109 protein-coding genes and 1 pseudogene (2 of these 110 running past the window's edge) are annotated in these 113,018 nt (G+C 60.8%); 42 read left to right on the forward strand and 68 right to left on the reverse strand.

Features of this window, described 5'->3' with window-relative positions; genetic code table 11:
• Window positions 1-1,856: the 5' portion of a carbon starvation CstA family protein gene (locus NN484_RS12355; protein ID WP_127652614.1), read on the reverse strand. It extends 211 nt beyond the left edge of the window; the window shows 1,856 of its 2,067 coding nt (coding positions 1-1,856); its start codon is at window positions 1,854-1,856; its stop codon lies off the left edge, out of view.
• 159 nt (window positions 1,857-2,015) lie between these two features.
• Here NN484_RS12355 and NN484_RS12360 point away from each other — a divergent pair, with 159 nt between their 5' ends.
• Complete coding sequence (locus NN484_RS12360; RefSeq protein ID WP_127652615.1) at window positions 2,016-2,384, forward strand: PilZ domain-containing protein; 369 nt, start codon at window positions 2,016-2,018, stop codon at window positions 2,382-2,384.
• Between the two features lie 94 nt (window positions 2,385-2,478).
• On the opposite strand, the gene radA is transcribed toward NN484_RS12360, so the two are convergent.
• The 3 genes from radA to katB are packed head-to-tail and all read right to left on the reverse strand — an operon-like array spanning window position 2,479 to window position 6,028.
• Window positions 2,479-3,846 carry a DNA repair protein RadA gene (gene radA, locus NN484_RS12365; RefSeq protein ID WP_003228407.1) on the reverse strand — a complete coding sequence of 456 codons (1,368 nt, stop codon included), beginning with the start codon at window positions 3,844-3,846 and terminating at the stop codon, window positions 2,479-2,481.
• Window positions 3,847-3,889: 43 nt separating this feature from the next.
• A complete protein-coding gene (locus tag NN484_RS12370) occupies window positions 3,890-4,426 on the reverse strand; it encodes an ankyrin repeat domain-containing protein (protein ID WP_274659193.1) in 537 nt (178 codons plus the stop codon).
• Between the two features lie 60 nt (window positions 4,427-4,486).
• Entirely contained in the window at window positions 4,487-6,028 is a 1,542-nt protein-coding gene (gene katB / locus NN484_RS12375) for a catalase KatB (protein WP_274659194.1), read from the reverse strand.
• A 286-nt stretch (window positions 6,029-6,314) separates the two neighbouring features.
• Here katB and mscL point away from each other — a divergent pair, with 286 nt between their 5' ends.
• Complete coding sequence (gene mscL / locus NN484_RS12380) at window positions 6,315-6,728, forward strand: large-conductance mechanosensitive channel protein MscL (RefSeq protein ID WP_127652618.1); 414 nt, start codon at window positions 6,315-6,317, stop codon at window positions 6,726-6,728.
• Between the two features lie 41 nt (window positions 6,729-6,769).
• On the opposite strand, the gene NN484_RS12385 is transcribed toward mscL, so the two are convergent.
• Window positions 6,770-7,546, reverse strand: a complete 777-nt coding sequence (locus NN484_RS12385) for a ferredoxin--NADP reductase (protein ID WP_274659195.1) — start codon at window positions 7,544-7,546, stop codon at window positions 6,770-6,772.
• A gap of 318 nt (window positions 7,547-7,864) precedes the next feature.
• On the opposite strand from NN484_RS12385, the gene NN484_RS12390 reads away from it, so the two are divergent.
• Together NN484_RS12390 and NN484_RS12395 are read left to right on the forward strand one after the other, a co-directional pair.
• On the forward strand, window positions 7,865-8,593 hold the full coding sequence (locus NN484_RS12390; RefSeq protein WP_215502174.1) for a helix-turn-helix transcriptional regulator: 729 nt from the start codon (window positions 7,865-7,867) through the stop codon (window positions 8,591-8,593).
• 146 nt (window positions 8,594-8,739) lie between these two features.
• Window positions 8,740-9,864 carry a methyltransferase gene (locus tag NN484_RS12395; protein ID WP_127652621.1) on the forward strand — a complete coding sequence of 375 codons (1,125 nt, stop codon included), beginning with the start codon at window positions 8,740-8,742 and terminating at the stop codon, window positions 9,862-9,864.
• A gap of 74 nt (window positions 9,865-9,938) precedes the next feature.
• On the opposite strand, the gene NN484_RS12400 is transcribed toward NN484_RS12395, so the two are convergent.
• The 3 genes from NN484_RS12400 to NN484_RS12410 all read right to left on the reverse strand — a co-directional run bounded on the left by NN484_RS12400 (window position 9,939) and on the right by NN484_RS12410 (window position 12,659).
• Window positions 9,939-10,106, reverse strand: coding sequence for a DUF2474 domain-containing protein (locus NN484_RS12400; RefSeq protein WP_127652622.1), 168 nt, complete (start codon window positions 10,104-10,106; stop codon window positions 9,939-9,941).
• A gap of 99 nt (window positions 10,107-10,205) precedes the next feature.
• Window positions 10,206-11,213, reverse strand: coding sequence for a cytochrome d ubiquinol oxidase subunit II (cydB, locus tag NN484_RS12405; RefSeq protein ID WP_102354486.1), 1,008 nt, complete (start codon window positions 11,211-11,213; stop codon window positions 10,206-10,208).
• 3 nt (window positions 11,214-11,216) lie between these two features.
• Window positions 11,217-12,659, reverse strand: coding sequence for a cytochrome ubiquinol oxidase subunit I (locus NN484_RS12410; protein ID WP_215502176.1), 1,443 nt, complete (start codon window positions 12,657-12,659; stop codon window positions 11,217-11,219).
• A gap of 391 nt (window positions 12,660-13,050) precedes the next feature.
• On the opposite strand from NN484_RS12410, the gene NN484_RS12415 reads away from it, so the two are divergent.
• Complete coding sequence (locus NN484_RS12415) at window positions 13,051-14,289, forward strand: MFS transporter (RefSeq protein ID WP_127652624.1); 1,239 nt, start codon at window positions 13,051-13,053, stop codon at window positions 14,287-14,289.
• A 6-nt stretch (window positions 14,290-14,295) separates the two neighbouring features.
• Here the strand turns inward: NN484_RS12415 and NN484_RS12420 are convergent, their stop codons facing one another.
• Entirely contained in the window at window positions 14,296-14,847 is a 552-nt protein-coding gene (locus NN484_RS12420; RefSeq protein WP_127652625.1) for a DJ-1 family glyoxalase III, read from the reverse strand.
• 66 nt (window positions 14,848-14,913) lie between these two features.
• Window positions 14,914-15,363 (reverse strand): DUF4879 domain-containing protein, encoded by a 450-nt coding sequence (locus NN484_RS12425; protein WP_127652626.1) that lies wholly within the window; start codon window positions 15,361-15,363, stop codon window positions 14,914-14,916.
• 222 nt (window positions 15,364-15,585) lie between these two features.
• On the opposite strand from NN484_RS12425, the gene NN484_RS12430 reads away from it, so the two are divergent.
• A complete protein-coding gene (locus NN484_RS12430) occupies window positions 15,586-16,881 on the forward strand; it encodes an NCS2 family permease (protein ID WP_127652627.1) in 1,296 nt (431 codons plus the stop codon).
• Complete coding sequence (trmA, locus tag NN484_RS12435) at window positions 16,878-17,957, forward strand: tRNA (uridine(54)-C5)-methyltransferase TrmA (RefSeq protein ID WP_274659197.1); 1,080 nt, start codon at window positions 16,878-16,880, stop codon at window positions 17,955-17,957. Before NN484_RS12430 ends, trmA begins: the two co-directional genes overlap by 4 nt.
• 56 nt (window positions 17,958-18,013) lie before the next feature.
• On the opposite strand, the gene NN484_RS12440 is transcribed toward trmA, so the two are convergent.
• Both NN484_RS12440 and NN484_RS12445 read right to left on the reverse strand, forming a co-directional pair.
• The gene (locus tag NN484_RS12440) at window positions 18,014-18,460 is read right to left on the reverse strand and encodes a DUF2442 domain-containing protein (protein WP_215502179.1); all 447 of its coding nucleotides are present in this window, start codon (window positions 18,458-18,460) and stop codon (window positions 18,014-18,016) included.
• Window positions 18,457-18,885, reverse strand: a complete 429-nt coding sequence (locus NN484_RS12445; protein WP_215502180.1) for a DUF4160 domain-containing protein — start codon at window positions 18,883-18,885, stop codon at window positions 18,457-18,459. The genes NN484_RS12440 and NN484_RS12445 overlap by 4 nt, the downstream gene beginning before the upstream one ends.
• Before the next feature lie 332 nt (window positions 18,886-19,217).
• On the opposite strand from NN484_RS12445, the gene aroQ reads away from it, so the two are divergent.
• Window positions 19,218-19,667 (forward strand): type II 3-dehydroquinate dehydratase, encoded by a 450-nt coding sequence (gene aroQ, locus NN484_RS12450; RefSeq protein ID WP_025108744.1) that lies wholly within the window; start codon window positions 19,218-19,220, stop codon window positions 19,665-19,667.
• A complete protein-coding gene (locus tag NN484_RS12455) occupies window positions 19,664-20,518 on the forward strand; it encodes a shikimate dehydrogenase (RefSeq protein WP_274659198.1) in 855 nt (284 codons plus the stop codon). Before aroQ ends, NN484_RS12455 begins: the two co-directional genes overlap by 4 nt.
• A 78-nt stretch (window positions 20,519-20,596) precedes the next feature.
• Here NN484_RS12455 and NN484_RS12460 read toward each other — a convergent pair whose 3' ends face one another.
• Complete coding sequence (locus NN484_RS12460; RefSeq protein ID WP_127652443.1) at window positions 20,597-21,274, reverse strand: TetR/AcrR family transcriptional regulator; 678 nt, start codon at window positions 21,272-21,274, stop codon at window positions 20,597-20,599.
• 102 nt (window positions 21,275-21,376) lie between these two features.
• On the reverse strand, window positions 21,377-23,278 hold the full coding sequence (gene quiC, locus NN484_RS12465) for a 3-dehydroshikimate dehydratase QuiC (protein WP_274659199.1): 1,902 nt from the start codon (window positions 23,276-23,278) through the stop codon (window positions 21,377-21,379).
• Window positions 23,279-23,624: 346 nt separating this feature from the next.
• Between quiC and NN484_RS12470 the strand changes: the two genes are divergently transcribed.
• A complete protein-coding gene (locus NN484_RS12470; RefSeq protein WP_127652441.1) occupies window positions 23,625-24,962 on the forward strand; it encodes an MFS transporter in 1,338 nt (445 codons plus the stop codon).
• A gap of 101 nt (window positions 24,963-25,063) precedes the next feature.
• Here the strand turns inward: NN484_RS12470 and NN484_RS12475 are convergent, their stop codons facing one another.
• Both NN484_RS12475 and NN484_RS12480 read right to left on the reverse strand, forming a co-directional pair.
• Window positions 25,064-25,954: a DMT family transporter gene (locus NN484_RS12475; RefSeq protein WP_127652440.1), complete on the reverse strand. Its 891-nt coding sequence runs from the start codon at window positions 25,952-25,954 to the stop codon at window positions 25,064-25,066.
• 144 nt (window positions 25,955-26,098) lie between these two features.
• Complete coding sequence (locus NN484_RS12480; RefSeq protein WP_274659200.1) at window positions 26,099-26,875, reverse strand: IclR family transcriptional regulator; 777 nt, start codon at window positions 26,873-26,875, stop codon at window positions 26,099-26,101.
• 285 nt (window positions 26,876-27,160) lie between these two features.
• Here NN484_RS12480 and ypfJ point away from each other — a divergent pair, with 285 nt between their 5' ends.
• A complete protein-coding gene (ypfJ, locus tag NN484_RS12485) occupies window positions 27,161-28,054 on the forward strand; it encodes a KPN_02809 family neutral zinc metallopeptidase (RefSeq protein WP_127652438.1) in 894 nt (297 codons plus the stop codon).
• Window positions 28,055-29,008: an alpha/beta hydrolase gene (locus tag NN484_RS12490; protein ID WP_215502185.1), complete on the forward strand. Its 954-nt coding sequence runs from the start codon at window positions 28,055-28,057 to the stop codon at window positions 29,006-29,008.
• A gap of 117 nt (window positions 29,009-29,125) precedes the next feature.
• Here NN484_RS12490 and NN484_RS12495 read toward each other — a convergent pair whose 3' ends face one another.
• From NN484_RS12495 to NN484_RS12505, 3 genes are all read right to left on the reverse strand, one after another.
• Window positions 29,126-29,719 (reverse strand): HAD family hydrolase, encoded by a 594-nt coding sequence (locus NN484_RS12495; RefSeq protein ID WP_127652436.1) that lies wholly within the window; start codon window positions 29,717-29,719, stop codon window positions 29,126-29,128.
• A complete protein-coding gene (tesB, locus tag NN484_RS12500; RefSeq protein ID WP_127652435.1) occupies window positions 29,716-30,585 on the reverse strand; it encodes an acyl-CoA thioesterase II in 870 nt (289 codons plus the stop codon). The genes NN484_RS12495 and tesB overlap by 4 nt, the downstream gene beginning before the upstream one ends.
• A 104-nt stretch (window positions 30,586-30,689) precedes the next feature.
• On the reverse strand, window positions 30,690-31,259 hold the full coding sequence (locus NN484_RS12505; protein ID WP_274659201.1) for a GNAT family N-acetyltransferase: 570 nt from the start codon (window positions 31,257-31,259) through the stop codon (window positions 30,690-30,692).
• A gap of 96 nt (window positions 31,260-31,355) precedes the next feature.
• Here NN484_RS12505 and NN484_RS12510 point away from each other — a divergent pair, with 96 nt between their 5' ends.
• Window positions 31,356-32,276: a histone deacetylase family protein gene (locus tag NN484_RS12510; protein WP_127652433.1), complete on the forward strand. Its 921-nt coding sequence runs from the start codon at window positions 31,356-31,358 to the stop codon at window positions 32,274-32,276.
• A gap of 279 nt (window positions 32,277-32,555) precedes the next feature.
• On the forward strand, window positions 32,556-33,800 hold the full coding sequence (locus NN484_RS12515; protein ID WP_274659202.1) for a TIGR03862 family flavoprotein: 1,245 nt from the start codon (window positions 32,556-32,558) through the stop codon (window positions 33,798-33,800).
• A gap of 139 nt (window positions 33,801-33,939) precedes the next feature.
• Here the strand turns inward: NN484_RS12515 and rhlE1 are convergent, their stop codons facing one another.
• Window positions 33,940-35,280 (reverse strand): RNA helicase RhlE1, encoded by a 1,341-nt coding sequence (gene rhlE1, locus NN484_RS12520; RefSeq protein ID WP_274659203.1) that lies wholly within the window; start codon window positions 35,278-35,280, stop codon window positions 33,940-33,942.
• A 65-nt stretch (window positions 35,281-35,345) separates the two neighbouring features.
• Window positions 35,346-36,287, reverse strand: a pseudogene (gene yedA, locus NN484_RS12525) (drug/metabolite exporter YedA).
• 163 nt (window positions 36,288-36,450) lie between these two features.
• Here yedA and NN484_RS12530 point away from each other — a divergent pair.
• The gene (locus NN484_RS12530) at window positions 36,451-36,903 is read left to right on the forward strand and encodes an Lrp/AsnC family transcriptional regulator (RefSeq protein ID WP_274659204.1); all 453 of its coding nucleotides are present in this window, start codon (window positions 36,451-36,453) and stop codon (window positions 36,901-36,903) included.
• Window positions 36,904-37,030: 127 nt separating this feature from the next.
• On the opposite strand, the gene NN484_RS12535 is transcribed toward NN484_RS12530, so the two are convergent.
• The 3 genes from NN484_RS12535 to NN484_RS12545 form a co-directional block, all read right to left on the reverse strand.
• A complete protein-coding gene (locus tag NN484_RS12535; RefSeq protein ID WP_127652428.1) occupies window positions 37,031-37,636 on the reverse strand; it encodes a 3'-5' exonuclease in 606 nt (201 codons plus the stop codon).
• 41 nt (window positions 37,637-37,677) lie between these two features.
• On the reverse strand, window positions 37,678-38,157 hold the full coding sequence (locus NN484_RS12540; RefSeq protein WP_007949802.1) for a LabA-like NYN domain-containing protein: 480 nt from the start codon (window positions 38,155-38,157) through the stop codon (window positions 37,678-37,680).
• Between the two features lie 229 nt (window positions 38,158-38,386).
• Window positions 38,387-39,142 (reverse strand): DUF2076 domain-containing protein, encoded by a 756-nt coding sequence (locus NN484_RS12545; RefSeq protein ID WP_215502189.1) that lies wholly within the window; start codon window positions 39,140-39,142, stop codon window positions 38,387-38,389.
• 178 nt (window positions 39,143-39,320) lie between these two features.
• Between NN484_RS12545 and NN484_RS12550 the strand changes: the two genes are divergently transcribed.
• Window positions 39,321-39,995 (forward strand): YciC family protein, encoded by a 675-nt coding sequence (locus NN484_RS12550; RefSeq protein ID WP_274659205.1) that lies wholly within the window; start codon window positions 39,321-39,323, stop codon window positions 39,993-39,995.
• Between the two features lie 74 nt (window positions 39,996-40,069).
• The gene (locus NN484_RS12555; protein WP_274659206.1) at window positions 40,070-41,149 is read left to right on the forward strand and encodes an endonuclease/exonuclease/phosphatase family protein; all 1,080 of its coding nucleotides are present in this window, start codon (window positions 40,070-40,072) and stop codon (window positions 41,147-41,149) included.
• A gap of 43 nt (window positions 41,150-41,192) precedes the next feature.
• Here NN484_RS12555 and NN484_RS12560 read toward each other — a convergent pair whose 3' ends face one another.
• The 4 genes from NN484_RS12560 to NN484_RS12575 all read right to left on the reverse strand — a co-directional run bounded on the left by NN484_RS12560 (window position 41,193) and on the right by NN484_RS12575 (window position 45,658).
• Window positions 41,193-42,029: an ABC transporter ATP-binding protein gene (locus NN484_RS12560; RefSeq protein ID WP_127652425.1), complete on the reverse strand. Its 837-nt coding sequence runs from the start codon at window positions 42,027-42,029 to the stop codon at window positions 41,193-41,195.
• Window positions 42,017-42,820, reverse strand: coding sequence for an ABC transporter permease (locus NN484_RS12565; protein WP_274659207.1), 804 nt, complete (start codon window positions 42,818-42,820; stop codon window positions 42,017-42,019). Before NN484_RS12565 ends, NN484_RS12560 begins: the two co-directional genes overlap by 13 nt.
• A 9-nt stretch (window positions 42,821-42,829) precedes the next feature.
• Window positions 42,830-43,816, reverse strand: a complete 987-nt coding sequence (locus NN484_RS12570; protein WP_274659208.1) for an ABC transporter substrate-binding protein — start codon at window positions 43,814-43,816, stop codon at window positions 42,830-42,832.
• A 351-nt stretch (window positions 43,817-44,167) separates the two neighbouring features.
• On the reverse strand, window positions 44,168-45,658 hold the full coding sequence (locus tag NN484_RS12575; protein WP_274659209.1) for an aldehyde dehydrogenase: 1,491 nt from the start codon (window positions 45,656-45,658) through the stop codon (window positions 44,168-44,170).
• Between the two features lie 222 nt (window positions 45,659-45,880).
• Between NN484_RS12575 and NN484_RS12580 the strand changes: the two genes are divergently transcribed.
• Window positions 45,881-46,795 (forward strand): LysR family transcriptional regulator, encoded by a 915-nt coding sequence (locus NN484_RS12580; RefSeq protein WP_127652422.1) that lies wholly within the window; start codon window positions 45,881-45,883, stop codon window positions 46,793-46,795.
• A gap of 12 nt (window positions 46,796-46,807) precedes the next feature.
• On the opposite strand, the gene NN484_RS12585 is transcribed toward NN484_RS12580, so the two are convergent.
• The 8 genes from NN484_RS12585 to NN484_RS12620 all read right to left on the reverse strand — a co-directional run bounded on the left by NN484_RS12585 (window position 46,808) and on the right by NN484_RS12620 (window position 56,183).
• On the reverse strand, window positions 46,808-47,992 hold the full coding sequence (locus NN484_RS12585; RefSeq protein WP_127652421.1) for an MFS transporter: 1,185 nt from the start codon (window positions 47,990-47,992) through the stop codon (window positions 46,808-46,810).
• Window positions 47,989-49,224, reverse strand: a complete 1,236-nt coding sequence (locus tag NN484_RS12590) for an ATP-grasp domain-containing protein (RefSeq protein WP_274659210.1) — start codon at window positions 49,222-49,224, stop codon at window positions 47,989-47,991. Before NN484_RS12590 ends, NN484_RS12585 begins: the two co-directional genes overlap by 4 nt.
• Before the next feature lie 38 nt (window positions 49,225-49,262).
• The gene (locus NN484_RS12595; RefSeq protein ID WP_274659211.1) at window positions 49,263-50,645 is read right to left on the reverse strand and encodes an FAD-binding oxidoreductase; all 1,383 of its coding nucleotides are present in this window, start codon (window positions 50,643-50,645) and stop codon (window positions 49,263-49,265) included.
• Between the two features lie 136 nt (window positions 50,646-50,781).
• The gene (locus tag NN484_RS12600; protein WP_252191699.1) at window positions 50,782-51,681 is read right to left on the reverse strand and encodes a hypothetical protein; all 900 of its coding nucleotides are present in this window, start codon (window positions 51,679-51,681) and stop codon (window positions 50,782-50,784) included.
• A 25-nt stretch (window positions 51,682-51,706) separates the two neighbouring features.
• Window positions 51,707-52,447 (reverse strand): alanyl-tRNA editing protein, encoded by a 741-nt coding sequence (locus NN484_RS12605; protein ID WP_215502197.1) that lies wholly within the window; start codon window positions 52,445-52,447, stop codon window positions 51,707-51,709.
• A gap of 79 nt (window positions 52,448-52,526) precedes the next feature.
• On the reverse strand, window positions 52,527-53,588 hold the full coding sequence (locus NN484_RS12610) for a pyridoxal phosphate-dependent aminotransferase (RefSeq protein ID WP_274659212.1): 1,062 nt from the start codon (window positions 53,586-53,588) through the stop codon (window positions 52,527-52,529).
• A complete protein-coding gene (locus NN484_RS12615; RefSeq protein ID WP_274659213.1) occupies window positions 53,585-55,168 on the reverse strand; it encodes a phenylalanine aminomutase (D-beta-phenylalanine forming) in 1,584 nt (527 codons plus the stop codon). The genes NN484_RS12610 and NN484_RS12615 overlap by 4 nt, the downstream gene beginning before the upstream one ends.
• A gap of 4 nt (window positions 55,169-55,172) precedes the next feature.
• On the reverse strand, window positions 55,173-56,183 hold the full coding sequence (locus tag NN484_RS12620; RefSeq protein ID WP_274659214.1) for a TauD/TfdA family dioxygenase: 1,011 nt from the start codon (window positions 56,181-56,183) through the stop codon (window positions 55,173-55,175).
• 331 nt (window positions 56,184-56,514) lie between these two features.
• Between NN484_RS12620 and NN484_RS12625 the strand changes: the two genes are divergently transcribed.
• Window positions 56,515-57,924, forward strand: coding sequence for an amino acid permease (locus NN484_RS12625; protein ID WP_274659215.1), 1,410 nt, complete (start codon window positions 56,515-56,517; stop codon window positions 57,922-57,924).
• Window positions 57,925-58,105: 181 nt separating this feature from the next.
• Here NN484_RS12625 and NN484_RS12630 read toward each other — a convergent pair whose 3' ends face one another.
• The 3 genes from NN484_RS12630 to hrpB all read right to left on the reverse strand — a co-directional run bounded on the left by NN484_RS12630 (window position 58,106) and on the right by hrpB (window position 61,765).
• The gene (locus NN484_RS12630; RefSeq protein WP_215502201.1) at window positions 58,106-58,531 is read right to left on the reverse strand and encodes a hypothetical protein; all 426 of its coding nucleotides are present in this window, start codon (window positions 58,529-58,531) and stop codon (window positions 58,106-58,108) included.
• Window positions 58,532-58,544: 13 nt separating this feature from the next.
• Entirely contained in the window at window positions 58,545-59,117 is a 573-nt protein-coding gene (locus NN484_RS12635; RefSeq protein WP_127652413.1) for a hypothetical protein, read from the reverse strand.
• 128 nt (window positions 59,118-59,245) lie between these two features.
• Window positions 59,246-61,765, reverse strand: coding sequence for an ATP-dependent helicase HrpB (hrpB, locus tag NN484_RS12640; RefSeq protein ID WP_274659216.1), 2,520 nt, complete (start codon window positions 61,763-61,765; stop codon window positions 59,246-59,248).
• 364 nt (window positions 61,766-62,129) lie between these two features.
• Here hrpB and NN484_RS12645 point away from each other — a divergent pair, with 364 nt between their 5' ends.
• Together NN484_RS12645 and NN484_RS12650 are read left to right on the forward strand one after the other, a co-directional pair.
• Entirely contained in the window at window positions 62,130-62,549 is a 420-nt protein-coding gene (locus NN484_RS12645; protein WP_025108718.1) for a hypothetical protein, read from the forward strand.
• A 9-nt stretch (window positions 62,550-62,558) separates the two neighbouring features.
• Window positions 62,559-63,467 (forward strand): cation diffusion facilitator family transporter, encoded by a 909-nt coding sequence (locus tag NN484_RS12650; protein WP_127652411.1) that lies wholly within the window; start codon window positions 62,559-62,561, stop codon window positions 63,465-63,467.
• A 27-nt stretch (window positions 63,468-63,494) separates the two neighbouring features.
• Here NN484_RS12650 and NN484_RS12655 read toward each other — a convergent pair whose 3' ends face one another.
• The gene (locus tag NN484_RS12655) at window positions 63,495-64,529 is read right to left on the reverse strand and encodes a DUF6515 family protein (protein WP_274659217.1); all 1,035 of its coding nucleotides are present in this window, start codon (window positions 64,527-64,529) and stop codon (window positions 63,495-63,497) included.
• 456 nt (window positions 64,530-64,985) lie between these two features.
• Between NN484_RS12655 and NN484_RS12660 the strand changes: the two genes are divergently transcribed.
• Both NN484_RS12660 and NN484_RS12665 read left to right on the forward strand, forming a co-directional pair.
• Window positions 64,986-65,465, forward strand: coding sequence for an Lrp/AsnC family transcriptional regulator (locus tag NN484_RS12660; protein WP_007909658.1), 480 nt, complete (start codon window positions 64,986-64,988; stop codon window positions 65,463-65,465).
• Between the two features lie 185 nt (window positions 65,466-65,650).
• A complete protein-coding gene (locus NN484_RS12665; protein WP_127652409.1) occupies window positions 65,651-65,860 on the forward strand; it encodes a DUF2788 domain-containing protein in 210 nt (69 codons plus the stop codon).
• Here NN484_RS12665 and NN484_RS12670 read toward each other — a convergent pair.
• From NN484_RS12670 to NN484_RS12685, 4 genes are all read right to left on the reverse strand, one after another.
• Window positions 65,855-66,490, reverse strand: a complete 636-nt coding sequence (locus NN484_RS12670) for a pseudouridine synthase (RefSeq protein WP_274659218.1) — start codon at window positions 66,488-66,490, stop codon at window positions 65,855-65,857. The two genes, NN484_RS12665 and NN484_RS12670, sit on opposite strands and share 6 nt — an antisense overlap.
• A gap of 72 nt (window positions 66,491-66,562) precedes the next feature.
• Window positions 66,563-68,062 (reverse strand): AMP nucleosidase, encoded by a 1,500-nt coding sequence (amn, locus tag NN484_RS12675; protein ID WP_164747922.1) that lies wholly within the window; start codon window positions 68,060-68,062, stop codon window positions 66,563-66,565.
• A 172-nt stretch (window positions 68,063-68,234) separates the two neighbouring features.
• Entirely contained in the window at window positions 68,235-69,884 is a 1,650-nt protein-coding gene (locus tag NN484_RS12680; RefSeq protein ID WP_215502205.1) for an acyl-CoA dehydrogenase family protein, read from the reverse strand.
• A 97-nt stretch (window positions 69,885-69,981) separates the two neighbouring features.
• Window positions 69,982-72,336, reverse strand: a complete 2,355-nt coding sequence (locus tag NN484_RS12685; protein ID WP_274659219.1) for a hybrid sensor histidine kinase/response regulator — start codon at window positions 72,334-72,336, stop codon at window positions 69,982-69,984.
• A gap of 404 nt (window positions 72,337-72,740) precedes the next feature.
• Here NN484_RS12685 and NN484_RS12690 point away from each other — a divergent pair, with 404 nt between their 5' ends.
• From NN484_RS12690 to NN484_RS12705, 4 genes are all read left to right on the forward strand, one after another.
• Window positions 72,741-73,538 (forward strand): hydroxymethylpyrimidine/phosphomethylpyrimidine kinase, encoded by a 798-nt coding sequence (locus tag NN484_RS12690; RefSeq protein WP_007960553.1) that lies wholly within the window; start codon window positions 72,741-72,743, stop codon window positions 73,536-73,538.
• Between the two features lie 18 nt (window positions 73,539-73,556).
• Complete coding sequence (thiE, locus tag NN484_RS12695) at window positions 73,557-74,180, forward strand: thiamine phosphate synthase (protein WP_127651185.1); 624 nt, start codon at window positions 73,557-73,559, stop codon at window positions 74,178-74,180.
• A gap of 14 nt (window positions 74,181-74,194) precedes the next feature.
• Window positions 74,195-75,478, forward strand: a complete 1,284-nt coding sequence (gene hemL, locus NN484_RS12700) for a glutamate-1-semialdehyde 2,1-aminomutase (RefSeq protein WP_215502207.1) — start codon at window positions 74,195-74,197, stop codon at window positions 75,476-75,478.
• Window positions 75,479-75,702: 224 nt separating this feature from the next.
• Window positions 75,703-76,257 (forward strand): tetratricopeptide repeat protein, encoded by a 555-nt coding sequence (locus tag NN484_RS12705; RefSeq protein WP_047296791.1) that lies wholly within the window; start codon window positions 75,703-75,705, stop codon window positions 76,255-76,257.
• Between the two features lie 106 nt (window positions 76,258-76,363).
• On the opposite strand, the gene NN484_RS12710 is transcribed toward NN484_RS12705, so the two are convergent.
• A complete protein-coding gene (locus tag NN484_RS12710) occupies window positions 76,364-76,693 on the reverse strand; it encodes a DUF1820 family protein (protein ID WP_003185742.1) in 330 nt (109 codons plus the stop codon).
• 133 nt (window positions 76,694-76,826) lie between these two features.
• Here NN484_RS12710 and miaB point away from each other — a divergent pair, with 133 nt between their 5' ends.
• The 5 genes from miaB to lnt all read left to right on the forward strand — a co-directional run bounded on the left by miaB (window position 76,827) and on the right by lnt (window position 82,266).
• Window positions 76,827-78,155, forward strand: a complete 1,329-nt coding sequence (miaB, locus tag NN484_RS12715; RefSeq protein WP_003228520.1) for a tRNA (N6-isopentenyl adenosine(37)-C2)-methylthiotransferase MiaB — start codon at window positions 76,827-76,829, stop codon at window positions 78,153-78,155.
• 242 nt (window positions 78,156-78,397) lie between these two features.
• Window positions 78,398-79,396, forward strand: coding sequence for a PhoH family protein (locus NN484_RS12720; protein WP_127651187.1), 999 nt, complete (start codon window positions 78,398-78,400; stop codon window positions 79,394-79,396).
• Window positions 79,389-79,883 (forward strand): rRNA maturation RNase YbeY, encoded by a 495-nt coding sequence (gene ybeY, locus NN484_RS12725; RefSeq protein ID WP_127651188.1) that lies wholly within the window; start codon window positions 79,389-79,391, stop codon window positions 79,881-79,883. The genes NN484_RS12720 and ybeY overlap by 8 nt, the downstream gene beginning before the upstream one ends.
• A gap of 5 nt (window positions 79,884-79,888) precedes the next feature.
• Window positions 79,889-80,728 carry a CorC family transporter gene (locus NN484_RS12730; protein ID WP_025108706.1) on the forward strand — a complete coding sequence of 280 codons (840 nt, stop codon included), beginning with the start codon at window positions 79,889-79,891 and terminating at the stop codon, window positions 80,726-80,728.
• Window positions 80,729-80,742: 14 nt separating this feature from the next.
• The gene (gene lnt / locus NN484_RS12735) at window positions 80,743-82,266 is read left to right on the forward strand and encodes an apolipoprotein N-acyltransferase (protein ID WP_274659220.1); all 1,524 of its coding nucleotides are present in this window, start codon (window positions 80,743-80,745) and stop codon (window positions 82,264-82,266) included.
• 86 nt (window positions 82,267-82,352) lie between these two features.
• Here the strand turns inward: lnt and NN484_RS12740 are convergent, their stop codons facing one another.
• Entirely contained in the window at window positions 82,353-83,114 is a 762-nt protein-coding gene (locus NN484_RS12740) for a YdcF family protein (RefSeq protein ID WP_274659221.1), read from the reverse strand.
• A gap of 106 nt (window positions 83,115-83,220) precedes the next feature.
• The gene (locus NN484_RS12745; protein WP_127651191.1) at window positions 83,221-83,544 is read right to left on the reverse strand and encodes a hypothetical protein; all 324 of its coding nucleotides are present in this window, start codon (window positions 83,542-83,544) and stop codon (window positions 83,221-83,223) included.
• Between the two features lie 255 nt (window positions 83,545-83,799).
• On the opposite strand from NN484_RS12745, the gene leuS reads away from it, so the two are divergent.
• From leuS to NN484_RS12770, 5 genes are all read left to right on the forward strand, one after another.
• Entirely contained in the window at window positions 83,800-86,406 is a 2,607-nt protein-coding gene (gene leuS, locus NN484_RS12750) for a leucine--tRNA ligase (RefSeq protein WP_274659222.1), read from the forward strand.
• An 88-nt stretch (window positions 86,407-86,494) separates the two neighbouring features.
• On the forward strand, window positions 86,495-87,100 hold the full coding sequence (locus tag NN484_RS12755) for an LPS-assembly lipoprotein LptE (RefSeq protein WP_127651193.1): 606 nt from the start codon (window positions 86,495-86,497) through the stop codon (window positions 87,098-87,100).
• 39 nt (window positions 87,101-87,139) lie between these two features.
• Window positions 87,140-88,177, forward strand: a complete 1,038-nt coding sequence (gene holA, locus NN484_RS12760; protein ID WP_274659223.1) for a DNA polymerase III subunit delta — start codon at window positions 87,140-87,142, stop codon at window positions 88,175-88,177.
• A 174-nt stretch (window positions 88,178-88,351) separates the two neighbouring features.
• Window positions 88,352-88,516, forward strand: coding sequence for an alternative ribosome rescue factor ArfA (gene arfA / locus NN484_RS12765; RefSeq protein ID WP_047296807.1), 165 nt, complete (start codon window positions 88,352-88,354; stop codon window positions 88,514-88,516).
• A gap of 61 nt (window positions 88,517-88,577) precedes the next feature.
• Entirely contained in the window at window positions 88,578-89,900 is a 1,323-nt protein-coding gene (locus tag NN484_RS12770) for a lytic murein transglycosylase (RefSeq protein ID WP_274659224.1), read from the forward strand.
• A gap of 103 nt (window positions 89,901-90,003) precedes the next feature.
• Here the strand turns inward: NN484_RS12770 and NN484_RS12775 are convergent, their stop codons facing one another.
• The 13 genes from NN484_RS12775 to NN484_RS12835 form a co-directional block, all read right to left on the reverse strand.
• Complete coding sequence (locus tag NN484_RS12775; RefSeq protein ID WP_274659225.1) at window positions 90,004-90,951, reverse strand: S66 peptidase family protein; 948 nt, start codon at window positions 90,949-90,951, stop codon at window positions 90,004-90,006.
• 248 nt (window positions 90,952-91,199) lie between these two features.
• The gene (gene lipA / locus NN484_RS12780; RefSeq protein WP_160768663.1) at window positions 91,200-92,198 is read right to left on the reverse strand and encodes a lipoyl synthase; all 999 of its coding nucleotides are present in this window, start codon (window positions 92,196-92,198) and stop codon (window positions 91,200-91,202) included.
• A gap of 25 nt (window positions 92,199-92,223) precedes the next feature.
• Window positions 92,224-92,871 (reverse strand): lipoyl(octanoyl) transferase LipB, encoded by a 648-nt coding sequence (gene lipB, locus NN484_RS12785; protein ID WP_215502214.1) that lies wholly within the window; start codon window positions 92,869-92,871, stop codon window positions 92,224-92,226.
• Complete coding sequence (locus tag NN484_RS12790; protein WP_027612895.1) at window positions 92,871-93,146, reverse strand: DUF493 domain-containing protein; 276 nt, start codon at window positions 93,144-93,146, stop codon at window positions 92,871-92,873. Before NN484_RS12790 ends, lipB begins: the two co-directional genes overlap by 1 nt.
• Window positions 93,147-93,232: 86 nt before the next feature.
• Complete coding sequence (locus NN484_RS12795) at window positions 93,233-94,390, reverse strand: D-alanyl-D-alanine carboxypeptidase family protein (protein ID WP_025108693.1); 1,158 nt, start codon at window positions 94,388-94,390, stop codon at window positions 93,233-93,235.
• A 187-nt stretch (window positions 94,391-94,577) separates the two neighbouring features.
• Entirely contained in the window at window positions 94,578-95,588 is a 1,011-nt protein-coding gene (locus NN484_RS12800) for a septal ring lytic transglycosylase RlpA family protein (RefSeq protein ID WP_127651200.1), read from the reverse strand.
• Entirely contained in the window at window positions 95,588-96,598 is a 1,011-nt protein-coding gene (mltB, locus tag NN484_RS12805) for a lytic murein transglycosylase B (RefSeq protein WP_007960589.1), read from the reverse strand. Before mltB ends, NN484_RS12800 begins: the two co-directional genes overlap by 1 nt.
• 17 nt (window positions 96,599-96,615) lie before the next feature.
• A complete protein-coding gene (gene rodA / locus NN484_RS12810) occupies window positions 96,616-97,719 on the reverse strand; it encodes a rod shape-determining protein RodA (RefSeq protein ID WP_164747885.1) in 1,104 nt (367 codons plus the stop codon).
• Between the two features lie 31 nt (window positions 97,720-97,750).
• A complete protein-coding gene (gene mrdA, locus NN484_RS12815) occupies window positions 97,751-99,646 on the reverse strand; it encodes a penicillin-binding protein 2 (protein ID WP_127651202.1) in 1,896 nt (631 codons plus the stop codon).
• Between the two features lie 10 nt (window positions 99,647-99,656).
• Entirely contained in the window at window positions 99,657-100,124 is a 468-nt protein-coding gene (gene rlmH / locus NN484_RS12820) for a 23S rRNA (pseudouridine(1915)-N(3))-methyltransferase RlmH (protein ID WP_003185785.1), read from the reverse strand.
• Between the two features lie 9 nt (window positions 100,125-100,133).
• The gene (gene rsfS / locus NN484_RS12825; RefSeq protein ID WP_007960601.1) at window positions 100,134-100,628 is read right to left on the reverse strand and encodes a ribosome silencing factor; all 495 of its coding nucleotides are present in this window, start codon (window positions 100,626-100,628) and stop codon (window positions 100,134-100,136) included.
• Between the two features lie 72 nt (window positions 100,629-100,700).
• A complete protein-coding gene (nadD, locus tag NN484_RS12830; protein WP_425518809.1) occupies window positions 100,701-101,363 on the reverse strand; it encodes a nicotinate-nucleotide adenylyltransferase in 663 nt (220 codons plus the stop codon).
• A 28-nt stretch (window positions 101,364-101,391) separates the two neighbouring features.
• Window positions 101,392-102,663, reverse strand: a complete 1,272-nt coding sequence (locus NN484_RS12835) for a glutamate-5-semialdehyde dehydrogenase (RefSeq protein ID WP_274659226.1) — start codon at window positions 102,661-102,663, stop codon at window positions 101,392-101,394.
• A gap of 177 nt (window positions 102,664-102,840) precedes the next feature.
• Here NN484_RS12835 and NN484_RS12840 point away from each other — a divergent pair, with 177 nt between their 5' ends.
• Together NN484_RS12840 and NN484_RS12845 are read left to right on the forward strand one after the other, a co-directional pair.
• On the forward strand, window positions 102,841-103,536 hold the full coding sequence (locus NN484_RS12840) for a DNA-3-methyladenine glycosylase (protein WP_274659227.1): 696 nt from the start codon (window positions 102,841-102,843) through the stop codon (window positions 103,534-103,536).
• Between the two features lie 114 nt (window positions 103,537-103,650).
• Window positions 103,651-104,967 carry a bifunctional DedA family/phosphatase PAP2 family protein gene (locus NN484_RS12845; RefSeq protein ID WP_274659228.1) on the forward strand — a complete coding sequence of 439 codons (1,317 nt, stop codon included), beginning with the start codon at window positions 103,651-103,653 and terminating at the stop codon, window positions 104,965-104,967.
• Between the two features lie 55 nt (window positions 104,968-105,022).
• Here the strand turns inward: NN484_RS12845 and NN484_RS12850 are convergent, their stop codons facing one another.
• The 5 genes from NN484_RS12850 to NN484_RS12870 all read right to left on the reverse strand — a co-directional run bounded on the left by NN484_RS12850 (window position 105,023) and on the right by NN484_RS12870 (window position 107,691).
• Window positions 105,023-105,595, reverse strand: a complete 573-nt coding sequence (locus tag NN484_RS12850; protein WP_274659229.1) for a hypothetical protein — start codon at window positions 105,593-105,595, stop codon at window positions 105,023-105,025.
• A 68-nt stretch (window positions 105,596-105,663) separates the two neighbouring features.
• Window positions 105,664-105,897: a hypothetical protein gene (locus NN484_RS12855; RefSeq protein ID WP_215502219.1), complete on the reverse strand. Its 234-nt coding sequence runs from the start codon at window positions 105,895-105,897 to the stop codon at window positions 105,664-105,666.
• A gap of 114 nt (window positions 105,898-106,011) precedes the next feature.
• Window positions 106,012-106,602 (reverse strand): LON peptidase substrate-binding domain-containing protein, encoded by a 591-nt coding sequence (locus tag NN484_RS12860; RefSeq protein ID WP_127651209.1) that lies wholly within the window; start codon window positions 106,600-106,602, stop codon window positions 106,012-106,014.
• A 10-nt stretch (window positions 106,603-106,612) separates the two neighbouring features.
• Window positions 106,613-107,329: an LrgB family protein gene (locus NN484_RS12865; RefSeq protein WP_127651210.1), complete on the reverse strand. Its 717-nt coding sequence runs from the start codon at window positions 107,327-107,329 to the stop codon at window positions 106,613-106,615.
• Window positions 107,329-107,691, reverse strand: a complete 363-nt coding sequence (locus NN484_RS12870; protein WP_095139173.1) for a CidA/LrgA family protein — start codon at window positions 107,689-107,691, stop codon at window positions 107,329-107,331. Before NN484_RS12870 ends, NN484_RS12865 begins: the two co-directional genes overlap by 1 nt.
• A gap of 180 nt (window positions 107,692-107,871) precedes the next feature.
• Between NN484_RS12870 and NN484_RS12875 the strand changes: the two genes are divergently transcribed.
• From NN484_RS12875 to NN484_RS12885, 3 genes are all read left to right on the forward strand, one after another.
• Window positions 107,872-108,327: a MaoC family dehydratase gene (locus NN484_RS12875; protein WP_003228575.1), complete on the forward strand. Its 456-nt coding sequence runs from the start codon at window positions 107,872-107,874 to the stop codon at window positions 108,325-108,327.
• A gap of 111 nt (window positions 108,328-108,438) precedes the next feature.
• The gene (locus NN484_RS12880; protein ID WP_274659230.1) at window positions 108,439-110,166 is read left to right on the forward strand and encodes a C13 family peptidase; all 1,728 of its coding nucleotides are present in this window, start codon (window positions 108,439-108,441) and stop codon (window positions 110,164-110,166) included.
• A gap of 27 nt (window positions 110,167-110,193) precedes the next feature.
• Complete coding sequence (locus NN484_RS12885; RefSeq protein WP_127651212.1) at window positions 110,194-110,835, forward strand: oxidoreductase; 642 nt, start codon at window positions 110,194-110,196, stop codon at window positions 110,833-110,835.
• A 134-nt stretch (window positions 110,836-110,969) separates the two neighbouring features.
• Here NN484_RS12885 and NN484_RS12890 read toward each other — a convergent pair whose 3' ends face one another.
• The 3 genes in view from NN484_RS12890 to mpl are tightly spaced (each overlapping or abutting the next) and all read right to left on the reverse strand, a layout consistent with a single transcriptional unit that may run on beyond the window.
• Window positions 110,970-111,254, reverse strand: coding sequence for a YceK/YidQ family lipoprotein (locus NN484_RS12890; protein ID WP_127651213.1), 285 nt, complete (start codon window positions 111,252-111,254; stop codon window positions 110,970-110,972).
• Window positions 111,247-111,894: a flavin prenyltransferase UbiX gene (gene ubiX, locus NN484_RS12895; protein ID WP_127651214.1), complete on the reverse strand. Its 648-nt coding sequence runs from the start codon at window positions 111,892-111,894 to the stop codon at window positions 111,247-111,249. Before ubiX ends, NN484_RS12890 begins: the two co-directional genes overlap by 8 nt.
• On the reverse strand, window positions 111,891-113,018 hold the 3' portion of the coding sequence (mpl, locus tag NN484_RS12900; RefSeq protein WP_274659231.1) for a UDP-N-acetylmuramate:L-alanyl-gamma-D-glutamyl-meso-diaminopimelate ligase. It continues 222 nt past the right edge of the window; the window shows 1,128 of its 1,350 coding nt (coding positions 223-1,350); its start codon lies off the right edge, out of view — the gene reads right to left on this strand; it ends in the stop codon at window positions 111,891-111,893. Before mpl ends, ubiX begins: the two co-directional genes overlap by 4 nt.

Consider the following 113,018-nt stretch of genomic DNA (forward strand, 5'->3'; position numbering starts at 1 on the left):
AGCGCATCGCTGTACTTCTTGGCCAGCGACAGGAAGCCGATCGCCGGGTTGGCGTCGAACAGCTTGATGAAGCCTGCGGTGGTGGTGCAGATCAGCAGCCAGGCCGCTGGCAGCAGGGTCACCCAGATGTAGCGTTGACGCTTCATCTTGATCAGCACAACGGTGCCGAGCATCAGCGCGATACCGGCCAGCATCTGGTTGGAGATACCGAACAGCGGCCACAGGGTGTTGATGCCGCCCAGTGGATCGATCACGCCCTGGTACAGCAACCAGCCCCACATCGCCACACAACCGGCGGTGGCGATCAGGTTGGCGGTCCACGACTCGGTGCGTTTCAGCGCCGGAACGAAGGAACCGAGCAGGTCCTGCAGCATGAAGCGCCCGGCACGGGTGCCGGCGTCCACAGCCGTCAGGATGAACAGCGCTTCGAACAGGATCGCGAAGTGGTACCAGAACGCCATGGTGTTTTCACCCGGCAGGACACTGTGCAGGATCTGCGCAATACCGACCGCCAGGGTCGGCGCACCGCCGGCACGGGCCAGGATGGTGGTTTCACCGATGTCGTGAGCCACCGCTTGCAGCGCCTCAGGCGTGATCGCGAAGCCCCAGCTGCTGACCATTTGCGCGACCGATGCCACGTCACCGCCGACCACGGCGGCCGGGCTGTTCATGGCGAAGTACACGCCTGGCTCGATCACCGAAGCGGCGACCATGGCCATGATCGCCACGAACGATTCCATCAGCATGCCGCCGTAACCGATGTAACGGGCGTTGGTTTCGTTATCCAGCAGCTTCGGCGTGGTGCCCGAAGAGATCAGCGCGTGGAAACCCGATACCGCACCGCAAGCGATGGTGATGAACAGGAACGGGAACAGACCGCCCTTCCATACCGGACCGGTGCCATCGACGAACTGGGTCAGCGCCGGCATTTTCAGCTCGGGCATGGTCACCAGAATGCCGATCGCCAGGGCGATGATGGTGCCGATCTTGAGGAACGTAGAGAGGTAGTCACGTGGCGCCAGAATCAGCCACACCGGCAGCACTGCCGCGACAAAACCGTAACCGATCAGCATCCAGGTGATCTGGATACCGGTGAAGCTGAAGGCCTTGGACCAGACCGGATCGGCGGCAATCTGCCCGCCCAGCCAGATCGAACCGAGCAGCAGCAACACGCCGATGACCGAGATCTCGCCGATGCGGCCCGGACGGATGTAGCGCATGTAAATGCCCATGAACATCGCGATCGGGATGGTCGCCATCACGGTGAAGATGCCCCACGGGCTCTCGGCCAGGGCTTTGACCACGATCAGCGCCAGCACCGCGAGGATGATGATCATGATCAGGAAGCAGCCGAACAATGCGATGGTGCCGGGGATGCGGCCCATTTCTTCACGCACCATGTCGCCCAGGGAACGGCCGTTGCGACGGGTGGACATGAACAGGACCATGAAGTCCTGCACTGCGCCCGCCAGCACCACCCCGGCAATCAGCCACAGCGTGCCGGGCAGATAACCCATCTGCGCTGCCAGCACCGGGCCGACCAGCGGGCCTGCGCCGGCAATCGCGGCGAAGTGGTGACCGAAAAGAATGTGTTTGTTGGTTGGAACGTAGTCCAGACCGTCGTTGTTGAGCACGGCGGGGGTGGCCCGACGAGCATCGAGTTGCATCACATTGTTTGCGATGAACAGGCTGTAGTAACGGTACGCAACCAGATAGATGGCCACTGCTGCGACCACGATCCACAAGGCGTTGATCGCCTCTCCTCGGCGCAATGCCACTACGCCCAGGGCGCACGCTCCTACGATTGCCAGCACTAGCCAGGGTAAGTGGCGTAGCAGGCTATTATTATTTTTCATTTTATTATTCCAGCCAGGGTGGACAAGAAAGACAGCCACCCCGAGTTTAGCGCTACTGGCGGCAAAGACCATACCCCGACATTGGTCTAGACGCCTTGTTGGTTGGCAGGCCCCTGCTGGAGCGGTCTATAGTCAGCGAACCCTATTGAGGATTGCGCCATGAGTGAACCCCCAGCCAATCGTCGTCGCTTCAAACGTATTGCGTTCGATGCCAGAACCGAGCTGAGTCAGGGCCAATACATCTGGCCGGTGAAACTGATCGATCTGTCGCTCAAGGGCCTGCTTATCGAACGGCCGGAACCGTGGCTTGGGGATGCGGAGCAGGATTTTTTCGTCGACATTCATCTGAGCGATGACGTGGATATTCAGATGGATGTGCATCTGGCCCACGAAGACCATGGGCAACTGGGGTTTGTCTGCCGGCATATCAGCCTGGAATCGATCCAGCGCTTGCGGCGGTTGATCGAGCTCAATCTGGCGGATGAGGCGGAACTTGAGCGCGAATTGGGCGCCCTGATTGAAATCTGATCCATGTAGGAGCTGCCGCAGGCTGCGATCTTTTGATCTTGAAAACACAATCAAAAGATCGCAGCCTGCGGCAGCTCCCACACAGGATTCTGGGTTACTCGAAGAGTGCGTCCAAGGCTTGTTCCAGCCGGGTCACGGCGATGATCTGCAACCCCGCCGGCGCCTCTTTCGGTGCATTGCCCTTGGGCACGATCGCCCGCTTGAAGCCATGCTTGGCTGCTTCCTTCAAACGCTCCTGCCCGCTTGGCACCGGACGGACTTCACCGGACAACCCCACTTCACCAAATACCAGCAGATCATGCGGTAACGGCCGGTTGCGCAGGCTCGACATCACCGCTGCCATCAACGCCAGGTCAGACGCGGTTTCCAGCACTTTCACCCCACCGACCACGTTGAGGAACACGTCCTGATCGTGAGTCGGAATACCACCGTGGCGGTGCAAGACCGCGAGCAGCATCGCCAGGCGGTTCTGATCCAGACCCAGGGTTACCCGCCGAGGATTGGCCAGATGGCTGTCATCCACCAGCGCCTGCACTTCCACCAGCATCGGCCGGGTACCTTCCCAAGTCGCCATGACCACACTGCCCGGGACTTCTTCCTGAGCACGGGTGAGAAAAATCGCCGAAGGGTTGGAGACTTCTTTCAAACCCTTGTCAGTCATGCCGAACACGCCGAGTTCGTTGACCGCACCGAAACGGTTTTTCACCGCCCGCAACAAACGCAGCCGACCATCGGACTCGCCTTCGAAATACAGCACGGTATCGACCATGTGCTCCAGGACCCGTGGACCGGCGAGCGCGCCTTCCTTCGTGACGTGACCGACGAGGAAAATCGCCGTACCGCTCTGTTTGGCATAACGCACCAGCAGCGCCGCGCTCTCGCGCACTTGCGACACGCCACCGGGGGCCGACTGCAATTGTTCGGTGAAGATGGTCTGGATCGAGTCGATCACCATCACCTTGGGTTTTTCCTGGCGGGCGGTGGCGATGATGGTTTCGATGCAGGTTTCGGTCATCACCCGCAGCTGATCCTGCGGCAGCCCCAAACGGCGGGCGCGCATGGCCACTTGCTGCTGGGATTCTTCGCCGGTGACGTACAGCGCCGGCATGCTCTTGGCGAGGTTGCACAGGGTCTGCAGCAGAATCGTCGACTTGCCGATGCCCGGGTCACCACCGATCAACACCACCGAACCGTCGACCAGACCGCCGCCGAGCACCCGGTCCAGTTCACCGGACGCGGTAGAGAAGCGCGGAATCTCTTCGATGCTGACTTCGGCCAGCGTCTTGATCTGCGCCTGCTGCCCGGCCCAGCCAGTACGCCCGGTGGGCGCCGTGGCACCGCCGCTCTCGATCATGGTTTCGGTCAGGGTGTTCCAGGCGCCGCACTCGCCGCACTGGCCCGCCCACTTGGGAAAGGTTGCGCCGCACTCGGTGCAGCCGTACATGCGCTTGGCCTTGGCCATCTGGATCCCCTAGCAAAAACCGCGATGATAACGCAGCCATCGTTCAACGCGGCGCGGCGGTGCGGATTTCACCGTTGGCCAGACGCGCGGCGCTGTTGCCCAGCGGGTCTTCGGCATTGAGGTCGGCGCCCTTGGCCTTGAGCGCATCGAGCAGTTCGACGCGCTTGAACAACCCGGCATACATGGCGGCGGTCTGACCTGCGCCGTTACGCTGATCGGGGCTGCAATCGGTGGCCATCAGCCGTCGGGCGATCTGCATCTCGCCCTTGAAAATCGCGCCCATCAGCGCCGTGTTGCCACGCTGATCCTGCGCGCAGGCATCGGCGCCCGCCGCCAGCAAGCGGTCCACCGCATCGCCCTGGCCGTGATACGCCGCCAGAATCAGCGCGGTGTAGCCTTTGCTGTCGCGGGTATCGAGGGAATAACCGGATTCGATAAAGGTGTCGAGCATCGGCACGTCACCGCGCCGGGCGGCATCAAAGTAATAATCCTGCAACTGGGCCTTGATCGCCTCAGGGCTTTGCCCGGCCTGCGCCGTAAAGGACAGGCATCCGAGCAACAGTAAAAGATAAGGACGCATAAACGCTCTCCTTGGGCAGAGCGGGGCCTGACTCAGGCCCCGCGTTGCATGGCGTCGAGATCAGTCGACGAGTTTTGCTGCCAGCGCCTTGACCCGGCTCAGGTCGCCCTTGGCCACTTTGGTCACACCGGTCCCGTATTCCGGGTCGGCCTTATAGAGGAAGGACAGGATGATGTGCTTGCTCTCATCATCGGTGGTCGCCAGCGAGCCGCCGAAGCTGTCGATCAGGTCCTGACGTTCCTGCTGGCTGAACGAGCGATACAAATCACCGGCCTGCTTGAAGTTCTGCTCACGCTGAATCTTCGCCTGCTGCGTGCTGCCCGCCAGCGCCAACTCGCTGTAGCGCGCACCTTGCGGCTCTTCACGCGGCTGCAGACGGCTCGGCTGGTAGTTGACGCCAGACTGGGTGGCACCGAAGTTCATCGCGCCATCCTGATTGCCATTGTTGACGGCAACTTTCGGCGCATTGATCGGCAACTGCAGGGCATTGGCGCCCAGGCGATACATTTGCGTATCGGCATAAGAGAACACTCGGCCCTGTAACAGACGGTCCTCGGAAGGCTCAATGCCCGGAACAACATTGGCCGGTGCCATGGCAACTTGTTCGGTTTCCTGGAACACATTGGCCGGATTACGGTTCAACACCATTTGTCCAACTTTTCGTTCTGGAACATTCGGCCAGATCTTGGTGGCGTCCAATGGATCGAAATCAAACTTGGACAAATCTTGCGGTTTCAGCACTTGAATGTACAAGTCCCACTTTGGGAAGTTGCCTTTATTGATATTACTCACCAAGTCATTGGTCATATGACTGTAGTCTTGACCCTGAACAGTCACGACTTGTTTTGGCGAAAGATTTTTGATGCCTTGCAAACTCTTCCAGTGAAACTTGACGTAGTGCACTTCCCCTTTGGCGTTGACCAACTTGTAGGCGTGTACACCATTGCCGTCCATTTCCCGATAACTGGCCGGCGTGCCCGAGTTCGAGTAGAGCTCGGTCAGCGTTCGGGTGGATTCCGGTACGTGGGAGAAGAAGTCGAAGCGACGTGAGTCATCGTCAAGGTTGGTACGTGGATCGGGTTTGAACGCATGGACCATGTCCGGAAACTTGATCGCATCGCGAATGAAGAACGTCGGGAAGTTGTTGCCGACCAGATCCCAGTTGCCGTCGGCGGTGTAGAACTTGGTAGCAAAACCCCGCGGATCGCGCAGGGTTTCCGGGGAGTGGTTGCCATGCACCACCGCGGAGAAACGTACGAACACCGGGGTGACCTGGCCTGCGGCGAACACCTTGGCCTTGCTCAGGTCGCTGAGGTCGTTGGTCACGGTGAAGGTGCCGTGGGCACCCGTGCCGCGTGCATGCACCACGCGCTCGGGAATACGCTCACGGTCAAAACGCTGCAGTTTCTGGATCAGTTGCACATCCTGCAGCAGCACCGGGCCGTTGGCGCCGGCCGTTTGCGAGTTCTGATTGTCGCCGACCGCTGCGCCGTTATCCCGGGTCAGGGGCGCGGCTTGCACGGAGAAGGTCAACAGGCTGGCGGTCAGTACGCCGAGCGTACGGCGATGGGGAAAAGTCCCCAGTCCAAGAGTGGAGTTCATATCAGGTTCCTCTGGTTCTTTTGGGCGCATCCAGGTGCGCCAAACAGAGGCTAGAGCGCTATGTCCGCGAACATAAATAGAAAGTTCGTAACCCGATGATTGAAAAAATTGGCTTCCCGGTCAGCGAGTTACGGCGTATTTCGCGCGCGATTAGTGGCACTTTGCAAACTAATCGTCGATTCATGTGTCGATAAAAACGGGCATTGTAAGAAGGTGTTTCGCGCAGGACGCGTTTTGCTGATTTACACTGCGTACACCAACCTCATCTGTAACAAGGAAATAACCTATGGGCGTGATAAGTGAGTTCAAGGCCTTCGCGGTCAAAGGCAATGTGGTCGACATGGCCGTCGGTATCATCATCGGTGCCGCCTTCGGCAAAATCGTCTCGTCGTTTGTCGGTGACGTGATCATGCCGCCAATCGGCCTGCTGATCGGTGGGGTGGACTTCAGTGATCTGGCCATCACGCTGAAAGCCGCCGAGGGCAACGCCCCGGCAGTGGTCATGGCTTACGGAAAATTCATCCAGAGCATTCTGGACTTCGTGATCGTCGCCTTCGCGATTTTCATGGGTGTCAAAGCCATCAACCGCCTGAAACGCGAAGAAGCCGTGGCCCCTTCCCTGCCACCGGTTCCGACCAAGGAAGAAGAGTTGCTCGGCGAGATCCGCGATCTGCTCAAAGCCCAGAACGACCGGCCTTGACGGCTTCATGAATGAAAACGGCGCCTGATGGCGCCGTTTTTTTACCAGTAGTTTTCTACGGCCACCTGCCCCGGCCGCCGCGTGAGGCTCAAGTTCATGTGGCGTTGTTTCAGCAATGCCCGGGTGTCATCGATCATCTGCGGATTGCCGCACAACATCACCCGCGAATGCTCGGCAGTCAGTTCAACACCTGCAACACGCTCCAGCTCGCCACTTTCGATCAGGCTGGTGATGCGGCCGTGCAAGGCGCCAGGAAAATGTTCGCGGGTAACCGTGGGGATGAATTGCAGTTTATGCGCGTGCTCCGCCAGGTAATCACGCTGGGCCAGCCCCGCGATCAGCGACTGATAGGCCAGTTCCCGTGCTTCACGCACGCTGTACACCAGGATGATTCGCTCAAACCGTTCCCACACTTCAAAGTCCTGCAGGATCGACAGAAACGGCGCGACCCCGGTCCCTGTGGATAACAGCCACAGGTCCCGACCGTCGACGAAACGATCCAGCGTCAGGTAACCAAAGGCCTGGCGCTCTACCAGCAAGGTATCGCCAGCCTGCAATCGGCTCAGCTCACTGGTGAATTCGCCCCGCGGCACCACGATGGAAAAAAACTCGAGAAATTCATCGAAGGGCGAGGAGACCATTGAGTAGGCACGCCACACCGTACTGCCATCAGCTCTGGTCACCCCCAGGCGGGCGAATTGTCCGGCGCGGAACCTGAAACCCGCATCACGTGTGGTGCGCAGGGAGAACAGACTGGGGGTCAAGGGCTGCACGTCGAGCAAGGTCTGGGCGGTAAATTTCTCTGCGCTGGCAGTCATGGTCTACTCCACTGAAAGTACTCTGCCAGTTTCACGCAAACTCACACCATAGAAAACCACTGATTTTGTGATGTCTTTTCATGAAAACGCGGTAATGAGAAAAAGCCCAAAACACCACTGAATACTGTCCGAATGCTCAGTAAATAAAAGATAAAACTACAAGGACATATCTTCCCTTAATAACTTCAAACAACAGAATCCACATCCCAAAGAGCAAAAAATTCAATGCAACTTGTAGGACCTGTCCTACACTCGACTGCGTGCCGGATCCATTGGATCCAAAAAGCACCCCAAGAAATGACACACGGAGAGTTTGTGATGGAAATGTGGAAGGAGTCGCAATTAAAGCAACTGTCTTTCGCAAGAGAAATAGAGACCGCTTATCCGATCCTGCTGCGATTCACTCAAAACATTGGTTTCAATTTTTGTGCTGTCTCATTGACATCAATTAATCGGAACGCCGACTTTAAAACCTTGCGAATCAATAATTACCCTCAAGATTGGAATCAACTCTATGAAAAGGAACGCTACAGAACAGTTGACCCGATAGTCACGCATTGCAATCGCTCCATGCTACCCGTTGTCTGGAGTGAAGAATTCTTTTCCCACACCCCCCAGTTGTGGGAGGCCCAACAGCAACATGGATTGCGATACGGCTGGTCCCAGTCGTTCCACCATGAGGCTACCGGGCTGTGCAGCACGCTCAGTCTTGCCAGAAAACACGATCCGCTGAGCCCGCTCGAGTTATACGAGCATTCTGGCTACATGCTTTACGCGATCAGCCATCTGAGCGACCTGTTCGTCAGAACCCTGCCCAAACCTCAAAAAAATCCGGAGCATCCGCATCTTTCACCGCGGGAACTGGAAGTGCTGAAGCTCTCGGCGCTCGGCAAGACGGCCTACGAGATTGCCCGAATCCTCTGTCTGAGCGAGCGCACCGTGAATTACCATGTGCAAAACGTGATCATCAAACTGAAAGTCTGCAACAAGATTTCTGCCGTCATCGCCGCCAGCCGTTGCGGTCTTCTCGACGCCCCCAACCCCTAAAAGCTGCGAGTATTTCAACGGAAAAAAACGTACCATTTGCGACCTTCCTGAGTGATGACGCTAAACGTCGTATTCCACTCGGACGGTTCCGCTGCGCAACACCCTGGGCTGCGGGCCACCCGTTGATTAACCAGAGTTCCCGCCCCATGCCCTTGCTCGACACCCCCTTCGCCCAACTCGATTTGATCCGCCAGCCCGAACAGCAGAATGAACCGCTGCAAGCATTCGATGCGGCTGACGAATACCTGCTCAATTACCTGGCCGCACAGCAACCGTCGGCAGACACCCGGGTGTTGGTGCTCAACGACAGCTTCGGGGCGCTGGCGGCGAGTCTGGCGGGCAAGGTTCAGGTCAGCAGCAGTGGCGACTCGTTTCTGGCGTTCCAGGGGCTGGAAAAGAATCTGGTGCGCAACGGTCAGGCATTCGATGCGGTGCGCGGCATTGCGGCCAGTGAACCATTGGTCGGGCCGTTTGATCGGGTGCTGATCCGGGTCCCCAAGACCCTCGCGTTGCTCGAAGAACAGCTGATTCGCCTGCAAGGGCAACTGGCACCCGGCGCCGAAGTGGTGGCGGCCGCCATGGTCAAGCACCTGCCGCGCGCAGCCGGGGATCTGCTGGAGCGTTACATTGGCCCGGTACAGGCTTCATTGGCCGTGAAAAAGGCTCGCTTGCTGATCGCTGCACCCGAGGCAAAAGCCCCGGCGACCTCCCCCTACCCTTCGCGCTACCGACTCGACGAACCGGCCATCGAATTGCTCAACCACGCCAACGTGTTCTGCCGCGAAGGCCTGGACATCGGCACCCGGGCCTTTCTCCCGCACCTGCCCAAAAACCTCGGCAGCGCTCGCGTCGCCGACCTTGGCTGCGGCAACGGCGTGTTGGCCATCGCCAGCGCCCTGCAGAACCCTGACGCGCATTACACGCTGGTCGACGAATCGTTCATGGCCGTGCAATCGGCCGCTGAAAACTGGCGCGCCGCCCTGGGTGAGCGCGAAGTGATTGTGCGGGCCGGCGATGGTCTGGCCGGGCAAGAGCCGCAATCGCTGGACGTGGTGCTGTGCAATCCGCCGTTCCATCAACAACAGGTGGTCGGCGACTTCCTCGCCTGGCGTATGTTCCAGCAGGCGCGAGAAGCGCTGGTGGTGGGCGGAGCGCTGTACATCGTCGGCAACCGCCACCTGGGTTATCACAGCAAGCTGGCGCGGCTGTTCCGTGGCGTCGAGCAAGTGGCGGCAACCCCGAAATTCGTGATTCTCAAAGCACGCAAGTAAACGCCAGGCAAAAAAAACCCTCCGCGGTACAGAGGGTCATAAATCCGTGCCCAAGGGCAACGGGACGGGATGTTTCAGTGCGTGGTCAGACCGGCTGCGTTCATGAACAGGCGCATCAGGCTGGCGACAATGAACAGCGCGCCGACGCTACCGATCCAGATCAGGGCCAACCAGCCGAGCCGCTGCCACAGCGGCTTTTTTTCGGCCTCTTCAATCTCATGCAAGGAATGTTTGCCGCTCATTGCATCGATCCTCTGTCAGGCGATGGCGGCGCTGACGATGCCATCGTCGGAACGCCGCTCGGAACCGACCCGCTCCCACAAGGTGAGCGGAGCGGCAGATTAGTGGTAACCGTCTTCATGGGTGACCTTGCCGCGGAACACGTAGTAGCTCCAGAAGGTGTAGCCCAGGATGAACGGGATGATGAACAGCGTACCGACCAGCATGAAGCCTTGGCTCTGCGGTGGTGCGGCAGCATCCCAGATCGATATCGACGGCGGCACGATGTTCGGCCACAGGCTGATGCCCAGACCGCTGTAGCCGAGGAAAATCAGTACCAGGGTCAGCAGGAACGGCATGTAGTTGGCGTTGCGAGCCACCGCGCGAATCAAGCCGTACATCGTGACGAGCACCAGAATCGGTACCGGCATGAACCAGAACAGGTTCGGCGTGCTGAACCAGCGTGTGGCGATTTCCGGATGGGCCAGCGGCGTCCACAGGCTGACGATACCGATCACCGCCAGCAGCACGAATGCCAGCGGCCGCGCCAGGTTGTGCATTTGCTCCTGCAGCTTGCCTTCGGTTTTCATGATCAGCCAAGTGCAGCCGAGCAACGCATAGGCCACCACCAGCGCAGCGCCGCAGAACAGGGTGAACGGTGTCAGCCAGTCCAGTGAGCCGCCGGCGTATTGCCGATTGACCACCGGCAAGCCGTCGATGAACGCCCCCAGTGCCACGCCCTGGAAGAACGTCGCCGCCACCGAGCCGCCGATGAACGCCTTATCCCACAGATGACGCTTGTCGTCTTTGGCCTTGAAGCGGAACTCGAACGCCACGCCGCGGAAAATCAGACCGATCAGCATGAAGATCAGCGGCAGGTACAGCGCCGAGAGCACCACCGAATAGGCCAGCGGGAACGCACCGAACAACGCTGCGCCACCCAGTACCAGCCAGGTTTCATTGCCGTCCCATACGGGTGCGACGGTGTTCATCATCACGTCACGGTCGGTCTTGCCCGGGATGAACGGGAAGAGAATGCCGATCCCCAGGTCGAAGCCATCCATGACCACGTACATCATGATGCCGAAGATGATGATCACGGCCCAGATCAGCGGAAGATCAATACCCATGATTCAAATCTCCTTGGTCAGGCTGGAGCGGTGGTCAGCGTCGGCGCCTTCGTCATCAGCCGCAGACAACGGACGGGCCGGTGTGCGTTTCTGGCCAGGACCACCGCTGTTGGTTTCCTTGCCCTCGTCGGTTTTCGGCCCTTTGCGCACCAGCCGCATCATGTAACCCAGGCCGGCGCCGAACAGTGCGAAATACACCACGACGAACATGATCAGGGTGATGCTCATCTGCATGAAGCTGTGGTTGGAGGACGCATCCGCCGTGCGCATCAGCCCGTAGACCACCCACGGCTGACGACCGATTTCTGTGGTGAACCAGCCGGCGAGAATCGCGATCAGGCCGGACGGCCCCATCCACAACGCCAGATACAGGAACGGCCGCGAGGTGTAGAGCGAATCGCGCTTGCGCAGCCACAGGCTGCACAGACCGGTGAAGATCATCAGGAAACCGAGGCCGACCATGACCCTGAACGACCAGAACACAATGGTCGAGTTCGGCCGGTCTTCAGGCGGGAATTCCTTGAGGGCCGGCACCTGCTTGTCCAGCGAGTGGGTCAGGATCAGGCTGCCGAGGTACGGGATCTCCACGGCGAATTTGGTTTTCTCTTCTTTCATGTCCGGCCAGCCGAACAGGATCAACGGTGTGGCTTCGTTGCCTTTATTTTCCCAATGGCCTTCGATTGCGGCGATTTTTGCCGGTTGATGCTCGAGGGTGTTGAGCCCGTGGAAGTCACCGATAACCGCCTGGATCGGCGCGACGATCAGCGCCATCCACATTGCCATCGACAGCATGGTGCGGATCGCCGGGTTGTCCTTGCCGCGCAGCAGGTGCCAGGCCGCCGACGAACCGACGAAGAAGGCCGTGGCGACGAACGCTGCCGTCGCCATGTGCATCAGGCGGTACGGGAACGACGGGTTGAAGATGATTGCCAGCCAGTCGGTAGGAATCACCTGACCGTTGACGATCTCGAAGCCCTGCGGGGTCTGCATCCAGCTGTTGGAGGCGAGAATCCAGAACGTCGAGATCAGCGTGCCGATGGCCACCATCACCGTAGAGAAGAAGTGCAGGCCGCGCCCGACCTTGTTCCAGCCGAACAGCATCACCCCGAGGAAACCCGCCTCGAGGAAGAATGCCGTGAGCACCTCGTAAGTCAGCAGCGGCCCGGTGACAGAGCCGGCGAAGTCCGAGAAGCGGCTCCAGTTGGTGCCGAACTGGTAGGCCATGACCAACCCCGACACCACCCCCATGCCGAAGTTGACGGCAAAGATCTTCGACCAGAAGTGGTAGAGATCCCGGTAGGTGTCATTGTGGGTCTTCAACCACAGGCCTTCGAGCACCGCCAGGTAGCTCGCCAGACCAATGGTGATGGCCGGGAACAGGATGTGGAACGAGATGGTAAACGCGAACTGAATTCGGGCGAGATCGAGTGCCTCTAAACCGAACATATGGCTTCCTCTGTCAGGTAATACCGGCGTTGGGGCTTGTGGCCCCTGCCTACTGCCCCCACGGATATGGAGTGCGGCGAATTCTGATTCGTTCTTTTTTAACAACCATCGCAGCGCAGGGAGTCTGGCCAACGGGCCACCAGAGCATGGCCCGGGAGGGTCTTGATCTGGATCAAGCAACGTTGAAAGAGTAGTCCCATTTCCGACGAAGAACCGCGTGGTCGTTTGCCGCGTGACAAGTTGCCTCAGGATTGGGTCGGCGATCTGAAATACATTCCCTGTGGGGTATCGGGATAATCGATGTCTGGCTAACTAATTTTTTCTCCTAGCCACTTCCTATTACAGACTGGTGATAATCTCGCGTTTCTCCTCAAGCCAGACCTGCCTTCAGATGCCCAGCCAAGAGCCCCTGCTGTTACGTCACCATCGTCCGTTTCTCGCGTTCTGGTTTGCCCGGATTTTCACTGCCAGTGGCTTTCAGATGCTCACCGTGGCGATCGGCTGGAACCTGTACCAGTTGACCGGCAACGTGCTCGACCTGGGTCTGGTCGGTCTGGTGGAATTCGCGCCACGGGTGCTGTTCATGCTGCACACCGGGCATGTCGCCGACCGTTATGATCGACGCAAGGTCGCCGCGATTTGCCAGTCGTTGCAGGCGTTGATCGCGCTTGCACTGGCCATCGGCAGTGCGACCGACCACGTCACCCGCGAAATGATCTTCATCCTCGCCTTCCTGCTCGGTGCGGCGCGCTCCTTCGAGATGCCGACCACCCAGGCTTTGCTGCCGAGCATCGTGCCCAGCGCCCTGTTTCCACGGGCGGTCGCTGCAGCGCAATCGGCTCAACAGTCAGCAACCATCGTCGCACCGGCCCTCGGTGGCTTGCTTTACGCGTTCGGAAGCGTCTGGGTGTATGGCCCGACGGTATTGCTCTATGTCATTGCCTGCACCTTGATGCTCAACCTGCCCGCGCGGCAAACGCCGCTGAACAAAGGCAAAGCCACGCTGGACTCTTTGCTGGCGGGGATTCGCTTCATTCGCAGCCGCCCGGACATTCTCGGGGCAATTTCGCTGGATTTGTTTGCGGTACTGCTCGGCGGGGCCACGGCGTTGCTGCCGGTCTTCGCCAAGGACATTCTGCTGACCGGGCCGTGGGGCCTCGGTCTGTTGCGTTCGGCACCGGCGGTCGGCGCACTGGGGATGTCGCTGTTCCTCGCCCGATTCGCCGTCGAGCGCAACGTTGGTCGGGTGATGTTCACCGCCGTCGGCGTGTTCGGTGTGGCGACCATTGCCTTCGGCCTGTCGACTTCGTTCTGGTTCTCGCTGGCGGTGCTGGTGGTGCTCGGCGCGGCGGACATGATCAGCATGGTGATCCGCGCCTCCTTCGTGCAACTGGAAACCCCGGACGAAATGCGCGGCCGGGTCAGCGCAGTGAACGGCCTGTTCATCGGCGCCTCGAACCAGTTGGGCGAATTCGAATCCGGCCTCACCGCGCACTGGTTCGGCACTGTGCCGGCGGTGGTGATGGGCGGGATCGGCACGCTGGTGGTGACCGGGACGTGGATCAAACTGTTCCCGAGCTTGGCCAACCGCGACCGGATGCATGTGCCGATGGAAGAGGTGAAGGTCTGAGCTTCGTCAAACCAACATCTCCCCCGCGACCTTGGCCCGCAACGCCTTGCCGCCAAGCTGCTCAACCAGCGTCAGGGCGAACGCCAGTGCGCCGCCGGAGCCTTGGGCGGTGATGCAATTGCCGTCGACCACCACCGGTTGATCAACAAACGTACAGCCTGACAGTTGATGGCTGGCACTCGGCAGGCAGGTCATGCGCCGTTGACGTAATACGCCTGAGGCTTGCAGGGCGATGGCCGGGGACTCGGCGATGGCGGCGAACAGGCGTCCGGCGCTGGCCTGGTCCTTGAGCAGTTGTTGCAGTGGCTGATGCGCGGCGAGGTGCTGGGCGCCGATGGCGCCGCCGGGCAGAACGATCAGGTCGAAGGTCTGCGCCAACACGTCGACCAGCATGCCGTCCGCCGTCAGGCGCGTGCCGCGCGCGCAGGTCAGCATGCGCCGGCCTTCGATGCTGGCCGCCACGACTTCGACGCCGGCGCGGCGCAGCACGTCGATCAAGGTCACGCTTTGCAGGTCATCGATGCCCTCGGCGAGGGTAATCAGGGCTCTAAAGGTCATAAGTGCAATCCGCTGGGTGACCTTTAAAGCGTAGCCAGCTTTACCCTGCTCTGTTCACCGCAACGGTTACTTGATGTACAGCTGGGTCGACATCGTATTGCGCGGCGCGTTGATCGAAGTGTTGCTGAAGCTGAAAGTGCCTTCCTGTTTACCCGCCAGATCGAAGGTATACAGCGAGCCGACGGTGTTACGGCCGGGGGTGCACTCGGTCAGATTGCCGTTATCGAAGGCACACACCGGGGCCCGGGTGCCGTTCACTTCAAAACCGTCCAGCGTGGCGTGCGGCTGATTCTGGCCATAGCCGACTTCCAGCACATACACCTTGATGCTCGGCCCGGCGTGATTGCATTGGGTCTGGGTCTGTCCATCACCGATGTCTTCCAGGCCACAGGCCGGCGATTGGACCTTGATCACTTTCACTTGCGTCAATGGCTGCGCCGAGGCGGCCAGGACCACAGGCGCCCCGGCCATCAGCGCAGCAATCAAACCCCAAGCCTTCATCCCACGCGTGCTCATGCGTTTCCCATCCCGAAAAAATCAGCGCGCAGTATGGCGCAGTTGGCTCTGTGGCAAAACTTCGACGACGTTCGGCGCCAACAACCGCCATATTCCTCACGCTGCTGGTATGATGCGCGGCTTTTTCCGGCCCACCACAAATTCCCAGGCGCTTGCGACGGTCTGTGCTTTGCTGTTGAGGTCGATACATTCACGGCGCCACGCGCGCCACGGGGAGCAGACATGCTGGAAAGGCTGTTTCAACTCAAGGCACACAACACCAACGTGCGTACCGAGATTCTGGCGGGCGTCACGACCTTCCTGGCCATGGCCTACATTCTGTTCGTCAACCCGAGCATCCTCGGCGAGACCGGCATGGACAAGGGCGCGGTGTTCGTCGCCACCTGCCTGGCCGCCGCCATCGGCTCGACCATTATGGGCCTGATTGCCAACTACCCGATCGCCCTCGCACCGGGCATGGGCCTGAACGCCTTCTTCACTTACACCGTGGTTCTGCACATGGGCCACACCTGGCAAGTGGCGCTGGGCGCGGTGTTCATTTCGGCAGTGTGCTTCTTCCTGCTGTCGATCTTCCGCATTCGCGAATGGATCATCAACAGCATCCCGTTGCCGCTGCGCTCGGCGATTGCCGCCGGTATCGGCCTGTTCCTGGCGCTGATCGCCCTGCACAACGCCGGCATCGTGGTCAGCAACCCGGCGACCATGGTCGGTCTCGGTGAGCTGAAAGCCCCGGCACCGATCCTCGCCACCCTCGGCTTTGCCCTGATCGTCGCCCTCGAAGCCCTGAGAGTGCGCGGTGCAGTACTGATCGGCATTCTGGCAGTGACCATCGTTTCCATCGCCATGGGTTTCACCCCGTTCAACGGCGTGACCTCGATGCCACCTTCGCTGGCGCCGACCTTCATGCAACTGGACATCAAGGGCGCGCTGGACATCGGTCTGGTCAGCGTGATTTTCGCCTTCCTGTTCGTCGACCTGTTCGACAACTCCGGCACCCTGATCGGCGTCGCCAAGCGCGCCGGTCTGATGGGCAAGGACGGCCACATGCCGAAAATGGGTCGCGCACTGATCGCTGACAGCACCGCGGCCATGGCCGGTTCGCTGCTGGGTACCTCAACCACCACCAGCTATATCGAATCCGCTGCCGGCGTGAGTGCTGGCGGTCGTACCGGTCTGACGGCCGTCGTCGTGGCGTTGCTGTTCCTGCTGGCGCTGTTCTTCTCGCCACTGGCGGCCAGCGTTCCGGCGTTTGCCACCGCACCGGCATTGCTGTTCGTCGCCGTGCTGATGACTTCGGGTCTCGCGGAAATAGACTGGGAAGACATCACCGTCGCCGCACCGGTGGTAATCACCGCGCTGGCGATGCCGTTCACCTACTCGATCGCCAACGGCATCGCGTTCGGTTTCATTTCCTGGACCGTGATCAAGCTGCTGTCGGGCCGCGTTCGCGAGCTGAACCCGGCGCTGGTGATTCTGTCGATTCTGTTTGTGATCAAGTTGGGTTGGTTCAACGCATGACTTTCGATTCCCAGGCCTACGCCACTCAGCTCGAAAACAAGGTCACGCGTTTGCGTGACCTGCTGGCCCCGTTCGATGCACCAGAGCCGACCGTGTTCGACTCACCGCTGCAAAACTTCCGCCTGCGCGCCGAATTCCGCCTGTGGCGCGAGGCCGGTGAGCGGCATTACGCGATGTTCTCCCAGGACGACAAACGCACGCCGATCCTGATCGAAGAATTCCCGATCGCCAGCCTGCGCATCAACCAGTTGATGCCGCAGCTCAAGGCCGCGTGGCAAGCCAGCTCGGCGCTGAGCCACAAGCTGTTCCAGGTCGAGTTTCTGACCACCCTGGCCGGCGATGCGATGATCACCCTGTGCTACCACCGTCCGCTGGACGAGCACTGGCATGCCGCTGCCACCCAACTGGCCGCTGATCTCAACGTCAGCGTCATCGGTCGTTCCAAGGGCAAACGCGAAGTCATCGGCCACGATTACGTGGTGGAAAAACTCGACGTCGGCGGCCGCACCTTCAGCTACCGCCAGCCGGAAGGCGCGTTCACCCAACCCAACGGCACGGTGAACCAGAAGATGCTCAACTGGGCATACGAAGCGTTGGGCGATCGCAGCGACGATCTGCTGGAGCTGTACTGCGGCAACGGTAACTTCACCTTGCCGCTCGCCACTCGCGTGCGCAACGTGCTGGCCACCGAGATCAGCAAGACCTCGGTCAACGCCGCACTGAGCAACCTCAGCGAAAATGCTGTGGATAACGTCACGCTGGTGCGTCTGTCCGCCGAAGAGCTGACCGAAGCGCTGAACGAAGTCCGACCGTTCCGTCGCCTGCAAGGCATCGACCTCAAAAGCTACGAGTTCGGCAGCGTGTTCGTCGACCCACCGCGCGCCGGCATGGACCCGGACACCTGCGAGCTGACCCGGCGTTTCGACAACATTCTGTACATCTCCTGCAACCCGGAAACCCTGGCCGCCAACATCGCCCAACTGCACGACACGCACCGCATCACCCGCTGCGCGCTGTTCGACCAGTTCCCGTGGACGCATCACATGGAGTCCGGAGTGTTGCTGACCCGGCGTTGATTGCCGGCTCCCGGATGCAAAAAAGCCGTCGTGATCGACGGCTTTTTTGTGGGGGCTTACGGTGCGATATCGGTTTTACGGGGTCGCCCGCCCTTTTTGCCATTCGCTCGTGCAGCTTCAGACTTTGCAGCACTGCTTTGACGACCGTTGCGCGAAGCAACCACCGAGGCCGCCATCCTCATAAGTGACGGGTTCGCCGAAATCATTCCGGCAATGGAAACGTCAAGGTTTTTGCCTTCATGGCAAAGCGCAGTGCCTGCGAAACCGACTGTCAGGCCCTCATAATCGCCGGCCTCAAACCCGTCGAACTCTGGATACTGATTCACCGGTAACAACACACCGCTGCCGTCTTCAAAATGGATGACCAGAGATGGTTTTTCAAAGCTCACAGAAACGGCGTGCAAACTGCTGGCTTGTCGTGCTTCGCCACGCTGTATGGCTGCATCGAGCATGTCTTCCGTCAGTGGACGATGTACCGACGGCCTGGCCTTGATGACTTTCATAAATGGATTTCAACTCCTTCCAGTTTGCCGACCAATGTCAGAAGTACTGTGTCTGCTTCTGGATCATAGCGCGCGGCACCGATCCTGTAGGTCGTGTCGGTGACCGGCTTCATCACGGGGACTTCGTTTGATTCGCAGTCCCACACCTGATTGTCGAGACAGACGGTTTGCACGCCCGACCACCAGATCCCTCGTGCGCGACGCAGATGAGCAGGTTGCCCCAGTGATCGACACAAGCCCTCCAGCACGGACATCGGCGGTCGACGAGAAAGCGGTACGACATCCCACAGATCAATGTCGTTGTGCCAGAAGCTGAACTGGAATCGGGCGTTCCAGGCACCCGCGTTCACATGAGCGTGCGGTGGGCAATGTTCATCTCGCAACATAATGCGCATCGACAATCCCTTGTAGCTGCATACCTTCATGCTAACCCATCCGTTAGGTTAATAAGTTTCAGGATTCGATAATCCTTTCAAATCCGACGATCGGCGCTGCACAGCACGCGCTGGTTCTCACCACTCTCAGGCTAGCGTCGGCGGGGGTCAGAAGTGGGTAAATCTTCGAGGGAAAACGTAAGCAAAGCTGTCGTTACAATTCGAACAATCTTCACCACGCAAATGGCTTGTGTGCGATCACCGAACAAAAAGCACCAAGGCGAACGCGCTTCAATTGACCATGGTAACCATCTGGTACATTTTACCTCCACAGGCTGAAACCCTCGGCCCAAGCCAAAAACAACAAGTGGAGTTTGCCCCCCATGCCCCCTATCGTTCTGGTGCTCAACGGCCCGAACCTGAACCTGCTCGGCACCCGTGAACCGGCGACCTACGGTCACGAAACCCTGGCCGATATCTCTGCCCTGTGCGGCCGCGCCGCCGAAGAGTTCGGCCTGGCTGTGGAGTTTCGCCAGACCAATCACGAAGGCGAATTGCTCGACTGGATTCATGCCGCACGCGGACGCTGCGCCGGGATCGTGATCAACCCGGCCGCCTGGACGCACACCTCGGTGGCGATCCGTGACGCCTTGGTCGCCAGTGAGTTGCCGGTGATCGAAGTGCACCTGTCCAACGTCCATGCGCGCGAGCCGTTCCGCCATCATTCGTTCGTCTCGGCCATCGCAACGGCGGTGATGTGCGGCTTCGGCAGCCATGGCTACCGCCTGGCTCTGGAACATTTCAGCCAACGACTGAAGGGGCGTGCAGCATGAGCCGTAAACCGGCAATACTGGCCGGACTGATCGGCGCCGGCATCCAGGCTTCGCGCACGCCGTCGCTGCATGAACACGAGGGCGACGCCCAGGGCCTGCGCTATCTGTATCGCCTGATCGACCTCGATCAGTTGCAACTCGACAGCAACGCCCTGCCCGACTTGCTGCAGGCCGCCGAGCGCATGCACTACACCGGCCTGAACATCACCTTCCCGTGCAAACAGGCGATCATCCCGCTGCTCGACGAGCTGTCGGCGGAAGCCCGGGGCATCGGCGCGGTCAATACCGTGGTGCTCAAGGACGGCAAACGCATCGGCCACAACACCGATTGCCTGGGCTTTGCCGAAGGGTTTCGTCGCGGCTTGCACGACGTCGTCCGTGAGCGAGTGGTGCAGATGGGGGCTGGCGGCGCCGGGGCGGCAGTGGCTCACGCGCTGCTGAGTGAAGGTGTCCGACAACTGAGCATTTTCGACGTCGACCGTGAGCGCGCCGAGAGTCTGGCGAACAACCTCAACCAGCATTTCGGCGCCGGTCGCGCCATCGCCGGGCGCGATCTGCCGGGCACATTGAATCAGGCTGATGGCCTGGTGAACACCACGCCGATGGGCATGGCCAAACTCCCGGGTACGCCAGTGCCGGTCGAGCTGCTGCGCAAGGCATTGTGGGTCGCGGAGATCGTGTATTTCCCGCTGGAAACCGAACTGCTGCGCAACGCCCGCGCCCTCGGTTGCCGCACACTGGATGGCGGCAACATGGCGGTGTTTCAGGCGGTGAAGGCGTTTGAACTGTTCAGCGGTGTGGAGCCGGATGCGCAGCGAATGCTCGCGCATTTCCAAAGCATGAACGTTTAAAGATCACAAGATCGCAGCCTTCGGCAGCTCCTACACAAAGCCCTGTAGGAGCTGCCGAAGGCTGCGATCTTTTGCTTGTCACGGCTGCAAGTAGCGCAATACCGACTCGCAGATCATCTCGCGATGGCGCTGCTTGATGGCTTCGTCCGGCAGGTCGATCTGAAAAATCTCACCGAACGTGTGGCGGTTCGAGACGCGATAGAAGCAGAACGAGCTGATCAGCAAGTGCACGTCCAGCGCATCGAGCCCGGCGCGGAACACGCCTTCCTCGGCGCCACGGCGCAAAATCTCGCCCAGCGAATCGAGGATGGTGTTGTTCATCGCCTTGATCGCATCGGAACGCTTCACGAACTCGGCGTTGTGGATGTTTTCGATGCAGACGATGCGCACGAAATCGACGTTGCGGTCATGGTGATCGAAGGTGAACTCCACCAACCGACGGATCGCCAACACCGGCGGCAACTCGGCCAGGTGCAGGCGGTTTTCGGTGCTGCGGATGTCGCCGTAAAGCTTCTCCAGCACCTCGACGTACAACTGCTCCTTACTGCCGAAGTAGTAATAGATCATGCGTTTGGAGGTGTGGATGCGCTCGGCGATCGCGTCGACGCGGGCGCCGGACAAGCCCTGCTGGACGAACTCGACGATCGCCTCCTGCAGGATGTTCTCGCGGGTCTTTTCCGGGTTGTTCTTGCGACTCTTGCGCGGCTCGATGCCTGATACGACGGGAGCGGCGGGGAGTTCTGATGTCATTGTCATTGCGGGCTCACGGCCATCACTGCACAGGTTGGCGATTATGGGCCGCGCTGCACAGTGAAGGAAGCCGCGCGGCCCGTGTTTAATCTCGCGCTTACGAATTTCCTACAACTTCGCCTGGCGCACCGCGCCGCTGCGCGATTTGGCCATCGCCGCCAGACGCACCGCGACGTTCGCCGCACCGTAACCGGCGTATCCGTTTTTACGCTGGATGATCTCGAAGAAGAAGCGTCCCTCGAACGGTTCGGTGTACACATGAAACAGCTCGCCGCCCTGGGCATCACGGTCGTAAAGCACGTTGTAATAGGCCAGCTCGCTGAGAAATTCGTCATCGAAATCGAAGCGCGCAGCAAGGTCGTCGTAATAGTTGAGCGGGATATCCAGCAGCGGCACCCCCGCCTCTTTGGCGCGGCTGACTTCGGCGAAGATGTCGTCACAATCGAAGGCGATGTGATGCACACCGGAACCGCGATAGCTCGACAGCGCATGGGAGATCGCAGTGTTGCGGTTTTCGGAGATGTTCAGCGGCAAGCGGATCGAACTGTCGCGGCTGCGCAGCGCCCTGCTCTTCACCAGACCGTAAGGGTCAGGCAGCACCACTTCATCGTCGGCCTCGAAATCCAGCAGGCTCTTGTAGAACAGCACCCAACTGTCGAGGCTGTCGGCCGGCAACGCCATGGCCATGTGGTCGATGCGCTTGAGGCCGCCACGGGCCTGAGCGTTCGGCAGCAGGTTGAAGTCGGTGCCATAGACATCCGCCGCTTCATCCACCAGATAAATCAGGCTGCCGTCCGGCGCGCGCACGGCGGCCAGTTCCAGTTCATTGGGGCCGACCAGTCCGCGATAAGGCTGGCCCTTGTAGGCGACGGCGCGGGCCAGGGCACTGGCGCTGTCCTTGACTCGCACGGCGGTGGCGCACAGCGACGGGCCATGGGCCTCGAAAAAGCTGTGGCCGAACGAATAGGGTTCGGCGTTGAGGATCAGGTTGATATCGCCCTGACGCAACAGGCTCACGCTCTTGGAGCGGTGCTGCCCGGCCTTGACGAAGCCCAGGCGCTCCAGCCAGTTTGTCAGTTTGGCGCCGAGTGCTTCGTCCACCGCGAACTCAAGAAACTCGATGCCGTTGTACTCGCTGGCCTTCGGTGTTTCGAACAGGATTTCGCGGTTAGCCACCGGGGTGGCTTGTTGTTCCAGACGCTGACGGGTCTTCTCTTCCAGATACAGCAGCGAGCGCAAACCATCAGCAGCGTTGGCCCGAGGTGGCGCGGCGCGGAAGCCATCGTTGAAGATTTCCAGCGACAACGGCCCGGTGTAACCGCTCTGGATGATCGGCGCGAGGAACCCCGGCAGATCGAATTCGCCTTGTCCCGGGAAGCAGCGGAAATGCCGGCTCCACTCCAGCACATCCATGGCGAGGATCGGCGCGTCGGCCATTTGCACGAAGAAGATCTTGTCGCCGGGAATGTCGGCGATAGCGGCCGGATCGCCCTTGAGCGACAAGGTGTGAAAACTGTCGAGCAGCACGCCGAGCGCCGGGTGATCGGTCTGGCGCACGATGTCCCAGACCTGCTGATACGTATTGACGTACCGACCCCAGGCCAGCGCTTCATAGCCGATGCGCAGCCCGCGAGCGCCCGCGTGCTCAGCCAGCAGGCGCAGGTCATCGACCAGAATCTGCCGGTCGCCGACGCTGTCCGCCGAGGCGTTGCTGCACACCAGCACCAGGTCGGTGCCCAGTTCCTGCATCAGGTCGAACTTGCGCTCGGCCCGCTCCAGATTGCGCGCCAGACGATCACGCCGGCAGCCTTCGAAGTCGCGAAACGGCTGGAACAAAGTGATCGCGATGCCCAGATCAGCGCACATCTGCCGGATTTCCCGCGGGCTGCCGTCGTAATACAGGAGATCGTTTTCAAAGATCTCGACACCGTCGAACCCGGCGGCGGCGATGGCTTCGAGCTTTTCCGGCAGGGTGCCGCTCAGGGAAACGGTGGCAATGGAACGCTGCATGCTTCTACTCCCGGACTGCGCCGCTTTAATGTAGGAGCTGCCGAAGGCTGCGATCTTTTGATGTTGCTTTTCAAATCAAGATCAAAAGATCGCAGCCTTCGGCAGCTCCTACAGAGGATGGTTTTTATAGTGAGGGAAATTATTGGCTGCATGACTGCGCACAGCAATTTAAAGTGTACTACCCGGTTAGTTTTGCGTGCGATTATCGAACACAATGGCGATTCGACGAATTGACGATTTTTCGTCCACTGCCCACCATCGACGCCACATTGAGTCCGCAAGTGAACCTTCGGTCGCAGTGCCTTGCAAACAACACCACATAACAAATTCAAAAACGGGTGGAACAATGATTCCTTCACAGACTTCCCGCATGGCTCCGGCCATGAGCACTGCCACGGGTGGCATCGGCGACAAGATCCGCGGCGCCATGGCCGTCGGCAAGACCCGTTGGGGCATGCTGGCGCTGGTGTTTTTCGCCACGACCCTGAACTACATCGACCGCGCCGCCCTCGGCGTCATGCAGCCCATCCTCGCCAAGGAAATGAGCTGGACGGCGATGGATTACGCCAACATCAACTTCTGGTTTCAAGTCGGCTACGCCATCGGCTTCGTCCTGCAGGGACGCCTGATCGACCGGGTCGGCGTGAAGCGCGTGTTCTTCTGCGCGGTGCTGCTCTGGAGCCTGGCCACCGGCGCCCATGGCCTGGCAACGTCGGCCGTCGGCTTCATGGTCTGCCGCTTCATCCTCGGCCTGACCGAAGCGGCCAACTACCCGGCCTGCGTGAAAACCACACGCCTGTGGTTCCCGGCCGGTGAACGTGCAGTGGCTACCGGCATCTTCAACGCCGGGACCAACGTCGGCGCAATGTTCACGCCGATGCTGCTGCCGCTGATCCTCCACGTGTGGGGCTGGCAGGCCGCGTTCCTGTGCATGTCGGCGCTGGGCGGGATCTGGCTGCTGTTCTGGGGCTTGAAGTACTTCAACCCGGAAGACCACCCGAGCGTTAAACAGTCCGAGCTTGAGTACATTCAACAGGAAGTCGAACCGGAACAGGCCCGTGTCCCGTTCTCGCGCATCCTGCGCATGCGTGGCACCTGGGCCTTCGCCCTCGCCTATTCGCTGACGGCGCCGGTGTTCTGGTTCTACCTGTACTGGCTGCCGCCGTTTCTCAATCAGCAATACAACCTGGGCATCAACGTGACCCAGATGGGCATCCCGCTGATCATCATCTACGTGACGGCCGACTTCGGCAGTGTCGGCGGCGGCATTCTGTCTTCATTCCTCATCGGTCGCGGGATGAACTCGATCAAGGCGCGGCTGCTGTCGATGTTCCTGTTCGCCTGCTGCATCATCGGCGTGATCATGGCGGCCGGCTCGGCCAATCTGTGGGTCGCGGTGGCTGCCATCTCCCTGGCGATTGGCGCGCATCAGGCCTGGACCGCGAACATCTGGAGCCTGGTGATGGACTACACCCCCAAGCACATGATGAGCACGGTGTTCGGTTTCGGCGGCATGTGCGCAGCGATCGGCGGGATGTTCATGACCCAGATCGTCGGCCACATCCTGACCGTCACCAACAACAACTACACGGTGCTGTTCACGCTGATTCCGGCGATGTACTTCATTGCGCTGACCTGGATGTACTTCATGGCTCCGCGCAAGATTCCTGACCTCACCGAGTAACCTGCCTATACCACTCCCTTGTAGGAGCTGCGGCACGCTGCGATCTTTTGATCTTGATTTTGAAGATCAAAAGATCGCAGCCTCGTTTCACTCGTCAGCTCCTACACGGGTTGATGTTTTCTGCTCTGTTGCCACGCTGCCGCCAGTCCACTGCAACAGATCACCGCGATACCGATCACCGTCAAAAGGCTCGGCGTGTGATTGAACACCACCCACCCCAACAATCCCGCAAACACGATCTGGCAGTAACCAAACGGCGCCAGCAAGGCCGGTGCCGCATGGCGGAACGCCTGGGTCAGAAACAGGTGCGCAGTCATCCCGCAACTGCCCAGCGCCAGCATCAATGCAGCATGCGTCAATGTCGGCACTTGCCAGAAGAACGGCACCAGCGCACTCATCACCAGCGTGTTGCACAGACCGGCGAAGAAGTTGCTGGTGGTCGGGCTATCGACCTCGCTGAGCTTGCGCGTGAGCAGTTGATAGAAGCAGAAGAACAACGCCGAGCAGAACGGCAGCAGCACCGCCGGGGTGAACAATTCACCTCCCGGGTGGACGATGATCAGCACGCCGATGAATCCGCAGATCACCGCAATCCATTGCCCGCGCGTCACCCTTTCCTTGAGCAACGGCACCGACAACGCCGTCACCAGCACCGGCGCAAGAAAGTTGACCGCCGTGGCCTCGGCCAGCGGGATGTACAGCAGCGCGGTGGTGAAAAACAGACTGGTGCCGAGCAGGCACAGTGCTCGCGCCAACTGCCATAACGGCCGTTTGGTGCGCAGCACGCGCAGCCCCGATTGCGGCAGGAAAATCCCCGCCATCAGCAAGGTGTGCACCAGATAACGGGCCCACACCACCATGATGATCGGGTAGAAGCCCGAGAGGTATTTCGACAGGGCGTCGTGGCTGGAGAACAGGAAGGTCGCCACGACAATCAGCAAGATCCCCTTGAAGGGTTGGTTGACACCGGAGAGCGGGGTGCTGACGGTCATGGGCTATCTCTGATGGGTGAATCAACGGCGGCTACGGATAATTTAGAACTGCGTTCCAGATTCCTACAACCCTGAAGCGGAAAAGTGGGCGAACACCGCCCGGTTTCCCTGAATCTTCCACACGCAATCGACAGGGATGGCGATTCAGGCAAACAACTCCGAAGCCAGACTCGCCGCCGACAGCTCTTCGGTGAACGTCAGCAATAACGGCGCCAACTCATGCAACCGCGCCCCCGGCATCCGCGCAGTCGGCCCGGCGATGCTCAACACGCCAATCACCCGGCCGTCAGCGGGATGCCGCACCACCGCGGCAATCGCCGACGTGCCCAGCGCCGAACTTTCTTCGACGCAGGCATACCCCTGCTCGCGCGCGAGCCGCAAGCGCTCAAGCAATTCACTATTGGAGCGCGGCGCATTCGGCCCGATATCCGCCGGCACCACGGCGCCCTGGCGCTCGACTCGCGACAACGCTTCGGCATCGGTCATGCTGGCGAGCCAGGCGTGGCCCGACGCGGTGTAAAACAGCGGCGCATCGCGGCCCATGTCAGGGTCGTAGCGCAGACCGGTGCGCGCCCCCTGAGCCTTGGCGATCCAGGTCTGGCGCTCACCGTCGATAACCCCCAGCCGCACCAGCTCGCCGGTTTCCCGGGCCAGTCGATCAAGCACCGGTTGCACGATGTCGGCACCACTGCTCGACAGATAACGAAAGCTCATCGCGACCAATTTGGTCGACAAGTGATAGCGCAGGGTTTCCGGGTTCTGCCGCACGTAGCCCAGCCGAACCAGCTCCGCGAGCAAGCGGTGAGTGGCACTTTTCGGGATGTCGATCTGCTCGGCCAGCGCCTGCAACGGCACCCCGCGCGGATCACTGGTGAGGCTTTCCAGCACACTGAAAACCCGTTCGATTTGACTGCCGGCCATGTTGAAATCCCAGAAAAAAGTGGCGAATTCTAAAATACAGGCAAAGCACACCAAATCTGGAACTGCAATCCGATAACCGCCCACTTTCTTGCCCCCTGCACAGAGCGGCAAGAGAAATCCGCCAATCGATTGAATTAGTCGCGCACATGCTCGTCAATAACAGGCCCGCCCTCGTGACCCGAGGCCGGGCCTGCTTGCGTGTACGCCAATGGACGGACGACCGGACTGGCGCCACACTCACACACCAGCAACACTCATCACCACGTACAGATAGAGGATTCCCACATGCTATGGAAAAAAGGCCGACGCAGTGACAACGTTGTCGACGCCCGGGGTGATGAGGGCGACAGCGGTGGCGGCGGCATGCGTTTCGGTGGCGGCAAGGGCCTGAGCCTTGGGGCGATCCTGCTGATCGTGGGTATCGGCTGGATCACCGGACAGGATCCATTGCAGATCCTCGGCCAGCTCACCGGGCAGATGACCGAGCAATCAGCCCCGGCCACTACGCAAACCCGTCAGGCGCCTCCGGCCAATGACCAACAAGCCGAATTCGTCCGTTCGATCCTGGGCGATACCGAAGACACCTGGGGCGCGATCTTCCAGCAGGCCGGGCGCCAATATAAGGACCCGACCTTGGTGCTGTTCAGCAACCGGGTGAATTCCGCCTGCGGTCTCGCCACCTCGGCCACCGGCCCGTTCTATTGCCCGGCGGATCAGAAAGTCTATCTGGACATGGCGTTCTTCCAGGAAATGGCCCAGCGCTTCAAGGCTGCCGGCGACTTCGCCCAGGCCTATGTGATTGCGCACGAAGTCGGCCACCATGTGCAGACGCTGCTCGGCGTCTCGGCAAAAATTCAGGCCGCGCGTCAGCAGGGTCGGCAGATGCAGGGCGACGGCGGTTTGCTGGTGCGTCAGGAATTGCAGGCCGACTGCCTGGCCGGTGTCTGGGCCTACCATGCGCAAAAGCGCCTGAACTGGCTGGAACCCGGTGACATCGAAGAGGCCTTGAACGCGGCCAACGCCATCGGTGATGATCGCCTGCAACAACAGGGTCAGGGCCGTGTGGTGCCGGACTCGTTCACCCATGGTACGTCGGCGCAACGAGTGCGCTGGTTCAAAACCGGATTCGCCCAGGGCCAGGTCGGCCAGTGCGATACCTTTGCCGCGAAAAACCTGTAAATGCGCAAATGGCTTTTGGCTTTACTGATCATCGGCGGCAGTGCCCAGGCCGCCGGTGTCGATGCGATCAGTCCCGGGCGCCTGCAATTGAAGGCCGGGGAGATGGCCGTCGGCATCGGCCCGGCGCCGGAGAAAATCGAACGGGTGCTGATCGTCATTCACGGTCGTCTGCGCAACGCCGAGACCTACCGCAAAAGCGCCGAAAGCGCCGCAGCACTGGCCGGGCAAACCGCGCACACGCTGGTGATCGCCCCGCAGTTTCTCAACGAAAGTGACGTCGCCCTGTATTCCCTGCCGAACACATTGCTGCGCTGGAAAGGCAACGAGTGGATGGGTGGCGGGTTATCCACAGGCCCGAACCCGCTGAGTTCCTACGCCGCACTGGACGAAATCGTCGCCCGGATCAGCGATCGCAAGCAGTTTCCGGACGTAAAGCAGATCGTGATTTTCGGCCATTCCGGTGGCGGTCAGGTGGTGCAGCGCTATGCCCTGCTCGCCAAGGATCAGCCGGCGCTGAAGGCCAACGGCATTCGCCTGCGGTATGTGGTGGCCAACCCGTCGTCGTACGCATATTTCAATGAACAGCGGCCGGTGGCGTTCGATCACGCACACTGCCCGGGCTTCAACCGCTGGAAGTACGGTCTGACCGACATGCCGGTGTACGCCGGTGGGCAAACGCCGTTGCAGCTTGAAAGCAGTTACATCAAGCGTGAGGTGATTTATCTGCTCGGCCAACAGGACATCGACCCGCAGCATCCGGCGCTGGACAAGAGCTGCGCCGCCGAAGCCCAGGGCGCTTATCGCCTGGAACGCGGCAAACTGTTTTTCGGCTACCTGCTGCGCCGCCATCCGGAAGGGGTGAATCAGCGGCTGGTTGAAGTGCCCGGGGTGGGGCATAACGGCGATGGAATGCTGACGTCGCCCGAAGGGCAAAAAGCGTTGTTTGAGCAGTAAGCTGTTTGGTGGAGTTGATGCCCTCTTCGCGAGCAAGCTCGCTCCCACAGGGGAATTGTATTCCCAATGTGGGAGCGAGCTTGCTCGCGAAGAGGCCCGGTCAGACAAAGTAGATTCTCAGGCCGAAAGCATCTGCCGCAACACCACACAATCCTGCGCATGCCAATCCGTCAGCTCCGGCCACGGGTTATCCGGCAAATTCACCAGCACCGTCCGCGCCCCGGCCGCCCGCCCGCAATCCAGGTCGAAGCGGTAATCACCGACCATCACCATCTCGCTGGCCGGCACCTTCCAGGCCTCGGCCAGTTTCAGCAAACCTCCGGGATGCGGCTTGGGCGGGGCTTCGTCGCGGCCCAACACATCTTCCACGGCGAAGCAGTCAGCCAGGCCAATCGCTTCGAGCGTCACATGCGCCAGTTCCCGCGCGTTGCGCGTCAGGATGCCAAGGCGATAACCACGCCCGTGCAGGTCGCGCACCAGCTCCACCGCTCCGGCAGCCGGTTTTGAACCCAGCGCCAGATCACGCTCATGCTCCAGCAGCCACGCATGTTTAGCCGCCGCCTCATCGGCGGGCAACGCCGCGAGATGGGTGAGAATGTCGTCCTCGGGCGGAATCGCCAGCGCCACGCGGATTGCGGCAAAATCGTGCACCGCGACCGTCAGGGTGCCGTCCATGTCGAACACCCAGTGCTTCACATCGCTCAGGCTCATGCCCAGTCCTTGCGGTGACGAATCAAGCCTTCCTGGGTCACCGACGCCACCAACTGCCCGGCGCGGTTGTACACGCTGCCACGGGAGAAACCACGGGAATTGCCGGCCCACGGGCTGTCCATCGCGTAGAGCAGCCAGTCATCGGCGCGCAGATCGTTGTGGAACCACAGCGCGTGATCGAGGCTGGCGACCTGCATGTCTTTCTGCCAGACCGACTTGCCGTGGGGCAGCATCGAGGTGGTCAGCAGCCCGAAGTCCGAGGCGTAGGCCAGCAGGTATTTGTGCAATGCCGGAATGTCGGCCAGCGCACCGTCGGCGCGGAACCACACGTATTTCACCGGATCGGCTGGCTGCGGGTTGTACGGGTCTTTTTCGGTGACCGGGCGCACTTCGATCGGTTTCGGGCACAGCAGTTTTTCGCGCATGAGCTCGGGGATCAGGTGCGCGCGTTGCTGGGTCAGTTCCAGCTCCGACGGCAGGTTTTCCGGACCGACCACCACCGGCATCTGGCTCTGGTGCTCGAAGCCTTCTTCGTCGTACTGAAACGACGCACTGCAGGTAAAGATCGGGTGCCCCTTCTGGATCGCCGTCACCCGCCGGGTGCTGAAACTGCCGCCATCACGCACACGATCAACCGAGTACACCACCGGCAACTTGGCATCGCCCGGGCGCAGAAAGTAGCCGTGCATCGAATGCACATGGCGCGCCTCTTCAACCGTCTGACTGGCCGCCGACAGCGACTGGCCGAGCACTTGACCACCGAACAACTGACGGAAACCCAAGTCCTGACTGCGGCCACGGAACAGGTTTTCCTCGATCGGTTCCAGGGTCAGCAGGTCGACCAGATCTTCCAACACTTGGCTCATTCAGACTCTCCTCACACAACGCTATGCCGCGCAGTCTTGGCTGCGGCGGCCCATTCAGGTTCTGCGCGAGCCACTGTCGCGCCATTGTAAACGTCCGTGTCGGCTTAGCCATGCAAGGTCTGTAGCCATTGCTCCCGGGTGATGCGGTACAACAGATGCCGACGCAACGGGTGATCGACGGCAAGTTTGGGGTGATCGAAATCATCGGCCGGATCGTGATGCATGCCAATCGCCTGCATGACTTTCTCCGACGGCAGATTGCTTTGTGCGGTGAAGGACACGATCTCCTTCAGTGCCAGCCGATCGAAGCCCGCACGCAATGCGGTCCAGGCCGCCTCACTGGCGTAGCCCAGGCCCCAATGCTCGCGGGCCAGACGCCAGCCGATTTCCACCGCCGGAGTGAATGGCGCATCGAAACCGACCACACCGAGGCCGGTAAAACCGATGAACTCGCCGCTGTCCTTGCGCTCCAGCGCCCATAGACCGAAACCGTGCTCGGCAAAATGCCCGCGCACCCGGCCGATCATCGACGCACTTTCCAGACGACTCATCGGCGTCGGAAAATAGCGCATCACCTGCGGATCGGCGCACATCGCTGCAAATGCCGGCAAATCCTCGTCGCGCCACTGGCGCATCAACAGGCGTGCGCTTTCGAGTTCGTTTATCGGCTCCATCGTGCCCCTCCGTTTCCATGCCGCAAGTCTACATCGCTGGTAGGATCCTTCACGCTTTCCTGCGTTCCTGATCCCACGTTCTGATAAGAAATCACCATGCCACTGCCGCTGATCTACCACGAAGACTACAGCCCCGAGTTTCCGGCGGATCACCGCTTTCCGATGGACAAGTTCCGCTTGCTTCGCGATCACCTGATCGACAGCGGCCTGACCCGCGACGCCGACCTGCTGCGTCCGCAGATCTGTCCCAACGACATCCTCGCCCTGGCCCATGACCGTCGCTATATCGAACGCTACATGAGCGGCGAGTTGTCCCGCGAAGACCAGCGGCGTCTCGGTCTGCCGTGGAACGAAGCGCTGGCCCGACGCACCGTGCGGGCCGTGGGCGGTTCGATTCTGGCGGCAGAAAAAGCCTTGGAACACGGCCTCGCCTGTCACCTGGCCGGCGGCACGCATCATGCCCACTACGATTACCCGGCCGGGTTCTGCATTTTCAATGACCTGGCGATCATCAGCCATTACCTGCTGCAAAGCGGTCGGGTGAACCGGGTGCTGATCTTCGATTGCGACGTGCATCAGGGCGATGGCACCGCGCGAATTCTCCACGACACCCCGGAGGCAATCACCGTTTCCCTGCACTGCGAAAAGAATTTTCCTGCACGCAAGGCCGAAAGCGACTGGGACATCCCACTGCCCAAAGGCATGGGCGACGCCGACTATTTGAAGGTGGTCGATGACACGCTCAACTACCTGCTGCCGCTGTATCAACCGGACCTGGTGCTGTACGACGCCGGGGTCGATGTGCACAAGGACGACGCCCTCGGTTATCTGCAGCTGACAGACGCCGGCGTCGCCGCCCGCGATGAAAGCGTGATGCGCCATTGCCTGGGTCGCGATATCCCGGTGGTCGGCGTCATCGGTGGCGGCTACAGCAAGGATCGCCACGCCCTCGCCCGCCGCCACGGCATCCTGCATCACAGCGCGCAACGGGTCTGGACGTCACACGGTTGTCATTAAGCTGTGCTGCGTTACCCACAATGGCTGTGGAACGGCCTGTGGATAACCTGAGCGAAAGGGACTACAGGCCACACTGGATATGGCCTGCAATGCACTGATCAATTTTCAACCAGTTCCTGGAATTCACCTTCGATACCCTTGTAGGAGCTGCCGCAGGCTGCGATCTCTTGATCTTGTTTTGTAAGGTTCAAGATCAAAAGATCGCAGCCTGCGGCAGCTCCTACACGGATCCCGGCTGTTAGAATGCGCGCCTTATCCCGCCATACCGCAGCGCACGCCATGACCCAGACTTCCGCCCCCCTCCCCGCTCACGTCGCCATCATCGGCGGTGGCCCCGCCGGCCTGATGGCCGCCGAAGTGCTGAGCCAGGCCGGCGTGCGCGTCGATCTGTACGACGGCATGCCTTCGGTGGGGCGCAAGTTCCTGCTGGCCGGGGTCGGCGGCATGAACATCACCCATTCCGAAGCCTATCCGGCGTTCCTCGCGCGCTACGCCGAACGCGCGCCGCAGATCGCGCCGTTGCTGCGCGCCTTCGACGCCGATGCGTTGTGCCGCTGGATTCATGAACTGGGCATCGAAACCTTCATCGGCAGTTCCGGCCGGGTGTTCCCCACCGACATGAAGGCCGCGCCGTTGCTACGCGCCTGGCTCAAGCGCCTGCGCGACAGCGGCGTGGTTATCCACACCCGGCATCGCTGGCTCGGTTGGGATGAACACGGCGCACTGCGCATCGCCAGCCCGGAGGGCGAAATAACCGTCAAACCCGATGCCACCCTGCTCGCCCTTGGCGGCGGCAGTTGGTCGCGCCTGGGTTCGGACGGCGCGTGGATGCTGCCACTGGAGCAAAAAGGCGTAGGACTGGCGCCGTTGCAGCCGAGCAATTGCGGCTTCGAGGTGCAGGCCTGGAGCGAGTTCCTTGTCAGCAAATTCGCCGGCGCACCGCTGAAAAACGTCGCCATCGGTTTGAACGACGATATCCCGCGCTTGGGCGAATGCGTGATCACCGCAACAGGTGTCGAAGGCAGCCTGATCTACGCGCTGTCGGCGCCGATTCGCGAAGCGATCAACGCGCATGGCTCAGCCACGGTGCACATCGATCTGCTGCCCGGCCGGCCTGTGGATAAATTACAGGCAGCGTTGAGCAAGCCGCGAGGTTCACGCTCGATGGCCAAGCATCTGCACAGTCAGGTCGGGATCGACGGGGTGAAAGCGGCGTTGTTGCGCGAACTGAGCGACGCCGCAACCTTTGCCGATCCCGCGCTGTTGGCCCGGGCGATCAAGGCTTTGCCGTTGACCCTGGTGAAAACCCGACCGCTGGACGAAGCGATCAGCAGCGCCGGTGGTGTGACGTTCAAGGCGATGGATGAGCGTCTGATGCTCAAGGCGTTGCCGGGGGTGTTCTGCGCGGGGGAGATGCTCGATTGGGAAGCGCCGACGGGCGGGTATTTGCTGACCGGATGCTTTGCCAGCGGGCGGGCTGCGGGGTTGGGGATGCTGGAGTGGTTGCAGCGCAAAACCCTGTAGGAGCTGACGAGTGAAACGAGGCTGCGATCTTTTGATCGGTAAAAACAAGATCAAGAGATCGCAGCGTGCCGCAGCTCCTACAGGGGGGAACGCGTTCCCAATGTGCGAGCGAAGGTGTCCTTAGCGACGCCGCATCAAATCAAGGCTTACGCTTACGCGGCCCAGTATTGAACACCGGCACCTTACGCACAGGCTTGATCGAAGGCTCCGGCGCCTGGGTATCGCCACTGTCGACCCACTTGCCGAGATTGCGCTTGCCGCCACCGCCGCCGGAGGTCTTTGGCTTTTTCGGTTTCTTCGGCTTCTTGATCACCTGACCGCTGGCATCGGTATCCGGCACGCGGTGTTCAGGTTCGAAGTCCGGTTCGTTCTGGCGCTTCAAGGTCTGACGCGTGAGCATCTCGATCGCCGACAGCAGATTCACTTCGTCGGCACACACCAGCGAAATCGCCTCGCCGGTCGAGCCCGCACGGCCGGTACGACCGATGCGGTGGATGTAGTCCTCGGCGACGATCGGCAGGTCGAAGTTGACCACCAGCGGCAGGTCTTCGATATCCAGACCACGAGCCGCCACGTCGGTGGCCACCAGAATCTGCACTTCACTGAGTTTGAAACGATCCAGTGCACGCTGACGGGTCGCCTGCGGTTTGTCGCCATGGATGCCGTCGGCGTTGACACCGAGGCCCTGGAGTTTTTCCACCAGCGCGTCGACGCCGTTACGGGTCTTGGCGAACACCAGCACCTGCTTCCACTTGTTCTTGCGCATCAGGTGCACGAACAGTTCCGGCTTGCGCTTCTTGTCCACCGTCACCACCCACTGCTTGACGGTGTTGGCCGCCACGTTGCGCGGGCTGACTTCAATGCTCAGCGGATCGTTGAGCATCTGCCCGGCCAGCAGACGGATGTCATCGGAGAAGGTCGCGGAGAACAGCAACGTCTGGCGCTTCTTCGGCAGCATGCGGTAAATGTTCGCCAGTTCTTCGGAGAAACCCAGGTCGAGCATGCGGTCGGCTTCGTCCAACACCAGGGTTTGCAGCTGATTGAATTTCAGCGCGTTCTGGCGAAACAGATCGAGCAGGCGGCCCGGGGTCGCCACCAGCAGATCGACGCCGCTGCGCAGCTTCATCATCTGCGGGTTGATGCTGACGCCGCCGTATACCGCGTAGGTGCGCAGCGGCAGGTTTTCAGCGTACTGGCGCACGGATTCGTGAACCTGCTCGGCCAGTTCGCGGGTCGGCACCAGAATCAGTGCGCGCACCGAGTTGGCGGTGACTTTCGGCCCTTCCATGGCCAGCAACTGCAGCAGCGGCAAGGCGAAACCGGCGGTCTTGCCGGTGCCGGTCTGGGCCGCAGCCATCAGGTCGCGACCGGCCAGAACGGCCGGAATGGCTTGCGCCTGGACCGGCGTTGGAGTCTGGTAGCCGAGCGTCTCGAGGGAGCGCAGCAAGGGTTCGATCAGGCCAAGGGTGGCGAAAGTCATGGGAATACCGTAGGAAAATTCAGCGCAGTTGTGCGACACGAGTGTGCAATGGCGCGCAGTTTACCCTAATTCACACGCTGTTCTGCTGGAACGGCAGTCTTCGGCGCCTCCACGACGAGCGGCTGCGCCGGCCGCCGCCACTGCGGCAGACCGATCAGCACCACCGCGCTGATGATCACCAGCATCGCCAGCGCTTCCTCCATGCCGATGGTCTCGCCGACAAACACGATCCCCAGCAACACCGCCACCGCCGGGTTGACGTAGGCATAGCTGGTGGCCGCCGCCGGGCGCACATGCTTAAGCAGGTACATGTAGGAGTTAAAGGCGATGATCGAGCCGAAGAAGATCAGATAGCCCAGGGCTAGCCAGCCTTCCACCGGCGGCAAGGCTTGCAGGTGTTCGCCGCTCACCGCGCTGCCGATCAGCAGGACCACGCCGCCCACCAGCATCTCCACGGCACTGGCCATCGCCCCTTACGGCAGCGGCAGGTGTTTGCTCCACACCGAGCCGAACGCCCAGGTCGCCGCCGCGAAAATCAGCAGCGCCGCGCCCAAGGGGCTCGACTGCAGGTTGGAGCCCATGTTGAGCATGGCGATACCGACAATCCCCAACGCCACCCCGGCCCATTCCAGACGAGTGTTACGCGCGCCCCAGAAATAGCCGAAGAGCAAGGTAAACAACGGCACCGTCGCCACTGCCAGTGCCGCCACGCCGGACGCCACGCCCGTGTGCTCGGCCACGCTCACCGCGCCGTTACCGAAACTGAGCAGCAGGATCCCGATGATCCCCGCCGCTTTCCACTGCGCCCAGGTCGGCGCCGGTGCCCCGCGCCAGCGCAGGAAGGCGTACATCAGGCTGCCCGCAATCACGAAGCGCACCCCGCCGAGCATCAGCGGCGGCCAGTATTCGACGCCGAGGCGGATCACCAGATAGGTCGACCCCCAAATCACGTACAGCGCGAAAAACGCGGCGATCAACGGCAAGGAAAAACGGCGCAAGGCAGGCATGGGCAGCTCGAAGGTCAGAGGTAGCGGATGGATTATTCTAGAAAGGCCGGCGAGCAAAAATAAGCTACAAAACCTGTTTATCGCGCCGGTACACTTTTGAAAGAACGGAGATCGGCGGGATAAACCGTGATTTCGAAAGTCTGGCAATTTCAGGAGTCTGGCCTTGGATAAATACGACCGCATGCTGCTCAGCGCCCTGTTGGAAAACGGCAGGGCGTCCTACGCCGACCTGGCGCGCAAAGTGAATCTCTCCGCCCCGGCGGTGGCCGAGCGCGTCGCCAAGCTTGAGGCATCCGGGGTGATCACCGGGTATCAGGCGAATATCGATCTGTCGAAAATCGGCCTGCCGATCCAGTGCATGATCGAGTTGCGCTTGCACCAGAACGGCAGTCAGAAGGTCTACGACGAACTGGTGAAAATCCCGCAACTCACCGAATGCTTTCGGGTGACGGGCGATCCGTGCGTGATGATGAAGGGCGCGGTGGGCTCGATGCCGGAGCTGGAGGAGTTGATCAATCGCGTGGCGAAGTTTGGCTTCAGCAAGACCTCGATCGTGTTGTCGAGCGCGATCGAGAAACGCGTGCCGCTCGGCCATATCGAAGGCAACAGCAAATAGTCAGCCCCACCGAAACGCCTCTGTAGGAGCTGCCGAAGGCTGCGATCTTTTGACTTTGACTTTTAGAAGCAAGATCAAAAGATCGCGGCCTTCGGCAGCTCCTACAGAGATCCGGGAAGGTTCGGAATCAGCGGTAGCGCTGCAGATGTTCGCTGACTTTGGCGGCGGGGACTTTCTGTAGTTTGCACAGCAGGTCGTGCGATAGCTCGCGCACGCCATGCTTGCTGCGCAATTCATCCGCCAGATGCGCCATCAGGTTGGCCGCCATCTCGGCGTCCGCCATCGCCCTGTGCGCCTGGCCGGTGTGCGGCAGGCGTGCAAACGTGGTCAGGGTGCCGAGCTTGTGATTCGGCGCCGCCGGCATCAGGCGCCGCGCCAGCAACAGCGAGCAGGCAAAATTCTGCAATCGCGTGCGCTTGATCCGCCCCAGTTCGAAGTCCCAGAATTTCTGGTCGAACGATGCGTTGTGTGCGACCAGCGGCGTGCAGCCGACGAATTCGTTGACCTCTTCCATCACCCGCTCCGCCGATGGCGCGGTGCGCAGCATGGCGTTGCTGATGCCGGTCAGTTGTTCGATAAAGGCCGGGACGCGGACGCCGGCGTTCATCAGGCTCTGGTAACGCTCGACGATGCGCCCGTTTTCCAGCATGACCACGGCGATTTCCGTGGCGCGACAGCTGCTGTTCGGCGACAGGCCGGTGGTTTCAAAGTCGATGACTGCAATGCGTTCCAAACCGGGTTCAACTCCGTACAAATCAATTCTTCAGTAACAGTTCAATTCTTCAACAACAGTGCGCCTTCGATCGGCACATAACGGCTGGCGGCGCGGATCAGCGAGTTGGCGGTCAGGCCGGGTACGCCGTAGGCCACTGCCTGTACGCCGTGCTTGCTGATGATGCGTTCGAGCAGCATGTCGAAGTCGCCGTCACCGGAGGCCAGGACGATTTCGTCGACGTGGTCGGCGGCGTCCATGATGTCGAGGGTGATGCCCACGTCCCAGTCGCCTTTGGCCGAGCCGTCGCTGCGCTGGATGTAGGGCTTGAGCTTCACGGTGAAGCCGAGGTTGCGCAGGATCTGCTGGAACTGCTGCTGTTTGCTGTCACCACGGTCGATCGCATAGGCGTAGGCCTCGACGATCTGCCCGTCCTTGCTGATGTCTGCCCACAATGCGGCGTAGTTGAAGTGACAACCATAGGCCTGACGCACGGTGTAGTAGAGGTTCTGCACGTCGGCGAACACTGCGATTTTTTTCACCGGGATTCCTGTGAGCGCATAGCGCACGAAGCGGGATCAGGCGCCGGGCCCGAAAAAGGCGCTCAGTATGCCAGTAAAAGGCACTGTGGCGAGGGAGCTTGTCGGAACGCCACCCGCCCGGTTGGACTGCGCAGCAGGCCCTTCTTTTAAGGATGGGGTCACTGCGCACCCAGCGGGGGCAAGCCCCCTCACCACAGGTTTTTGCTATTGGCGGGTGTCTGACCGTTAGTCAGACGAAGGAATCGTCGTCATCGAAGAACGACGAGTTGTCGTCGCTGTAGTCAGTATCGGTGAACCCGCTCTGATCATTGCCGAAGCTGTCATTGCCAGCCATGCGCTGATCGTTGCCCCAGTCGTTGTTGCTCTGGTCAGCCACTTGCGCCGGCTCTTCCTTGATCACTTCAACGATTTCTTCAGGCTGCTGGTTGTGATGGAACAGGCTGCTGATGCCTTGTGCCAGCATCACACCACCGGCCACGCCGGCGGCGGTTTTCAGGGCGCCGCCGAGGAAGCTGCTGCCCGCTGCCGGGGCAGCTTGTTGTGCGTAGTTGGGCGGTGGCGCGGCATAGTTCTGTTGTGGCGGCGGTGCAGCGTAGTTCTGCTGCGGTGCCGGTTCACGCCAGCCGCCGGTGGAGGCCGGAGCGCTTTGTGTCGGCGCCGGACGCGAACTGCCGCCAAAGATGCTGGACAGGAACCCGCCGCCACCGCTTGGCGCCGGGGCCGCGCTCTGAGCCTTGGCCGCTTGCAGTTCGGCCTGCAACTGCTGGACTTGCTGGGTCAGTTGCTTGTTCTGCTCGTCGAGGCGCTTGATGGCCGCCTCTTGCACCAGAATCGCCTGGGTCATGAAATAACCTGCCGCCGGCTGGCGGGTCAGGTGTTCCTTGATCCGCGCCTCAGCCTGGGCGTCGCGCGGGGCTGCCTCCGTTTCGGCCTGTTGCAGCCGGGAAAACAGTCCATCGATCAGGGTTTGCTCTTCGCTGTTCATGGCGACCTCGTAGATTGCCGGGGATAACGTTGCCCGTGTCCACTGCGGACAGGGTGCACCTCCGTAATGGAGGCAGTGACAGGATGTTTCAACGACCTTTACCGAATGTTTACGTTTGTGTCGGCCCGCGCATCATCGGTTAAAGTGAGCCACTGTTTTCGACCTGCGATACCGACTGATGAATGCCTTCGATGTACTGCGCGACTCTCTGTATTTTTTCAAACGCCACCTGGCCAGCATCGTGCAGTTGTGCCTGCCACTGGTGATCTTCGAAGCGGCGCTGCAGCAAGTGGTGGATCATGTCACCGAACCGGACAGCTTCTCCGCCGCCAGCGTGGTGGTCGGCCTGCTGGTGTACCCGCTGTACACCGCCGCGCTGATCCTGTTCCTCGACGCCCGCACCCGTGGCGAAGCCCCGCGCAACCTCGATCTGCTGGCGATGTCTGCCCGGCTGTGGCCGCGCTTCGCCCTGCTCACGGCGCTCAATACCCTGTTGATTCTGCTCGGGCTGTCGCTGTATTTCCTGCCCGGCCTGATGTTGATGGTGATGCTGGCGTTCGCGGAATACCTGCTGGTGCTGCGCGGCATGGGGCCGTTGCAGGCGATGAAGGAAAGCCTGCGCCTGACCCGTGGGCATTTCTGGCGCATCCTGCTGTGCATTCTGTGCGTGATGGGGCCGCTGTGGCTGCTCAAGGGCGCGACCCTGGCGGTGTACCCCGACCCGCAGAATCCGCTGATCGCGGTACTGATCGACAGTGCACACAGCTTCCTGCAGCTGTTCACCAGCGTGGTGCTGTTCCGCCTGTTCATGCTGATCAGCGAATTGCCTGACAAACGTAACGGAGCGGTCTGACTTCAAGGCCCTTGGGCCAAGCGTCTACGGTCGGGTATGCTCGGGGTCACTTTTGTAATGCGATAAGCCGAGCCATGCCCCGTCTGCTGCGCTACACCCTGTTGCTGATCGTGCTCGCCATCGCCCTGATCGGCGGGCTGATCTACAGCCTGACCTGGCGCCCCGCCGCCCGCGAAACCCTGCCGGTCACCTGCACCGGTACGCCGCCGACCCTGGTGCCCGGGCAAGCCCTGAAAGTCATGACCTGGAACGTGCAGTACCTGGCGGGCAAGCGTTACGTGTTCTGGAACGACCAGGCCCAGGGCCCTGACGAGGCGCCAACCCCGGAAGACATGGCCTTCAGCCTCGACGAAGTGGCGCGGGTGATTCGCGACGAGCAGCCCGACGTCGTGCTGCTGCAGGAACTGGATGACGGCGCCAAGGCCAGTGATTACCAGAATCAGCTCAAGCTGCTGCAGGAACGGGTCACCGACCTCTACCCGTGCAGCGCTTATGCCTTCGACTGGAAGGCCGATTTCGTCCCTGATCCACACATCTTCGGCAGCGTTGGCCGCCAATTGGCGACCCTCAGCCGCTATCGCATCGAACACGCTGAACGCCTGCAATTGCCGGTGCCCCCGGCGAACATCATCAGCCGCCAGTTCGAACCCAGGGATGCCCTGCTCGCCACTAAGCTACCGCTGAGCGACGGCGGGCAACTGACGGTGTTCAACACGCATCTGGATCGCGCCCGCCAACCCGACGACACCTTGCAGGCGCAAGTGACGGCGGTGGCCAAGGTGCTCGACAAGTATGAGAGCCAGGGCCTGCCGTGGCTGATCGGCGGCGACTTCAACCTGTTGCCGCTGGGCCAGTATCAGCGTCTGCCGGCCGAACAGCGCACGCCCTACTCGATCGACAGCGCGCTGCATCTATTGTGGGACAAGTACCCGATGATCCCGACCAACAACGAAGCCAGCGGCATCGACCGCGCCCACTGGTTGACCCACTACCCCAACGACCCCGGCCTGAATGGCCCGGATCGCACCGTCGACTATCTGTTCTACAGCCCGAAAATCAAACGGGTCCAAGCGATGGTGCGGCAGGACGATACGTTGCGCATTTCCGATCACTTGCCGGTGATTGCGCGCTTCCTGCTGCCCGCCACTCCGTAGCCCACAAATACAATACCCACAGGGTTTTGTGCAGACTTACAGGTCAGTGCACTTCCTCCAGATCATCATGCAGCAACCCGAAGATCTCCCGTTTCATGTCGATGAACGAGCGCTCCATGACCATGTCCAGTGAGCGCGGGCGTTCGATCGGCACGTCGAGAATCTGTTTGATCCGCCCCGGTTTGGCGCCCATCACGTAGACCCGGTCGCCGAGCAGAATCGCTTCGTCGATATCGTGGGTCACGAACAGCACAGTCTTCTTGCTGTTGCCCCAGACCCGCAGCAACAACTGCTGCATCTGCAAACGGGTCTGGCTGTCGAGCGCACCAAACGGTTCGTCCATCAGCAGGATCTGTGGATCGTTGGCCAGCGCCCGGGCAATCGCCACGCGCTGCATCATCCCGCCCGAGAGCTGCTTGGCGTAGCTGTCGGCGAATCCGCCGAGGCCCACTTCGTTGACGTAGTAGTCGACGATTTCCTTGCGCCGCGCCGCCGGCATGCCGCGTCGCTTGAGACCGAACTCGACGTTCTGCCGCACTGTCAGCCACGGAAACAGCGTGTAACTCTGAAACACCATCCCGCGGTCAGCGCCCGGTCCTTGCACTTGCTGACCGCCGACGTAGATCTCGCCGGAGGTCGGTTCGGCGAGGCCAGCGGTCAGGTACAACAGACTCGACTTGCCGCAACCCGAGGGCCCGACGAGCACCGCGAACTGCTGATCCGGCACCTCAAACGACACCTCTTCCAGCGCAGTAAACGTGCCACCGTCGGGTTTCTTGTAACGCAGGCTGACCTTGTCCACCTGCAAGCGCGGCGCCGCTTGCGCCGGGGTCGCAACGGGTTCGATAAAACGATGATTGGCGGCGGTTACTGAGCCCATGCGGCAACCCTCAAGCGGAGAAAACGGAACAGTTGATCGGTGACCAGACCCAGCAGGCCGATGATCGCGATGGCGAGGAAAATCACGTCGACCTGAAAGCCGCGCATGGCTTTGAGGCTCAGGTAACCGAGGCCACTGGAGGCCGCGACCAGCTCGGCCACCACCAGATACGTCCAGGCCCAGCCCATGGTCACGCGCAAGGTGTCGAGCACACCGGGCACAGAGGCCGGAGCGATCACATGCAGCACCGCGTCGCGGCGGTTGGAGCCCAGCGTGTAAGAAGCATTGATCAGATCCTTGGAGACGCCCTTGGACACGTCAGCGATCATCACCAGTTGCTGGAAGAACACGCCGAAGATGATCACTGACACGCGCTGCTCCAGACCGATGCCGATCCACAAAATGAACAGCGGCACGAACGAGGTCACCGGCAGGTAGCGAATGAAGTTGACCAACGGTTCGAGGAACGCCTGGACGATGCGGAAGCTGCCCATCAGCAAACCCAGCGGCACCGCCACCAACGACGAGACAATGAACCCGACCATCACCACTTCGACACTGGCCCAGACGTGGGTGCCGAGGGTGCCGTCGCGGCTCAGGCGCACGGCGGCCTCGAGCACCGCGCCGGGGGTCGGCAAGAACATCCCCGGCACGATGCCGCCATAGGACAACCCGGCCCACAGGCCGACCAACAACACCCAGGCCAGGCCGCTGGCGCTCCACACCACGGGCACCGGCAACCCGGTCTTGGGCGTCAGGCAGCGGCTCAGCCATGATTTGCGCTTGAACATGCAGACCTCCTAGAGCGGGCTGACGAAACGGTTGTCGACCAGATCGTCATGGCTGACGTTGTAGGGCTTGCCTTGCAGTTCGCTGGCGGTTTGGTTGGCGAGTTTGATCAGCGCGGCGCTGTCACCCGGCTTGCCCGGCGAGCCGAGAAGTTTTTCGCTCATCGCCTGATCGTAGAAGCGCACGCCTTTGGCGGCAGCGGCCAGTTCCTTCGGGTCGGAGAGATAGCCGCCGACGCCTTTGGCCATGATCGCGTAGGCCTCGTCCGGGTGCTCCTGGGTGTACTTGACCGCTTTGTACAAACCGGCGACCAGCGCCTTGACGTCTTCCGGCTGTTTCTCGATGACGCTGCAGTTGAGCGCCACCACATCAACGATCACGCCCGGCGTACTGCTGCTGTCGATCAGCACCTTGCCCTGCTGCTTGTCACGCACCATCGACAGGTGCGGTTCCCAGGTCACGGCAGCCGGCACACGCCCGGCGATGAACGCGGTGGCGGCATCATCGGCGGTCATGTTCTGCACGGTGATGTCGCTCATTGTCATGCCGTTCTTTTTCAGCAGGTACGAGAGCCAGAACTGCGACGTCGAGCCTTCGTTGACCGCCACGGCCTGGCCCTTGAGTTCCTGCAGGGATTTGACGTCCTTGCCGACCAGCACCCCGTCGCCGCCATGGCTGTCATCCAGCGCCGCGACCGCCTTGAAGCAGAACTGCGGACGGTACTTGAGCACCTCGTCGATGGTCGACGCCGAGCCGGACAGTTGACCGGAGGCCTGCGCGGCCATGTACATCGAAGCCTCTTCGACCACCGGCAATTCGACGGTCAGGCCGTTTTCCTTGAAGTAGCCCAGGTCCTGAGCCAGATAGAGGGTGCCGTAGCCGACCCAGGTGGTATGGCCGATGGACAGGGTGCCGGCCTGGGTGCTGGTCGCGACCGTCGCCGCCAGGGCGGTGATCGCCAGAGGATGGGTGAGACGAATACACAAGGACTTGATCATGGAGCACTCCCGACGCTGTTGATTTAGTTTTGTCATGGGCAGTACGGCCGGCACCAATGATGTGAATTCACGATGCGGTCTCTGCTGGACTCTGGCGTGAAACACCGGGCTGGCGAGATCGATGGTGGCCCATGTGCGGGCCGAGGAAAATCAGGAAATTGTTGGCAGCAAATGATGAAAAAACTGGGTAGTGCGCACTGCCAAAGGGCGGGGCTGGCGGGGATGCACGGGGTGGGTGCAAAGCGGAAATTTTCGCTGATTGAACGTAAGCCATCGCGAGCAGGCTCACTCCTACAGGGGAACGCGGTCAATTGTAGGAGTGAGCTTGCTCGCGAAGGGGGCGACGCGGTATCAGCGCAACTGAAACCAGGTGGTTTTCAGCTGGGTGTATTTGTCGAACGAGTGCAGCGACAGGTCGCGGCCAAAGCCCGATTGCTTGCCGCCGCCGAACGGCACGGTCACGTCCAGTGCATCGACGGTATTGACCGACACCGTCCCCGCCCGCAGTCGTCGGGCCACGCGGTGCGCACGATGCAGATCATCGGTCCACAGCGACGCCGCCAGTCCGTAGACACTGTCATTGGCCAGACGGATCGCTTCGTCCTCATTGTCGAACGGCACCACCGCCAACACCGGTCCAAACACCTCTTCGCGAAACAACGGCATGTCGGCGCTGACAGCGGTGAAAATCGTCGGTTCGATGAAGTTGTCCGAGCCATTGAAACGCCGCTGCTGACCGCCGCACACGCGGGTCGCACCCGCCTGCTCGGCGCTGCGGATGGCGCGCATGATGCTCGCCGTCTGCCGGTGATCGACGATGGCCCCGGCGCGGCTTTGCGGGTCGAGCGGATCACCCGGCAGCCAGCGCTCGGCCTGGGCTTTCAGGCGTTCGACAAACTCGTCGTGAATCGAACGCTCTACCAGCAACCGCGAGTTGGCCGAACACACTTCGCCCTGATTGAAGAAGATCCCGAACGCAGCTTTTTCCGCCGCCAGATCCAGATCGCGACAGTCAGCGAACACCAGATTGGCACTCTTGCCACCACACTCCAGCCACACCTGTTTGAGGTTGGATTGCGCCGAGTACTGCATGAAATATTTGCCGACCTGCGTCGAGCCGGTGAACACCAGGCAATCGATATCCGGGTGCAGGCCCAAGGCTTTGCCGGTCTGTTCGCCAAGCCCCGGCAACACGTTGAGCACACCTGCCGGAAGGCCGGCCTGCAGCGCCAGCTCGGCCAGGCGCAACGCCGAAAACGGTGATTGCTCGGCCGGTTTGAGAATCACCGAATTACCCGCCGCCAGCGCCGGCGCAAGTTTCCATGCGGCCATGTCCAACGGGAAATTCCACGGCACCACCGCCGCCACCACGCCCAGCGCCTCGCGGGTGATGGTCGCCAGCACATTGGCGGCACCCGGGGCGACCTGGTCGTAGAGTTTGTCGATGCTTTCGGCGTACCAGCGAAACACTCCGGCAGCGCCCGGCACGTCAATGTTGTAAGCGTCCATCACCGGTTTGCCCATGTTCAGCGAGTCGAGTAGCGCCAGCTCCTGGCGATGCTCCATCAGCAGATCGGCCAGACGCAGCAGCACCTGCTTGCGCTCGGCAGGCGGGCGTTGCGCCCAGGTGCCGGCCTCGAACACCTGTCGCGCATTGCGCACCGCCGCGTCGACATCCTCCGCACCACACGCGGCGACATTGGCCAGTAACTGGCCGGTGGCGGGGTTGATCGCGGCGAAGGTCTGCCCCGATTGCGCCGCACAGTGTTGACCGTTGATCACGGCTTGATCGGGAAACTTCAAGGCAACGGCCTGGCGCTGCCACTCTGCAAACTCGAACACGTCGGATGCTCCTTGGACGTTATTGTGCAGCCGATGGTCGCTCAGGCCCGGACGGCCTAAAACCAGTAAAAATGTCTTCGCAGGCAATGAAAAAACTGCTCAATCGATTTCCCTGAAACCTGCACGAATGACTAAGGTTCAAGGATAAAAACAACGTCGCGCAGCGGACGCGGCGGCGCACAAATTGCTTGGAAGTCGAGTCCGCTCGTCCTGAGGTTTGCCGTGGCCGCCTACAATTTGCGTCAGCTCAAATACTTCATCACCACCGTCGAATGCGGCAGCGTTGCCGAAGCCTCACGCAAGCTGTACATCGCGCAACCGGCGATCTCTACGGCGATCAAGGGCCTGGAAGACAGCTTCGCCGTGCAACTGCTGATCCGCCATCACGCCCAGGGCGTGTCCCTGACGCCCAGTGGCGCACGGTTTTTCCGCAAGGCGCAGGAGCTGTTGCGCATGGCCCGGGAGTTCGAGCAGAACGCCTTGGCCGACAACGACATCGTCGCCGGGCAGATCGACATCGGCTGCTTCGAAACCGTCGCCCCGCTGTATTTGCCGCAATTGATCGCCGGGTTTTGCGCGCTGTACCCCGGGGTGAAAATCCGCATCCGCGACGGCGAACAACAGGAACTGGTGCAGGGCCTGACCTCGGGCACGTTCGATCTGGTGATTCTCTATGAACACGAACTCGACGCCACCATCCAGACCGAACCCCTGATGCCGGCGCAACGGCCGTACGCGCTGCTGCCGGCCGACCACCGATTCGCCCAGTACAAGCAGGTGTCGCTGCGCGACCTGTGCCTGGAGCCGATGATTCTGCTGGACGTGCAGCCGAGTCGGACCTACTTCGTCAGCCTGTTCGAAGAGCTGGGGCTGACCCCGCGCATCGAGTTCAGCTCGCCGTCGATCGAGATGGTCCGGGGCATGGTCGGTCAGGGTTTTGGTTTCTCGATTCTGGTAACCCGGCCCCACTCGGAATGCACCTACGACGGCAAGAAAGTGGTGTGCGTGGAGATCGTCGAAGACGTCACCGGCTCCGGCCTGGTAGCGGCCTGGCTCAAGCGCGGGCAACTGACCAAGCCGGCGCAACTGTTTGCCGATTACTGCCGCGAACAGTTGACCGCCAAGACCGCTGTCTGAAGCCCTGCCCCTTCAGGAAACCTGGACGGAGCGGTGCTCGATGTCGATGCCGATAAGCGGGCGTTTGAGCGCAATCGATACCCAGGCTCCCACGGCGGCGATCACGCACGCGGCAAAGCCCAACAGGAACGACATGAAGCTCAGTTCGTTCGCCACCGCCAGCAGGCCGAGCACCGCGGCGGTTGCCTCGGCAGCGCCCCAGACACAGGTCTGCACGGCCATCGCGACGGAACTGCGCCCGCGCCAGATCTTCACGGCCTGCGCCTGGTACAGCGGGCCGCAGATCATCTCGCCGATCACGATGAACACCACCACGACAAACAGAATCGCCTGCGCCTGCGACGAAATGATCAACAGCAGGCAGCCCGCGCCGATCAACAGGTTGGAAACGATGACTCGCCACAGCCGTGACACACGCTGCGCGAACGATGTGACGTAAACCTGACTGAAGATGATGATCCCGCTGGCGACCAGGAACAGCACGCCCACCAGTTCACTGGAGAAGCGCTCGGTGGCATAGGTCGGGAACACGTAATAAAACTGCGCATAGCCGATCATGGTCAGAAAGTTGATGGCCATGAACGCCACCACTTTGGGCGATGCCTCGGATTCGCCCAATGTGGAGGGACGATCGGCGAACTCCCCGCCGGCGCTACGCGCCACTTGCGGAATCAGTCGGGTGGACGCGGTGGCAAGCACGCCCAACAACAGTGGCAGGGCCACAAACCAGTATCCGGTGCCGGCAAGAATCAACGATGCCACGAATGGTGCAACCCCGGCCCCTGCGTTCGCGGCAACATTTTCGTAGGAGAGCACGCGCTCGTGCTCACCCTCGCGAAAGTACTGAACGATGTAGGAAATCTGCGAAATCGTGGCGATCGAATTGGAGACCCCGAACACCACGACCAGCGCCACCCAGATGAACACATTGGTAATGCCCATCGAAGCCGTGACCAGCATCAATAGCGCCGCCACCGCCACACAGAACAACGCCAGGGCGATTTCCCGGCGACGCTCGACCTTGTCCAGAATGCCTTGAAAGGCCAGGGCTCCGATGCGGTTTGAAACAATCGCAAACCCGACAACGACACCGGCCGCACTGGTACTGAGGCCGACAGCCGCATTGAGCCAGATGGCCATGAACGGATAGAAACAGCTCCAGGCGGCGGACGAAAGAAACCGGACGAAGTAAATCATTTGAATACCGGGCTTCTAGGGCCGCGATCCGTCAGGACACGTACCAGACCAATCTCGCGCGCTACGACATCGGCATAGCCGGTGAGCATGCCGATCCAGGCGTAGTCGGAGGTGCCGATGGGCTGGATCACGCTGCCGACGTTGGCGATTGGCGTATGAATGGAGGCCATTGGCGGCAACTCCCAGTCACGCACGATGGCTTCGTGATCCAGGCAATACCAATAGCTCAAGGTCTGGCGGCAGGACTCGACAGGTTTGTATTGAAGCGGAGCGTCCAGCAAGCCCAGTGGCAGCAGCGCCACGTGCTGCAGGACCGTCGCTGGCGCCAGATCATAAGCCAGCGCAATCTGTTCAACGATGCTCGCGCCCCCCAGACGTCCCATGTTGGCGTCGATCAGATAAGCCGTGGCGTCGTTCGCAATGAACTCGCAATGAAAGAAACCGTTATCAAACGCTGAGCGGGCAATCAGGTCGCGAACCGCCGTCTCGATTTTCGAACGCACGGGCAAGGCAATCCGGGCATCAGCCGGGAACTGATTGGCGACTTCCGTGAATCCCACTCGATCGCGCCTGGACAGGCCGAGGAAAACCACCCGCCCGTCCTGAGCAAAACCTTCCAGACTGACGAGGTCGCCCACGCAATGCGCCTGGACAATCCAGGCAATGTCTTGCGGGTCATCGATTGCGCTTTCCAGAATGGTCGACCGGATCACTGCGTCAGGGTCCGCGTCCGGTGCGATCGAGAGCAGGGTGGTTGCCACCGCGCCAGAGCCGACCGAGGGTTTGAGCACCACATCGTTTGGTTGTCCGGGTTTCAGCCAGGGAATGACAAAGTCGCCCTCGGCCAGCGACACACAGGTCTCGGCCGGCACATGCTCCGGAATCAAGCTGCCGACGAACTCCTTGGATGACAGTCGGGCAAACACCTCCGGCGGCGCGTTGAAGCCGAACTCTTCAGCAATCGCGGATACAACCGGGAACAACTCGTCAAAGAATGTCGTGATGCTGTGAATCATGCCAACCAGCGCAGGATTGGACTTCAGGTAAGCGGACAGCGCGACCTTGTCGCTAAAGGCAGGAATGCAGGTGACCCCTTCGAACACCTTTTTCGCCGCGCCGTGAAAACCGGAAGGGTCAACGGACAGTATCGGTTCGAAGTCCGCACTGCGGATCGCCTCGCACACGTACTTGATGGAGACCTTGTTAATACCCACTATCAAAATATGATCCATATCGTTCACATCCATCCTTAAAAATGAAAAATCGACGGTTATCGAGCATCAACAGGTAACGATTGATACATCTTGCCGGGGTTGAAGAGGTTGTCCGGGTCCAGGGCCGATTTGATGGCCCCCATGAACTGCAACGCCGCGCCGTGTTGCGCCGACATCCACTTCAGTTTTCCCTGACCTACCCCGTGCTCGCCGCTGACGGTGCCGCCGAATGACAACGCGCGACTCGACAGTCGACTGAGGAACGCCTGAATTTCCGCACTTTCGTCCTCACCTTCATCGAGCATGATCAGCAGGTGAAAGTTACCGTCGCCGACATGGCCGATAAGCGGTGCGTCGAGGCCGGAGGCGGCAATGTCGGCTGCGGTGGCGCTGATGCAGGCGCTCAGGCAAGACAACGGCACACAGACATCGGTGGCCAACCCCTTGCGCCCCTTGTAAAACGCGTGAAATGCCCACCAGGCGTCATGTCGGGCTTTCCACAAGGTCGTGCGTTCTTCAAGACGTTCGGAAATCCTGACCTGCCCGCCGTATTCCCCCGCACAGTCCTTGAACAGCTCAACACTGCTGGCAACGGTGGATCGGTCGCCATGAAACTCCAGAAAAAGATGCGGCGTTTCTACCAGGCCCAGTGCAGGGGAATAGGCATTGCAGGCGCGCACAGCCGTGACATCCAGCAGCTCGATCCGGGCAATCGAGAGACCTTGGCCCAAGGCGCTGGCCACCGTCTGTACCGCGTTGTCCACCGAGTCGAACGAACAGACCCCGGCGACAATGGCCTCGGGCACCGGATGCAGCCGGACCTGCAGTTCACTGAAGATGCCCAGGGTGCCCTCGGACCCCACCGCAATGGCCAGCAGGTCCAGGCCCATGGCCGATTTGGGCGCCCGGGAGCCGATTTGCGCCACTGAGCCGTCCGCCATGACCCAGCGAGCGGCTTTGACATTGGCGGCCATTGTCCCGTAACGCACCGAGTTGGTCCCCGAGGCACGCGTTGCCGCCATCCCGCCCATGGATGCGTTGGCGCCGGGGTCGACGGAAAAGAACAGCCCGGTCTCACGCAAATGGCTGTTGAGTTGTTCGCGGGTGACGCCCGGTTGAACCGTGGCGGTCATGTCAGTGACGTTCACCTCGACAATCGCGTTCATTTCCGAGCAGTCGACACAAACGCCACCCTGTGGCGCATTGATTTGCCCTTCGAGGGATGAACGCGCACCCGACGGGATCACCGCAACCCCGTACTCACGACAGAGCTTCACGACCTGGACGATGTCGTCTTCGCTGCGCACGGTCACCACGGCATCGGGTGGGCTCAGCTCAATACCGGGAGGTGCCTGGCAAAATTGTTGCCGGATCCCTTGTTCAAGCCTTAAACGCTCGCCAAACAACTGACGGAGTTTCTCTACGACTAGCGCATTCATTCGTCTCATCCCTGTTCTGACTGATTACTGCCGGTTTTCTTTTTATCGATCCGATCACTGCGCCATGTCCGCGCACTCCTGTGAACGGTGGGTAGTCGCAGATCATTGAGGGCGGCGACACCCGCCCTCGGCCGGTTCACTCCTCGGCTTTTTTGCCTGCTCGCGCCGCACGTCCGTCGTACTCTGGACGGCCAGACACGATCAACCCGAAGAAGTAAGGCTGGGCACCTGAATCCTCCAACTGGCGGCCTGATTTGTTATGCACTTCAATGACCGAAAACAGGTCCACAAGACGGTCCTGAATCTGTTCTATTTCTGCGTCTTTGAGTGTCACCATCGAGCTGTATTTGAAAGAACCTGAAACATCGAAGTACTCGCTCTTCTCCGGTTTGAGCAGTGAGCGATCAACTTCATGGCGCAGGAACTGATCCTTCAATTTCAAGGCATCCACCGATCTTGGCATCCTCAGCGTTGGCGCATGCCGCACAAACGGGGCATCAGGTGTGGCCCGCTCTTTGGAGACCAGGTTCAGGAACGCCTCGGTGCTTTGATCGTAGGCAAGGCCGATCTGCTGACACACCAACTGAATCTCCGCCACCGAGGCGCTGTCGACCATGTAGAGATACGTCATCAACGGCAGCAGCTCGAATTGCGCCTCGAACGCCGCTATCACCTCTTCGGTGACGATGAACTCACGCTCGTACCGGCTCAGGCTCAAGGCCCGACGCAGGATTTTGGAATCGTGTTCGCGCAGCTCCAGCCGCGAAGAAAGATCGGTGACCTCAACACCTTTGCCGAACAACATCTCGTGGACGTCAGCCGGCAACAGGTCTCTGAAGTAATGCCAGAAATAATCAAAACTGACTTTGCTGGCCGCGTCGATGCCCAAGTGGTCATGCAGTTCGACGGCGGCATCGATACTCAGGTATTTCCTTCCGGCTTCGACATCACGGTAGTAATTGGCCGAAAAGGGAATATTGACCTCATCGAGAAACGTGGAAATCTTCAGATGCCCCGCGTCGATTCGAAACTGCATGAGGAATGCGCCAAACGCTCGTTTGCTATCCAAGCTCTTCAGCCTCTGCCGACAGAGTGACAACCACTCTGGTCGTATTTTTCTTGATCTTCATACTGGAAGTCACCACACCTATTTCTTGCGTATTACGCACATGAACGCCCCCACAGGGGATTGACCAGTTTTCGCATTGCCACCAACGAAATCCCTGTCCCTGGCTGATATCCGCTTCCGTACGAATGTCATGACTTGCAGAGCAAAACTCATTCAAGGCGTCTGTCGCCCGCCTCAGATCGTCTTCGTCGAACTCACCGACAAACTCGTATTGATTCTCCCCACCCTCGTCGCTCAACGGCGAACGGACCGGATGCGCAATCGCTCGCCCGAGCGTCTGCTCAAGCATGCAATGGATCAAATGCATCGCTGAATGAACACGCATCTGATGATATCGCAATGACCAATCCAGCGTGGCGGTCGCCTGCTGGCCGATCAACCGCGTCTGCAGGTGCGTGAAGGCTTCGTCGTCAATGCTCAGGTAATGCCTGATCTGGTCATCCCTTTTTTTCGTTGCGACGATCTCCAGCGTGCGCAGCGCCCCACCCTCCCCGGCGACCGGGATGTTCAGCACACCCCGATCCCCCAGCTGCCCGCCGCCCTGGGGGTAGAACACAGTCTTGCCAAGGAGTGCGAAAGGCAGGCCGGCGTCGTCGCGCTCAAGCCGATCGACCTGGCAGTCCAGTTGCTTCAAGTACGGTTCAGCGTGAAACAAGGGCAGCGTCTGGCTCATTTTTACCTCAGGTAAGGTCTCACTGATTTTACGTTGCAAGCCCTGTGCAATCGCCGAGGGCCGCCATGCCCGGCTGGCCTCAGGCGAGCTCCATGGTTTGCAGTTTTGGCTTCAGTACATCGCGCAACCGGGTCATCTGGGCCTGGTTTCCGAACGAGATCCGCAGGCACGTATCCAGGCCATAGTCGGTCAACCGCGACGTCAGAAAGCCCTCACTCTCCAGATACTCATACAAGTCCTGGCAGCGTTGTTGGCTGCCGCATTCGACGAAAACAAAGTTGACGTACTGGCTCCTGGCTTCGATGCCATGGGCCTTGAACAGGCTGACGATTGCCTGCCCCCATGCCTGACAATACGCGGCGGTCTTGTCCAGATGATCGGAGTCCTGCAGGACGTATTCGCCGGCCAGGGCGGAAAACGAACTGACGTTGTACGGCGCACGCCGCGCTTGCAGTGCCGGCAGCAGATCGGCGCTCGCATAAGCCCAGCCGAGGCGTAAACCGGCAATGCCGTAGGCCTTGGAAAAGGTACGCAGACATATCGAGTTTTCCCGGGTGTTGACGATCTGAATGCCCGCCGTGTTTTCCCGGTCCGGCGCAAACTCTGCGTAGGCTTCATCGACGATGACGGTCGTACTCGGCGGAATCAGCGCAACCAGCGATAACAACTGCGATGGCAACAGATAGTCACCCAGTGGATTGGACGGATTGACCAGCACCACCACGTCCGGTTTGTTCTCCAGGGCAAGCTTCAGTGCAGCCTCATAGTCGCCGCTGGCGCTCGGGGCGATCTCGCTATAGTCAGCCCCCAGCAATGCCGAGCGGATTTTGTACATCTTGAAGGCGTGCTGCTGCGTCACGATGCAACTGCCCGGCTTCAACAGGCTGCGCAACGCAATATCGATCAGCTCATCGGAGCCAGCCCCCACCACCACACGCTCGGGATCAACGCGCCAACGCTCGCCGATCGCCGAGCGCAGGGACTTGTAAGTGACTTCAGGGTATTCGCTGAGCAGCGTCGGCATCGACGCGCACAGATGCAGGGCCAGGCCGGACGCACCCAACGGATTTTCATTGGCGTGCAGCCGGACACTCTCAGTGACCGCCGTTGCGAACAGATTGCCCTTTGCTGGCGAGTTCATCGGCTGTGTCCCCCCAGTACCTGGGCCACGATCGCTTCCAGATAGCTGGTCAATGCCACATCCCGATCCAGATACGGAATATGTTCACGCACCCGCGCATGCCACTCACGGCCTTTTGGCCCGAGTTTGGCGCTGCCGCGGATATCGGCCGCCTGGGCTGCACAGATCAACTCGAACGCCAGGACGTAACGGGTGTTCTGCAGCACTTCGGTCACACGACGCGCGGCGACAAGGCCGAACGAAACCACGTCCTGGAAGTCGCCCGTGGTGGTCAGGGTCTGGATCGAGACGGGGGTGGCCAGCGAACGGTTTTCTGCCGTCAGGGATGCCGACATGAATTGCCCACCCATGAGGCCGAAACGCAGGCCTCCGTTTTCCGCACACAGGAATGACGGCAGGCCATTGCTGTTGGCTTTGGTCAGGAAGCGATCGATCCGCCGATCGGAAAGATTGCACAGGGTGATGACCGAGATCGTCAGGTAATCCATGGCTGAGGCGATGTACTGCCCGTGAAAGTGCCCATTGTGAAAGACCTGGCCGTTTTCAGGGGTGATCAGCGGGTTGTCGTTTGATGAGTTCAGTTCGTTGCCGACCACACGCTCCACGAACTCGATGGTTTCCAGCACCGGCCCGAGAATCTGCGGCGTGCAGCGAATGGAATAGGCATCTTCGATGGGCATGTCTTCCTGGCGCACCTGGTCGGTGCGCAGGGCGCTCAGTTGCGAAGAAAGTTCAAGATCGTCAATCGCCAGTTCCGAACCTTGAAGATCGGCCCAGATGGCCTCGGCAATTTTTTGCTGGCCCAGGTGCGGTTTCAACTGGTGAACATCAGGGTGGAAAGGACGCACCCGAGCTTGCAACGCTTCAAAGGAGAAGGCGGAAATCGAGGTGTATTGTTCAAGCAGTTCGCGGGCCTCAACCACATTCATCGCCGCGACCGCGACCATGCAGGACGTGCCATTGATCAGCGCCAGCCCTTCCTTGTAACTCAAATGGAGCGGCGCTAGGCCCAGCTGTTCGAGCGCTTGCGCCGCCGGAACCCGGGCACCGTCAAGGTAGGCGAAGCCGTCGCCGGTCAGCATCCGAGCGACAGCGGCCAGCGGCCCCAGGTCGCCACTGGTACCCAGAGACCCCTTGCTCGGAATTTCCGGAATCAGGCCCGAGTTGTAGATGGCAATGTAGCGGTCGAAATTCTCCAGCGAGAGCGCCGAGTTGCCACGGGACAGGGACACGATTCGCGCAAACATCGTTGCCCGGGCCACACTGTCCGGGAATCGCTCGGCAACGTTGGTCGAGACACCCTGAATCAGATTCGATTGAAGCTCGTGGGCTTTCTCGATCGGCACCAGATGATCAACGAATCCGCCCATTCCGGTGTTCACGCCATAAATCACCGCGCCCTGTGCGACGAGATTTTCCAGGGCCTCTCGCGATGCCTGAACCCGTTGCCGGGTGGCTTGCGAGGCGACCACCTGTTTCCCGGGACGGGAATACTTGATCAAGTCCTGGAGACTGACATCAGTGCCGGGGGTCAGTACAAAGGTGCTGTCCGACGTGAAGTTTTTTTCCTGAATTGTCATCTTTTCATCCCTGAGCTACGTGTGCCTGACCATCGGCCCAATTGGCGATGATCACGTTGATTGTCCTGTTGCCCGAAAACGCGCGCCGACCGTGCGCATACTGGAAATTGTCGAGCAGTAAAATATCGCCCGCCCCCAGATCGACATCTTGCTCAACACTTCTGACGGTGTGGAACAGCTCGAGGGTGAGGTCTTCCGGCAAGGGTTCGCCGTCACCAAAACACATCGCTTCCAACAATTGCGGACTGTTGCGCTGCGCCTTGGCCAGTTCACTGGCGTCCTGTTCACGACCGTCGATACGCGCCCATTCGATCATCGCGGCCGCGCCCCAGAAATGCGCTTGATTGCACCAGATGTCTGCCGCTTTGCGCGGGTGCCGGCGCATCGGAGAGATACAGTCCTGCCAGAGGATCAGGTCGTCGCCGCTCCATTCGAAGTCCCAGCCACGCGCCCGGCACAGCACTTCTGCCTCGGCGGTGCTGGAGGTGGAGAATGTCTCCTGCCAGCTTTTCTTCACCCCGGGTTTGAGATGCACCCGTGCTTCGCCGGGCAAGGTCCGGCGCAATTTAAGGCCGCGATCGGTCAGTTGCTCCAAGGTGGAACGATCAACCAACTGCTCCAGTTTGCGCATGTCCCCGACCACGGATTCACCGCCCCGACTCGCAGGCTCGACACAGACAAAGGCGATGATCTGCGGTGGATTTTTTACATAGGCCATTTCCTGATGAAGGATCACCGACCAGTCGGGAGGGGTGCGGGTCGCCTCCATGACCTTGCCCTGGATCGTCGAGCGTGGAGAGCTGCCACCGACGTAATCGCGGGTCTGAAAACCCAGCGCGCCAACCGCCCGTTCGAACACCTCAGGATCCTTGCACGGATTGGCACCGCGAATGAGCACCGCGCCTTCGCTCAGCAGTTGTGCCCGAATGTCGTGCGCCGCCGCTGAAAAATAGCGTGCCGGATCGGCATCGGCGCCGACCACGAAATCAAATGTTCCTTCTGCATTGCAGCCCATCACAGTCATCACTCCTCACGTCCCTGGAATCGTTGGCATGTCCATGTGCGATGCATTAGATACCACCCCCCATTTACAAATTCAACAGATAGAAATATGTTTCTTCCAATAGATTTCTAGCGACAGCACGCGCAAAACCGCCGTCGACCGCGCTGAAAAAACGATCTAACTTTTTGATAAAAATAGAAATAATCTGAAGGATCAGAATCCGTATGACTGTGGAAAAGCCCCTCTCTCCCGCTACTTGCACCGGCGTGTCATGGCAACGGCATGCCCTGCCCCTCGCAAGCACCCCGCGAACACTCATGCAACCTTGCGAGAGTTCTTTCTCATGAGCGGACCCCATGCGCACTCAGGCCAACTGAAACGCAGCCTGAAAAATCGACACATTCAATTGATCGCCCTGGGTGGGGCCGTGGGCACGGGACTGTTCCTGGGGTCGGCGGGAGCACTCAAACTGGCCGGGCCTTCGATGATCCTCGGCTACGCAATCTGCGGTTTGATCGCCTTCATGATCATGCGGCAATTGGGTGAGATGATCGTGGAAGAACCCGTTGCCGGCTCTTTCAGTCACTTCGCCCACAAATACTGGGGCGGATTCGCCGGCTTTCTGTCGGGATGGAACTGCTGGATGCTGTACACCCTGGTCGGCATGTCCGAGCTGACGGCCGTCGGCAAGTACGCGCACTACTGGTGGCCCGAGATACCGATCTGGGTATCGGCCGCCGTGTTCTTTGTGCTGATCAATGCGCTCAACCTGATCAACGTCAAAGTGTTCGGCGAAGCGGAATTCTGGTTCGCCATCATCAAGGTCCTGGCGGTGATCGGCATGATCGCCATGGGCAGTTATCTGCTGGTCAGCGGCAATGGAGGGCCACAGGCGTCGGTGAGCAATCTGTGGCAACACGGCGGTTTTTTCCCCCATGGATGGGGCGGACTGGCAATGTCCATGGCCGTTATCATGCTGTCCTTCGGCGGCCTGGAAATGCTCGGTTTTACTGCAGCCGAAGCCGAACAGCCCCGCAGCGTGATCCCCAAGGCCATCAATCAGGTGATCTACCGCATCCTGATTTTCTACATCGGCGTACTCGTCGTCTTGTTGTCATTGATGCCGTGGGACAGCCTGCTGATTTCGCTCAATGCCACGGGCGATACCTACAGTGGCAGCCCGTTCGTACGCGTGTGGTCAATGCTCGACAGCACGACCGCCGCGCACATTCTCAATTTCGTCGTCCTCACCGCCGCCCTGTCGGTCTATAACAGCGGCACTTATTGCAACAGTCGCATATTGCTCGGACTGGCCGAGCAGGGTGACGCTCCCCAAAGCCTGGTCAAGATCGACAAACGCGGCGTCCCCGTACGCTCGATCCTGGCAACGGCGGCGGTGACCTTGATCGCGGTGGTGATGAACTACGTGATCCCGCAGCATGCGCTGGAATTGCTGTTGTCGCTGGTGGTTGCGACGCTGGTGATCAACTGGACGATGATCAGCCTGGCGCATGGAAAATTTCGCCAGCACATGAACGAGACCCGGCAGACGCCCCTGTTCAAGGCGCTGTGGTATCCCTACGGCAACTATGTCTGCCTGGCCTTCATGGTGTTCATTGTGGCGGTCATGCTGATGGATCCCGTGAACCGGATGGCGGTCTACGCAATTCCGGTCTGGATTGCGTTGGTGTGGATATGCCACAGCATCAAGCATCGACGCAGTGCTGCACAAAACCTGTACGGCGAGGCCTGATCAATGGCAGCCGTTGCCCGGGCGAGACCGGGCAGCAAGGCTCACTTGCGAGGTTTGATCCGTGCAGTGGCTTGCGCCACCAACGGATCATCCGGCCAGTAATTGTCAATATCACCTGACACCTTCGACGTTGACAGCGTTGTAGCCCCTGACTTAGCGAACAACTGACCGCGAAGACCGCTCACATTCCTGGGGGAATATAACCGGGGACATACCTGACATTGGTGCACTTGCCATGAAGAATTCGTCCGTCTTCGATCAGGAACTGCGCAATCTTCTTTTGTTGGTTGATCTTCGCCTGCAATTTGCAATCGGAACTGTGCCCGACTTGTTGATAGTGTTCGGTGTACACCATGCCATTACCGGTATGGGTCATCGATGTCCCGGCCGCTTCGGTGGTGGTCCAGCTCGCGGACTTGTACCAGGTCAGCACGGCCAAGGGTTCGCCGTTCGGGCCGGTTTCCTTTTGCATCGAATCGGGTTTGCCGAACAAGTCCAGCGCTTCCTGCATATCACGCCCTTCCCAGCGGCTTTGCGCAATAGTGGAACAGCCAGTCAAGAGCAAGGCGGCCAACAGAGTGGTCATCAATAAGCGTATGTAAGTCATTGGCTGTCCCGCCTTATTTTTTCAGTTCGAGCAGACTGTCGATGTTGTCCATCATCTGGCTCTTTTCCTGAATCGGTGCGAGTTTGAAGAACATCTGCTGCAGCATCTCGATCATCTGCAGGTATTCCATCTTGCCCACGGCGGCCATGTCGTTTTTAGCTCGACTGCCCGGCGCACAGGCAAACTTCAGCGCTTGCTGTACCCAGAACTCTTTCGGGGTCTGCCATTGATTGGCAACTTTCAGATGGCGCAGGGTGTAAGCCAGACGCTCGACGGATTGACCATTGATAAAGCGCACTTTGCCCGTAGAGCACTGGGCTTCGAGGTTGTAGACATCGATCATCGGTTTGCCGGGCTCTTCATAAACCAGGGTCACCGCGACCATGGTCGCGCCTTTGGTTTTTTCCGAGGGCACCACCGACGTGGCATCGGCGACGTACATGATGTTTTTTTGGGCCACGCCATTGCCGTAGATAATCCACCAGTCGCCTACAGGGTTGGGCTCTTCGGCATTTGCCGAATTGAAGGCGAACAGCAGCGCAGCCGACAAGAAGATCAACTTCTTGAACTTGAAGAAAGATGACATGAGCAGTTCCGTTCCTTGGGTACACGTTGCCAGGCAGCAACTTGTTATTGTTCGGGCCGCCACTTTAGGAGGCAGCCCGAACAGGGGCAATTAGGGCGGATGGGCTAATGGCGCGCTGCCATTGCTGCTCAAGTGCCCCGAGGTTTTGCCCGTGCTGTGGCTTCGGCGACCAAGGGATCGTCCGGCCAGTAATGCTTCGGATAGCGCCCCTTCAGATCCTTCTTCACCTCGGCATAGGTGCTGCGCCAGAAGTTGGCCAGGTCCTGTGTCACCTGCACCGGGCGCCGTGCTGGCGACAGCAGATGCAACTTGACCACCTGCCGCCCGCCGGCAATGCGCGGCGTATCCGCCAGCCCGAACAGCTCCTGCAAACGCACCGCGAGAATCGGCGGAACCTCGCTGTAATCCAGGCGAATCGACGACCCCGACGGCACGCTCAAATGATGCGGCGCCAGCTCATCTAGCTTTTGCGGCAACGGCCACGGCAGCAGATTGCGCACGATGCTCGACAGGTCCAGATTGGCGAAATGGCTGAGCCGCGAGACTTTGCCCAAGTAAGGCATTAACCAATGCTCGAGGGTGTTCAGCAACGTTGCATCGCTGACATCCGGCCATTGGCTTTCGGCCTGATTGTTCAATTCCAACTGGCGCAACAACGCCACCCGCGCCTGCCACTGGCGCAGCTCCGGCGTCCATGGCAGCAACTCCAGACCTTTGCGCCGCACCAGATTGACCAACGCCTGACTGCGCGCATTTTCATCAAGACCGGTCAACGGTTCGCGGCTGAGGATCAGTTCGCCGACCTTGCGCTGACGCTCGGCGCGCAGCACACCTTCGCGTTCGTCCCAGTCCAGTTGATCGACGCCGCTCACCTGCTCGGCCAACACTGAATCGAACAGCGCCGGATCGAAATCCGCCGCCAGATAAATCCGTTCCTCGCGCTGGCCCTGACGGCTGCCGAGATCAGCGATCACAATCCACGGTTCCTTCATCAGGCTGTCGGCTTCGGCGAACAGCGCAGCGCGTCCATTGGCCAGACGATACTCAGCGCCACCGGCGCGACGCTGCTGGGCGACGCGGTCCGGGTAGGCCAGCGCCAGCAATGCACCGAGCCAGCGCGGGTGATCAGGGTCGCTGACCGGCTCGCTCGCCTGGCCGCGCAAGTAACCGCGATACTGCCGCGCCAGTTGCCGGGCCCGCTGCACGCCACCTTGAGCACCGCGCGCCGCGCGCTCCTCTCCGGAGAGCAACACCAATCGGCTGTGCAGATCCGCGCCGGCACCACGCAAAATGTCGCGCTCGCCGAGCAGTGCCGCGACGTCGCACGCCATGTTCGCCAGCCCCAGCGCCTGACCGCGCAGCAACAGATGGGCGATGCGCGGATGCGCCGGCAGCTCGGCCATGGCCTGACCGTGCGCAGTCAGTGCTTCACCTTCGAGTGCGCCGAGGCGCTGCAACAGATCTTGCGCCTGGGCATAAGCTGCCGCCGGTGGCACATCCAGCCAGACCAGTTCGCCCGGGGTCACGCCCCAACGTCCGAGCTGCAGCGCGAGGCTCGCCAGATCCGCCGAAAGAATTTCCGCACTGCCGTAAGCGGCGAGTTGCTCGTGCTGATCCTGCGACCACAAGCGATAACACACACCCGGCTCCAGACGCCCCGCCCGGCCGGCGCGCTGCGTAGCACTGGCCTTGGAAATACGCTGGGTATCGAGTCGGGTCATGCCGCTGCCGGGGTCGAAACGCGGCACCCGCGCCAGCCCGGCATCAATCACCACGCGCACGCCGTCGATGGTCAAACTGGTCTCGGCGATGTTGGTCGCCAGCACCACTTTGCGCTGACCGGCCGGGGCCGGGTCGATGGCGGCACGCTGGGCGTTGAGGTCCAGTTCACCGTGCAATGGGCACAGCAAAACATCGCTGCGCTCGCCAATGGCATCGGCCAATTGTTGATGCACGCGACGGATTTCCGCTTGCCCCGGAAGGAACACCAGCAGGCTGCCGGTTTCATCGTGCAGGGCTTCAAGTACGGTCTGGGTCACGCGTTGATCGATGTATTCGCCGGGCTGGAACGGCCGCCCCCAGCGCATCGTCACCGGGTACATGCGGCCTTCGCTGCGCAGAATCGGCGCATCATCGAGCAACCCGGACAGGCGTTCGCCTTCAAGCGTGGCGGACATCAGCAAAATCTTCAGCGGCTGTTCAGCCCGGAATAACTCGCGACCGTTCAAACTCAGGGCCAAGGCCAGATCGGCATCGAGGCTGCGTTCGTGGAATTCGTCGAAGATCAGCAGGCCCACGCCCTCCAGCGCCGGATCGTCCTGCAGGCGTCGGGTGAGAATGCCTTCGGTGACCACTTCGATGCGCGTGTTGGGGCCGACCTTGCTGTCGAGGCGGATGCGATAACCGACGGTTTCGCCAACCTTCTCGCCCAGTTCGCTGGCCAGTCGCTCAGCCGCCGCGCGCGCGGCGAGACGGCGCGGTTCGAGCATAAGGATGGTCTGCCCGGCCAGCCATGCTTCATCGAGCAAGGCCATGGGCACGCGGGTGGTTTTACCGGCGCCGGGCGGTGCTTCGAGCACGGCTTCGTGGCGTGTCGCCAAGGCTTCACGCAGCGCGGGTAAAACTTCATCGATCGGCAAAGAAATCATGCTGGCTCCCCAGAGCGTGCCCACAGTAAATTGCGAGTCGCGTTAAAGCTGTGAGCGTGGCAGGCAAGGCGCGGGACGCAGGTAAGGGTCGTTTCCTTGCCAAGTTCCGCAACGCAGCATGGCGCGCTCACAGCTTTAGCCCGGAGGGCCGAACCCCGACAGGATTCATCAACCTTCACGCGGTGTCGATCTGGAGAAAACAACTTCAATCCTCAACGTATTTCGGTGGGGTGAGACGAGGCCGCAATTTACTGTGGGCACGCCCTGCCGAGGGCGAGTATAACGGCGAACTGCTTGGCATTCGTCAGGGTCTTAACTTCACACAACGACGCTTCGTTATTTGATGATTCAGGAGACATTTCCCATGCGCTTACCTTCTCGCCTGATCGGCGGTGTACTGGTCGCCACCCTGCTCACTCAACTCACTGCGTGCGGTTCGATTTTCTACCCGGACCGGCGCGGGCAGATCGATGGCAAGATTGACCCGGCGATTGCCGTGCTCGACGCCGTGGGCCTGCTGTTCTACGTGATTCCCGGACTGATCGCGTTCGCGGTCGACTTCACCACTGGCGCGATCTATTTCGAACCGGGCCACACAGCGCAGGTCGATCCGGCCAAACTCAAACAAGCTATTGGCCCGGACGGTCAGGTCGATAACCTCAAGTTGCAGGCTATTCTCGAGACTGAGCTGGGCCGCAACCTGCCACTGGACGACCCACGCCTGATCCAGCACAAGGGCAGCACTCAACAACTGGCGATGTTTGGCCTGCAACCAGCAGCATAAGGAAATGACATGACCACCAGCCCCGAACATGCCCGCCTGCTGCGGCTGGCAACCCGCGCCTCGGTGGCGGTGGCCTGCACGCTGATCGTCGCCAAAGCCATCGCCTGGTGGCTGAGCGGTTCGGTGAGCATGCTCGCCGGCCTCACCGACTCGGCGCTGGACGGCGTCACCTCGCTGCTCAATCTGCTGGCGGTGCATTACGCGCTGCGCCCGGCCGATGATGATCACCGTTACGGCCACGGCAAGGCTGAATCGCTGGCGGGCATGGCGCAGGCGCTGTTCATCGGTGGTAGTGCGGTGTTGATTGCCTTTCAGGCGTATGAGCGCATCAAGCAACCGGAGCCGCTGGGCGCGCCGTGGCTGAGCATCGGCGTGATCGTATTCTCCCTGCTGCTGACCGCCGCGCTGCTGACGCTGCAACATCGGGTGATCAAGCAGACCGGCTCCAACGCCGTGCGCGCAGACTCCCTGCACTACCGTTCGGACATGCTGCTCAACGGCAGTATTTTACTGGCGCTGATCCTCGCCGGCATGGGCTTTCACCAACTGGACGCGTGGTTCGGCCTGGGGATTGCCGGGTACATTTTGTGGAGTGCGATCCAGATCGCCCGGGAAAGTTTTTCGGTGCTGATGGATGAAGAGCTGCCAACGGACGTCAGTCAGCACATGCTCGAACTGGCCTGCGGTGTACCCGGCGTGCTGGGCGCGCATGATCTGCGCACGCGGATCTCGGGCAATCACTGGTTCGTGCAGTTGCATCTGGAGTTGCCGGGTGAACTGACCCTGTCAGTCGCTCACGGCATCAGCGATCAGGCAGCGGATGCGATTCACGCCGCCTACCCGCGAGCCGAGGTGCTGGTGCACGCTGACCCGATAAAAGCAGCTTCAAGCCACGAGCCGCAAGCTTCAAGCTTGTAGCTGGAAACTTGCAGCTCGTAGCTGCTCTTACTGGACCTGATAACCGCGACTGCTCAGGCAATTGCCCTGAGCCTGACGGTAGGCCTGCACCACTTCGGGCGCTGGTTGATACGTCGCGGTACGCGGATCGAAACCGCTTTGCTGCACCGCGTATTGGTAGCACTGGTAACCGTCCTGCTGGACCTGTTCCGGTGACTGACCGTTGGCCGGGTAGGCCTCGACGTCATAGCCCTGGGATTGCGGCTGCGGCGGTTGCTGCACCGGTGGTTCGACCACCACGTAATCCTGGGTGGCTTCCTGATACGCATAGTAGGAACCGGCAGCGAGGAACAGCAGCGCACCGCCGATCCACACTTCACGGGCGTAGTCCGGCAGATACTGAATACGGATGCCCCTTGGCGGCTGCACGACGATGTAGCGCGGCCCTTGCGGGCGATACCAGTAGCCGCCGGAGAAGAAATAATCCTGACCTCGATACGGCACGCGGTATTCGCGATCCGGGAACCGGTCGATCACATGCCCCGGGCGGTATTGCGGGCCTGGGCCCCAACCGTTGCCATGTCCGTCCGGGCGACCCGGCCAGCGATTGTCATTGGGCCGGTTACCGGTTTGCCATTGCTGGTTGTGGTAACCATTCTGCGGACGCTCGTCGCGGTAGTAACCCTGACGCGGCTCCTGGGTCTGACGCACGGTGTCGGGCCGTGGCTGGATCGGCAGGTTGTTCGTCGGTGGCGCCTGATGAACCGGAGCTGGCGGGTTGGGCGTGCGGTTCTGGTTCTGCCATTGACCGTTATTATTGCGTTGCTGGCCGTTGTGTTCGAACTGGCGGCTGTTGTCGCCACGAATGATCTCGTTGTTCTGCGGCCGCGGCTGATTTTGCGGCGGCGGATTGTTCTGCCCGTGGGGCTGACGCTCGCCGCCACGCCCCTGATTACCCTGATGTTCACCACCGTGCCCGTTATTGTCGGGGCCACGATTCTGTGGCTCGTCGGCAAGCGCTTGCGCACTGACGCTCACACACAGCAAACCAACACCGGCCAGACGCCAGATGCGCGACTTCATGCTTTTCCTCACTGCGGGTAGTAAGAGGGCTTGTAACTAAGACCGGGAATACACACACCGGGTTCTGCGACAGGTTATCAGTCACGAAACTTATTTATTGAGGATGGCCGTGCGCCAAGGCACAAAAATCGCAAGCAAGAAAAAAGGGAGACCCGTCGGCCTCCCTTCTAGAGAACTTCGTCCTGGCTCGACGCTTTTGACGTCGGCTCACCTCACGCCGTCTTCTGGACAGTGTGCAGCTCGGGGGCCGGCACATCCCCGGTGGGGGTGGCGGCCGCGGCGGGCCTGATTGGGCGGGCCGCAGTGGACTGTGTTACCGAGCAGTGATTCTGGTGATAAGAATAGGCCGGGAGCTGCGGCAGAGGATTGCGAAGATTGCTCAAATAAACACCACTTGCGCAATTTTTAACCCTGGATAGATAATCCGCCGCAATAGTTACAAACAAGGACAGATTCATGAGCAAACTCGACCGTTACGACCTGAGTATTTTGGCTGAATTGCAGCGCGACGCCCGCATCTCCAACCAGGAACTGGCCGAGCGCATCGGTCTGTCGCCCTCGCCCTGCTCGCGCCGGGTCAAGCAACTGGAGGACGACGGCTACATCTCACGCCAGGTCGCGCTGCTCGATCGCAAGATGCTCGGCCTGAGCCTGACCGCCTACGTGCTAATCGGCATGGACCGGCACACGCCGGAACGTTTCGAAAACTTCGAAGCGGCGATCCGTACCTTGCCACAGGTACTGGAATGCAGCCTGGTGACCGGCGTCGATGCCGACTATCAGTTGAAAGTGGTGGTGCCGGACATGGACCATTATCAGAAGCTGCTGCTGGGGCATTTGACCCGGATTGAAGGGGTGACCAGCGTGCGTTCGAGTTTTGTGCTGAACCAGGTGCTCAACAGCACTGAATTGCCGCTGACGCATCTGCGCAGCTGAAACCGCCTTCGCGAGCAGGCTCGCCCACAGGGGAATGCATTTCAAATGTGTGCGAGCCTGCTCGCGAAGGGGCCGGCACAGGCGACCAATGACTGCGGCACACCGACGCAGATCAATGCCCCGCCTCGCGCCCTTGACGTATACTCGCCGCGCCCTTTTTGCCCCCTGCGCGCCGGAGATGCCCGATGGATCCTGCAGTATTCGAAGAGTGGATGATGACTGGCCTGGTCAGCATCCTGATCATTTTCATGGGTTTCATCGTCTGGGATCTGGCGAAGAAATCCAAGGCTGGGCGCTTCGGCTCGTTCATTCTGTTCTTCGTACTGGGCCTGGGCGTGGCCGCGTTCATCATCAAGAGTGTGGTGATCGGCCTGATCGAATCCGGCGTTCTATAAGCGCGCCGGCACTTCTTTCCATTGACCCTGATCGAGCCCTTCGATCGTCCAGTCGCCAATCCTCACCCGCACCAGCCGCAACGTCGGCAGCCCGACCGCGGCGGTCATCCGCCGTACCTGACGATTGCGCCCTTCGCGGATCACCAGTTCCAACCATGAAGTCGGTATCGTCGCGCGAAAGCGTACCGGTGGATTGCGCGGCCACAACTCGGGTTCATCCAGTTGCCGCGCTTCGGCAGGCAGGGTCATGCCGTCGTTCAACTCAACGCCGTCACGCAAACGCTGCAATTGCTCGGTCGTGGGCACGCCTTCGACCTGCACCCAGTAGGTCTTTGCCAGTTTGTGTTTCGGATCGGCGATGCGCGCCTGCAACTGGCCGTCGTTGGTCAGCAGCAATAGACCTTCACTGTCGCGATCCAAGCGTCCGGCCGGGTAAATCCCGGGAATGTCGATGAAATCCTTGAGCGTCGCCCGCCCGCCTTCGTCGCTGAATTGCGTCAGCACATCGAACGGTTTGTTGAACAGGATCAGCTTCGGCTCGGCCGGCGGCGCCTTGGCGACACGGCGTGGAGCTGAGGAGGATGGCTTCGCACCGGGACGGCGGGAAGGAGGACGCGGGGGACGGGACATGGCGAAAAGAACATCTAACGGTCAGGGCTGCTAATGCTAGTGCCCCGACCGCCAAATGACCACGACTAACCGTTAACGGAACGGCGGCTCGTCGAAGCTGCGCAGTTTGCGCGAGTGTAGCGAGTTGAGTTCAGTGCGCAGCAGATCCACCGCTTCGATGCCGATCTTCAAGTGCTGGCTGACTGCACGCTCGTAGAACGCGTTGGCCGAACCCGGCAGCTTGATTTCACTGTGCAGCGGTTTGTCCGAGACGCACAGCAACGTGCCATACGGCACCCGCAAGCGATAACCCTGGGCGGCGATGGTGCCGCTTTCCATGTCCACGGCCACGGCGCGGGACAGGTTGATCAACGGACGCTCCTGGGCCCAGCGCAGTTCCCAGTTGCGATCGTCGTAGGTCAGCACGGTGCCGGTGCGCAGGCGTTTTTTCAGCTCTTCGCCTTTTTCCCCAGTGATATTGGCGGCCGCTTGTTGCAGCGCCAGCTGCACCTCGGCCAGCGCCGGGATCGGAATGTTCGGCGGCACCACGCGGTCGAGAATCCCGTCGCGACGCATGTAGGCGTGAGCCAGCACGTAATCACCAATGGTCTGCGACTGACGCAGGCCGCCGCAGTGGCCGATCATCAGCCAGCAATGCGGACGCAGCACCGCCAGGTGGTCGGTGATGTTCTTGGCGTTGGACGGGCCGACACCAATGTTGACCAGGGTCACACCATGGCCGTCGCTGGCGATCAGGTGATAGGCCGGCATCTGGTAGCGGTGCCAGACCACGCCCGCGGCAATCGCCGAGGCTTCGCCGTGATCCATGCTCTTCTCGATGATCACGTTGCCCGGCAGGACCATGCGCACGAAACGCGGGTCTTTGCGCAGTTGTTCCAGGCCATGGACGATGAACTGATCGACGTAGCGGTGATAGTTGGTCAGCAGGATCCACGGCTGCACATGGCGCCAGTCGCTGCCGGTGTAATGCACCAGACGGCGCAGGGAAAAGTCGACCCGCGCAGCGTCGAACAGTGCCAGTGGCAGCGGATCGGTGTTTTCCCAGTCGTAGAGACCGTCGGCGATGCCATCGGTGGCGGCGGACAGGTCGGTACTCGGGAACACCCGCGCCAGCACCGCAGCGGTGACGCCGGAGCCGGCCAGTTCATCGCCCTGCTCGACCACGTACGGGTACGGAATGTTCTGCTGGCTGACGCCGACTTCCACGGTCACGGTGAAGTCGTGCATCAACGGTACCAGCTGTTCCAGCAGGTATTTGCGGAACGCCTTGGGGTGGGTGACGGTGACGCTGTAGGTGCCCGGCAGTTGCACCTTGGCGTAGGCGCGGGTGGTCTGCGGGACTTCGCCCTGGCACAGGTAGGTCAGACGCAGTTCGGGATAACGAAACAGAGCACGCTGTTCGGCGTCAGGCTCGACGCGATCCTTGAGGTAACGCTTGAGCGCCGAGTTCAGCGCAGTGGTGGCCCGCTCATGCAGCTCGGCCAGACGGTCCACGGCTTGTTCGGCGGTTTGAACGACAATAAACGCTTCGGTCACGATCAGCTTCCTGTGTTCTGACTTGCAGAGCTTCATCTTGCCTGCATCGTGGTCTCACGGGAACAGTGGCATGTTGGCAACCGCACAATATATGGGTCACCTACGATCCCTGTGGGAGCTGCCGAAGGCTGCGATCTTTTGATCTTATAAACAGCAAGATCAAAAGATCGCAGCCTTCGGCAGCTCCTACAGGTGATTTTGTATGAGGTCAGAACCCTTGCGGAGTCGAGCGCGCAACGATGGCTTCGACGTCCAGCCCACGCGGCAACGCGCCATAGACGCGACCGCCGCCGCTCAGCCGACTGGCAATGAAAGCATCACTGACCGCCGAATTCCCCGCCTCCAGCAACAACTTGGCCTGCAGCCCCAGCGCAATATCTTCAGTCAACTGCCGCGCGCGGTACTGGATATCGCTGGTGTCCTTGAACTGCGCCTGCAACTGCTGGATGTGCGCCGCCAGACGCTTGTCGCCATGGCCGTCGCCCAACTCGCTGAACAGCACATCGAGCACACCCGGCTCTTTGGACAGCGCGCGCAACACGTCCAGGCACTGCACGTTGCCCGAGCCTTCCCACGTCGAGTTGACCGGCGCTTCGCGGTACAGCCGCGGCAGAATGCTCTCTTCGACATACCCTGCGCCGCCCATGCATTCGGCGGCTTCGTTGATCATGGCCGGTGCGCGCTTGCAGATCCAGTACTTGCCCACCGCTGTCACCAACCGGGCGAATTGCGCCTCGTGGCGATCATCCAGATGATCCAGCGCCTGGCCCATGCGCAGGCTCAAGGCCAGCGCGGCTTCGCTTTCCAGAGCGAGGTCGGCCAGCACGTTCTGCATCAACGGTTGCTCGCTGAGCAGTTTGCCGCCGACCTTGCGGTGCGCGCAGTGGTGGCTGGCCTGGGTCAGCGCCTGACGCATCAGCGAGCTGGACCCGACCATGCAGTCGAAACGGGTCATCGCCACCATCTCGATGATGGTCGGCACCCCGCGCCCTTCTTCGCCGACCATCCACGCCAGGGCACCTCGAAACTCCACTTCACTGGAAGCGTTGGACTGGTTGCCAAGTTTGTTTTTCAAACGTTGTATGTAGAACTGGTTGCGCGTGTCGTCGGGACGATGGCGTGGCAGCAGGAAGCAGGTCAGGCCCTTGTCGGTCTGCGCCAGCGTGAGGAACGCATCGCACATCGGTGCCGAGCAGAACCACTTGTGCCCGACCAGTTCATACGCCTGGCCCGGGCCACTGGCGCCGACCGGATAAGCCTTGGTGGTGTTGGCCCGCACGTCGGTGCCGCCCTGTTTTTCGGTCATCGCCATGCCGATGGTCACACCGGCCTTGTGCGCCATACCAACATTGCGCGGATCATATTCGGTGGCGAGGATTTTCGGCAGCCACAGCTCGGCCAGATCCGGCTGCAAACGCAGCGCCGGCACGCTGGCGAAGGTCATGGTCAACGGGCAACCGCTGCCCGCCTCGGCCTGGCTGTGCAGATAGCTCATTGAGGCGCGGGCGACGTGCGCGCCATCCTGCGGGTGAGTCCAGGGTGACGAGGTCAGGCCGTGTTCGATCGCGGTGCGCATCAGCTCGTGATAGGCCGGATGAAACTCCACCAGATCGATGCGATGGCCGTAGCGATCATGGCTGACGAACAGCGGTTTGTTCTGATTGGCGAGGAACCCCGCTTCCATCAACGGACCGCCGGCCAGCGCGCCGTAGGCATCGATCCGCGACTCGGCCCAACCGGCGCCGAAACGGCGCGACCACTCCTGCAGCGGCAGATCGATGCGGTACAGGTTGGCACCATCCAGCGACGGCGGCTGATTGGTGACTTCGTGGGTTTCGGCGAACTGATGCAGGTTCATGACGGGGCTCCTTTGGTCAGCCAAGGGATTCAGTTAAGCACCGGCCCGTGGCTGATCAAAGTGTCATATACGCCGAACTGTCGGCGCTTTCACCCTATTATGCGCTGAGCACCCGACGCTCCAGCGCCGTTTGCAGGTCTTCGAATTTCACCGGCTTGTTCAGGTAATCGATGCGAGTGCCGGGCGCGCACTGCTCGCGATCTGCGCCCAGAGCCAGCATGAACACCGGCACATTGGCACAACCCGGCAAAGCGTGGATCTGGCAGCACAGCGAAGCGCCTTCATGGCTGGGCAACTGGCAATCGATCAGCACCGCATCGAAGGTTTCCCGTTGCAGACAATCGAGCGCCGCCGCGCCATTGTCCGCCGTGCGCACGCGGAAACCGAGCTTGAGCAGCATGCCGCGCATCACCAGTTGATTGACGCTGTTATCGTCCACCAGCAACACCGTGCAGTCCTGTGGCGCACGGATGCGGTCAGGCGGCGGGACCGGGCTCGGCGCGGCTTCGACCACCGGCAGTTCGAACTCGACGTCCAGCTGAAAACGACTGCCACGCCCGGGTTCGGAACGATGGGTGAGCTTGCCGCCGAGCAGCTCGACCAGTTGCCGACAGATCGCCAGCCCCACGCCGAGGCCGCCGTATTCGCGGGTCATCGAACCGTCGAGCTGGAAGAAGCGCTGATACATCGTCGCCTCGCCCAGATCGGTGAAACCGATGCCGGTGTCGATCACTGCAAACGACAGCGCCAAGCGGTTGTCCGCCGACGGTTTGCCGGTCACCCGCAGCGCCAGACCGCCGACACGGGTGAACTTGATCGCGTTGTCCAGCAGGCACTCCAGGCATTGCGCCAGTTTGGCGCTGTCGCCGTGCAAACGGTCCGGCAGGGTCGGCAGCACCTCGACCTTGAAGTCCAGCGACTTGCTCGCCGCGTTGCCGTCGAACTGCACGCGCAAGGCCTCGACCACCGCACGCAGGCTGAAGCTGCCCGGTGTCGCCTTGAGCTTGCCAGCCTGCAGTTCGGTAAGGGTGAGGATGCCGTTGACCATTCGCATCATGTCTCGGGCAGAACCGGCGGCGGTTTGCTGGTACTGCTCCAGCTCAGGTTCCAGCTCGACGGTCTGCATCAACTCCAGCGAACCGATCACCCCGTTCATCGGCGTGCGCAATTCGTGGGTCAGGGTCGCGAGGAATTCATCCTTGAGCTTGTTGCTGTGGGCCAGTTGCTGGTTGAGCACTTCGAGCTTCTGCCCGGCATCAAACAGGGTTTGTGCCTGCTGCTCGCGCATCGCATTGATGCGGTCGGCCAGCGCCAGCGACAGCAGCGCCACTTCAATCGCCGAACCGATCTGGCTGGCGTACATGGTCAGGAACACGTTCGGCAGCAAGCCAAGCACCATCAGCGTATTGACGATGCCGCCGAGCAAAAACGCCGACCAGGCAATGATGAAATAACGCGCCACCCGCAGGCCGCGCCACCAGGCGAGGACCCCGGCGGCGAAGATCACCACGGTGAAAGTCAGCGCCAGCAGGGTCGCCAGGCGCAGCGACAATGCATAACTGGTCATCAGCGACAGGCCGACCACCAAGGCGCCGAACGCGATCAGCGCAATCAGCAGCCGGTCGAGCCAGCGGCTATGGTTTTTGGTCTGCAGAAAACTGCGGGCGAACTGGCTGCCGAACAACCCCGCACAGCCGATGAAAAACGGTGTGGCGGCGTTGGCCCACCACGGATTGTCCGGCCAGAAATACTCGACCGCCGCGCCGTTCACCGACAGTTGATAGAGGCCGAACGCGGCAATGTAGAAGATGTAATAGAGGTAGCTGGTGTCGCGCACGCTCAGGTAAATGAACAGGTTGTAGACCAGCATCCCCAGCAGCACGCCGTAAATGATCCCCAGCACATACAGGCGAACCGGCTGGTCTTCGAGGTACGCGGTGCTCGACCACAACGTCACCGGCGCCTGGATCGAGCCTTCGCTGGCCAGCCGCAGGTACAGGGTCTGTTGCTGGTCGGGGGCGAAGCTCAGGTCGAACAGGTAGTTGTTCTGGCGGATCTCGCGACTGGCGAACGGCAAGGCGTCGCCAGTTTGCCGGATCAGGCGATAGTCGCCATTGGCATCGGCCATGTACAAATCAAGGTGATCGAGCGGCGGGTACGCCAGCTCCAGCAGCCAGGTGCGCTGTGCGGCCGGATTGTTCGGACGGTAATGCAGGTCGATCTTCAGCCAGAACGCCGAACGCGAGTAACCGGCATTGAGCGTGGCTTTATCGTGGGGTTTGAAATTGCCTGCCGCCGCTTGAGCGCGGACGTCGGCGATGCTCGCCTGACCCGTCGGGTCTTCGAACACCTGCAAGGCGCGGCCCAGGGGAAGGCTCTGGGTATTTTCGTCGAACTCGACGGCGCTTGCGAGGAGGGGCAAGCAGAACAGCAACATCAGCAAATAGCGCATTGAAGCCCCAGCGTGGCTCGTCCGGTTGTGTCAGGAAGCCCCCCATTCCCTTTGAGTAGACGTAAAACCGGTATTACCTGTTATTGGTTTGGATCCAGACTAGCATAGCCGTTGATGGCCATTAAGCACCATTAAAATTTTCACGACAAAGGCTCTAGAACGGGCGTTTCAGAGCAAAGCAGCGGGCTAGAGCTGTTGGCTTGGTCAAGCTTTTCGAATAACGCGCAGCGGCGAGTACTTGTGGCGAGGGCGCTTGCCCCGGTTGGGTTGCGAAGCAGCCCCATTTGATCTTGGTCACCAGCGTTTGCGACTGCTGTGCAGTCGAACGGGGGCAAGCCCCCTCGCCACAATGTATTAACCGTCACGACACCCCAAAAACAGGTTTGGTGGTAAGCTCGCGCACCATGAATATCTACAGCTCCCGCCCCGTTGTCCTCTGTCTCTCCGGCCACGACCCCAGTGGTGGCGCCGGCTTGCAGGCAGATATCGAAGCCCTGCTCGCGCAGGGTTGCCATGCGGCTCCGGCCGTCACCGCCCTGACCGTGCAAGACACCGTCAACGTCACTGACTTCCGCGTCCTCGACCGTGAGTGGGTACTGGCCCAGGCCAATGCCGTGCTCAACGACTCCGAAGTCGCCGCGGTCAAACTGGGCATGCTCGGTTCGCTGGAAATGGTCGACACCGTGGTCGAACTGCTTTCGGCGCACCCGCACCTGCCGGTGGTCTGCGACCCGGTGCTGCGTGCCGGTGGCGGTGGGCGCCTGGGCAAGGACGAAGTCGGTTATGCGATGCGCGAGCGTCTGCTGCCGCTGTCGATCATTGCCACCCCCAACCTGCCGGAAGCGCGGATCCTCGCTGAACTGCCCGAAGGCACCGCGGACGAGTGCGCTGAAAAACTGCTGCCGTTCGTCAAAAACCTGCTGATCACCGGCGGCCATGGCGACGAAACTGAAATCCACAATCGCCTGTACAGCCGTGATGGCCTGCGTGAAACCTTCTATTGCCAGCGTTTGCCAGGCAGTTATCACGGTTCCGGTTGCACCCTGGCCAGCGCCCTCGCCGGTCGTCTGGCCCAAGGTGAAAATCTCGCCAGCGCTGTACGCACGGCACTGGATTACACCTGGCGCACCCTGCGCGATGCCGAACAACTGGGCAAAGGCCAGTTCGTGCCGCGTCGCCTGCCGCTGGATTTTTGCTCGTAACGTCGTGAGGTCTGCCTGATGAAACTACGTGGCCTGTATGCCATCACCGACAGCACACTGCTGGCGGGCAAGTTTCTGTCGTACGTGGAGGCGGCGCTGGAAGGCGGCGTCACCCTGCTGCAATACCGCGACAAAAGCAGCGACGAGGCCCGCCGCCTGCGCGAGGCCGAAGCCCTGCGTGACCTGTGCGAGCGCTACAAGACGCAGTTGATCATCAACGATGACGCCGAGCTGGCCGCGCGCCTGAACGTCGGCGTGCACCTGGGCCAGACCGACGGCCCACTGTCGCCGACCCGCGCTCTGCTCGGCTCCAAGGCCATCATCGGTTCGACCTGCCACGCGCAACTCGAACTGGCCGAACAAGCCGCCAAAGAAGGCGCGAGCTATGTCGCCTTCGGCCGCTTTTTCAACTCCAACACCAAACCCGGCGCACCGAGTTGCAGCCTCGATCTGCTCGACGAGGCCAAACGCACACTGCACCTGCCGATCTGCGCGATTGGCGGCATCACCCTCGACAACGCCGCCCCGTTGGTGGCCCATGGTGTCGACCTGCTGGCGGTTGTCCACGGCTTGTTTGGTGCCCAAAGCACCGCCGAAGTGACCCGCCGCGCCCGCGCCTTCAACGAACTTCTGAAAATCTGATTTGAGAGCCGACCATGTCTCGTTCCGAAACCCTGTTTGCCAATGCCCAGAAACACATTCCCGGAGGCGTGAACTCGCCGGTTCGCGCGTTCAAGAGCGTGGGCGGCACGCCGCTGTTCTTCAAGCATGCCGAAGGCGCCTACGTCACTGACGAAGACGACAAGCGCTATGTGGATTACGTGGGTTCGTGGGGGCCGATGATCCTCGGCCACAGTCACCCGGACGTGCTCGACGCCGTGCGCAATCAACTGCAACACGGTCTGTCCTACGGCGCGCCGACCGCGATGGAAACCGAAATGGCCGATCTGGTCTGCTCGCTGGTGCCATCGATGGACATGGTGCGCATGGTCAGCTCCGGCACCGAAGCGACCATGAGTGCGATCCGCCTGGCCCGTGGCTACACCGGTCGTGACAGCATCATCAAGTTCGAAGGCTGCTACCACGGTCACTCCGACAGCCTGCTGGTCAAGGCCGGCTCCGGCGCACTGACCCAGGGCGTACCGAGCTCTGCCGGTGTGCCAGCCGCATTCGCCAAACACACCCTGACCCTGCCGTTCAACGACATCGACGCCGTTGAGAAGATGCTCGCCGAAGTCGGCCAGGATGTGGCCTGCATCATCGTCGAGCCGGTGGCCGGTAACATGAACTGCGTACCGCCAGCGCCGGGTTTCCTCGAAGGCCTGCGCTCGCTGTGCGACAAGCATGGCGTGGTGCTGATTTTCGACGAAGTGATGACTGGTTTCCGCGTCGCCCTTGGCGGTGCTCAGGCTTACTACGGGGTCAATCCTGACCTGACCACGTTCGGCAAGATCATCGGCGGCGGCATGCCGGTCGGCTGCTTCGGCGGCAAGCGTGAAATCATGGAACGCATCGCGCCGCTGGGCCCGGTGTATCAGGCCGGCACCCTGTCGGGTAATCCGCTGGCGATGGCCGCGGGCTTGACCACCCTGCGCCTGATCAGCCGCCCGGGTTTCCACGCCGAGCTGACCGACTACACCACGCGCCTGCTCGACGGCCTGCAACAACGCGCCGATGCGGCGGGCATTCCGTTCGTCACCACCCAGGCTGGCGGCATGTTCGGTCTGTACTTCAGCGGCGCCGACGACATCGTCACTTTTGAAGACGTAATGGCCAGCGACGCGGCGCTGTTCGGTCGCTTCTTCCACCTGATGCTGGAAGGCGGTGTGTACTTGGCACCGAGCGCGTTCGAAGCCGGTTTCACTTCGATCGCCCACGGCGAAGCCGAGCTGAAAATCACTCTGGACGCTGCCGAGCGCGCCTTCGCTGCACTGAAGTAATGGCCATAACGCTGACGTTGGCCATCGCCAGCGTCAGCTTTCACCTACACCCACGCCGTTTTTCCACGCCTCTGCTAAAAATCCGCCACAAAGTGGGCGATATATTCCCCGTGCAGCAGAAAAACGAGTAAAGACTTTGTAAGGTTGGCCCTGCTTATTTCATAATGCGCGCTTATTGGATCCCTCGATGGGTCCGCGTGCCCTTCAGAGGTAAGTCGATTCCCATGAACCGCACCGGCCGCACCCTTGCCTTGGGCTGCCTGTTGCTCCTTCAGCCCCTGCTCGCGCATGCACAAGCAGGCGGCAACTCGTTGTTGATCCCGGCGATGGGTCGTTGCACCCTCAACACTCAGCCGCAAGACGTCACGCAGGCACTGGCCGCCTGCCAGAAAGCGGCGGACGAAGGGGATGCGCAAGCGCAATACGAGTTGGGTGAGTTCTACTACGACGGCAAGAATGCGCCGCGCGACCTCAATCAAGCCCTGAGCTATTTCGAAAAGGCCTCGTTGCAAGGCCACGCTCAGGCGCAGTTCAAGCTTGGCACCATGTTCTTCCACGGCGAAGGCGTGCAGGCCAACAACATTCAGGCGTACATCGTGCTGAAGATGGCTGCGGTCAACGGCGCTGAAGACGCCCTGGACACCGCCGACGAAGTCTCCGAAAAAATGTCCCGCGAAGACCTCGAAACCGCTACCCAGGTGCTCGGGCAAATTTTCCGTAAATACCTGATGGAACTGCAGAACGCCGATGGGCGTACGCCGTTCTCGCCTCTTCCCTGATTTCTGCGCCGACCTTTCTGACCCCATCGCGAGCAGGCTCACTCCTACAGGTGATCTTCTTGTAGGAGTGAGCCTGCTCGCGAATGGTGCGACTCGGTTTGGCGGCTTACTTCTCAGGCATCGGCATCGGAAACGGCATCACATTGCCGACCGCACCACGGGCTTCGCTGATTTTCGGGGTACCCAGACGTTCCACCTCGTCGATGCGCACGATCGAATGCATCGGCACAAAGCTGCGCACCACGCCTTCGAACTGCGCCTTGAGCTTCTCTTCGCTCGGATCGACGACCACTTGCGTGCGCTCGCCAAAGACGAACTCTTCCACTTCCAGGAAGCCCCACAGATCACTTTGATAGATCTGCTTGGCGTACATTTCGAACACCTGGCCCTGGTTGAGGAAAATCACCTTATAGATTGGAGCTTCGCGTTTGGTCATGGCGGGGGGATAACATCGGGGATAAAAATGAGGGCGCAAACTATAGCATAGCCACCGGACGCGCAGCGGTAGGAACCTGAGGGCTTGTTCCCTATAATGCGCGGTTCTTTGAATCACGTGACGACCCTACTCCATGGCCAAGAAGCTTTACATCGAAACCCACGGTTGCCAGATGAACGAGTACGACAGCTCGCGCATGGTCGATCTGCTGGGCGAACATCAGGCCCTGGAAGTCACGGCTCGCGCGGAAGACGCCGACGTGATTCTGCTCAACACCTGCTCGATCCGCGAACGCGCCCAGGACCGGGTGTACTCGCAGCTCGGCCGCTGGCGCGAACTGAAGCTGGCCAACCCGGACATGGTCATCGCCGTCGGCGGTTGCGTGGCCAGCCAGGAAGGTGCGGCGATCCGTGATCGCGCGCCGTACGTCGACGTGGTCTTCGGCCCGCAGACCCTGCACCGCCTGCCGGAAATGATCGACGCCGCGCGCAGCAGCAAGCTGCCGCAAGTTGACGTCTCGTTCCCGGAAATCGAAAAGTTCGACCACTTGCCCGAACCGCGCATCGATGGCCCGAGCGCCTACGTGTCGGTGATGGAAGGCTGCAGCAAGTACTGCACGTTCTGCGTGGTGCCTTACACCCGTGGCGAGGAAGTCAGCCGGCCGTTCGACGACGTGATCGCCGAGATCATCCACCTCGCCGAAAACGGCGTGCGTGAAGTGACCCTGCTGGGGCAGAACGTCAACGGCTATCGCGGCTTGACCCATGACGGTCGTCTGGCCGACCTGGCCGAATTGATCCGTGTGGTGGCCGCCGTTGATGGCATCGACCGCATCCGCTACACCACCTCGCACCCGCTGGAGTTCTCCGACAGCCTGATCCAGGCCCACGCCGAAGTGCCGGAGCTGGTGAAACACCTGCACTTGCCGGTGCAATCGGGTTCGGACCGGATTCTGGCGGCGATGAAGCGCAACCACACGGCGCTGGAGTACAAATCCAAGCTGCGCAAACTGCGCGCCGCCGTGCCGGGCATCTGCATCAGCTCGGACTTCATCGTCGGCTTCCCCGGCGAGACCGAGAAAGACTTCGAACAGACCATGAAGCTGATTGCCGATGTCGGCTTCGACTTCTCCTACTCGTTCGTCTACAGCCAGCGCCCGGGCACGCCGGCGGCCGATCTGGCCGATGACACCCCGGAAGAGCTGAAGAAAGAACGCCTGAACGCTTTGCAGCACCGTTTGAATCAGCAAGGGTTCGAGATCAGCCGACAAATGGTCGGCTCGATCCAGCGCATTCTGGTCACCGACTACTCGAAAAAAGACCCGGGCGAGCTGCAAGGGCGCACCGAGAATAATCGTATCGTCAACTTCCGCTGCGATAATCCGACCCTGATCGGCCAGTTCGCCGACGTGCACATCGACGCGGCGCAACCGCACTCGCTGCGCGGCTCGCTGGTCCAGTAACAAAAGGCGATGTAGAGCCTTTGTGGCGAGGGGGCTTGCCCCCCCGTTCGGCTGCGCAGCAGTCGCAAGATAGCGGGAGCGCTGCGCACTCCAACGGGGGCAAGCCCCCTCGCCACAGTCCCCACCTCTAACCAGAGAGAAAGAGCTCCAAACCGGCAGGGATATTTAAGAGCTTTCGCACCCACGCCACTGGCGTTATCCTTGATTTCATCTTAATTGCCCCAGGGCGGCTAAATACGACCTTGAACGCACCCATAGAACCACATCGTTTTATCCTCGAGCCCTTTGAGGCTCGCCGCTTCGCCAATCTGTGCGGGCAATTCGACGAGCATCTGCGCTTGATCGAACAGCGCCTGGCCATCGAGATCCGCAACCGCGGAAACCAGTTCGAACTGATCGGCGAACCCAAGCACACCACGTCTGCGGAAAACCTGCTGCGCCGCCTGTACCGGGAAACCAAGGGTACCGAGCTGTCGCCGGATCTCGTGCATCTGTTCCTGCAGGAATCGGCCGTCGTCGAGTTGGACAATCACGCCCCCGCCGAAGCTTCCGTCGCCCTGCGCACCAAGAAAGGCATGATTCGCCCACGCGGCTTGAATCAATTGCGCTACGTGAAGGAAATCCTCGGTAACGACATCAACTTCGGCATCGGTCCGGCCGGTACCGGCAAGACTTATCTGGCCGTGGCCTGCGCGGTCGATGCCTTGGAGCGCGAGCAGATCCGCCGCATCCTGCTGGTGCGTCCAGCGGTTGAAGCCGGTGAAAAACTCGGCTTCCTGCCCGGCGACCTCGCCCAGAAGATCGACCCGTACCTGCGTCCGCTCTACGACGCACTCTACGAAATGCTCGGCTTCGAATACGTGGCCAAGCTGATCGAGCGCCAGGTGATCGAAGTCGCACCGCTGGCCTACATGCGCGGTCGTACGCTGAACAACAGCTTCATCATTCTTGACGAAAGCCAGAACACTACCGTCGAGCAGATGAAGATGTTTCTGACCCGGATCGGCTTCGGTTCCACTGCGGTCATCACCGGTGACATCACCCAGGTCGACCTGCCGCGCGGCACCAAGTCCGGTCTGCATCATGTGATCGAAGTGCTCAAGGACGTTCCCGGCATCAGCTTCACGCACTTCCAGCCCAAAGACGTCGTGCGCCACCCATTGGTGCAGCGGATCGTCGAAGCCTACGAGCGCTTCGAAAGCCGCGCCGATGCACCCAAGGAACCCTCGCGCGATGCTTGAGCTGGATCTGCAAATCGCTACCGAAGCGAGCGCCCCAAGCGAAGCCGAGTTCCGCCAATGGTGCGAACTGGCCCTGCGCCAGCGCACCGCCGACTCGGAAATGACCATTCGTCTGGTCGATGAGGAAGAAGGTCGTGAGCTCAATCACACCTGGCGCCACAAGGATTACGCCACCAACGTCCTGTCGTTCCCGGCCGAAGTACCCGACGAGTTTCTCGACATCCCGCTGCTCGGCGATCTGGTGATCTGCGTGGCCGTGGTCGAGCGCGAAGCCGCCGAACAGGGCAAGGAACTTAAAGCACACTGGGCACATCTGGTCATTCACGGCTGCTTGCATCTACTCGGTTACGACCATATAGATGACGACGAAGCCGAAGAAATGGAAGCACTGGAACGCGAGTTGCTTGCCGAATTGGGCTATCCCGATCCGTACGCGGACGACGAAACCGAAACATCCCCTATCGTTACGACAAAGGATTCAGAGTAATCGCTATGAGCGAAGATCGATCGAGCAACGGGCAGAAGTCATGGCTGGGTAAACTGACCCAGGCTTTTGCCCACGAGCCGAAGAACCGTCAGGAGCTGCTTGAGCTGCTGCGTGATGCACATCAGAACAAACTGCTGGACAGCGAAGCGCTGGCCATCGTCGAAGGCGCCATTCAGGTGGCTGACCTGCAAGTACGCGACATCATGGTCCCGCGCTCGCAGATGATCAGCATCAAGGCGACCCAGACCCCTCGTGAATTCCTGCCCGCCGTGCTCGACTCGGCCCACTCGCGCTACCCGGTCATTGGCGAAAGCCACGACGACGTGATGGGCGTGCTGCTGGCCAAGGACCTGTTGCCGCTGATCCTCAAGGAGAACGGCGACACCTTCAACATCAAGGACCTGCTGCGCCCGGCCACCTTCGTGCCGGAGTCCAAGCGTCTGAACGTGTTGCTGCGTGAGTTCCGCGCCAACCATAACCACATGGCCATCGTCATCGACGAATACGGCGGCGTGGCCGGTCTGGTGACGATCGAAGACGTGCTGGAACAGATCGTCGGCGACATCGAAGACGAACACGACGTCGAAGAAGACAGCTACATCAAGCCGCTGCCCAGCGGTGACTTCCTGATCAAGGCGCTGACGCCGATCGAGAACTTCAACGAGTTTTTCGACAGCGAATTCTCCGACGACGAGTTCGACACGGTCGGCGGCCTGGTGATGAGCGCGTTCGGGCACTTGCCAAAACGCAACGAAATCACTGAAATCGGCGCCTATCGTTTCCGCATCCTGAACGCCGACAGTCGTCGGATTCATTTGCTGCGACTGACGCCAATTGCTCGTTAATTCTAAGGACTGAAATGCGCTGGACAACCCGCCCCGGCTGGCCCGGTAATCTGCTGGCCGTGGCGGCCGGTGCAATCACCACCTTCGCTCTCGCGCCGTTCAACATCTGGCCGCTGGCTCTGCTGGCGGTCGGCTTGTTCTATGCCGGTTTGCGCGAGCTGAGCCCGCGTCAGGCGCTGGGCCGTGGCTGGTGCTTCGGTTTCGGCCTGTTTGGCGCCGGCACCAGCTGGATCTATTACAGCATCCACCATTTCGGTGGCGCATCCGTGCTGCTGGCTGGGTTCCTGATGCTGCTGTTTACCGCAGCGATCGCGTTTTTCTTCGCCCTGCCCGCATGGGTCTGGGCGCGCTGGCTACGCCGCAACGAGGCACCGCTGGCCGACGCGCTGGCGTTCGCTGCGTTGTGGGTAGGCCAGGAAGCGTTTCGCGGCTGGTTCCTCACCGGCTTCCCGTGGCTCTACTCCGGTTACAGCCAACTCGACGGCCCGCTGTCCGGGCTGGCACCGGTCGGCGGCATGTGGCTGGTGTCCTTCGTATTGGCCCTGACCGCGGCACTGATCTACAACGCACCTCGCCTGCTGAGCAGCGGTCGCAAAGGCTTTATCGCCGCGGGCCTGCTGTTGCTGGTCGGGCCGTGGGTCGCCGGCATTGCCCTCAAGGGCCACGCCTGGACCAGTCCGTCCGGTCCGGCTCTGAGCGTTGCCGCTATTCAGGGCAACGTCGAACAAAGCATGAAGTGGGACCCGGCGCAGCTCAACGCGCAACTGGCGTTGTACCGCGACCTGAGTTTGCACTCCAAGCGGGTGGACCTGCTGATCTGGCCGGAAACCGCCGTGCCGGTACTCAAGGAGTCCGCCGAGGGCTACCTGAACATGATGGGCACCTTCGCCGCCGAGCGTAAATCGGCGCTGATCACCGGTGTGCCAATCCGCGAGATGGTCCACCACGAAAAACGCTTCTTCAACGGCATCACCGTGGTCGGCGAAGGCGATGGCACCTACCTCAAGCAGAAACTGGTGCCGTTCGGCGAATACGTGCCGTTGCAGGATCTGTTGCGCGGTTTGATCGCATTCTTCGACTTGCCGATGTCCGACTTCGCTCGCGGCCCCGCGGATCAGCCATTGCTGCAGGCCAAGGGTTACCAGATTGCGCCGTTCATCTGTTACGAAGTGGTGTACCCGGAGTTCGCTGCCGGCCTGTCGGCACGCAGTGATCTGCTGCTGACGATCAGCAACGACACCTGGTTCGGCACCTCGATCGGGCCGCTGCAACACCTGCAGATGGCGCAGATGCGCGCACTTGAAGCGGGCCGCTGGATGATCCGCGCCACCAACAACGGCGTGACCGGGCTGATCAACCCGTTCGGGCAGATCACCGAGCAGATCCCACAGTTCGAGCAGGGCATCCTGTATGGCGAAGTGGTGCCGATGCACAACCTGACGCCGTACCTGCAATGGCGCTCGTGGCCGCTGATCATCGTCTGCGTGCTGCTGTTTGGCTGGGCACTGATGGCGAGCCGGATGTCGAAAACCCTTTAAAAGCAAAGATCGCAGCCTTCGGCAATTCCTACAGAAGCATCACACATCCTCTGTAGGAGCTGCCGAAAGCTGCAATCTTTTGATCTTCAGCGGTAAAAAAGCGAATACCCCACCTGCCCCACCGCCTCATTCAGCAACTGCCCGCTCTGCCAGATCGACTTGAACTCCGGCAGCCAGCCACCGAACGGTCGCGCATTATCGGTCCCGAGGAACCCTACAGGCGCCGGCACCACTTCGAATCCTGCCTGCTGAAAACACCACACAGCGCGTGGCATGTGCCAGGCCTGCGTTACCACCACGACGCGCTTGATGCCTTGGGGTAACAAGATGTCGGCGCTGAATTTGGCATTCTCCCAGGTAGTACGGCTTTCACCTTCCTGCCAGCGCGTGGTCACGCCGAAATCATCGAGCAGCGAATCGGCCATCAGCTTCGCCTCGGTCGGCGGCGTGCCGTAATGCAAACCGCCGCTGGTCAGGATCGGCAGCCCGGACGCCTTGGTCAGCCGCGCGGCATAGCGCTGACGCTCCAGCCCCACGCCCGTCGGCTGATCCTCGCCCCAGGCCAGATCGCCACGCTCACGGCCAGAACCCAGCACCACGATGGCATCGGCCCGCTGCGCCAGCGCCGTCCACGCATCACGAGGCAGCGGCGGTTCACGCTCCAGCGCTTTGGCACCCCACTGCACGACCACCGGCAGGCTCATCAGCCAGAAACCACCCAGCCCCATGGCAAAACACAGGCCGGCCAGCCGCGGCCGGGAGCGGCGCAGCCACCACGCAACCAGCAACAGCAGCAAAAGAATGCCAGGCGGCAATAAAAGTTGTTTGATGAAATAACGAAAAGGCATCGGGGCATCTCCAGAGATGCCCGAAGCCTAAGAGTGTTAATAAAGCGTTACAACCGGTAGGGTCGGATCGCGTTGAAAAAGATCCGTTTTTTGACCTGCCATGCGTTTACTTGGCCTGTACAGAACGAACCTTGACGGTGTCTCTGCCGGGCGCCTTGTCCTTGAGCCAGATGACCTTGGCTGAATGTGCTGCATCGAGCTGTTTCACTGCCTGCGACAGGTATCCATGCGTTTCACGCTCACTGCGATCCAGATAGGCCTTGACCAGTTTGAACTCGGCGGGACTCAAGCCACGCAATTCCAGTTCCAAGGGGCGCTCATCGCGCAGCCGGCCAGCGGTTTTGGCAGCGTCCAGAGCCATGCCCAGACGATCCATCAACCGTTCGTACAACTCGGGTTTCGTCACGTTTTTTTGCCGTTGCTCCACCATCCCTCACCTCATTGAAGATAAGACTCACTCCCCAATAAGAGCTTAGCTTCGCTGCACAAACCGGCTGCACGCCGCGACCAACGGCCCTCGCCATGTTTTTGACCGGCCAAACAGCTGTAATCAGGGTTTCCCTAGGCCAAGCGCGGTCATGTATGCTACGGCGCTTCCTGTAATTCCACTTCCAGCTCGTCCGGATCATCCCCGGATGGCGCGTTGAAGAGGATTAGGCCACCCCTATCCAGTACAAAAGTAGCCATGCACGAACAATATCAGCCCCGTGAAATCGAAGCCGCCGCCCAGTCGTTCTGGGACGAGCAAAAGTCCTTTGAAGTCAGTGAACAGCCAGGCAAGGAGACCTACTACTGCCTGTCGATGTTCCCTTACCCCAGCGGCAAGCTACACATGGGGCACGTGCGCAACTACACCATCGGCGACGTGATCTCCCGCTACCAGCGCATGCAAGGCAAGAACGTCCTGCAACCGATGGGTTGGGACGCCTTCGGCATGCCGGCGGAAAACGCCGCGATGAAGAACAACGTGGCGCCCGCCAAGTGGACCTACGAAAACATCGCCTACATGAAGTCCCAGCTGCGCAGCCTGGGCCTGGCGGTGGACTGGTCCCGTGAAGTGACCACCTGCAAGCCAGACTACTACCGCTGGGAACAATGGCTGTTCACTCGCCTGTTCGAAAAAGGCGTGATCTACCGCAAGAACGGCACCGTGAACTGGGACCCGGTCGACCAGACCGTGCTGGCCAACGAACAGGTGATCGACGGTCGCGGCTGGCGTTCCGGCGCGCTGATCGAAAAGCGCGAAATCCCGATGTACTACTTCAAGATCACCGCTTACGCGGATGAGCTGCTGGAGAGCCTCGACGAACTGACTGGCTGGCCTGAACAGGTCAAGACCATGCAGCGCAACTGGATTGGCAAATCCCGCGGCATGGAAGTGCAGTTCCCGTACAACGTCGACTCGATCGGCGAAGAAGGCACCCTCAAAGTCTTCACTACCCGTCCGGACACCCTGATGGGCGCGACCTACGTTGCCGTCGCCGCCGAGCACCACCTGGCCAGCCTCGCGGCGCAGAACAACCCTGAGCTGCAAGCGTTCATCGCTGAATGCAAGGGCGGCAGCGTGGCCGAAGCCGATGTCGCCACTCAAGAGAAGAAAGGCCTGCCGACCGGCCTGTTCGTCGAGCACCCGCTGACCGGCGAAAAACTGCCGGTGTGGGTCGCCAACTACGTGCTGATGCATTACGGCGACGGCGCCGTGATGGCAGTACCGGCTCACGACGAGCGCGATTTCGAATTCGCTCACAAGTACAACCTGCCGGTGAAGTCGGTGGTGCGTACCAGCTCCGGCGACACCAACCCGGCCCCGTGGCAAGACGCTTACGGCGAGCACGGTACGCTGATCAACTCCGGCGAATTCGACGGCCTGGACTTCACCGGCGCGTTCGACGCCATGGAAGTCGCCCTGATCAAGAAAAACCTCGGTGCCTCGCGCACCCAGTTCCGCCTGCGCGACTGGGGCATCAGCCGTCAGCGCTACTGGGGCTGCCCGATCCCGATCATCCACTGCACCACTTGCGGTGACGTGCCGGTGCCGGAAGACCAGTTGCCGGTGGTGCTGCCGGAAGACGTGGTGCCGGACGGCGCTGGTTCGCCGCTGGCACGCATGCCGGAATTCTACGAGTGCAGCTGCCCGAAATGCGGCCAGCCGGCCAAGCGTGAAACCGACACCATGGACACCTTCGTCGAGTCCTCGTGGTACTACGCCCGCTACGCCTCGCCGCACTTCGAAGGTGGCCTGGTGGAAAAATCCGCAGCCGACCACTGGCTGCCGGTGGATCAGTACATCGGCGGTATCGAGCACGCCATTCTCCACCTGCTGTACGCGCGCTTCTTCCACAAGCTGATGCGCGACGAAGGCCTGGTGAGCTCCAACGAGCCGTTCAAGAACCTGCTGACCCAAGGCATGGTGATCGCCGAGACCTACTACCGTCGCGAAGCCAATGGTGCCTACACCTGGTTCAACCCGGCGGACGTGGAACTGGAGCGTGACAGCAAGGCCAAGGTCATCAGCGCCAAACTGAAAACCGACGGCTTGCCGGTGGAAATCGGTGGCACCGAAAAAATGGCCAAGTCGAAGAACAACGGCGTCGACCCACAGTCGATGATCGATCAGTTCGGCGCCGACACCTGCCGCCTGTTCATGATGTTCGCCTCGCCGCCAGACATGAGCGCCGAATGGTCCGACTCCGGCGTTGAAGGCTCGCACCGCTTCCTCAAGCGCGTCTGGCGTCTGGCGCAGGCCCACGTGACTCAGGGCCTGCCGGGCAAACTGGACATCGCCGGCCTTAACGACGAGCAGAAAGCCGTTCGCCGCGCCATCCACCTGGCCATCAAGCAGGCCAGCCACGACGTCGGCCAGAACCACAAATTCAACACTGCCATCGCTCAGGTGATGACGCTGATGAACGTGCTGGAGAAAGCTGCGCAAGCTACCGAACAGGATCGCGCGCTGATTCACGAAGGCCTGGAAGCCGTCACGCTGCTGCTGGCCCCGATCACGCCGCACATCAGCCACGAGCTGTGGAAGCAACTGGGTCATGCCAACGCCGTGATCGATGCCGGATGGCCAGCGGTCGATGAAAGCGCCCTGGTACAGGACAGCCTGCAACTGGTCATTCAAGTCAATGGCAAGCTGCGCGGCCAGATCGACATGCCGGCCAGCGCGACGCGCGAAGAAGTCGAAGCGGCGGCCCGTGCCAACGAAAACGTCCTGCGTTTCGTCGACGGTCTGACCATTCGCAAAGTGATCGTCGTACCAGGCAAACTGGTCAACATCGTCGCCAGCTAAATTGGATTGAGCGCCCGGTCTGCCTGGCGCTCTGTAAAACCTTTCGGGCCGCAGGGTCGGCCCACATGGTTTCAAGGGGAGCAACACAATGATCAAACGCAATCTGCTGGTGATGGGCCTGGCTGTTCTGCTGAGCGCCTGCGGTTTCCAGCTGCGTGGCACCGGCACCAACGAACTGACGATCAAGGAACTTGATCTGGGCGCCCGCAACGCCTATGGCGAGACTGTCACCCAACTGCGTCAAGTGCTCGAGTCCAGCGGCGTCAAGGTTTACAACGGTGCACCGTACAAGCTGTACCTGTCTGACGAGCAGGAAAGCCAGCGTATCCTCAGCTACGCCGGCGCTGGCCGTACTGGCGAGTATCAGGTCAACACCGTTCTGAACTACGACATCGTCGGCGAACACAACCTGAATCTGCTGAGCGACAAGCTCGAAGTGCAGAAAGTGTTCATTCACGACGGCAACAACCTCGTCGGCTCCGATCAGGAAGCCAACGACGCCCGTCGCGAAACCCGTCGCGAGCTGGTTCAGCGCATGATGCTGCGCCTGCAACAGCTGACTCCAGGCCAACTGCAGCAATTGCAGCAAGCAGCCAACGACCGGGCAAGAGCCGAAGCCGATGCGCTGAAGGCGGCACAGAAGGCTGAAGCGGAAACCCCGCGTCAGTCGCCGCTCGAAGTACCGCAGCAGTAAGACGTACGGGGCGCTCAGGCGCCCCGTTCGCCCCTTCTTATGAAGCTCGCTCCCGCTCAACTCGGCAAACACCTGCAAGGCGCGCTTGCGCCCGTCTATATCATCAGTGGCGATGACCCGCTGCTGTGCCAGGAAGCTGCCGACGCCATCCGCAGTGCTGCCCGCCAGCAAGGTTTCGACGAACGCCAAGTGTTCGCCGCCGACGCCAATTTCGATTGGGGTACGTTGCTGCAGGCCGGTGCCAGCATGTCGCTGTTTGCCGAAAAACGTCTGCTGGAACTGCGCCTGCCTTCGGGAAAGCCCGGTGACAAGGGCGCTGCCGCACTGATCGAATACTGCTCGCGCCCCGCCGAAGACACGGTGCTGCTGATCAGCCTGCCCAAGCTCGATGGCAGCGCACAGAAGACCAAGTGGGGCAAGGCGCTGGTCGAAGGTCAGCAGACCCAGTTCATCCAGATCTGGCCGGTGGACGCCAATCAGCTACCGAGCTGGATTCGTCAACGTCTGTCGCAGGCCGGGTTATCCGCCAGTCAGGACGCCGTCGAACTGATTGCCGCCCGCGTCGAGGGCAACCTGCTCGCCGCCGCGCAGGAAATCGAAAAGCTCAAGCTGATGGCCGAAGGTGGACAGCTCACCGTCGAAACCGTGCAGGCCGCAGTGGCCGACAGTGCCCGCTTCGATGTGTTCGGCCTGACCGACGCCGTGCTCAACGGCGAACCGGCCCATGCGCTGCGCATGCTCGAAGGCCTGCGCGGTGAAGGCGTCGAGCCACCGGTGATTCTCTGGGCGCTGGCGCGGGAGTTGCGCCTGTTGGCCAATATCTCATTGCAATACAGCCAGGGCACACCGCTGGACAAGTGCTTCAGCCAGTCGAAGCCACCGGTCTGGGACAAGCGCAAACCGCTGATGAGCAAGGCCTTGCAACGCTACTCGGCGCAACGCTGGGCGCAATTGCTGCTCGAAGCCCAGCGCATCGATGCGCAAATCAAGGGCCAGGCCGCCGGTTCGCCGTGGATGAGCCTGAGCCGATTGGCGTTGTTGATGGCTGGCCAACGCCTGTCATTGCCTGCCGAATAAGCTCAAAAGATCGCAGCCTCCGGCAGCTCCTACACTAATCCCTGTAGGAGCTGCGGCACGCTGCGATCTTTTGATCTTGTTTTCCTACAAAAAAACCTGCATTTGCCCTATAGACAGACGCCCGACATCGGCAGATTATTTTCCGCGCAACCCCCACCCATCGAGAGATCCATCATGAGCAAAAAGCCATCAAAACATGGCCCGAACAAGGCCAAATCCATCGTCGCCCAACCCCTGTTCCGCAGCCGCCAGGAACGACCAAGCAAGGGCAAAGGCAGCTACCGTCGCGAAGCCTTCCAGTCTGACAGCTGGGAGGCTTCTTACTTTCTGGCTGCCTGAAGCGCAGTACCCCTCGCTCATGTTAAGGTCTGCACCTGATTCGTATTCCCTGGAACTGTGCATGCCCTTCAGTCTTTCCCGTCGTTGGCCCATTCGCCAACTGATCGCTGCCTCCAGCTTCATTCTGCTTGTCGCCTGTGCGGAAAAACCGACCGCCGCCGATGCGCAACCGTTACAGACCGCCCCTGCAGTCACCGCCCCGGCCATCATCCCGCCGGTAGTGCCATCAGGTGACAATCTCGATATCCAGCCGACCCAGACCTTCGCCGAATGGCAGGCAGGTTTCCGCAAAGATGCGCTGGCAGCCGGGATCCGCGCTGACCTGTTCGATCGCGCCTTTGCCAATGTCAGCTTCGATGCCAGTGTTATCAAAGCCGACCGCAGTCAGCCGGAATTCTCTCGCCCGGTGTGGGAATACCTCGATGGTGCCCTGTCGCCGCTGCGGGTGCGCAAGGGCCAGGCGCTGATCAGTCAGTACGCCGACATCCTGCAAAGCATCGAGCAGCGTTATGGCGTCGACCGTCAGGCGCTGGTATCGGTGTGGGGCATGGAAAGCAATTTCGGCCAGTTCCAGGGCACCAAGTCAGTGATCAACTCGCTGGCGACCCTGGCCTACGAAGGCCGTCGCCCGGGCTTTGCCCATGCACAACTGATCGCGGCGCTGCAGATCCTGCAACAAGGCGATATCACCCCGGAGAAGATGTTGGGCTCGTGGGCCGGCGCGATGGGCCAGACCCAGTTCATTCCGACCACCTACAACACCCATGCCGTGGACTTCGACGGTGACGGTCGCCGCGACATCTGGGGCAGCCCCGCCGATGCGCTGGCGTCCACCGCGCACTACCTGCAAAGCTCCGGCTGGCAGCGCGGTCAGCCGTGGGGCTTCGAAGTGCAACTGCCGAGCGGTTTCAATTACACCCTGGCCGATGGCGCGATTCGCAAGAGCGTTGCCGAATGGCGTCAATTGGGCGTGATCCTGCCCAATGGCGGTCAGGCCCCGGCCGGTTCGGAACAGCTCTCCGCGGCCCTGCTGCTGCCGGCCGGCTATCGCGGCCCGGCGTTCCTGATCCTCGACAACTTCCGGGCGATCCTCAAGTACAACAACTCGTCGTCCTATGCATTGGCGGTGAGCCTGCTGTCCGAACGTTTCAACGGTGGTGGGCTGATCAATGGCACCTGGCCAAAAGATGATCTGCCATTGAGCCGCACCGAGCGCATCGAACTGCAGACCCTGCTGAGTGCGCGCAATTACGATGCAGGCACGGCGGACGGGATCATCGGTGCAAATACGCGTAAAGCGATTCGCAGTGCACAGCAGGCGTTTGGCTGGCCGGCGGACGGGTATCCGACGCATAAGCTGCTTGAGAGCCTGCGGACCCAATAAAGCAAAAATCAAAAGATCGCAGCCTTCGGCAGCTCCTACACGGGATTGATGTTTACCCTGTAGGAGCTGCCGAAGGCTGCGATCTTTTTGCTTCACCCCCGCATTATCGGGTGACCACATCCTGCTCCAGCATCAACTCCTTCTTCCCCGCATCCAGCCTTACCAACGCGCCCATCGGCAGCGTCAGGTTCGGATCGCAATGCCCACTGCGCCAGCCGGACAACACCGGGATCCGCAACGGTTCGAAGGTCTGCTTGAGCAAGCGGTTCAACGCGTCGATATCCACCCCGGCCACATCACCGACCAGCACCCCACGCAACCTGGCCAGTTTGCCGGCCAGACGCATCTGCGTGAGCAAGCGGTCGATCCTGTACAGCGGCTCGTTGACGTCCTCGATCAGCAGAATCACGCCTTCCACGTCGATTTCGTAAGGCGTGCCCAGCGTCGCGGCAATCATCGCCAGATTGCCGCCCAGCAGCCGCCCATGGGCGATGCCGGGCTCCACGGTGGTCAACGGATAAGCCACCGGATGGCTCAGCACACTCCCCGCCTTCAATTGACCGCGAAGCATGGCGAAGAATGACGTGACGGTCGGCGGCTCCTTGTCGCCCAGCAGGTCGGCATTGAGCAACGGGCCGTGAAAGGTCACGAACCCGGCGTAGCGACTGATCGCCAGATGCAGCGCGGTGATGTCGCTGTAGCCGACAAAAGGCTTGGCGTGGCGGCTCAACAGGTCGAAGTCGATCCGGTCCAGCAGACGTGGCGTGCCGTAGCCACCGCGCAGGCAGATGATCGCGTCGACCTCGGGGTCAGCGAACGCCGCGTGCAGGTCATTGAGGCGTACGTCGTCGCTGCCGGCCAGATAGCCGTCCTTCTCGTAGACACCGGGAAACACCCGCAACTGGTAACCCCGGGCACGCATCCACTGCACAGCCTTGTCGGTGTCCAAGGCACCGGGCCCGGCGGGGGCGATCACGCCAATCAGCCCTTCTGGCGGCAGCGCCGGCACCGGTTTGTGCGCAACGAGGGTGTGAGTCGGTCGAACGGTCATCCATGGGTCTCCCTGCGAATTCATGCACACACAGTAGTCAGGAACAGAAATAAACAAAAGAGCTGAGACTACCCAATAACCTGTGGCGAGGGAGCTTGCTCCCGCTGGAGTGCGAAGCAGTCCCAAAAACTTGGGCTCGCTGCCCAACCCAACGGGAGCAAGCTCCCTCGCCACAGGGTTCGGAGGTAAACCAGCCCAAACAAAAATACCCGCCAAGGCGGGTATTTTCAGAGGCGTTCAGCGCTGAATCAAGAACCGAGCAGCTCGGCCTTGACCAGTTTCGCCTGTTCGTCAGCGTGGTACGACGAACGTACCAGCGGGCCGGAAGCAACGTTCTTGAAGCCCATCTTGTAACCTTCCTCGGCGAACCAGGCGAAGGTGTCCGGGTGCACGAAACGCTGCACCGGCAAGTGGCTGCGGGACGGTTGCAGGTACTGGCCGAGGGTCAGCATATCGATGTCGTGTTCGCGCATGCGCTTCATGACTTCGATGACTTCCTCGTCCGTCTCGCCCAGGCCCAGCATCAGGCCGGATTTGGTCGGGATGTGCGGCATCATCTGCTTGAAGCGCTGCAGCAGGGTCAGCGACCACTGGTAGTCCGAACCCGGACGCGCAGCCTTGTACAGGCGCGGCACGGTTTCCAGGTTGTGGTTGAACACATCCGGCGGCTCGGCGGCGGTGATTTCCAGCGCGATGTCCATGCGGCCACGGTAGTCCGGGACCAGGGTCTCCAGCTGCACGTTCGGCGACAGCTTGCGGATTTCGCGGATGCAGTCGGCAAAGTGCTGGGCACCGCCGTCACGCAGGTCGTCGCGGTCAACCGAGGTGATCACTACGTACTTGAGCTTCAGGTCAGCGATGGCGATCGCCAGGCTTTCCGGCTCGTTGACGTCCAGAGGCTTCGGACGGCCGTGGCCGACGTCGCAGAACGGGCAGCGACGGGTGCAGATGTCGCCCATGATCATGAAGGTCGCGGTGCCGCCGGAGAAGCACTCGCCCAGGTTCGGGCAGGACGCTTCTTCGCAGACGCTGTGCAGCTTGTGCTTGCGCAGCAGGCTCTTGATACGGTCGACTTCCGGCGAAACCGGGATGCGTACACGAATCCAGTCAGGCTTCTTCGGCAGTTCGGTGGTCGGAATGATCTTTACCGGGATGCGTGCAACCTTCTCGGCGCCGCGCAGCTTGACGCCGGCTTCAACCTTGGGACGCGGGGCCGGGCGCTCGGTCACGTCGAGCGTCGGGATCATGGTTTGCACTGCATCAGTAGTCATATCAGTCGATTCCGCCCGTCAGGGTCGTCTGCTCAGCATAGTCGAGGTGTTTGACGAGCTGCGCGCGCAGCCGGGCACTTACCTCGGCAAATTCAATCGATCCTGCGTGATCGCTCAGCTGGGTCATCGCCAGCCCGGCATAGCCGCAGGGATTAATCCGTCGAAACGGCTCCAGGTTCATATCCACGTTCAGGGCCAGGCCATGAAAGGAGCAACCGTGGCGAATCCGCAAACCCAGAGAAGCGATTTTCGCTCCGTCGACGTAGACGCCGGGAGCATCTGGCTTGGCTGCGGCGGTCACGCCGTAGCTGGCCAGCAGTTCGATCAGGCACTGTTCCATGCGCGTGACCAGATCACGTACGCCGAACCCCAGCTTGCGCACGTCCAGCAACAGGTAGGCGACCAATTGGCCTGGGCCATGATAAGTCACCTGCCCGCCACGATCGACCTGCACCACCGGGATATCCCCCGGCAGCAGCAAGTGTTCGGCCTTGCCGGCCTGGCCCTGGGTAAACACCGGAGGGTGCTCGACCAGCCAGACTTCGTCGGCGGCATTGCTGCCCCGTTCGTTGGTGAAGCGTTGCATGGCATGCCAGACCGGCTCGTAAGCCATCTGGCCAAGTTCGCGAAAGCCCAGCGTGCCCTGCATCACAACACCATGTGTACGAAGCCGGAAGCCCGCAGTTCGCTGTTGATGTTGTACAGCTGATCCTGGTCTGTCGCGACGATGTGCAACTGGATGGTGGTGTATTTGCCGTTGCTGCTTTGACGCTCGTCGATGCGCTCATCATTGATGGTCGCGTGTTTCTTGACGATGTCGATGATCTTGTCTTTGTTGCCGACGCCCGTATCGCTGATCACCTTAATCGGATAATCAGTCTGCGGAAATTCGATCTTTGGCGCCTTTACTTCGGTATCGGTCATGGCGTAACGGCCTCTAGAGCGCAAGCCGTGGTAACGCACATGGCCCCGCACCGGATCGGGGCGGGGCCATGCAGGTCAACACAAAATCAGTTGAACAAGCCGTAGAAGAATAGACGGATGCTATCCCACATGCGGCGGAAGATACCACCCTCCTCGACAGCGTCCAGGGCGATCAGGTCGGCGCTGTGCACCACTTTGTCGTCCAGTTTCACTTCGACTTTACCGATCACGTCGCCCTTGGCGATTGGCGCGGTCAGTTGCGGGTTCATGGTCATGCTGGCAGCGAGCTTTTTCAGCTGGCCTTTTGGCAGGGTCATGGTCAAGTCTTCAGCCAGGCCGGCCTTGACTTGACTGGTGGTGCCCTTCCACACCGGGGCTTGCGCCAGTTCGGTGCCCTTCTGGTAGAAGGTCTGGGTTTCGAAGAAACGGAAGCCGTAGGTCAGCAGTTTCTGGGTTTCAGCGGCACGGGCCACTTCGCTGTTGGTGCCGAACACCACTGCGATCAGACGCTGGCCGTCACGTACCGCCGAAGACACCATGCAGTAGCCGGCTTCGTCGGTGTGACCGGTTTTCAGACCGTCAACAGTCTTGTCGCGCCACAACAGCAGGTTGCGGTTAGGCTGCTTGATACCGTTCCAGAAGAACTCTTTCTGCGAGTAGATCGCGTAGTGAGCCGGGTCTTCGTGGATGATCGCACGGGCCAGAATCGCCATGTCGTGCGCCGACGAGTAGTGCTCAGGGTTCGGCAGACCGGTCGGGTTCATGAAGTGGGAATTGGTCATGCCCAGATCGGTAACGGTCTTGTTCATCAGGTCGGCGAAGGCATCTTCGCTACCGGCGATGTGCTCGGACAGCGCGACGCTGGCGTCGTTGCCGGACTGAATGATGATGCCGTGCAGCAGGTCGCTGACGGTCACTTGCGAGCCGACTTTGATGAACATCCGCGAACCGCCGGTACGCCAGGCGTTTTCGCTGACGGTCACCGGGTCGTTCTCACCGATCTGGCCGCGACGGATTTCCAGCGTAGCGATGTACGCGGTCATCAGTTTGGTCAGGCTGGCTGGCGGCAGACGCTGGTCACCGTTGTTCTCGACCAGCACGTTGCCGCTGCTGGCGTCCATGAGCACGTAGGCTTTTGCAGCCAGTTGAGGTGGCGACGGCATCATCTCGGCCGCGAAGGCGGCAGGCGAGAGGAGCAGCGGGACTAGCAGACACAGGCGTTTGGCAAAGGTGGTGATGTTCATCCGTCTCTCGAAATCGCTAATGGAAACTTGCCCGAAGGCAAAACTATTCAGACAGCCTTCTAACGGGCCATCGCGTGTTCAGTTGCTCACTCCAGTCACCCTTGCCGGGCTTTTGTTCTTCGACGAGCCAACAACCTGGTCCACCCCCCAAAACCGCAAGTGAACCGTCAATCAAGTGCTACGTGTATTACTCGGTGACCACACTCGGCGAGCCGAGATTGGCCAGGCGCACACTGTTCTGCACCTGGGCGATTTCACCCGGCGAACCGATCGGCCCCAGGCGTACCCGATGCAGGGTCTGCTGATTGCGCACGATCGAGCTGATGAACACCGGAGCGCTCACCATCCCGCTGAGCTTCGACCTCAGGAGTTCTGCAGCGTCCGGGTTGGCGAACGCGCCCACCTGCAGATACTGGCCAGACGCTGGTACAGAAGCGTTTTTTTTTGCGCTGATCTGTACAGGGACAGTGTCAGAGGCATGTTGCTGTGGCGGCGGAGTCCATTGCTCGATGGTACCGGCCGAGGCCGTGATCACCGGCGCGCTATTCTGCGCGACCTGCGGTTCGTTGAGCATCAACGGCGCCGGACGGCCCTTGGCGGCCCACCATTGTTGCGGATCGATGCCCTCGACCTTGACCCGCGCGGTGCCGATTTCGGCATACCCGAGTTTCTTGGCGGCCGCGTAGGACAAGTCGATGATCCGGTCGGAGTAGAACGGCCCGCGATCGTTGACCCGCAGGATCACGCTCTTGTTGTTGTCCAGGTTGGTCACCCGAACGTAACTTGGCAGTGGCAGAGTCTTGTGCGCGGCGCTCATGCCGTACAGGTCATACACTTCGCCGTTGGCGGTGTTCTGGCCGTGGAACTTGGTGCCGTACCAGGACGCCGTGCCCGAGGCGACGTAGGTCTTGGATTCCTGCAACGGGAAATAGGTCTTGCCCAGCACGGTGTATGGGTTGGCCTTGTACGGGCCGGTGTGCAGGGTCGGTGTGGCATCCGGGATGCGCGAAACATCCACGTCCCACCACGGCGCGCCATCTTTATGCGCGCGGTTGATGTCCAGCCCCGGCTGCGCACGCACCGCGGTGGAGGAAGTTTTCTGGGTGGGCGCGCGACTGGTCGAACAACTGGCGACCAGCACCGCCAACGCAGCGAAAGCCACCAGCTTCAGGGGTTTATTGATAGGCAATGCCCGCATTACTTGACGCCCCGTGCTTTTACCAGCTCTTCAGACAGTTGATGTACGGCCATGGCGTACATCACGCTGCGGTTATAACGCGTGATCGCGTAGAAATTCTTCAGGCCCATCCAGTATTCAGGGCCGTTGTCGCCTTCGAGGCGAAATGCAGTAACCGGCATATCATCGCGCAGCGCATCATGACTTGACCAGCCCAGCGCCCGCAACTCTCCAACCGTCTTTGTCGGTTCGATCCCGGTAGTCAGGCCTTCGTCGACCTGCTCGCCACGCACATCGGCGCGGCTGACCACCGGCTCGCCGGCGACCCAGCCATGACGCTTGAAATAGCTGGCGACGCTGCCGATCGCATCATCCGGATTGGTCCAGATGTTGATGTGCCCGTCACCGTCGAAATCCACCGCATAGGCGCGAAAGCTGCTCGGCATGAACTGCGGCAGGCCCATCGCCCCGGCGTACGAGCCTTTGAGGGTCAATGGATCAACCTGCTCTTCGCGAGCCAGCAGCAGGAACTCACGCAGCTCCTTGCGGAAAAATTCGGCACGGGGAGGATAGTCGAAACCGAGCGTGGACAAGGCATCGATCACCCGATAATTACCGGTATTACGTCCGAAAAAGGTCTCGACGCCGATGATCGACACGATGACTTGTGCCGGCACGCCGTATTCCTGCTCGGCACGGGCCAGTACGGCCTCGTGCTGGCGCCAGAAGTCCACACCGCGGGCGATGCGCGCGTCAGTGATGAACATCGGGCGATATTCTTTCCACTGTTTGACCCGCTCGGCGGGTTTGGAGATGGCGTCGAGAATCGCCTGCTTGCGCTGCGCCTCGCGGAACACCGCCATCAGTTGCTCACCGGCAAAACCGTAGTCGCGGGTCATTTCACCGACGAATTCGGCCACCTGTGGCGAGCCTTCGTAATCGCCGGCCAGCGCTTCCTGCGCGCTGCCAAGGATGCCGACCAGGCCGACCCACGGCGCGTAACGAGTCGCCCAGCTGCGCATGACTTGCATTGAACTCTTCACCTTATTCAAACCTGTGCGATCCATTTGCGATGCGTATGAATCGACATCAAAACCCCAAACGCTGACAGCAGTGTCACCAGCGAAGTTCCTCCGTAGCTAATGAAGGGCAACGGCACACCCACCACCGGCAACAGGCCACTGACCATACCGATGTTGACGAAAACATAAACAAAAAACGTCATGGTCAACGCGCCGGCGAGCAATTTGCCGAACAGCGTCTGCGCCTGGGCGGTAATCACCAGGCCGCGACCGATCAACAGCAAATAGATCAGCAACAGCGCGCAGATGCCCACCAGACCGAACTCTTCGCCGAGTACGGCGATGATGAAGTCGGTGTGGCTTTCCGGCAAAAAGTCCAGGTGCGACTGGGTGCCCAGCAACCAGCCCTTGCCGAATACACCGCCGGAGCCGATGGCGGCTTTTGATTGAATGATGTTCCAGCCGGTGCCGAGCGGATCGCTTTCCGGGTCGAGGAACGTCAGGATCCTCTGCTTCTGGTAGTCGTGCATGATGAAGAACCACATGGCGATCGCCACGGGTACCGCGGCGGCCAGCACGCTGAGGATCCAGCGCCAGCGCAGCCCGCCCATGAACAGCACGAAGGCGCCGCCGGCCAGAATCAGCAGCGAGGTGCCGAGGTCGGGCTGACGCACAATGAGAATGAACGGCACGCCGATCAGCATCAGGCTGATACCGACGTGCTTGAGCTGCGGCGGCAGCGTGCGCTTGGACAGATACCAGGCAATCGTCGCCGGCATCAGGATCTTCATGAACTCCGAAGGCTGAAAGCGGATCACCCCGGGGATGTTGATCCAGCGCGTGGCGCCCATGGCGTTGTGGCCCATGATGTCCACCACCATCAGCAACACCACCCCGATCACATAACCGAGCGGCACCCAACGCGCCATGAACCGCGGTTCGAATTGCGCGATGACGATCATCGACACCAGGCCGATGCCGAACGAAGTCGCCTGTTTGCCCAGCAGGTCCCAGCTCTTGCCGCTGGCCGAATACAGCACGAACAGGCTGCCTGCGGCGAGAATCAGCAGCAGGATCAACAAGGGGCCATCGATATGCAGACGTTGCAGCAGCGTCGCACGGCGACGCATCACATCCTCACTGGAGAGCATGCGATCGAAATTATTCTTCACGGGCCGTAGCCTCCGCATTGATAGGACCGGCGTATTCGGCCTTCAACCGACCATCCTGGTCCAGAAGCCAGGCATCCATGACCTGACGCACCACTGGCGCGGCGACACCGGAGCCGGACTCACCGTTCTCGACCATCACCGAGACGACGATTTTCGGGTTGTCGGCCGGGGCAAATCCGACGAACAAGGCGTGGTCGCGGTGGCGCTCCTGAACCTTGGAGCGGTCGTACTTCTCACCTTGCTTGATTGCCACTACCTGGGCCGTACCCGACTTGCCAGCGATCCGGTATTGCGCCCCGATCGCCGCTTTGCGCGCGGTCCCCCGGGCGCCGTGCATCACCTGCTGCATGCCGTGGTTGACCTTGGTCCAGTCCGACGGATCGCGCAGGACGATGTCCGGCATCGGGTTCTCATCCACAGGTTTGACGCCTTCGATGGTCTTGGCCAGGTGCGGCCGGTTCCAGATGCCTTTGTTGGCCACCAGCGCCGTGGCCTGCGCCAGCTGCAACGGCGTGGACTGCATGTAGCCCTGGCCGATCCCCAGAATCAGGGTTTCGCCCGGGAACCACGCCTGCTTGCGGGTTGCCCGCTTCCATTCGCGGGACGGCATCAGGCCGGGGGATTCTTCGAACATGTCCAGCGAGACCTTCTGGCCGATGCCGAACTTGTTCATGTAGGCCGACAGCCGATCGATGCCCAGCTTGTGCGCCAGGTCATAGAAGTAGGTGTCATTGGAACGCATGATCGCTGTGTCGAGGTCGACGAAGCCGTCACCGGTGCGGTTCCAGTTGCGGTACTTGTGATCGTAGTTGGGCAGCATGTAGTAACCGGGGTCGAACACCCGGCTCGACGCTGTCACCACACCGGCATCGAGGCCGGCAATCGCCACCGCCGGCTTGATCGTCGAACCCGGCGGATACAGACCGCGCAGCACCCGGTTGAACAGTGGCCGGTCGATGGAATCGCGCAGCTCGGCATACGCCTTGAAGCTGATGCCGGTGACGAACAGGTTCGGGTCGAAACTCGGCTGACTGACCATCGCCAGCACTTCGCCGGTGTTCGGATCGAGCGCCACCACCGCGCCACGCCGCCCGCCCAGCGCAGCTTCCGCCGCCTCCTGCAGTTTGATGTCCAGACTCAGGACGATGTCCTTGCCTGGAATCGGATCAGTGCGCTTGAGTACACGCAATACGCGGCCCCGGGCGTTGGTCTCGACTTCCTCGTAACCCACCTGCCCGTGCAGTTCCGGCTCGTAGAAACGCTCGATGCCAGTTTTGCCGATGTGATGGGTGCCGCTGTAGTTGACCGGGTCGAGGGTCTTGAGCTCTTTCTCGTTGATCCGCCCCATGTAACCCACCGAGTGCGCAAAATGCGCGCCCTGCGGGTAGTGGCGTACCAGCTGCGCGACCACTTCCACGCCCGGGAGGCGGAACTGGTTCACCGCGATCCGGGCGATCTGCTCTTCGGTCAGCTCGAACAGGATCGGCACTGGCTCGAACGGCCGGCGCCCCTGACGCATGCGTTTTTCGAAGATCACCCGGTCCTCGGGCGTCAACTGCAGCACTTCGACGATCACGTCGAGCACTTGCTGCCAGTCGCCGGAGCGCTCGCGGGTCATGCTCAGGCTGAAGCTGGGGCGATTGTCCGCCACCACCACGCCGTTGCGGTCGAAGATCAGCCCACGGGTCGGCGGAATCGGCTGCACATGAACGCGGTTGTTTTCCGAGAGCGTCGAGTGGTACTCGTACTGGATCACCTGCAAGTAGTACAGCCGCGCAATCAGCACGCCGATCAACAGCATGACCGCAATGGCCCCGAACACGACGCGGCTACGCACCAGGCGGGCGTCCTTTTCGTGGTCCTTGATGCGGATCGGCTGAGACATGAGGGCAGGACTACTTGTGGTAAGGGTGACCGGACAGCACGGTCCAGGCACGGTACAGCTGTTCGCCGATCAGGATCCGCACCAGCGGGTGCGGCAAGGTCAGCGGCGACAACGACCAGCGCTGATCGGCGCGGGCGCAGACTTCCGGCGCCAGCCCTTCGGGGCCGCCGACCATGAAATTGACCGTGCGCGAATCCAGCCGCCAACGGTCAAGTTCGACCGCCAGTTGCTCGGTGCTCCAGGGCTTGCCGTGGACTTCCAGCGTGACGATCCGCTCGTTCGGCCCGACCTTGGCCAGCATGGCTTCGCCTTCCTGGCGGATGAAACGGGCCACGTCGGCGTTCTTGCCACGGGTATTGAGCGGAATTTCCACCAGTTCCAGCGCCAGCTCGGACGGAAGACGCTTGGCATATTCATGCCAGCCTTCTTCCACCCACTTGGGCATGCGTGAACCGACGGCGATCAGTCGCAGTCGCACAGCAATCCCTTACAGCTGGTCTTTGTTGAGCTTGGTGAAATGCTCGTGGGTGTTTTCCGGGCTGTGGTGCTTGGCATCTGCCGCACGGCTTTGCTCGGCACCGGCCCACAGGCGTTCCAGGTCGTAGAACTGACGTGCCGAGGCGGTCATCATGTGCACGATCACCAGATCCAGGTCCAGCAGAACCCAGTCGCTGTCGCCCTTGCCTTCTTCGCCCAGCGGCTTGGCGCCCTGCTTTTTGACTTCTTCGCGGACCTTGTCCAGCATCGCGTTGATCTGGCGATTGGAAGTACCGGTGGCGATGATCATGTAGTCGGTGATGCTCTGCTTGTCACGAACATCGATGATCTGGATGTCTTGTGCCTTGACGTCTTCCAGGGCTGCCACGGCAACCTTGACCAGCTCGTCGCCCTTGAGCGGCTCGTTGGTGTTGGCGACTTCCGGCAGCGGCGCGCTCTTGAACGTGCCTTTGCGCTTAACTTTGCTTACATCTTTGTCGGTCATATAAAACTCGTTTTGCTCATGTATTCGGCGGCTTGGCGATACGTGGATTCGTATCAGTGAAGCACGCCTTGTTCAGTTCGACGCACGGTACAGACCGTGCGCATCGATGTAGGCCAGGACCGCGTCGGGCACCAGGAAACGTACCGACTTACCGCTGGCCAGCAGTTGACGGATCTGGGTGGCGGAAACCGCGAGCGGTGTCTGCCAGACGAATGCAATCTGTCCGCTCGGCCCTTTCAGGGCCAGCGGGTCGCTCACCGAACGCGCTGCCAGCAGGTTGCGCAAGGCATCCGGCGGTTCGCTGTCGGCGTCCGGGCGCTGTAGCACCAGGATGTGGCAATGCTGGAGCAACTCTTCCCAGCGGTGCCAAGTGGGCAGGCCGCAAAATGCGTCCCAGCCCAAAAGCAGAAAAACCTGGGTCTCAGCGGCCATTTCGGCACGCATCAACTCCAGGGTATCGATGGTGTAGGACGGTTTGTCCCGCTGCAATTCGCGGGCGTCCACCACCAGCGGCGGCACTCCGGCCACCGCGCATTCGACCATTGCCAGCCGATCCTGCGCCGACACCTGTGGCGTATCGCGATGCGGCGGCCGGGCGCTGGGCATCATGCGCAACTCGTCGAGCAGCAGCGCTTCGGCCACTTCCAGCGCACCGCGCAAATGGCCGATGTGCACCGGATCGAACGTGCCGCCCAGTACGCCGATGCGCCGGGGTCGGAGTTCGCTGTCAGGCAGCGGCGCTGTCAGGTCGAGGTCGGTCAAGTCAGACCGTCGCCTGGCCGCGCAACTGGCCGTCACCAACCACGATGTACTTCTCGCAGGTCAGTCCTTCGAGGCCCACCGGGCCGCGGGCGTGCAGCTTATCAGTAGAAATGCCGATCTCGGCACCCAATCCGTATTCGAACCCATCGGCAAAGCACGTCGGGGTGTTGATCATCACCGACGCCGAATCGACTTCGGCCACGAAACGACGGGTGTCCGCGAGGTTTTCGCTGACGATCGAGTCGGTGTGGTGCGAGCCGTAATGGTTGATATGTTCGATGGCCTGGTCCAGCCCGTCGACCACACGAATCGACAGGATCGGCGCCAGATACTCGGTGTTCCAGTCGTCTTCGCTGGCCGCCACGGCGTCAATGATCGCCCGGGTGCGCTCGCAGCCACGCAGCTCGACGCCTTTTTCGCGGAACTGGGCAGCCATCGACGGCAGGAAATCCTTCGCAACACTTTGATCGACGAGCAAGGTCTCCATCGCACCACAGATGCCATAACGGTAGGTCTTGGCATTGAAGGCGATGCGCTGGGCTTTCTCCAGATCGGCGTGGGCACTGACATAGACGTGGCAGATGCCGTCCAGGTGCTTGATCACCGGCACGCGGGCATCGCGGCTGATGCGCTCGATCAGGCCACGGCCACCGCGCGGCACGATCACGTCGACGTACTCGGGCATGGTGATCATCGCGCCAACGGCGGCACGGTCGGTGGTTTCGACCACTTGCACCACCGCTGCCGGCAATTCGGCCTCGGCCAGACCGCGCTGGATGCACGCGGCAATCGCCCGGTTGGAATGAATCGCCTCGGAGCCTCCACGCAGGATGGTCGCGTTGCCCGACTTCAGGCACAGGCTGGCGGCATCGATGGTCACGTTGGGACGGGATTCGTAGATGATCCCGATCACGCCCAGCGGCACGCGCATCTTGCCGACCTGAATGCCGGACGGGCGAAAGCTCATGTCGCGGATCGCACCGACCGGATCCGGCAATGCTGCGACCTGGCGCAAGCCGACGATCATGCCGTCGATGCGCGCCGGGGTCAGTTCCAGACGTTCCAGCAGTGCCGGTTCCAGGCCATTGGCGCGGCCGGCGGCCAGGTCCTGTTCATTGGCGGCGGCCAGCTCGGCGCGTGCCGCGTCCAGGGCATTGGCTGCAGCCTGCAGGGCGCGGTTTTTCTGCGCGGTGCTGGCACGGCCGATGACCCGGGAAGCTTCGCGGGCGGCGCGACCCAATCGGGTCATGTAGTCAAGAACGGACTCAGTCATGGTCTGCTGGGGTCTTGGCAAAGAGGAAAGCGGCAGATTATAGCTGTCGCGTCCCGGGACTAACAGCGGTGACAGGCGGATGGTCGAAATGGACTGCAATTTGCCGACGTTCAGCCGTAATTAAGCCTCGGATTGTTATCATCACGACCTCCTTCGCCTGGATAAACACCGTTTGCCATGTCCAACCTGACCGTTCGCGCCACCGCCGAGCGCTTGCCTCTGGGCCTTCCGGACGCTTTTTTCGACCGTGACGCGCAGCTGCTGGCCCGCGACCTGCTCGGCAAAGTCATCCGCCACCGGGTCGGCGATTTGTGGCTCAGCGCCCGGATCATTGAGACCGAGGCCTACTACTGCGCGGAAAAAGGCAGTCATGCGTCCCTCGGCTACACGGAAAAGCGTAAGGCCTTGTTTCTGGATGGCGGGCACATCTATATGTATTACGCCCGCGGCGGTGATTCGCTGAACTTCAGCGCCCAAGGGCCGGGCAACGCGGTGCTGATCAAATCCGCCTACCCGTGGGTCGATGAAATCAGCGGGCCGGCGAGTCTGGCGCAAATGCTGCTGAACAACCCTGATGCTCAGGGGCGCCCACGGCCTTCGCAAAAGCTGTGCGCCGGCCAGACATTGCTGTGCAAGGCACTGGGATTGAAGGTGCCGGTGTGGGACGCCAAGCGTTTCGATCATGAAGTGCTGCTGGTGGAAGACACCGGGCCGGCGCCGGCGCAGATCATTCAAACCACCCGCCTGGGCATCCCCCATGGCCGCGACGAACACCTGATGTACCGTTTCGTCGACGCCAGTTACGCACAATGGTGCACGCGGAACCCGCTACGTCGGGGTCAGGTCGAAGGGCGCGATTATTTCCTGCTGTGAAAAACATAAACCTGTAGGAGCTGCCGCAGGCTGCGATCTTTGCTTCTGAAAGATCAAAAGATCGCAGCCTGCGGCAGCTCCTACAGGGATCATCATTGATTTGGAGTTGTTTGTATGGGCCCATGGCTCGATAGCGTGACCGGGTGGCTTGCCGCCAATCCGCAGTGGCTGGCCGCAGCGGTGTTTATCGTCGCCTGCGTGGAGTGCCTGGCGATTGCCGGGCTGATCGTGCCGGGCACGGTGTTGCTGTTTGCTGTCGCCGTATTGGCTGGCAGTGGCGCGCTGTCGTTGAGCGAAACCCTGCTGCTGGGCTTTCTCGGCGGGATTCTGGGCGACATGATTTCGTACTTCCTCGGCCGGCATTTCCACCAGAACATCCGCCGCCTGCCGGGGCTACGCCACCATCCGGAGTGGATGGCCGGCGCCGAGACCTACTTCCAGCGCTACGGCATCGCCAGCCTGCTGGTCGGGCGTTTTATCGGCCCGTTGCGGCCGATGCTGCCGATGGTCGCCGGCATGTGCGACATGCCCTTCCCGCGCTTTGCCGCCGTCAGCCTGCTGGCCGCGGCCGGCTGGAGCGTCGCCTACCTGCTGCCGGGCTGGGCCACTGGCGCGGCGATCCGCTTGCCGCTGCCGGAAGGTTTCTGGCTGCAGGCCGGCATCGTCGCCGCCAGTATCGCGGTGATGGTCGGCCTGAGCGTCAACAGCAGCTTGCGCCAGCATCGCCGGGCGACCGTCTGGATCAGCAGCATGAGCCTATTGATTCTGATCGGGCTGTTCGTTGGCTATCCGTATCTGAGCGCCCTCGATCAGGGTGTCATGACATTGGTACAGGAACATCGTCAGCCGATGCTGGATGAAATCGCGGTGACGCTCACCCTGATCGGTGAATTCCACAACATGCTGATGTTCAGCGCCCTGCTCACCGGTCTGTTGCTGCTGTGCCGGCAATGGCGCCAGGCAATCTTTGCCGGCGGTACGCTACTGTGCACGGCGCTGCTCAACACGGTCACCAAACAGTTTTTCGCCCGGGTCCGCCCGGAAGTGCTGACCGATCCGCTGACCAGTTACAGCATGCCCAGCGGCCATGCCTCGGGTTCGTTCGCGCTGTTTCTGGTGCTCGCGGTCCTCGCCGGGCGCGGCCAACCGCCGCGCATGCGCCTGACCTGGCTGCTGCTCGGCTGTATACCGGCGCTGTCGATTGCCTTGTCGCGGGTGTATCTGGGCGCGCACTGGCCGACGGATATCCTGGCGGGCGCGATGCTCGCGGCGTGCGTGTGTGCAGCAGGCCTGTGGCTGAGTCAGCGCCAGACGCCGCTCAACCCGATGCCGTTCAAAGTCTGGTGGCTGATTCTGCCGGCGCTGCTGGTGCTGTTCAGCCTGTTCGTCCTGCGCCATTTGCCGCACACGATGTTGCGTTACGCCTATTGATGACAACGTTGATGAAGCGCCGCCGAGATTGCCGGATCAATTCGGTTGGCGCTCATCATCCTTCTTCGGGTCTGTCGATAACTTTCAGAATAAACGTAACCGGCGTGTTATTGAACGCATCATGCTGACTCATATTGGGATCAACATCCTTGAAGTAGCGTCTACCATTTTCACTGGCCAGGTATATCGCGTTACGCCCCTTAGCCGCGAGAGCAACATGACAGGGACCTTTATCCAGATCGCTGAACCGGGCATTCTCTACATCATGTTTCACCAACGTGAATTGACTACCCTGAGCAATATCACCGACAAAAACATGGCGAGCAGACTGACTGATCGCCAAGTACCCCTGATCATAATCACCTTTTAAAATCGTCTGAATGACATACTTGTCACCTTGGGGTGTAAACCTGAGCAACAGCGGTTTGTCATCTTCATGATCAGCCAATGTAAGAAAGTCCGAACCCTCGCGACTGGCAAGAGCGGCTTCGACCTCCAGCCGCTCGCGCCTGATGATCCGCGAATCGCGCAGACGCTGCTTCAGGCGCTGCTGACTAAGCACTACCGGCAGGCCGTCGACATAAAGATTTACTGTAAATGAATTGTTATTGATATTTATTAGAGACATAAAAACACTCACACAGACGCCAGACTGTCTATCCACGACAATCGCGAGTCTTTATTAAAATATTGGGTTTACCTGGATGCGCCGGCTGCCATAAAACTGGCCGCTGTCATTGAAACTCTCGGCATATCGCCTTCAGGGATTTTAGCTGCCCTTCTTTTGCGACGAGCGATGACCATCAGGTCAGCGTAAACACCGGCCGCCTCAATAACGTTTGTAACGTTGCGATCGGTATCTGCGTGTTTGAAAATATACTTTCCCGCTATGTCATCCCAAAACGCCCATTCGTCCTCGTAAACAGTCATGACTTCATCCTTACAATTATTAAGACCACCAACTTCCTGTTGATGAATAAAAAGTAAGGCAAAGACGAAAGCAAAACAATACTGGCAGAGGCCGCGAGTTAATTCAGAGTGCAACTACGCGAACAATTCGCCCTGCAACTCATCGAGCAGCGCCTGGATCGCATCCAGCCGCTGCTGCGGATCGTCGAGTTGCAGCAGGTCAATCTTGTCTTCTTCGGCGAACGGCAGCAGATACGCCAACTGATTGGCCAGCGACTGCTGCCCCAGCGCTTCGTTGCCCATGTTCAACGCCTCGACCATCGGGTGCTCGGCCAAGGCCCTGAGCAGCGCCACCAGATCGGCGTCTTCATCCTGCAACGGTTGTTCCGGCTCATCGTCGAGCCATTCGACGTCGGCGAGGATCAGTTGATCGCGCTGCACTTCAGTGCGCAGCACATGGAAACGTCGCCCGCCCTGCACGCGAATCCCCAGCAGGCCATTGTCCTGCTGCTGGAAATCGGTGATCCGCGCTTCACAGCCGACCAGAGCAAAACCTTGTGGTGCGACGCCAACTTCGTGACCGTCGAGAATGCACACCACGCCGAAGCCGCCACCCTGTTTCATACAGCGACCAATCATGTCCAGGTAACGCGCCTCGAAGATCTGCAAGTCGAGGTTGCAGCCGGGAAACAGCACCGTGTTCAGCGGGAAAAGCGGCAGACTCATAGACATTTCCTTAGACCACCATCGACACCGCCAACGGCAGGAATACCGCCGTGGCCACGCCCATCAAACTCATCGCCAGCGCCGCAAAGGCGCCGCATTCATCACTTTCCTGCAAGGCCACAGAGGTGCCGACCGCGTGCGCGGTCATGCCCAACGCCATGCCACGCGCCTCCGGGCTGTGCACGCCGAGGCGGGTCAGCAACGCCGGGCCGAAGATCGCGCCGATCACCCCGGTGATCAACACGAACACCGCCGCCAGCGCCGCGACTCCACCGATCTGTTCGGCCACCAGCATCGCAATCGGCGAGGTCACCGACTTCGGCGCCATGGTCATCAGAATCATGTGCTCGGCGCCAAACCACCAGCCCAGCAACACACCCATGCCCGTGGCGACCACCCCGCCTATCACCAGCGTAGTAAAAATCGGCCAGAACAATTGGCGGATGCGTTTGAGGTTGAGATACAGCGGCACTGCCAGCGCCACTGTCGCCGGGCCCAGCAAAATGCTGAGGATCTCGGTGCTCTTGCGGTACTCGGCGTAAGTCAGGCCGCAGCCGACCAGCACACCGATCACCAACAGCATGGAGACCAGAACCGGTTGCAGAAAGATCCAGCGGGTTTTCTCGAACGCCGCCAGCACCAGTTGATAGGCACCCAGGGTGATGCCGATGCCGAACAGCGGGTGATGGATCACCGAGACCCAGGCGCCTTGCCAATCGAAGAGCATCAGGACTCCTCCGAGTGCGGCGCGTGTCGCTTGACCAGGCGCTGCATCAGCACCCCGGCGAAGGCCATCGACAGGATCAGCGACAGCACCAGTGCGCCGACAATCGCCCAGAAATCGGCGGCAATGTCGCTCGCATAAACCATCACGCCCACCGCCGGCGGCACCAGCAGCAACGGCAGATAACGCAGCAGGCTGCCGGCCGCCAGGTTCAGCGGCTCGCCGACTTCACCGCGAATGATCAGGAACACCAGCAACAGCAGCAGGCCGATGATCGGCCCCGGCAGCACCGGCAACAGCAAATGGTTGAGCGCCGTGCCGAGCAGTTGGAACAGCACCAGCATGGTCAGGCCACGTAACAACATCAGACATCTCCCCCCGCAAGTCATCGGCATTATAAGCACGGCAGCGCTATGGATCGGCATTCGCCAAAAGCATGGTCGGTTGACCGGAGCAAATCGCCATGTTGATCTACAGTGGTTCGCAGGGCGGTCAAATCCCCCACCTGAAAAACTATAAAACCGATGAACCCAAGGAGAGTCTCAATGCCCTATGTTCCCGTTGCAGAGCTCAAAGATTATGTCGGCAAGGAACTCGGACGTTCCGAATGGCTCACCATCGATCAGGAGCGCATCAACCTGTTCGCCGAAGCCACCGGGGATTATCAGTTCATCCATGTCGATCCGGTCAAAGCCGCGCAAACGCCATTTGGCAGCACCATTGCCCACGGTTTCCTGTCGCTGTCGCTGATCCCCAAACTGATGGAAGACATCCTCGTGCTGCCGCAAGGCCTGAAGATGGTGGTCAACTACGGTCTGGACAGTGTGCGTTTCATCCAGCCAGTGAAGGTCAATTCAAAAGTTCGCCTGAAGGTCGATCTGGCCGAAGTGACCGAGAAGAAACCCGGTCAATGGCTGCTCAAGGCCACCGCCACGCTTGAGATAGAGGGCTCGGACAAACCGGCCTACATCGCCGAGCCGCTGTCGCTCTGCTTCGTTTGAGTCACCGGATGCGAAACAGCGCACGCTGTTTCGCATCAGCGCTGTTTTTACCGGCTGTATAAGGTCACATAGCTGCGGCATACTCGGTCGCCTAATTGCCCGGATCCCGCTATGCGCCCACTCGCTTCCCTTGCACCCCTTGCCCTGATCCTGATGCTCACCGCGTGCGGCGACGGCGAATCGCTGTTGCCTCCGGATGCGCGCCTGCCGGACGGCGGACGCTATCGCGGCGAACTGGTCAACGGCTTGCTGCAAGGCCAGGGCCGGGTCGACTATCCCAACGGCAGTTGGTACGCCGGGCAGTTCGACAAGGGCCAATGGCATGGCCAGGGTGAGTGGCACGGCAGTAACGGCGAGATCTATCGCGGCCAGTTCCAGCAGGGCCTGTTCGATGGTCAGGGCAGTCTGACCACCAACGCCAGCAGTTACACCGGCGGCTTCAGGCAGGGCCGGCGCGACGGCGAAGGTACCCTCAAGGAAAACGCCATGACCTACCGTGGCGAGTTCAAGGCCGACCAGTATTCCGGGCTGGGCCGCCTGGAAATGGACGACGGCAGCTCGTATCAGGGCCAGTTCGCCCACGGCAAACCCAACGGCGAAGGCCAACGCGGCGACGCCAGCGGCAACTCGTTCAGCGGCCATTTCGTCAACGGCCAGCTCGAAGGCAATGGCACCTTCAACAGTGCCGATGGCGACATCTATGTCGGTGGTTTCAAGAACAGCCAGTTGCACGGCAAGGGCCGCTATGAAAACGCCGATGGCGACGTGTGGCTCGGCCAGTTCAAGGAAGGCGCACTGACCGGCAAGGGTGAACTGATCGGCACCGACGGCAGCCATTACATCGGCTACTTCAATGACTGGCGCTTCAGCGGTCAGGGCCGTTTGAATCTGTCGGACGGCAGCTTCTACATTGGCGGTTTCGACAACGACAGCTACGCCGGACGCGGCACCCTGGTGCTGACCGATGGCACCGTACTCAGCGGCACCTGGATCAACAGCCAACGGGTGCGCGACGCCGACGGCAAGCTCCTGCCCGACATCCTCGAACTCGGTTTGCTGGCTCAGGGCCGCCTGCTCGATGACGCGCTGTCCGCCGTGCCCGCCTCGACGCCGGCGGTCGAGCTGTACACCCTGACCCTCGGTGGCGACGGCAAGCAAAGCGTGTTCCTGCGCGAATCCGACTACGTCGCCAACATGCTCACCACGCGTTTCGGTGCTTACGGCCAGATTCGTCTGGTCAACCACCGCGACCACCTCGGCGACCGGCCGATGGCCACCCGCGAAAACCTGCGCCGCGCCGCGCAGACCCTGGCCGAACGCAGTGGCCCGGAAGATCTGGTGTTCATCTACCTGACCAGCCACGGCACCGCCGAACACGAACTGGTGCTCGACCAGCCGCGCATGGAGCTGGCCGACCTGCCCGCCGATGAACTCGCCGCCGTGCTCGCACCGCTGAAAAATCGCGACAAGGTGATCGTGATTTCATCGTGCTATTCCGGTGGTTTCATCCCTGCTTTGAAAGATGAGCGCACACTGATCATGACCGCCTCGCGTGCCGATCGTGTGTCGTTCGGCTGCTCGGAAGAAGCCAACTTCACCTACTTCGGCGACGCCTTGTTCGCCCAGGCGCTGAACCAGACCGACGATCTGGAACAAGCCTTCAAACTGGCCAAGGCCACCGTTGCCGAGCGTGAACTGGCCGACAATTTCGAAGCCTCGGAACCACAGATCTGGGCACCCAAGACTGTGCTGTCGCACTGGCAACTGCTGCGCAAACAGCAAGCAAGAAAAGCTTTGCAAAGCGCTGCATTGAACGACGGAGCGACAAACAGCAACTAAGCTGAACAGTATCAAGGGAGAGACACAATGTACTTGACGCCTCAGCACGTATTGCTTGCCGGAGCCACCGGATTGACCGGTGAACACCTGCTCGACCGCTTGCTCAACGAGCCGACGATCACCCGCGTGCTCGCCCCGTCGCGCCGGCCACTGGCTGAACATCCGCACCTGGAAAACCCGGTCGGCGACCCACAGGCCTTTCTGCCGCAGCTCAGCGGTCGCGTCGATATCGCCTACTGCTGCCTCGGTACCACCATCAAGCAGGCAGGCTCGGAAGCGGCATTTCGCGCGGTGGATCTGGACATGGTGGTGGCGTTCGCCAAGCGCGCCCGGGAAATGGGCGCACGGCATCTGATCGTGATCAGTGCGCTGGGCGCCGATCCGAAGTCATCGATTTTCTACAACCGGGTCAAAGGCGAAATGGAACAAGCGCTGCGTGCCCAGAACTGGCCGCAACTGACCATTTGCCGGCCGTCGCTGCTCTTGGGTGAGCGCACCGAACCGCGCCTGGGCGAACAACTGGCCGCGCCGTTCTCCAAACTGATCCCCGGCAAATACCGCGGCATCGAAGCCTGCCAACTGGCCCGGGCGATGTGGCGCCTGGCGCTTGAGGAGCAGGATGGGGTGCGGATTGTCGAGTCGGATGAGCTGCGCAAACTCGGCAAGTAATCAATGCAATCGCCAGCAAGCTGACGATGGAGTGCGCAGCACTCCCAGAATCAAAAGATCGCAGCCTTCGGCAGCTCCTACACGGGATTTATGTTCACCCTGTAGGAGCTGCCGAAGGCTGCGATCTTTTGCTTTTACAATCCGCCAGTCGCCTGAAACCCCACGCCGATCACGGTGAGCAACGACAACGGCAACAACAGCGTATCGAGCAAGGCACTCGCCGGCAGGTCCACCCCCGGATAGCTCGGCGCTTCAGCCCCGAAACGGTCCATTGCACAACACCCGCCGTTCATCGCATACAAATCCAGCCGCGTCCCGGAATACACCACCGGTGCGCCCGGCTTAGCCGCATCCAGCGTACGCACGGTGGCGCAGCCGGCCAGTTGCAGCGCCAGCACAATCGTCAGCAGCTTATTCATCGCTGCTCAGATGATGCTCGCCCCAACGCGGCAGCATGTCCTGAGGAATGCCCAGCAAATTGAGAATCCGCGCCACGACGAAATCGATCAGGTCATCAATGGTCTGCGGCTGGTGATAGAAGCCCGGCGAGGCCGGCAGGATGGTCACGCCCATGTTCGACAGCTTGAGCATGTGCTCCAGATGAATGCTCGAATACGGCGCCTCGCGCGGCACCAGAATCAACTGGCGACGCTCCTTCAGCGTCACGTCCGCCGCCCGCTCGATCAGGTTGTTGCAGGCGCCCGTGGCAATCGCCGACAAGGTGCCGGTGGAGCATGGCACCACAACCATCGCTGACGGCGCGCCGGAACCCGAGGCTACCGGCGACATCCAGTCTTCCTTGCCATACACGCGGATCTGCCCGGAGGCCGCCCCGGTGTACTCGGTCAGGAACGCCTGCATCATCTGCGGTTTGGCCGGCAGCGAGACGTCGGTCTCGGTGGCCATCACCAGTTGCGCAGCTTTGGAGATCAGGAAGTGCACTTCGCGATCTTCGCGCACCAGGCAATCGAGCAGGCGCAAACCGTACTGCGCGCCGGAAGCACCGGTCATCGCCAGCGTGATGCGTTCCGGGCCGCCGTCCTGGGAAAGAGTGTTCATTTAAGCGCCTCGGCGAGTTTGCCGTGCAGGCCGCCGAAGCCGCCGTTGCTCATGATCACCACATGAGTGCCGGGCTGGGCCTGGCTCTTCACGCGCTCGATGATGCCTTCGAGCGAATCGCTGACGATCGACGGCACGGTGCACAACGCGGCGGTGGCACCCAGATCCCAGCCGAGGTTGGCCGGGGCGTACCAGATCACCTGATCGGCATCGACCACGCTGTCGGGCAAACCGTCACGGTGCGCGCCGAGCTTCATCGAGTTGGAACGCGGTTCGATGATCGCGATCAGCGGTGCGTCGCCGATGCGTTTGCGCAGACCGTCGAGAGTAGTGGCGATCGCGGTCGGGTGGTGGGCGAAGTCGTCATAGATGGTGATGCCGCGCACTTCGGCGACTTTCTCCATCCGGCGTTTGACGTTCTTGAACGCGCTCAACCCGGCGATGCCCATCGATGGCACCACACCGACATGCCGCGCCGCCGCCAAAGCAGCCAAGGCGTTGGCGACGTTGTGCTGCCCGGTCAACTCCCATTCGACGGTGCCTTGGGACACGCCCTCGAACATCACCTCGAACGCCGAACCGTCATCCTTGAGCAACTTGACCTGCCACTGACCACCGGCACCGGTGGTTTGCACCGGGGTCCAGCAGCCCATTTCGATCACGCGCTGCAAGGCAGGCTCGGTGGTCGGATGAATCACCAGACCTTCACTCGGAATGGTGCGCACCAAATGGTGAAACTGTCGCTCGATGGCCGGCAGATCGGGGAAGATGTCCGCGTGATCGAACTCAAGGTTGTTGAGGATCGCGGTGCGCGGGCGGTAGTGGACGAACTTCGAACGCTTGTCGAAGAACGCGCTGTCGTATTCGTCAGCCTCAATCACGAAGAACGGCGTACCGCCCAGGCACGCGGACACCGAGAAATTCTGCGGCACGCCACCGATCAGGAACCCCGGGCTCATGCCGGCATGTTCCAGCACCCAGGCGAGCATGCTGCTGGTGGTGGTCTTGCCGTGTGTACCGGCGACCGCCAGCACCCAGCGACCTTGCAACACGTGATCGGCCAGCCACTGCGGACCGGAGACGTACGGCAGGCCCTTGTTCAGCACATATTCCACCGCCGGGTT

Origin of the sequence: Pseudomonas serboccidentalis, assembly GCF_028830055.1 — a bacterium.
In the GTDB taxonomy this organism is placed as follows: Bacteria; Pseudomonadota; Gammaproteobacteria; order Pseudomonadales; family Pseudomonadaceae; genus Aquipseudomonas; species Aquipseudomonas serboccidentalis.

What these genes read in the sequence shown, in the direction of transcription:
- NN484_RS12360 (WP_127652615.1), top strand. Translation starts at nt 2,016, where the DNA reads ATGAGTGAACCCCCAGCCAATCGTCGTCGCTTCAAACGTATTGCGTTC.
- radA (WP_003228407.1), bottom strand. Translation starts at nt 3,846, where the DNA reads ATGGCCAAGGCCAAGCGCATGTACGGCTGCACCGAGTGCGGCGCAACC.
- NN484_RS12370 (WP_274659193.1), bottom strand. Translation starts at nt 4,426, where the DNA reads ATGCGTCCTTATCTTTTACTGTTGCTCGGATGCCTGTCCTTTACGGCG.
- katB (WP_274659194.1), bottom strand. Translation starts at nt 6,028, where the DNA reads ATGAACTCCACTCTTGGACTGGGGACTTTTCCCCATCGCCGTACGCTC.
- mscL (WP_127652618.1), top strand. Translation starts at nt 6,315, where the DNA reads ATGGGCGTGATAAGTGAGTTCAAGGCCTTCGCGGTCAAAGGCAATGTG.
- NN484_RS12385 (WP_274659195.1), bottom strand. Translation starts at nt 7,546, where the DNA reads ATGACTGCCAGCGCAGAGAAATTTACCGCCCAGACCTTGCTCGACGTG.
- NN484_RS12390 (WP_215502174.1), top strand. Translation starts at nt 7,865, where the DNA reads ATGGAAATGTGGAAGGAGTCGCAATTAAAGCAACTGTCTTTCGCAAGA.
- NN484_RS12395 (WP_127652621.1), top strand. Translation starts at nt 8,740, where the DNA reads ATGCCCTTGCTCGACACCCCCTTCGCCCAACTCGATTTGATCCGCCAG.
- NN484_RS12400 (WP_127652622.1), bottom strand. Translation starts at nt 10,106, where the DNA reads ATGAGCGGCAAACATTCCTTGCATGAGATTGAAGAGGCCGAAAAAAAG.
- cydB (WP_102354486.1), bottom strand. Translation starts at nt 11,213, where the DNA reads ATGGGTATTGATCTTCCGCTGATCTGGGCCGTGATCATCATCTTCGGC.
- NN484_RS12410 (WP_215502176.1), bottom strand. Translation starts at nt 12,659, where the DNA reads ATGTTCGGTTTAGAGGCACTCGATCTCGCCCGAATTCAGTTCGCGTTT.
- NN484_RS12415 (WP_127652624.1), top strand. Translation starts at nt 13,051, where the DNA reads ATGCCCAGCCAAGAGCCCCTGCTGTTACGTCACCATCGTCCGTTTCTC.
- NN484_RS12420 (WP_127652625.1), bottom strand. Translation starts at nt 14,847, where the DNA reads ATGACCTTTAGAGCCCTGATTACCCTCGCCGAGGGCATCGATGACCTG.
- NN484_RS12425 (WP_127652626.1), bottom strand. Translation starts at nt 15,363, where the DNA reads ATGAGCACGCGTGGGATGAAGGCTTGGGGTTTGATTGCTGCGCTGATG.
- NN484_RS12430 (WP_127652627.1), top strand. Translation starts at nt 15,586, where the DNA reads ATGCTGGAAAGGCTGTTTCAACTCAAGGCACACAACACCAACGTGCGT.
- trmA (WP_274659197.1), top strand. Translation starts at nt 16,878, where the DNA reads ATGACTTTCGATTCCCAGGCCTACGCCACTCAGCTCGAAAACAAGGTC.
- NN484_RS12440 (WP_215502179.1), bottom strand. Translation starts at nt 18,460, where the DNA reads ATGAAAGTCATCAAGGCCAGGCCGTCGGTACATCGTCCACTGACGGAA.
- NN484_RS12445 (WP_215502180.1), bottom strand. Translation starts at nt 18,885, where the DNA reads ATGAAGGTATGCAGCTACAAGGGATTGTCGATGCGCATTATGTTGCGA.
- aroQ (WP_025108744.1), top strand. Translation starts at nt 19,218, where the DNA reads ATGCCCCCTATCGTTCTGGTGCTCAACGGCCCGAACCTGAACCTGCTC.
- NN484_RS12455 (WP_274659198.1), top strand. Translation starts at nt 19,664, where the DNA reads ATGAGCCGTAAACCGGCAATACTGGCCGGACTGATCGGCGCCGGCATC.
- NN484_RS12460 (WP_127652443.1), bottom strand. Translation starts at nt 21,274, where the DNA reads ATGACAATGACATCAGAACTCCCCGCCGCTCCCGTCGTATCAGGCATC.
- quiC (WP_274659199.1), bottom strand. Translation starts at nt 23,278, where the DNA reads ATGCAGCGTTCCATTGCCACCGTTTCCCTGAGCGGCACCCTGCCGGAA.
- NN484_RS12470 (WP_127652441.1), top strand. Translation starts at nt 23,625, where the DNA reads ATGATTCCTTCACAGACTTCCCGCATGGCTCCGGCCATGAGCACTGCC.
- NN484_RS12475 (WP_127652440.1), bottom strand. Translation starts at nt 25,954, where the DNA reads ATGACCGTCAGCACCCCGCTCTCCGGTGTCAACCAACCCTTCAAGGGG.
- NN484_RS12480 (WP_274659200.1), bottom strand. Translation starts at nt 26,875, where the DNA reads ATGGCCGGCAGTCAAATCGAACGGGTTTTCAGTGTGCTGGAAAGCCTC.
- ypfJ (WP_127652438.1), top strand. Translation starts at nt 27,161, where the DNA reads ATGCTATGGAAAAAAGGCCGACGCAGTGACAACGTTGTCGACGCCCGG.
- NN484_RS12490 (WP_215502185.1), top strand. Translation starts at nt 28,055, where the DNA reads ATGCGCAAATGGCTTTTGGCTTTACTGATCATCGGCGGCAGTGCCCAG.
- NN484_RS12495 (WP_127652436.1), bottom strand. Translation starts at nt 29,719, where the DNA reads ATGAGCCTGAGCGATGTGAAGCACTGGGTGTTCGACATGGACGGCACC.
- tesB (WP_127652435.1), bottom strand. Translation starts at nt 30,585, where the DNA reads ATGAGCCAAGTGTTGGAAGATCTGGTCGACCTGCTGACCCTGGAACCG.
- NN484_RS12505 (WP_274659201.1), bottom strand. Translation starts at nt 31,259, where the DNA reads ATGGAGCCGATAAACGAACTCGAAAGCGCACGCCTGTTGATGCGCCAG.
- NN484_RS12510 (WP_127652433.1), top strand. Translation starts at nt 31,356, where the DNA reads ATGCCACTGCCGCTGATCTACCACGAAGACTACAGCCCCGAGTTTCCG.
- NN484_RS12515 (WP_274659202.1), top strand. Translation starts at nt 32,556, where the DNA reads ATGACCCAGACTTCCGCCCCCCTCCCCGCTCACGTCGCCATCATCGGC.
- rhlE1 (WP_274659203.1), bottom strand. Translation starts at nt 35,280, where the DNA reads ATGACTTTCGCCACCCTTGGCCTGATCGAACCCTTGCTGCGCTCCCTC.
- NN484_RS12545 (WP_215502189.1), bottom strand. Translation starts at nt 39,142, where the DNA reads ATGAACAGCGAAGAGCAAACCCTGATCGATGGACTGTTTTCCCGGCTG.
- NN484_RS12550 (WP_274659205.1), top strand. Translation starts at nt 39,321, where the DNA reads ATGAATGCCTTCGATGTACTGCGCGACTCTCTGTATTTTTTCAAACGC.
- NN484_RS12555 (WP_274659206.1), top strand. Translation starts at nt 40,070, where the DNA reads ATGCCCCGTCTGCTGCGCTACACCCTGTTGCTGATCGTGCTCGCCATC.
- NN484_RS12560 (WP_127652425.1), bottom strand. Translation starts at nt 42,029, where the DNA reads ATGGGCTCAGTAACCGCCGCCAATCATCGTTTTATCGAACCCGTTGCG.
- NN484_RS12565 (WP_274659207.1), bottom strand. Translation starts at nt 42,820, where the DNA reads ATGTTCAAGCGCAAATCATGGCTGAGCCGCTGCCTGACGCCCAAGACC.
- NN484_RS12570 (WP_274659208.1), bottom strand. Translation starts at nt 43,816, where the DNA reads ATGATCAAGTCCTTGTGTATTCGTCTCACCCATCCTCTGGCGATCACC.
- NN484_RS12585 (WP_127652421.1), bottom strand. Translation starts at nt 47,992, where the DNA reads ATGATTTACTTCGTCCGGTTTCTTTCGTCCGCCGCCTGGAGCTGTTTC.
- NN484_RS12590 (WP_274659210.1), bottom strand. Translation starts at nt 49,224, where the DNA reads ATGGATCATATTTTGATAGTGGGTATTAACAAGGTCTCCATCAAGTAC.
- NN484_RS12595 (WP_274659211.1), bottom strand. Translation starts at nt 50,645, where the DNA reads ATGAATGCGCTAGTCGTAGAGAAACTCCGTCAGTTGTTTGGCGAGCGT.
- NN484_RS12600 (WP_252191699.1), bottom strand. Translation starts at nt 51,681, where the DNA reads ATGCAGTTTCGAATCGACGCGGGGCATCTGAAGATTTCCACGTTTCTC.
- NN484_RS12605 (WP_215502197.1), bottom strand. Translation starts at nt 52,447, where the DNA reads ATGAGCCAGACGCTGCCCTTGTTTCACGCTGAACCGTACTTGAAGCAA.
- NN484_RS12610 (WP_274659212.1), bottom strand. Translation starts at nt 53,588, where the DNA reads ATGAACTCGCCAGCAAAGGGCAATCTGTTCGCAACGGCGGTCACTGAG.
- NN484_RS12615 (WP_274659213.1), bottom strand. Translation starts at nt 55,168, where the DNA reads ATGACAATTCAGGAAAAAAACTTCACGTCGGACAGCACCTTTGTACTG.
- NN484_RS12620 (WP_274659214.1), bottom strand. Translation starts at nt 56,183, where the DNA reads ATGGGCTGCAATGCAGAAGGAACATTTGATTTCGTGGTCGGCGCCGAT.
- NN484_RS12625 (WP_274659215.1), top strand. Translation starts at nt 56,515, where the DNA reads ATGAGCGGACCCCATGCGCACTCAGGCCAACTGAAACGCAGCCTGAAA.
- NN484_RS12630 (WP_215502201.1), bottom strand. Translation starts at nt 58,531, where the DNA reads ATGACTTACATACGCTTATTGATGACCACTCTGTTGGCCGCCTTGCTC.
- NN484_RS12635 (WP_127652413.1), bottom strand. Translation starts at nt 59,117, where the DNA reads ATGTCATCTTTCTTCAAGTTCAAGAAGTTGATCTTCTTGTCGGCTGCG.
- hrpB (WP_274659216.1), bottom strand. Translation starts at nt 61,765, where the DNA reads ATGATTTCTTTGCCGATCGATGAAGTTTTACCCGCGCTGCGTGAAGCC.
- NN484_RS12645 (WP_025108718.1), top strand. Translation starts at nt 62,130, where the DNA reads ATGCGCTTACCTTCTCGCCTGATCGGCGGTGTACTGGTCGCCACCCTG.
- NN484_RS12650 (WP_127652411.1), top strand. Translation starts at nt 62,559, where the DNA reads ATGACCACCAGCCCCGAACATGCCCGCCTGCTGCGGCTGGCAACCCGC.
- NN484_RS12655 (WP_274659217.1), bottom strand. Translation starts at nt 64,529, where the DNA reads ATGAAGTCGCGCATCTGGCGTCTGGCCGGTGTTGGTTTGCTGTGTGTG.
- NN484_RS12660 (WP_007909658.1), top strand. Translation starts at nt 64,986, where the DNA reads ATGAGCAAACTCGACCGTTACGACCTGAGTATTTTGGCTGAATTGCAG.
- NN484_RS12665 (WP_127652409.1), top strand. Translation starts at nt 65,651, where the DNA reads ATGGATCCTGCAGTATTCGAAGAGTGGATGATGACTGGCCTGGTCAGC.
- NN484_RS12670 (WP_274659218.1), bottom strand. Translation starts at nt 66,490, where the DNA reads ATGTCCCGTCCCCCGCGTCCTCCTTCCCGCCGTCCCGGTGCGAAGCCA.
- amn (WP_164747922.1), bottom strand. Translation starts at nt 68,062, where the DNA reads ATGAAGCTCTGCAAGTCAGAACACAGGAAGCTGATCGTGACCGAAGCG.
- NN484_RS12680 (WP_215502205.1), bottom strand. Translation starts at nt 69,884, where the DNA reads ATGAACCTGCATCAGTTCGCCGAAACCCACGAAGTCACCAATCAGCCG.
- NN484_RS12685 (WP_274659219.1), bottom strand. Translation starts at nt 72,336, where the DNA reads ATGCGCTATTTGCTGATGTTGCTGTTCTGCTTGCCCCTCCTCGCAAGC.
- NN484_RS12690 (WP_007960553.1), top strand. Translation starts at nt 72,741, where the DNA reads ATGAATATCTACAGCTCCCGCCCCGTTGTCCTCTGTCTCTCCGGCCAC.
- thiE (WP_127651185.1), top strand. Translation starts at nt 73,557, where the DNA reads ATGAAACTACGTGGCCTGTATGCCATCACCGACAGCACACTGCTGGCG.
- hemL (WP_215502207.1), top strand. Translation starts at nt 74,195, where the DNA reads ATGTCTCGTTCCGAAACCCTGTTTGCCAATGCCCAGAAACACATTCCC.
- NN484_RS12705 (WP_047296791.1), top strand. Translation starts at nt 75,703, where the DNA reads ATGAACCGCACCGGCCGCACCCTTGCCTTGGGCTGCCTGTTGCTCCTT.
- NN484_RS12710 (WP_003185742.1), bottom strand. Translation starts at nt 76,693, where the DNA reads ATGACCAAACGCGAAGCTCCAATCTATAAGGTGATTTTCCTCAACCAG.
- miaB (WP_003228520.1), top strand. Translation starts at nt 76,827, where the DNA reads ATGGCCAAGAAGCTTTACATCGAAACCCACGGTTGCCAGATGAACGAG.
- ybeY (WP_127651188.1), top strand. Translation starts at nt 79,389, where the DNA reads ATGCTTGAGCTGGATCTGCAAATCGCTACCGAAGCGAGCGCCCCAAGC.
- NN484_RS12730 (WP_025108706.1), top strand. Translation starts at nt 79,889, where the DNA reads ATGAGCGAAGATCGATCGAGCAACGGGCAGAAGTCATGGCTGGGTAAA.
- lnt (WP_274659220.1), top strand. Translation starts at nt 80,743, where the DNA reads ATGCGCTGGACAACCCGCCCCGGCTGGCCCGGTAATCTGCTGGCCGTG.
- NN484_RS12740 (WP_274659221.1), bottom strand. Translation starts at nt 83,114, where the DNA reads ATGCCTTTTCGTTATTTCATCAAACAACTTTTATTGCCGCCTGGCATT.
- NN484_RS12745 (WP_127651191.1), bottom strand. Translation starts at nt 83,544, where the DNA reads ATGGTGGAGCAACGGCAAAAAAACGTGACGAAACCCGAGTTGTACGAA.
- leuS (WP_274659222.1), top strand. Translation starts at nt 83,800, where the DNA reads ATGCACGAACAATATCAGCCCCGTGAAATCGAAGCCGCCGCCCAGTCG.
- NN484_RS12755 (WP_127651193.1), top strand. Translation starts at nt 86,495, where the DNA reads ATGATCAAACGCAATCTGCTGGTGATGGGCCTGGCTGTTCTGCTGAGC.
- holA (WP_274659223.1), top strand. Translation starts at nt 87,140, where the DNA reads ATGAAGCTCGCTCCCGCTCAACTCGGCAAACACCTGCAAGGCGCGCTT.
- arfA (WP_047296807.1), top strand. Translation starts at nt 88,352, where the DNA reads ATGAGCAAAAAGCCATCAAAACATGGCCCGAACAAGGCCAAATCCATC.
- NN484_RS12770 (WP_274659224.1), top strand. Translation starts at nt 88,578, where the DNA reads ATGCCCTTCAGTCTTTCCCGTCGTTGGCCCATTCGCCAACTGATCGCT.
- NN484_RS12775 (WP_274659225.1), bottom strand. Translation starts at nt 90,951, where the DNA reads ATGACCGTTCGACCGACTCACACCCTCGTTGCGCACAAACCGGTGCCG.
- lipA (WP_160768663.1), bottom strand. Translation starts at nt 92,198, where the DNA reads ATGATCCCGACGCTCGACGTGACCGAGCGCCCGGCCCCGCGTCCCAAG.
- lipB (WP_215502214.1), bottom strand. Translation starts at nt 92,871, where the DNA reads ATGCAGGGCACGCTGGGCTTTCGCGAACTTGGCCAGATGGCTTACGAG.
- NN484_RS12790 (WP_027612895.1), bottom strand. Translation starts at nt 93,146, where the DNA reads ATGACCGATACCGAAGTAAAGGCGCCAAAGATCGAATTTCCGCAGACT.
- NN484_RS12795 (WP_025108693.1), bottom strand. Translation starts at nt 94,390, where the DNA reads ATGAACATCACCACCTTTGCCAAACGCCTGTGTCTGCTAGTCCCGCTG.
- NN484_RS12800 (WP_127651200.1), bottom strand. Translation starts at nt 95,588, where the DNA reads ATGCGGGCATTGCCTATCAATAAACCCCTGAAGCTGGTGGCTTTCGCT.
- mltB (WP_007960589.1), bottom strand. Translation starts at nt 96,598, where the DNA reads ATGCAAGTCATGCGCAGCTGGGCGACTCGTTACGCGCCGTGGGTCGGC.
- rodA (WP_164747885.1), bottom strand. Translation starts at nt 97,719, where the DNA reads ATGCGTCGCCGTGCGACGCTGCTGCAACGTCTGCATATCGATGGCCCC.
- mrdA (WP_127651202.1), bottom strand. Translation starts at nt 99,646, where the DNA reads ATGTCTCAGCCGATCCGCATCAAGGACCACGAAAAGGACGCCCGCCTG.
- rsfS (WP_007960601.1), bottom strand. Translation starts at nt 100,628, where the DNA reads ATGACCGACAAAGATGTAAGCAAAGTTAAGCGCAAAGGCACGTTCAAG.
- NN484_RS12835 (WP_274659226.1), bottom strand. Translation starts at nt 102,663, where the DNA reads ATGACTGAGTCCGTTCTTGACTACATGACCCGATTGGGTCGCGCCGCC.
- NN484_RS12840 (WP_274659227.1), top strand. Translation starts at nt 102,841, where the DNA reads ATGTCCAACCTGACCGTTCGCGCCACCGCCGAGCGCTTGCCTCTGGGC.
- NN484_RS12845 (WP_274659228.1), top strand. Translation starts at nt 103,651, where the DNA reads ATGGGCCCATGGCTCGATAGCGTGACCGGGTGGCTTGCCGCCAATCCG.
- NN484_RS12850 (WP_274659229.1), bottom strand. Translation starts at nt 105,595, where the DNA reads ATGTCTCTAATAAATATCAATAACAATTCATTTACAGTAAATCTTTAT.
- NN484_RS12855 (WP_215502219.1), bottom strand. Translation starts at nt 105,897, where the DNA reads ATGACTGTTTACGAGGACGAATGGGCGTTTTGGGATGACATAGCGGGA.
- NN484_RS12860 (WP_127651209.1), bottom strand. Translation starts at nt 106,602, where the DNA reads ATGAGTCTGCCGCTTTTCCCGCTGAACACGGTGCTGTTTCCCGGCTGC.
- NN484_RS12865 (WP_127651210.1), bottom strand. Translation starts at nt 107,329, where the DNA reads ATGCTCTTCGATTGGCAAGGCGCCTGGGTCTCGGTGATCCATCACCCG.
- NN484_RS12870 (WP_095139173.1), bottom strand. Translation starts at nt 107,691, where the DNA reads ATGTTGTTACGTGGCCTGACCATGCTGGTGCTGTTCCAACTGCTCGGC.
- NN484_RS12875 (WP_003228575.1), top strand. Translation starts at nt 107,872, where the DNA reads ATGCCCTATGTTCCCGTTGCAGAGCTCAAAGATTATGTCGGCAAGGAA.
- NN484_RS12880 (WP_274659230.1), top strand. Translation starts at nt 108,439, where the DNA reads ATGCGCCCACTCGCTTCCCTTGCACCCCTTGCCCTGATCCTGATGCTC.
- NN484_RS12885 (WP_127651212.1), top strand. Translation starts at nt 110,194, where the DNA reads ATGTACTTGACGCCTCAGCACGTATTGCTTGCCGGAGCCACCGGATTG.
- NN484_RS12890 (WP_127651213.1), bottom strand. Translation starts at nt 111,254, where the DNA reads ATGAATAAGCTGCTGACGATTGTGCTGGCGCTGCAACTGGCCGGCTGC.
- ubiX (WP_127651214.1), bottom strand. Translation starts at nt 111,894, where the DNA reads ATGAACACTCTTTCCCAGGACGGCGGCCCGGAACGCATCACGCTGGCG.